Source organism: Paucibacter soli, from assembly GCF_037482845.1.
Lineage (GTDB): Bacteria > Pseudomonadota > Gammaproteobacteria > Burkholderiales > Burkholderiaceae_C > Paucibacter_B > Paucibacter_B soli.
The window spans coordinates 55,474-167,436 of the sequence record NZ_JBBHJW010000007.1 but is presented as its reverse complement, the minus strand read 5'-3'; the positions used below and the strand labels follow the sequence as shown (position 1 = coordinate 167,436).

97 protein-coding genes and 3 tRNA genes (2 of these 100 cut by a window edge) are annotated in these 111,963 nt (G+C 68.4%); 47 read left to right on the top strand and 53 right to left on the bottom strand.

Annotation, left to right across the window (positions count from 1 at the left end; translation table 11 throughout):
• Positions 1 to 678: the 3' end of an ABC transporter permease gene (locus tag WG898_RS15585; protein WP_339603718.1), read on the top strand. It extends 1,701 nt beyond the left edge of the window; only the last 678 of its 2,379 coding nucleotides appear in the window; its start codon lies off the left edge, out of view; the stop codon is at positions 676 to 678.
• A complete protein-coding gene (locus WG898_RS15580; protein WP_339603717.1) occupies positions 675 to 1,877 on the top strand; it encodes an efflux RND transporter periplasmic adaptor subunit in 1,203 nt (400 codons plus the stop codon). The genes WG898_RS15585 and WG898_RS15580 overlap by 4 nt, the downstream gene beginning before the upstream one ends.
• A 17-nt stretch (positions 1,878 to 1,894) precedes the next feature.
• Here WG898_RS15580 and WG898_RS15575 read toward each other — a convergent pair whose 3' ends face one another.
• The 4 genes from WG898_RS15575 to WG898_RS15560 all read right to left on the bottom strand — a co-directional run bounded on the left by WG898_RS15575 (position 1,895) and on the right by WG898_RS15560 (position 5,722).
• A complete protein-coding gene (locus WG898_RS15575; protein WP_339603716.1) occupies positions 1,895 to 2,983 on the bottom strand; it encodes an ABC transporter substrate-binding protein in 1,089 nt (362 codons plus the stop codon).
• Positions 2,984 to 3,002: 19 nt separating this feature from the next.
• Entirely contained in the window at positions 3,003 to 3,782 is a 780-nt protein-coding gene (locus tag WG898_RS15570; protein ID WP_339603715.1) for an ABC transporter ATP-binding protein, read from the bottom strand.
• 213 nt (positions 3,783 to 3,995) lie between these two features.
• Complete coding sequence (locus WG898_RS15565; RefSeq protein WP_444718952.1) at positions 3,996 to 4,769, bottom strand: ABC transporter permease; 774 nt, start codon at positions 4,767 to 4,769, stop codon at positions 3,996 to 3,998.
• Complete coding sequence (locus tag WG898_RS15560) at positions 4,766 to 5,722, bottom strand: ABC transporter substrate-binding protein (protein WP_339603714.1); 957 nt, start codon at positions 5,720 to 5,722, stop codon at positions 4,766 to 4,768. The genes WG898_RS15565 and WG898_RS15560 overlap by 4 nt, the downstream gene beginning before the upstream one ends.
• Positions 5,723 to 5,876: 154 nt before the next feature.
• On the opposite strand from WG898_RS15560, the gene WG898_RS15555 reads away from it, so the two are divergent.
• From WG898_RS15555 to WG898_RS15535, 5 genes are read left to right on the top strand one after another with little or no spacing between them, the layout of a single operon-like run.
• Entirely contained in the window at positions 5,877 to 12,059 is a 6,183-nt protein-coding gene (locus tag WG898_RS15555) for a GAF domain-containing protein (protein ID WP_339603713.1), read from the top strand.
• Entirely contained in the window at positions 12,049 to 14,250 is a 2,202-nt protein-coding gene (locus WG898_RS15550) for a response regulator (protein ID WP_339603712.1), read from the top strand. Before WG898_RS15555 ends, WG898_RS15550 begins: the two co-directional genes overlap by 11 nt.
• Position 14,251: 1 nt before the next feature.
• Positions 14,252 to 14,602, top strand: coding sequence for an Hpt domain-containing protein (locus tag WG898_RS15545; protein ID WP_339603711.1), 351 nt, complete (start codon positions 14,252 to 14,254; stop codon positions 14,600 to 14,602).
• Positions 14,595 to 15,632 carry an adenylate/guanylate cyclase domain-containing protein gene (locus tag WG898_RS15540; protein WP_339603710.1) on the top strand — a complete coding sequence of 346 codons (1,038 nt, stop codon included), beginning with the start codon at positions 14,595 to 14,597 and terminating at the stop codon, positions 15,630 to 15,632. The genes WG898_RS15545 and WG898_RS15540 overlap by 8 nt, the downstream gene beginning before the upstream one ends.
• The gene (locus WG898_RS15535) at positions 15,629 to 16,336 is read left to right on the top strand and encodes a Crp/Fnr family transcriptional regulator (RefSeq protein WP_339603709.1); all 708 of its coding nucleotides are present in this window, start codon (positions 15,629 to 15,631) and stop codon (positions 16,334 to 16,336) included. The genes WG898_RS15540 and WG898_RS15535 overlap by 4 nt, the downstream gene beginning before the upstream one ends.
• Here the strand turns inward: WG898_RS15535 and hutH are convergent.
• The gene (gene hutH, locus WG898_RS15530) at positions 16,320 to 17,867 is read right to left on the bottom strand and encodes a histidine ammonia-lyase (RefSeq protein WP_339603708.1); all 1,548 of its coding nucleotides are present in this window, start codon (positions 17,865 to 17,867) and stop codon (positions 16,320 to 16,322) included. The genes WG898_RS15535 and hutH overlap by 17 nt on opposite strands.
• Before the next feature lie 20 nt (positions 17,868 to 17,887).
• A complete protein-coding gene (hutU, locus tag WG898_RS15525) occupies positions 17,888 to 19,570 on the bottom strand; it encodes a urocanate hydratase (protein WP_339603707.1) in 1,683 nt (560 codons plus the stop codon).
• A gap of 78 nt (positions 19,571 to 19,648) precedes the next feature.
• Between hutU and hutC the strand changes: the two genes are divergently transcribed.
• The 6 genes from hutC to WG898_RS15495 all read left to right on the top strand — a co-directional run bounded on the left by hutC (position 19,649) and on the right by WG898_RS15495 (position 25,944).
• A complete protein-coding gene (gene hutC / locus WG898_RS15520) occupies positions 19,649 to 20,371 on the top strand; it encodes a histidine utilization transcriptional repressor HutC (protein WP_339603706.1) in 723 nt (240 codons plus the stop codon).
• Entirely contained in the window at positions 20,368 to 20,910 is a 543-nt protein-coding gene (locus tag WG898_RS15515; RefSeq protein ID WP_339603705.1) for a HutD/Ves family protein, read from the top strand. Before hutC ends, WG898_RS15515 begins: the two co-directional genes overlap by 4 nt.
• A complete protein-coding gene (gene hutI, locus WG898_RS15510; RefSeq protein WP_339603704.1) occupies positions 20,907 to 22,133 on the top strand; it encodes an imidazolonepropionase in 1,227 nt (408 codons plus the stop codon). The genes WG898_RS15515 and hutI overlap by 4 nt, the downstream gene beginning before the upstream one ends.
• A 5-nt stretch (positions 22,134 to 22,138) precedes the next feature.
• A complete protein-coding gene (gene hutG, locus WG898_RS15505) occupies positions 22,139 to 22,939 on the top strand; it encodes an N-formylglutamate deformylase (protein ID WP_339603703.1) in 801 nt (266 codons plus the stop codon).
• Positions 22,936 to 24,315: a formimidoylglutamate deiminase gene (locus WG898_RS15500; RefSeq protein ID WP_339603702.1), complete on the top strand. Its 1,380-nt coding sequence runs from the start codon at positions 22,936 to 22,938 to the stop codon at positions 24,313 to 24,315. The genes hutG and WG898_RS15500 overlap by 4 nt, the downstream gene beginning before the upstream one ends.
• A 72-nt stretch (positions 24,316 to 24,387) precedes the next feature.
• Complete coding sequence (locus WG898_RS15495; protein WP_339603701.1) at positions 24,388 to 25,944, top strand: methyl-accepting chemotaxis protein; 1,557 nt, start codon at positions 24,388 to 24,390, stop codon at positions 25,942 to 25,944.
• A 9-nt stretch (positions 25,945 to 25,953) separates the two neighbouring features.
• Here WG898_RS15495 and WG898_RS15490 read toward each other — a convergent pair whose 3' ends face one another.
• The 3 genes from WG898_RS15490 to WG898_RS15480 all read right to left on the bottom strand — a co-directional run bounded on the left by WG898_RS15490 (position 25,954) and on the right by WG898_RS15480 (position 31,028).
• Positions 25,954 to 27,627: a diguanylate cyclase gene (locus tag WG898_RS15490; RefSeq protein ID WP_339603700.1), complete on the bottom strand. Its 1,674-nt coding sequence runs from the start codon at positions 27,625 to 27,627 to the stop codon at positions 25,954 to 25,956.
• Between the two features lie 48 nt (positions 27,628 to 27,675).
• Positions 27,676 to 29,379: a diguanylate cyclase gene (locus WG898_RS15485; RefSeq protein WP_339603699.1), complete on the bottom strand. Its 1,704-nt coding sequence runs from the start codon at positions 29,377 to 29,379 to the stop codon at positions 27,676 to 27,678.
• 116 nt (positions 29,380 to 29,495) lie between these two features.
• Positions 29,496 to 31,028: a S10 family peptidase gene (locus WG898_RS15480; protein WP_339603698.1), complete on the bottom strand. Its 1,533-nt coding sequence runs from the start codon at positions 31,026 to 31,028 to the stop codon at positions 29,496 to 29,498.
• Between WG898_RS15480 and WG898_RS15475 the strand changes: the two genes are divergently transcribed.
• The gene (locus tag WG898_RS15475) at positions 31,027 to 31,857 is read left to right on the top strand and encodes a DUF429 domain-containing protein (RefSeq protein ID WP_339603697.1); all 831 of its coding nucleotides are present in this window, start codon (positions 31,027 to 31,029) and stop codon (positions 31,855 to 31,857) included. The genes WG898_RS15480 and WG898_RS15475 overlap by 2 nt on opposite strands.
• 60 nt (positions 31,858 to 31,917) lie before the next feature.
• On the opposite strand, the gene rocF is transcribed toward WG898_RS15475, so the two are convergent.
• The 5 genes from rocF to WG898_RS15450 all read right to left on the bottom strand — a co-directional run bounded on the left by rocF (position 31,918) and on the right by WG898_RS15450 (position 37,359).
• Positions 31,918 to 32,838, bottom strand: coding sequence for an arginase (gene rocF / locus WG898_RS15470; RefSeq protein WP_339603696.1), 921 nt, complete (start codon positions 32,836 to 32,838; stop codon positions 31,918 to 31,920).
• A 9-nt stretch (positions 32,839 to 32,847) separates the two neighbouring features.
• Entirely contained in the window at positions 32,848 to 33,732 is an 885-nt protein-coding gene (locus WG898_RS15465; RefSeq protein WP_339603695.1) for an LOG family protein, read from the bottom strand.
• A gap of 52 nt (positions 33,733 to 33,784) precedes the next feature.
• On the bottom strand, positions 33,785 to 34,558 hold the full coding sequence (locus WG898_RS15460) for a HesA/MoeB/ThiF family protein (protein ID WP_339603694.1): 774 nt from the start codon (positions 34,556 to 34,558) through the stop codon (positions 33,785 to 33,787).
• Positions 34,559 to 34,632: 74 nt separating this feature from the next.
• On the bottom strand, positions 34,633 to 36,069 hold the full coding sequence (locus tag WG898_RS15455; protein WP_339603693.1) for a S41 family peptidase: 1,437 nt from the start codon (positions 36,067 to 36,069) through the stop codon (positions 34,633 to 34,635).
• Positions 36,070 to 36,264: 195 nt separating this feature from the next.
• Complete coding sequence (locus WG898_RS15450) at positions 36,265 to 37,359, bottom strand: ABC transporter ATP-binding protein (RefSeq protein ID WP_339603692.1); 1,095 nt, start codon at positions 37,357 to 37,359, stop codon at positions 36,265 to 36,267.
• A 70-nt stretch (positions 37,360 to 37,429) separates the two neighbouring features.
• Here WG898_RS15450 and WG898_RS15445 point away from each other — a divergent pair, with 70 nt between their 5' ends.
• Positions 37,430 to 39,058 (top strand): ABC transporter permease, encoded by a 1,629-nt coding sequence (locus WG898_RS15445; RefSeq protein ID WP_339603691.1) that lies wholly within the window; start codon positions 37,430 to 37,432, stop codon positions 39,056 to 39,058.
• 64 nt (positions 39,059 to 39,122) lie between these two features.
• On the top strand, positions 39,123 to 39,482 hold the full coding sequence (locus WG898_RS15440) for a hypothetical protein (protein WP_339603690.1): 360 nt from the start codon (positions 39,123 to 39,125) through the stop codon (positions 39,480 to 39,482).
• Between the two features lie 78 nt (positions 39,483 to 39,560).
• Here WG898_RS15440 and WG898_RS15435 read toward each other — a convergent pair.
• From WG898_RS15435 to WG898_RS15420, 4 genes are all read right to left on the bottom strand, one after another.
• Positions 39,561 to 39,635 (bottom strand) — tRNA-Arg (locus WG898_RS15435).
• 63 nt (positions 39,636 to 39,698) lie between these two features.
• Positions 39,699 to 43,865 (bottom strand): translocation/assembly module TamB domain-containing protein, encoded by a 4,167-nt coding sequence (locus tag WG898_RS15430; RefSeq protein ID WP_339603689.1) that lies wholly within the window; start codon positions 43,863 to 43,865, stop codon positions 39,699 to 39,701.
• Complete coding sequence (locus tag WG898_RS15425; protein ID WP_339603688.1) at positions 43,865 to 45,697, bottom strand: autotransporter assembly complex protein TamA; 1,833 nt, start codon at positions 45,695 to 45,697, stop codon at positions 43,865 to 43,867. Before WG898_RS15425 ends, WG898_RS15430 begins: the two co-directional genes overlap by 1 nt.
• Positions 45,694 to 46,875 carry a vWA domain-containing protein gene (locus tag WG898_RS15420; protein WP_339603687.1) on the bottom strand — a complete coding sequence of 394 codons (1,182 nt, stop codon included), beginning with the start codon at positions 46,873 to 46,875 and terminating at the stop codon, positions 45,694 to 45,696. The genes WG898_RS15425 and WG898_RS15420 overlap by 4 nt, the downstream gene beginning before the upstream one ends.
• A gap of 93 nt (positions 46,876 to 46,968) precedes the next feature.
• Between WG898_RS15420 and WG898_RS15415 the strand changes: the two genes are divergently transcribed.
• A complete protein-coding gene (locus WG898_RS15415) occupies positions 46,969 to 48,249 on the top strand; it encodes a sensor domain-containing phosphodiesterase (protein WP_339603686.1) in 1,281 nt (426 codons plus the stop codon).
• A 9-nt stretch (positions 48,250 to 48,258) separates the two neighbouring features.
• Here the strand turns inward: WG898_RS15415 and WG898_RS15410 are convergent, their stop codons facing one another.
• The 4 genes from WG898_RS15410 to WG898_RS15395 are packed head-to-tail and all read right to left on the bottom strand — an operon-like array spanning position 48,259 to position 52,000.
• On the bottom strand, positions 48,259 to 50,280 hold the full coding sequence (locus WG898_RS15410; protein ID WP_339603685.1) for a S9 family peptidase: 2,022 nt from the start codon (positions 50,278 to 50,280) through the stop codon (positions 48,259 to 48,261).
• Positions 50,281 to 50,307: 27 nt separating this feature from the next.
• The gene (locus WG898_RS15405) at positions 50,308 to 50,922 is read right to left on the bottom strand and encodes a GNAT family N-acetyltransferase (RefSeq protein WP_339603684.1); all 615 of its coding nucleotides are present in this window, start codon (positions 50,920 to 50,922) and stop codon (positions 50,308 to 50,310) included.
• Positions 50,919 to 51,146, bottom strand: coding sequence for a hypothetical protein (locus WG898_RS15400; RefSeq protein ID WP_339603683.1), 228 nt, complete (start codon positions 51,144 to 51,146; stop codon positions 50,919 to 50,921). Before WG898_RS15400 ends, WG898_RS15405 begins: the two co-directional genes overlap by 4 nt.
• A complete protein-coding gene (locus WG898_RS15395) occupies positions 51,146 to 52,000 on the bottom strand; it encodes an AAA family ATPase (protein ID WP_339603682.1) in 855 nt (284 codons plus the stop codon). Before WG898_RS15395 ends, WG898_RS15400 begins: the two co-directional genes overlap by 1 nt.
• Before the next feature lie 87 nt (positions 52,001 to 52,087).
• Between WG898_RS15395 and WG898_RS15390 the strand changes: the two genes are divergently transcribed.
• The 6 genes from WG898_RS15390 (at position 52,088) to WG898_RS15365 (ending at position 57,909) form a co-directional block, all read left to right on the top strand.
• Positions 52,088 to 52,732, top strand: a complete 645-nt coding sequence (locus WG898_RS15390; RefSeq protein ID WP_339603681.1) for a c-type cytochrome — start codon at positions 52,088 to 52,090, stop codon at positions 52,730 to 52,732.
• Between the two features lie 142 nt (positions 52,733 to 52,874).
• Positions 52,875 to 54,107, top strand: a complete 1,233-nt coding sequence (locus WG898_RS15385; protein ID WP_339603680.1) for a cyclic di-GMP phosphodiesterase — start codon at positions 52,875 to 52,877, stop codon at positions 54,105 to 54,107.
• A gap of 72 nt (positions 54,108 to 54,179) precedes the next feature.
• On the top strand, positions 54,180 to 55,781 hold the full coding sequence (locus WG898_RS15380) for an ABC transporter substrate-binding protein (RefSeq protein WP_339603679.1): 1,602 nt from the start codon (positions 54,180 to 54,182) through the stop codon (positions 55,779 to 55,781).
• 110 nt (positions 55,782 to 55,891) lie between these two features.
• Positions 55,892 to 56,803: an NF038122 family metalloprotease gene (locus tag WG898_RS15375; protein WP_339603678.1), complete on the top strand. Its 912-nt coding sequence runs from the start codon at positions 55,892 to 55,894 to the stop codon at positions 56,801 to 56,803.
• Positions 56,804 to 56,837: 34 nt separating this feature from the next.
• Positions 56,838 to 57,650 carry a polysaccharide deacetylase family protein gene (locus WG898_RS15370; protein ID WP_339603677.1) on the top strand — a complete coding sequence of 271 codons (813 nt, stop codon included), beginning with the start codon at positions 56,838 to 56,840 and terminating at the stop codon, positions 57,648 to 57,650.
• The gene (locus WG898_RS15365) at positions 57,628 to 57,909 is read left to right on the top strand and encodes a DUF5680 domain-containing protein (protein ID WP_339603676.1); all 282 of its coding nucleotides are present in this window, start codon (positions 57,628 to 57,630) and stop codon (positions 57,907 to 57,909) included. Before WG898_RS15370 ends, WG898_RS15365 begins: the two co-directional genes overlap by 23 nt.
• Positions 57,910 to 58,018: 109 nt before the next feature.
• Here WG898_RS15365 and WG898_RS15360 read toward each other — a convergent pair whose 3' ends face one another.
• Positions 58,019 to 58,876, bottom strand: a complete 858-nt coding sequence (locus WG898_RS15360; RefSeq protein ID WP_339603675.1) for a LysR family transcriptional regulator — start codon at positions 58,874 to 58,876, stop codon at positions 58,019 to 58,021.
• Positions 58,877 to 58,974: 98 nt separating this feature from the next.
• Here WG898_RS15360 and WG898_RS15355 point away from each other — a divergent pair, with 98 nt between their 5' ends.
• Entirely contained in the window at positions 58,975 to 59,355 is a 381-nt protein-coding gene (locus WG898_RS15355; RefSeq protein WP_339603674.1) for a tautomerase family protein, read from the top strand.
• Between the two features lie 207 nt (positions 59,356 to 59,562).
• Positions 59,563 to 60,009, top strand: a complete 447-nt coding sequence (locus WG898_RS15350) for a hypothetical protein (protein WP_339603673.1) — start codon at positions 59,563 to 59,565, stop codon at positions 60,007 to 60,009.
• 15 nt (positions 60,010 to 60,024) lie between these two features.
• Here WG898_RS15350 and WG898_RS15345 read toward each other — a convergent pair whose 3' ends face one another.
• The gene (locus tag WG898_RS15345; RefSeq protein WP_339603672.1) at positions 60,025 to 61,740 is read right to left on the bottom strand and encodes a tetratricopeptide repeat protein; all 1,716 of its coding nucleotides are present in this window, start codon (positions 61,738 to 61,740) and stop codon (positions 60,025 to 60,027) included.
• 121 nt (positions 61,741 to 61,861) lie between these two features.
• Entirely contained in the window at positions 61,862 to 62,608 is a 747-nt protein-coding gene (locus WG898_RS15340; RefSeq protein ID WP_339603671.1) for a transporter substrate-binding domain-containing protein, read from the bottom strand.
• 214 nt (positions 62,609 to 62,822) lie between these two features.
• On the opposite strand from WG898_RS15340, the gene WG898_RS15335 reads away from it, so the two are divergent.
• Positions 62,823 to 63,218 (top strand): MAPEG family protein, encoded by a 396-nt coding sequence (locus WG898_RS15335; protein WP_339603670.1) that lies wholly within the window; start codon positions 62,823 to 62,825, stop codon positions 63,216 to 63,218.
• A 10-nt stretch (positions 63,219 to 63,228) separates the two neighbouring features.
• On the opposite strand, the gene WG898_RS15330 is transcribed toward WG898_RS15335, so the two are convergent.
• Entirely contained in the window at positions 63,229 to 63,636 is a 408-nt protein-coding gene (locus tag WG898_RS15330; RefSeq protein ID WP_339603669.1) for an MAPEG family protein, read from the bottom strand.
• A 75-nt stretch (positions 63,637 to 63,711) separates the two neighbouring features.
• Positions 63,712 to 64,515 (bottom strand): MBL fold metallo-hydrolase, encoded by an 804-nt coding sequence (locus WG898_RS15325; RefSeq protein ID WP_339603668.1) that lies wholly within the window; start codon positions 64,513 to 64,515, stop codon positions 63,712 to 63,714.
• Between the two features lie 90 nt (positions 64,516 to 64,605).
• Here WG898_RS15325 and WG898_RS15320 point away from each other — a divergent pair, with 90 nt between their 5' ends.
• The gene (locus WG898_RS15320) at positions 64,606 to 65,589 is read left to right on the top strand and encodes a GlxA family transcriptional regulator (protein ID WP_339603667.1); all 984 of its coding nucleotides are present in this window, start codon (positions 64,606 to 64,608) and stop codon (positions 65,587 to 65,589) included.
• Positions 65,590 to 65,648: 59 nt separating this feature from the next.
• Positions 65,649 to 66,893 carry an SGNH/GDSL hydrolase family protein gene (locus WG898_RS15315; protein WP_339603666.1) on the top strand — a complete coding sequence of 415 codons (1,245 nt, stop codon included), beginning with the start codon at positions 65,649 to 65,651 and terminating at the stop codon, positions 66,891 to 66,893.
• Between the two features lie 9 nt (positions 66,894 to 66,902).
• Here the strand turns inward: WG898_RS15315 and WG898_RS15310 are convergent, their stop codons facing one another.
• Together WG898_RS15310 and WG898_RS15305 are read right to left on the bottom strand one after the other, a co-directional pair.
• On the bottom strand, positions 66,903 to 68,336 hold the full coding sequence (locus tag WG898_RS15310) for a GGDEF domain-containing protein (RefSeq protein ID WP_339603665.1): 1,434 nt from the start codon (positions 68,334 to 68,336) through the stop codon (positions 66,903 to 66,905).
• A gap of 130 nt (positions 68,337 to 68,466) precedes the next feature.
• Positions 68,467 to 68,922, bottom strand: coding sequence for a MerR family transcriptional regulator (locus tag WG898_RS15305; protein ID WP_339603664.1), 456 nt, complete (start codon positions 68,920 to 68,922; stop codon positions 68,467 to 68,469).
• Between the two features lie 68 nt (positions 68,923 to 68,990).
• Here WG898_RS15305 and WG898_RS15300 point away from each other — a divergent pair, with 68 nt between their 5' ends.
• Both WG898_RS15300 and WG898_RS15295 read left to right on the top strand, forming a co-directional pair.
• A complete protein-coding gene (locus WG898_RS15300) occupies positions 68,991 to 69,875 on the top strand; it encodes an MBL fold metallo-hydrolase (protein WP_339603663.1) in 885 nt (294 codons plus the stop codon).
• Positions 69,823 to 70,344, top strand: a complete 522-nt coding sequence (locus WG898_RS15295) for an HPF/RaiA family ribosome-associated protein (RefSeq protein WP_444718951.1) — start codon at positions 69,823 to 69,825, stop codon at positions 70,342 to 70,344. The genes WG898_RS15300 and WG898_RS15295 overlap by 53 nt, the downstream gene beginning before the upstream one ends.
• A 345-nt stretch (positions 70,345 to 70,689) precedes the next feature.
• On the opposite strand, the gene WG898_RS15290 is transcribed toward WG898_RS15295, so the two are convergent.
• From WG898_RS15290 to WG898_RS15265, 6 genes are all read right to left on the bottom strand, one after another.
• Entirely contained in the window at positions 70,690 to 71,265 is a 576-nt protein-coding gene (locus WG898_RS15290; protein ID WP_339603662.1) for a DinB family protein, read from the bottom strand.
• A gap of 59 nt (positions 71,266 to 71,324) precedes the next feature.
• Positions 71,325 to 71,963: a hypothetical protein gene (locus WG898_RS15285; protein WP_339603661.1), complete on the bottom strand. Its 639-nt coding sequence runs from the start codon at positions 71,961 to 71,963 to the stop codon at positions 71,325 to 71,327.
• A gap of 115 nt (positions 71,964 to 72,078) precedes the next feature.
• Positions 72,079 to 74,763 (bottom strand): bifunctional acetate--CoA ligase family protein/GNAT family N-acetyltransferase, encoded by a 2,685-nt coding sequence (locus WG898_RS15280; protein WP_339603660.1) that lies wholly within the window; start codon positions 74,761 to 74,763, stop codon positions 72,079 to 72,081.
• Between the two features lie 51 nt (positions 74,764 to 74,814).
• Entirely contained in the window at positions 74,815 to 75,501 is a 687-nt protein-coding gene (locus WG898_RS15275; RefSeq protein ID WP_339603659.1) for a substrate-binding periplasmic protein, read from the bottom strand.
• A gap of 196 nt (positions 75,502 to 75,697) precedes the next feature.
• Positions 75,698 to 75,785 (bottom strand) — tRNA-Ser (locus tag WG898_RS15270).
• A 26-nt stretch (positions 75,786 to 75,811) separates the two neighbouring features.
• Positions 75,812 to 76,639, bottom strand: coding sequence for a symmetrical bis(5'-nucleosyl)-tetraphosphatase (locus WG898_RS15265; RefSeq protein WP_339603658.1), 828 nt, complete (start codon positions 76,637 to 76,639; stop codon positions 75,812 to 75,814).
• Between the two features lie 107 nt (positions 76,640 to 76,746).
• Between WG898_RS15265 and WG898_RS15260 the strand changes: the two genes are divergently transcribed.
• The 4 genes from WG898_RS15260 to WG898_RS15245 all read left to right on the top strand — a co-directional run bounded on the left by WG898_RS15260 (position 76,747) and on the right by WG898_RS15245 (position 81,106).
• Positions 76,747 to 78,051, top strand: a complete 1,305-nt coding sequence (locus WG898_RS15260) for a hemolysin family protein (protein WP_339603657.1) — start codon at positions 76,747 to 76,749, stop codon at positions 78,049 to 78,051.
• Entirely contained in the window at positions 78,048 to 78,791 is a 744-nt protein-coding gene (locus WG898_RS15255) for a SapC family protein (protein ID WP_339603656.1), read from the top strand. Before WG898_RS15260 ends, WG898_RS15255 begins: the two co-directional genes overlap by 4 nt.
• A 104-nt stretch (positions 78,792 to 78,895) precedes the next feature.
• Positions 78,896 to 80,215, top strand: a complete 1,320-nt coding sequence (locus tag WG898_RS15250; protein ID WP_339603655.1) for a lyase family protein — start codon at positions 78,896 to 78,898, stop codon at positions 80,213 to 80,215.
• 123 nt (positions 80,216 to 80,338) lie between these two features.
• The gene (locus WG898_RS15245; protein WP_339603654.1) at positions 80,339 to 81,106 is read left to right on the top strand and encodes an N-acyl amino acid synthase FeeM domain-containing protein; all 768 of its coding nucleotides are present in this window, start codon (positions 80,339 to 80,341) and stop codon (positions 81,104 to 81,106) included.
• 6 nt (positions 81,107 to 81,112) lie between these two features.
• On the opposite strand, the gene WG898_RS15240 is transcribed toward WG898_RS15245, so the two are convergent.
• Positions 81,113 to 81,904, bottom strand: a complete 792-nt coding sequence (locus tag WG898_RS15240) for an IclR family transcriptional regulator (protein ID WP_339603653.1) — start codon at positions 81,902 to 81,904, stop codon at positions 81,113 to 81,115.
• Between the two features lie 134 nt (positions 81,905 to 82,038).
• On the opposite strand from WG898_RS15240, the gene WG898_RS15235 reads away from it, so the two are divergent.
• The 7 genes from WG898_RS15235 to gluP all read left to right on the top strand — a co-directional run bounded on the left by WG898_RS15235 (position 82,039) and on the right by gluP (position 91,032).
• Entirely contained in the window at positions 82,039 to 82,998 is a 960-nt protein-coding gene (locus WG898_RS15235) for an MBL fold metallo-hydrolase (RefSeq protein ID WP_339603652.1), read from the top strand.
• A 3-nt stretch (positions 82,999 to 83,001) separates the two neighbouring features.
• Positions 83,002 to 83,547, top strand: a complete 546-nt coding sequence (locus WG898_RS15230) for a VOC family protein (RefSeq protein WP_339603651.1) — start codon at positions 83,002 to 83,004, stop codon at positions 83,545 to 83,547.
• 37 nt (positions 83,548 to 83,584) lie between these two features.
• Positions 83,585 to 85,186 (top strand): FAD-dependent oxidoreductase, encoded by a 1,602-nt coding sequence (locus WG898_RS15225; protein ID WP_339603650.1) that lies wholly within the window; start codon positions 83,585 to 83,587, stop codon positions 85,184 to 85,186.
• Positions 85,187 to 85,203: 17 nt separating this feature from the next.
• The gene (locus WG898_RS15220) at positions 85,204 to 85,404 is read left to right on the top strand and encodes a DUF2783 domain-containing protein (protein WP_339603649.1); all 201 of its coding nucleotides are present in this window, start codon (positions 85,204 to 85,206) and stop codon (positions 85,402 to 85,404) included.
• A gap of 13 nt (positions 85,405 to 85,417) precedes the next feature.
• The gene (gene fahA / locus WG898_RS15215; protein WP_339603648.1) at positions 85,418 to 86,737 is read left to right on the top strand and encodes a fumarylacetoacetase; all 1,320 of its coding nucleotides are present in this window, start codon (positions 85,418 to 85,420) and stop codon (positions 86,735 to 86,737) included.
• 216 nt (positions 86,738 to 86,953) lie between these two features.
• A complete protein-coding gene (locus WG898_RS15210; protein ID WP_339603647.1) occupies positions 86,954 to 89,599 on the top strand; it encodes a TonB-dependent receptor in 2,646 nt (881 codons plus the stop codon).
• A 71-nt stretch (positions 89,600 to 89,670) separates the two neighbouring features.
• The gene (gluP, locus tag WG898_RS15205) at positions 89,671 to 91,032 is read left to right on the top strand and encodes a glucose/galactose MFS transporter (protein WP_339603646.1); all 1,362 of its coding nucleotides are present in this window, start codon (positions 89,671 to 89,673) and stop codon (positions 91,030 to 91,032) included.
• 181 nt (positions 91,033 to 91,213) lie between these two features.
• Here gluP and WG898_RS15200 read toward each other — a convergent pair whose 3' ends face one another.
• The 6 genes from WG898_RS15200 to WG898_RS15175 all read right to left on the bottom strand — a co-directional run bounded on the left by WG898_RS15200 (position 91,214) and on the right by WG898_RS15175 (position 97,665).
• Positions 91,214 to 92,797, bottom strand: a complete 1,584-nt coding sequence (locus WG898_RS15200) for an ATP-binding protein (RefSeq protein WP_339603645.1) — start codon at positions 92,795 to 92,797, stop codon at positions 91,214 to 91,216.
• Entirely contained in the window at positions 92,787 to 93,503 is a 717-nt protein-coding gene (locus tag WG898_RS15195; RefSeq protein WP_339603644.1) for a response regulator, read from the bottom strand. The genes WG898_RS15200 and WG898_RS15195 overlap by 11 nt, the downstream gene beginning before the upstream one ends.
• Positions 93,500 to 94,789 carry an ABC transporter substrate-binding protein gene (locus WG898_RS15190; RefSeq protein ID WP_339603643.1) on the bottom strand — a complete coding sequence of 430 codons (1,290 nt, stop codon included), beginning with the start codon at positions 94,787 to 94,789 and terminating at the stop codon, positions 93,500 to 93,502. The genes WG898_RS15195 and WG898_RS15190 overlap by 4 nt, the downstream gene beginning before the upstream one ends.
• Positions 94,790 to 95,035: 246 nt before the next feature.
• Positions 95,036 to 95,977 (bottom strand): L-histidine N(alpha)-methyltransferase, encoded by a 942-nt coding sequence (gene egtD / locus WG898_RS15185; protein WP_339603642.1) that lies wholly within the window; start codon positions 95,975 to 95,977, stop codon positions 95,036 to 95,038.
• On the bottom strand, positions 95,974 to 97,173 hold the full coding sequence (egtB, locus tag WG898_RS15180) for an ergothioneine biosynthesis protein EgtB (protein ID WP_339603641.1): 1,200 nt from the start codon (positions 97,171 to 97,173) through the stop codon (positions 95,974 to 95,976). The genes egtD and egtB overlap by 4 nt, the downstream gene beginning before the upstream one ends.
• 120 nt (positions 97,174 to 97,293) lie before the next feature.
• Positions 97,294 to 97,665, bottom strand: coding sequence for a VanZ family protein (locus WG898_RS15175; protein ID WP_339603640.1), 372 nt, complete (start codon positions 97,663 to 97,665; stop codon positions 97,294 to 97,296).
• 72 nt (positions 97,666 to 97,737) lie between these two features.
• Here WG898_RS15175 and WG898_RS15170 point away from each other — a divergent pair, with 72 nt between their 5' ends.
• Positions 97,738 to 98,514, top strand: a complete 777-nt coding sequence (locus tag WG898_RS15170; protein WP_339603639.1) for a transporter — start codon at positions 97,738 to 97,740, stop codon at positions 98,512 to 98,514.
• Between the two features lie 55 nt (positions 98,515 to 98,569).
• Here WG898_RS15170 and WG898_RS15165 read toward each other — a convergent pair.
• From WG898_RS15165 to prfB, 4 genes are all read right to left on the bottom strand, one after another.
• Positions 98,570 to 98,645, bottom strand: a tRNA-Thr gene (locus WG898_RS15165).
• A gap of 25 nt (positions 98,646 to 98,670) precedes the next feature.
• Complete coding sequence (locus tag WG898_RS15160; RefSeq protein WP_339603638.1) at positions 98,671 to 99,684, bottom strand: class 1 fructose-bisphosphatase; 1,014 nt, start codon at positions 99,682 to 99,684, stop codon at positions 98,671 to 98,673.
• A complete protein-coding gene (gene pepN, locus WG898_RS15155; RefSeq protein ID WP_339603859.1) occupies positions 99,681 to 102,386 on the bottom strand; it encodes an aminopeptidase N in 2,706 nt (901 codons plus the stop codon). Before pepN ends, WG898_RS15160 begins: the two co-directional genes overlap by 4 nt.
• A gap of 176 nt (positions 102,387 to 102,562) precedes the next feature.
• A protein-coding gene (gene prfB / locus WG898_RS15150; RefSeq protein ID WP_339603637.1) for a peptide chain release factor 2 occupies positions 102,563 to 103,667 on the bottom strand; the annotation gives its coding sequence in 2 pieces (ribosomal slippage) (positions 102,563 to 103,585 and positions 103,587 to 103,667; 1,104 coding nt in all).
• 106 nt (positions 103,668 to 103,773) lie between these two features.
• Here prfB and WG898_RS15145 point away from each other — a divergent pair.
• A complete protein-coding gene (locus WG898_RS15145) occupies positions 103,774 to 104,055 on the top strand; it encodes a DUF4212 domain-containing protein (RefSeq protein WP_339603636.1) in 282 nt (93 codons plus the stop codon).
• A gap of 795 nt (positions 104,056 to 104,850) precedes the next feature.
• On the opposite strand, the gene WG898_RS15140 is transcribed toward WG898_RS15145, so the two are convergent.
• On the bottom strand, positions 104,851 to 105,012 hold the full coding sequence (locus tag WG898_RS15140; protein ID WP_339603635.1) for a PEP-CTERM sorting domain-containing protein: 162 nt from the start codon (positions 105,010 to 105,012) through the stop codon (positions 104,851 to 104,853).
• Between the two features lie 92 nt (positions 105,013 to 105,104).
• On the bottom strand, positions 105,105 to 106,013 hold the full coding sequence (locus WG898_RS15135; protein WP_339603634.1) for an alpha/beta fold hydrolase: 909 nt from the start codon (positions 106,011 to 106,013) through the stop codon (positions 105,105 to 105,107).
• A gap of 74 nt (positions 106,014 to 106,087) precedes the next feature.
• On the opposite strand from WG898_RS15135, the gene WG898_RS15130 reads away from it, so the two are divergent.
• Positions 106,088 to 106,570, top strand: coding sequence for a GNAT family N-acetyltransferase (locus WG898_RS15130; RefSeq protein ID WP_339603633.1), 483 nt, complete (start codon positions 106,088 to 106,090; stop codon positions 106,568 to 106,570).
• Here WG898_RS15130 and arsC read toward each other — a convergent pair.
• Positions 106,567 to 106,914, bottom strand: coding sequence for an arsenate reductase (glutaredoxin) (arsC, locus tag WG898_RS15125; protein WP_339603632.1), 348 nt, complete (start codon positions 106,912 to 106,914; stop codon positions 106,567 to 106,569). The genes WG898_RS15130 and arsC overlap by 4 nt on opposite strands.
• 116 nt (positions 106,915 to 107,030) lie before the next feature.
• Between arsC and WG898_RS15120 the strand changes: the two genes are divergently transcribed.
• Positions 107,031 to 108,758 carry an acetate--CoA ligase gene (locus WG898_RS15120; protein WP_339603631.1) on the top strand — a complete coding sequence of 576 codons (1,728 nt, stop codon included), beginning with the start codon at positions 107,031 to 107,033 and terminating at the stop codon, positions 108,756 to 108,758.
• Here WG898_RS15120 and WG898_RS15115 read toward each other — a convergent pair whose 3' ends face one another.
• The 4 genes from WG898_RS15115 to WG898_RS15100 are packed head-to-tail and all read right to left on the bottom strand — an operon-like array spanning position 108,759 to position 110,930.
• Positions 108,759 to 109,373 (bottom strand): hypothetical protein, encoded by a 615-nt coding sequence (locus WG898_RS15115; protein ID WP_339603630.1) that lies wholly within the window; start codon positions 109,371 to 109,373, stop codon positions 108,759 to 108,761.
• A 1-nt stretch (position 109,374) separates the two neighbouring features.
• Positions 109,375 to 110,133, bottom strand: coding sequence for a hypothetical protein (locus tag WG898_RS15110; RefSeq protein ID WP_339603629.1), 759 nt, complete (start codon positions 110,131 to 110,133; stop codon positions 109,375 to 109,377).
• A gap of 12 nt (positions 110,134 to 110,145) precedes the next feature.
• The gene (locus WG898_RS15105; protein ID WP_339603628.1) at positions 110,146 to 110,373 is read right to left on the bottom strand and encodes a helix-turn-helix domain-containing protein; all 228 of its coding nucleotides are present in this window, start codon (positions 110,371 to 110,373) and stop codon (positions 110,146 to 110,148) included.
• Positions 110,373 to 110,930 (bottom strand): DUF2975 domain-containing protein, encoded by a 558-nt coding sequence (locus WG898_RS15100; RefSeq protein WP_339603627.1) that lies wholly within the window; start codon positions 110,928 to 110,930, stop codon positions 110,373 to 110,375. Before WG898_RS15100 ends, WG898_RS15105 begins: the two co-directional genes overlap by 1 nt.
• Before the next feature lie 102 nt (positions 110,931 to 111,032).
• Between WG898_RS15100 and WG898_RS15095 the strand changes: the two genes are divergently transcribed.
• Both WG898_RS15095 and plsY read left to right on the top strand, forming a co-directional pair.
• The gene (locus WG898_RS15095) at positions 111,033 to 111,536 is read left to right on the top strand and encodes an aminoacyl-tRNA deacylase (protein ID WP_339603626.1); all 504 of its coding nucleotides are present in this window, start codon (positions 111,033 to 111,035) and stop codon (positions 111,534 to 111,536) included.
• Positions 111,537 to 111,542: 6 nt separating this feature from the next.
• On the top strand, positions 111,543 to 111,963 hold the 5' portion of the coding sequence (gene plsY / locus WG898_RS15090; RefSeq protein ID WP_339603625.1) for a glycerol-3-phosphate 1-O-acyltransferase PlsY. 326 nt of this gene lie beyond the right edge of the window; 421 of the gene's 747 nt are visible here — the first part of the coding sequence; the start codon lies at positions 111,543 to 111,545; the stop codon falls past the right edge of the window.

Below are 111,963 nucleotides of genomic sequence, written 5' to 3'. Positions count from 1 at the left end.
CCGGTGCTGGTGGAGCTGCTGGAGGGGCGGCCGCGCCGCCTGGCGCTGCCGCTGGAGACCACGGTGCGCGAGATGATGGGGTTGAACGCCTATATCGAGCGGCGCGCGCTCAACCATCTGCTGGGCGAGGGCGACATGAGCTCGCAGTTTTCGCTCATCGTCGAGCGCGGCCGCGAGGCCGAGACCCTCAAGGCGCTGCGCGCCCTGCCGCGTGTGGTGGGCGCCTTCAGCAAGGCCAGCCTGCTGCGCAATATGCAGGACATCAGCGCGCGCAATGTGCGCATCATGAGCAGCATCCTGACCCTGTTCGCCAGCGTCATCGCGGTGGGCGTGGTCTACAACAATGCCCGCATCGCGCTGGCCGAGCGTGCCTGGGAGCTGGCCTCGCTGCGCGTGCTGGGCTTCACGCGCGCCGAGGTCTCGGGCCTGCTGCTGGGCGAGATGGGCCTGAGCATGGCGCTGGCCCTGCCGCTGGGCATGGGCCTGGGCTGGCTGCTCTGCCATGGCCTGGTGGAGGCGCTGAAGAACGACCAGTTCCTGTTCCCGGTGGTGATACAGCCGCGCAGCTATGCGCTGGCCTGCCTGGCCGTGCTGCTGGCGGCCGTGGCGAGCGCGCTGGTGGTGCGCCGCCGTATCGACCGGTTGGACATGGTGGCGGCCCTGAAGACAAGGGAATGAGTGCGATGCAAACCAAGAACAAATGGCTGATGGCTGGTGGGGTGGCGGCGCTGGTGCTGGCGCTGGTCTGGGCCTTTGCGCCGCGCCCGCAGGCGGTGGAGATCGCCAGCGCGCAGACCGGCCGTTTCGAGCAAGGCATCGAGGAAGACGCCAGGACGCGCGTGCAGGAGCGCTACCTGGTCTCGGCGCCGCTGGCCGGCCGCTGGCCGCGCCCGCAGCTCAAGGAGGGCGACGCAGTGCAGGCCGACGCGCTGCTGGGCATATTGCAGCCGACGCTGGCGGCGCTCACCGACGCGCGCAGCCGTGCCGAACTGGCGGCGCGCGCCGAGGCCGCCGGCGCGGCGGTGCAGGCGGCCTCGGCGCGCCTGGCGGCCGCCGGCATCGCCGTGGACCAGGCCCGGCAGGAGGCTGGGCGCAGCGAGGCACTGGCAGGCCAGGGCTATCTGAGCGCCGCCCGGCGCGACAGCGATGCCCTGGCGCTGCAGGCGGCACAGCAGCAGCTGAAAGCGGCGCAATCCGAGCTCCGGATGGCCCAGCATGAGGCGGCGCAGGCGCGCGCCGCGCTGGGCGTGTATGGCAGCCCTGCTGGCGCGGGCTTCGCGCTGCGCGCGCCGGTGGCGGCTCAGGTCTTGCGCGTGCTGCAGCCCAGCGAGGGCGTGGTGGCACTGGGCACACCGCTGCTGGAGCTGGGCGACACGGCGCAGCTGGAGGTGGTGGCCGAGCTGCTCAGCAGCGACGCGCTGGCGGTGCAGCCGGGCCAGCCGGTGCAGATCGAGCGCTGGGGCGGCCCCGCCATGCTCCGGGGCCGGGTCTTGCGGGTCGAGCCGGGTGCCTTCACCAAGGTCTCGGCCCTGGGCGTGGAGGAGCAGCGCGTGCGCGTGCGCATCGAGCTGCTGAGCCCGGCGGCCGAGCGCCGCCAGCTCGGCGACGGCTACCGCGTGGGCGTGACCATACTCACGCGCAGCGCCGAGGGCGCCCTGCTGGTGCCGGTGAGCGCGGTATTCCCGCTGCCGCACGCAGCGGCCGGCCGCCATGCGGTGTTCCGCGTCGAGGCGGGGCGCGCCCGCCTCACCGAGGTGCGGCTGCTGGCCCGCAACAACCAGGTGGCCTGGGTGGCCGAAGGCCTGCGTGCGGGTAATCAGGTGGTTAGCTACCCGCCGCAGGAGCTGCAGGACGGCGCCAGGATCAGGCCGCGTTAGGGCCGGGCTGACAGGCCCTAGCGCAGCAAACCGTCCAGGCTGAAGGGGTAGCGCTGCAGCTTTGGGTTCAGATACTTGCTGTAGGGCCGGAAATCCAGGCCCTTGATGCCGGCGCCGAAGCGCTCGAGGTAGCGCTGGGCGCCGGGCTTGTCGAACAGCATGAACATGGGGCGCTCCAGCTCCAGGCCCTCATCGGCGAAATCGCGCCCGTGGTAATGGTCGTACAGCATGACGATGGCCCAGGCCCCGCTCATGAAATGGCCGCCGGCCAGCGCCGTGAGGCGGCCGCTGATGATGGCCTGCATCGCCTCGTTGGAGGTGTTGATGGCGGAGAACAGCAGCTGCTTGCCGGGCTCGCGGCCGTCCTGCTCTAGCGCCTCCATGGCGCCGAAGGCCATCTGGTCGCTGCCGGCCCAGACCAGCCGGGCTTGCGGATGACGCTGCAGCAGGCCGCGCATCAACTCGGCCGCCTGTGGGCGTTTCCAGTCGGCATAGACCATCTCGTCCAAGGCCGCCATGGGGAACTCGGCCACCGCTTGGCGCATGCCCTCGTTGCGCTGGATCGAGACCGGGGTGGAGCGGTCGCCGGCAATCGCCAGCAGGTGCACGCGTCCATCGCCACCGCGCTTGCCCTGCCTGAGTCCCTGCATGACCAGGGCCTTGGCGGTCATGTAGCCGGCATCCCTGGCACCCGGCTCCAGGCTGCCCAGCAGCAGCGGCAGACCCTGGCGCGGCGCCCATTGCGAGCGTTCCTGCGGCAGCAGTCCGCTGAAGGCCGCAAAGCTCGGGATGCCGGCAGCGCCCAGCGTCTGCGCATTCGCCACCAACGTACCTTTTTCGTTCACCAGGATCACATAGTCCGGCCGCGCCAGGGCCGGTCTTGCGGCGATCTCGCGCGCCAGTTGCAGGGCGCGCGTGGGCTCGCGTTCGGCGTACAGCACCTCCAGCTGCAGGCGCAGGCTTTGCGCCGCGCCCTGCATGGCCTGTGACGCCGCCACCCAGAAGGCCTCATCGCTGCGGCCGGGGTTGATGAAGGCGATGCTGAGCGCCGCGGTCTGCTGGGAGCAGCAGAGCAGGAGGAGCAGGGCAAGCAGGCGGCGCGGCATGATCAGCCCATTGTCCGCCTCAGAGCAGCGCCGCTGCCAGTACCTCGCTGCGCAAGGCCTCGGTCAGTTCGCGCTTGAGCGCCGAGAAAGCCGTGCTGGTCTTGATGTCGTAATGGCGCGGGTGCGGCAGATCGACCGGCAGCTCCAGCTTGATGCGGCCCGGCCGCGCGCTCATCACCGCCACGCGCGAGCCCATGAAGATGGCCTCGTCGATGTCGTGGGTCACGAACAGCACGGTCTTCTTCTCGCGTTCCCAGATGCCCAGCAGCAGCTCCTGCATCAGCTCGCGGGTCTGGTGGTCCAGCGCGCCAAAGGGTTCGTCCATCAAAAGCATGCGTGGTTCGTTGGCGAGCGCGCGCGCCAGCGCGGTGCGCTGCTGCATGCCGCCGCTGAGTTGCTTGGGGTAGTGATTCGCAAACTTCTGCAGCCCCACCTTGGCCAGCCAGGCCTGGGCCTGCTCGACCTGCTGGCTGCGCGGCAGGCCGCGCTCGCGCAGGCCGAAGGCCACGTTGTCCAGCACCGTCAGCCAGGGGAACAGGGTGTAGCTCTGGAACACCATGCCGCGGTCGGCGCCGGGGCCGGTTACCGGCCGGCCGTCCAGCAAGACCTGACCCTGGCTGGCCACATCCAGGCCGGCGACGATGCGCAAGAGCGTGCTCTTGCCGCAGCCCGAGGGGCCCAGGATGGTGAGGAAATCGTTCTCCGCCACGGCCAGGTCGGTGGCCTGCAGCGCCAGGGTGTGCTGGCTGCCGGTGGTGACAAAGGTGCGTGAAACGCCGTGTATCGAAAGTATGTTCACGTCAGTGGCTCCGCGAAAGCTTCGGGCCGAGCGCCGGGCCGCCATTGGCCAGAGGCCAATGGCCTTGCGTAGGCACAAGCAGTCCGCAGGGACTGCTTGTGTCCGACTCCAGCTCGCCAAGCCGGCCCGCGTTGGCGATGTGCTTGCCGGTCAATCCGGCAAGCATCGTCGTCCCCTCGGGGGACCGGCCAAGGTACGCCTTGGACGAGGGGCTCATAGCCTTGCCCAGGGGAATAGGGCGCGATTGATGGCCTTGAAGGCGAAGTCGCTGACCAGGCCGATCAGGCCGATCACGATGATGCCGAAGATGATCTGGTCGGTGGCCAAGAGGGCCTGGCTGTCGGTGATCATGTGGCCGATGCCGCTGGAGGCACCGATCAGCTCGGCCACGATCACATAGGTCCAGGCCCAGCCCAGCACCATGCGCAGGGTCTCCGCAATCTCGGGCGCGGCGCCGGGGATCAGCACGCGGCGTATCAGGCCGGCATCGCCCACCCCCAGGGTATAGGCCGCCTCCACCAGGTCGCGCCGGGTGTTGCCCACCGTCACCGCAATCATCAGCGTGAGCTGGAAGAAGCTGCCGATGAAGATCACCGCCAGCTTCTGCGCCTCGCCGATGCCGGCCCAGAGTATCAGCAGCGGGATGAAGGCCGAGGCCGGCAGGTAGCGGGCGAAGGAGACAAAGGGCTCGAAGAAGGCCTCCACCGGCTTGTAGCTGCCCATCAGCACGCCCAGCGGCAAGGCCAGCGCGGTGGCCAGCAGGAAGCCGCCCAGCACGCGCCAGATGGTCATGCCTATATCGGTGGCAAAGCCCATCTGCGTCAGCAGGGTCCAGCCCGAGAGCAGCATGGTCAGCGGGTCGGCCAGAAAGGTCTTGGAGACCAGGCCGCCGAAGGTGGCGGCGGCCCAGACGGCGGTGAACAGCACGAAGAAGGCCAGCCCCAGCGCGACCCTGCTGCCGGGGCTCACGGGCACCAAGGGTTTCATTTGCTGACGATGAAGCGCGTGTCGGCCAGTTTGGCAAGGTCGGGCATGGTCTTGATGATGCCCAGCTCCATCAGCAGCACCGCCGCCTCCTTGCTGAAGCGCAGGTGCTCCTCGGCAAAGAACTTCTGGTTCGCCGCCTTGTCCTGCCAGCGCAGGAAGCCGGCGCTCTTCTCGAAGGCCTCGCCGCTTTGCTTGACGTCGGCGCCCATGATCTCGTAACTCTTCTTGGGATCGGCCTTGATCAGCGCCAGGGCCTCGAAATAGCCGTCGGCCAGGGCCTGCGCGGCCTTGGGGTTGTCGGCCAGGAATTTGGGCGTGCAGCCAAAGGTGTCCATTACCACCGGGTAGTCCAGCGTCGTGGCGATGATCTTGCCGGCCTCGGGCTTGGCACGCACACCGCTCAGATAGGGCTCGTACGTCATGCCGGCGTCGATGTCGGCATTGCCGGCGATGAAGGCATTGGCGGCGGCCTGGGGTTCCAGGTTCACCACCTTCACATCCTTCACCGACAGGCCGTTCTGTTTGAGCATCCAGGCCAGCGTGAAGTAGGGCGCGGTGCCGGGCGCGCTGGCGGCCACGGTCTTGCCCTTGAGGTCGGCGATCCTGGCGATGCCTGGCTTCACCACCATGCCGTCGGCGCCGTAGCTCTTGTCGAGCTGGAAGATCTGCGTGGTGGCCACGCCGGCGGCGTTCCAGACCAGCCAGGTCTCGACCGTGGTGGCGGCGCATTGCACATCGCCCGAGGCGATCGCCAGGTGGCGGTCCTTCTGCGGGATCTTCTTGATGCTGACGTCCAGGCCCAGCTTCTTGAAGATGCCGGCCTCCTTGGCCAGGGTCAGCGGGGCGAAGCCGGTCCAGCCCGAGATGCCCACGGCCACCTTGGTGTCCTGGGCCTGGGCCAGCATGCAGCAGGCGCCGGCCACCAGGGCCAGCAGCAGTTTCTTGTTGGGCATGAAGAAAAGTCCTCCGGGTCGAAAGCCACATGATGGCGGCTGTCACCACAACAGGTGTCAGGTTTTGCCCTGACCCCGGGATAGCCCGGCGCCCTGCTTGCGGGAGCGGGCCTAGACTCGGGCCTCAATCGTCGCGACCGGAGCGCCGTCCACGATGTCCGCAGCCCTGCCAGCCAGCGCCCGCAGCAAGCCCGCCCGGCCCAGCCGTCGCGGCGCTGCCATGCCGGCGGCATGGAGCAACGCCGCCGAGCTGGCCTGGAGCGGGCGCCACGAGGAGGCTCGCGCCGCCTGCGGCGAGGCATTGGCGGATGCCCGGCTGCCGCTGGCACAGCGCGTGGCCCTGCTGGCGCTGCGCAGCGAATCGGCGGTGGCGCTGGGGCGCTTCGATGCGGCGCTCAGCGACGCCGAGGCCCTGCTGACCCTGGTGCCAGACGCCGCGCAGGCGGCCGAGCAGGCGCAGGGCTATGCGGCAATGGCCATGGCGCTGATGCGGCGCGGCCGCCTGCAGGAAGCGCTGGCGCTGGCCACGCTGGCGCTCGAGCGCGCCGATCGCTGCGGCCAGCCGGCGCTGCGCGCGCTGGCGCTCGCGCGTCTGGGCGAGGCGCAGTTCCGCCTGCGCCAGGGCCAGATGGGCGTGCCCAGCGCCGAGCAGGCGGCGGCGCTCTATGCGCGCCTGGGCGATGCCTCGGGCCAGGCGCGCGCGCTCTGGATCGTCGCCAATGCGCAGATGAATCTGGGCCACCCGGCCGAGGCGCGCGAGGCGGCCGAGCGGGCGCTGGCGCTGGCGCGTCAGAGCGGCGACGAATTCGCGCTCGGCAATGCGCTCAACCTGCTGGCCTTTATGCAGGCCGATCTGTCGGCGGTGCTGCAGGGATTCCGACAGGCCGAGGCAGCCTTCCAGCGCGCGGGCCATGTGGAGCGCTGCGCCCTGGTGCGCTCGAATATCGCCAATGCCTATGTGGAGCTGGGCCTGTACCGCCATGCTCTGCAGCTGCGCCAGGCGAATGCGCGCCTGCAGCGCGAACTGGGTGCGCTGGCCGGCCTGGCCAACACCCTGGCATCGCTGGGCGATATCGCCATCCAGCTGGGCGACTACGCCGCCGCCGAGGCCGCGCGCGCCGACTATGTGGCGCTGCTGCAGCAATATGCCGACCCGATCGGTGCCTATATGGCGGCCAACCTGGGCGGCGAGCTGGCGCTGGCACAGGGCCATGGCGCCTTGGCGGTGCGCGAGTTCCGTGCCGCTCAGCGGGCCGCCCTGGCGGGCAGCGATCCGGCCATGCAGATGGCGGCCTACGACGGCCTGGCCAGGGCCTTGCTGGCCGATGGCCAGTACGCGGCCGCGCTGCGTGCCAGCAGTCGCGGCATCGCCCTGCACCGTGGCCAGGGCTTGAGCAAGATCGACTTCGTGCAGCGCCAGCATCTGTGGTGGCATCACAGCCAGGCGCTGGCCGCGCTGGGCCGTGGCGAGGCGGCCTGGGCCGCGCTGCGGCAGGCCTATGTGTTCCTGCTCGACGGCGTGCGCGAGCTGCGCGACGAGGGGCTGCGCCGCAGCTACCTCAACAAGGTGCCCGGCAACCGCGAGCTGGTGCGCGCCTGGCTGGCCGAGGCCCGGCAACGCGGCCTGGCCGAGGCCGAGCGCGAGGGCTATCTGCGCCTGCCCAGCCTGCCGGTGGAGCCCTTCAAGCGCCTGGTGGACAGCGGCCTGCGCCTCAACGAGCTGCGCAGCGCGGCCGAGCTGCAGGAGTTCCTCATCAACGAGCTGACCCAGCTGACCGGCGCCGAGCGCGTGATGCTGGTGCTGGAGAGCAGCGGCACGCTGGAGATCGCCGGCGCGATGTTGCCGCGCGGCGAGTCGGCGGCGGAGCTGCTGCAGGCGGTGACGCCCTGGCTGCGCGAGGCGCGCCGCAGCCGCAACGTCAGCCTGCGCCATGGCCCGCCCGGCGCCGCGCCGCTGGCGCAGCGCAGCTGCCTGGTGGCGCCGCTGGTGGCGCAACGCCGCGTGCTGGGCCATGTCTATGCCGATATCGAGGGTGTCTTCGGGCGCTTTGCCGATGCCGACCGCGACCTGCTGGCCCTGCTCGCCGCCCAGGCCGCGGTGGCGCTGGACAACGCGCGCTGGGGCGCTGACCTGGAGGCCAAGGTGGCCGAGCGCACCGCGGCCCTGGCGGCCGCCAAGGCCCAGGCCGAGCAGCGCGCCTGCGAGTTATCCATCATCAACAGCGTGCAGGCAGCGCTGGCGGCCGAGCTCAGCCTGCAGGGCATCTACGATGCGGTGGGCGAACAGATCCGCGCCATTTTCGGCGGGCGCGACCTCAGCATCCGCATCTTCGAACCCGCGACGCGCCAGATTCACTGGGTCTATGTGGTGGAGGGGGGCGAACGTCTGAACCTGGATCCGATGCCGCTGGCCAGCGCCGGCTACTTCGCCCATGTGCTGCGCACGCGGGAAACCCTGGTCATCAACGAGAACATCGAGGAGGCCGACCGCCGCTACGGATCCACCACCACGCCGGGCACGCAGAGCGAGAAGGCCATCGTGTTTGTGCCCTTGATCTGCAGCGACCAGGTGTGCGGGGCCTTGTCGCTCTCGGACCTGGAGCATGAGAACGCCTTCAGCGACTCCGATGTGCGCCTGCTGCAGACCCTGGCCAACAGCATGAGCGTGGCGCTGGAGAATGCGCGCCTGTTCGACGAGACCCAGCGCCTCTTGAAGGAAACCGAGCAGCGCAATGCCGAGCTGGCGGTTATCAACAGCATCCAGCGCGGCATTGCCGGCTCGCTGGACTTCCAGGGCATCGTCGAGCTGGTGGGCGTCAAGCTCGGCGAGATCCTGGCCTGCCCGAGTGTCGGCGTGCGCTGGTTCGACCATGAGCGGCGTGCCGTGCTGCACCTGTACGAGACCGAGCATGGCCAGCGCCTGACGCTGCCGCCGCGCGAACTGGCCCATGAACCCGAGCTGTGGCGCAAGCAGGTCGAGCAGCGTGAACCGGTGGTCTACGGCTCGGTGGCGGAGCAAGTCGCGGCAGGCACCGCTGCGATACCGGGCACCGATCAGGCGAAATCCATCGCCAAGGTGCCCATCATCAGTGGCGACCTGGCCCTGGGAAGCATCGTGACCGAGGACCATGAACGCGAGCATGCCTATGGCCCGGCTGAGCTGCGGCTGCTTCAGACCATCGCCGCTGCCCTGGGTGTGGCCTTGCAGAGCGCGCAGCGCTTCGACCAGACCCAGCGTCTCTTGAAGGAAACCGAGCAGCGCAACGCCGAGCTGGCGGTGATCAATTCCATCCAGCAGGGCATGGCGGGCTCGCTGGACTTCCAGGGCATCGTCGAGCTGGTGGGCCACAAGCTGCGCGAGGTGCTCAGGACCGACGACATCGGCATACGCTGGAACGACCATGAGGCCGGGGTGGTGCGCTTCCTCTACGAGTACGAGCATGGCGTGCGCCTGGACGTGGCGCCGCAGCCGCTGCAGCCGCGCCACCTGACGCGCCGGCCGCCGCTGGTGTATGGCAGCGTGAGCGAGCAATTGGCCGCGGGTGTGCAGGTGCTGCCTGGCACCGACCAGGCCATCTCCTCGGTGAGCGTGCAGATTGTCGGCAGCGACCGCGTGCTGGGCACCATCCTGCTGGAGCACCATGAGCGCGAGCAGGCCTTCGGCGAGGCCGAGGTGCGGCTGTTGCAGACGGTGGCCTCGTCGATGGGCGTGGCGCTGGAGAACGCGCGCCTGTTCGGCGAGACCCAGCGCCTCTTGAAGGAAACCGACGACCGCGCCGCCGAGCTGGCGGTGATCAACGGCGTGCAGCAGGGCCTGGCCAACAAGCTCGATGCCGACTCGATCTACGAGCTGGTGGGCGAGAAGCTGCGCGAGCTGTTCGATTCGCAAAGCATCAGCATTGCCAGCCTGGATGAGCAGGCGGATCGCCGCCATTACCACTACATGCTGGAGCGCGGCCGGCGCTTCGAGGTGCCCGACGGGACTATCTCGGCGCTGGGCCGGCACCTGCTGGCGACCGCACAGCCGCTCTTGATCAACGAGCACAAGACCGCGCGCCTGGCCGAGCTGGGCATCGTCAGCAGCACCCTGCCGGGCACCGCCGAGACGCTCAGCCTGGTGCGCGTGCCCATCCTCTCGGGCGCGCGCGTGGTGGGCGTGATAGGCCTGGACAACGTCGACCGCGAGAACGCCTTCAGCGCCGCCGATGTGCGCCTGCTCACCACCCTGGCCGGCAGCATGAGCGTGGCGCTGGAGAGCGCGCGCCTGTTCGAGCAGACCACCCAGCGCGCCAACGAGCTCGCCACGGTGAACGCGCTGGGCCAGGCGCTGTCGAGCAAGATCGACCTGGACGAGCTGATCCACACGGTGGGCGAGAAGATGCGCGAGACCTTCCGCGCCGACATCGTCTATGTGGCCCTGCTGGACGAGGCGGCACAGCTGATCCGCTTTCCCTATGCCTTTGGCGACGAGATGACGCCGTTGGCGCTGGGCGAGGGCCTGACCGGCAAGATCATCGAGACCGGCGAGGCGCTGCTCATCAACGAGGCGGTGGACGCGGCGGTGGATGCGCTGGGGGCGACCCAGGTCGGGGTGCAGAGCCTGTCCTACCTGGGCGTGCCGATCAAGGTGCGCGGCCGGGCCATCGGCGTGATCAGCGTGCAGAGCACCCAGCGCGAGGGGCGCTTCAGCGCGGCCGACCAGAACCTGCTGGCCACCATGGCCGCGGGCGTGGGGGTGGCGATCCGCAATGCCCAGCTGTTTGCCGAGGCGCGCGAGGCGCGGGCCGCGGCCGAGGGCGCCAACGAGGCCAAGAGTGCCTTCCTGGCGACCATGAGCCACGAGATCCGCACGCCCATGAATGCGGTCATAGGCATGAGCGGCCTGCTGCTGGACACGCCGCTGAATGCCGAACAGCGCGACTACGCGTCCACCATACGCGACAGCGGCGATGCCCTGCTGAGCATCATCAACGACATCCTGGACTTCTCCAAGATCGAGGCCGGGCGCATGGACATCGAGGCGCACCCCTTCGACCTGCGCGACTGCGTGGAATCGGCGCTGGACCTGGTGGGCACGCGCGCCGCCGAAAAGCAGCTCGACCTGGCCTATGTGTTCGAGGACGAGCTGCCGGCCGTCGTGAACGGCGACGTGACGCGGCTGCGCCAGGTGCTCTTGAACCTGCTCAGCAATGCGGTCAAGTTCACCGACGCCGGCGAGGTGGTGCTGAGCCTGGCCATGCAGGCGCAGGGGCAGCTGCACTTCTGCGTGCGCGACACCGGCATCGGCCTGAGCCCGCAGGGCATGGGCCGGCTGTTCCAGAGCTTCAGCCAGGCCGACAGCTCGACCACGCGCAAATACGGCGGCACCGGCCTGGGCCTGGCGATCAGCCGGCGCCTGGTGGAACTGATGGGCGGGCGCATGTGGGCCGAGAGCGCCGGCGTGGGCGCCGGCGCGAGCTTCCACTTCACGCTCGCGCTGCCGGCGGTGGCGGCGCCGGCGTTGCGCAGCGGGCTGGTGGGCCCGCAGCCGGCGCTGCATGGCAAGCGCCTGCTGGTGGTGGACGACAACGCCACCAATCGCCGCGTGCTGGCTCTGCAGACCGCCAAATGGGGCATGCTGCCGCAGGACTGCGCCAGCGCCGAGCAGGCCCTGGCCTGGGTGGACGCGGGCGGCGCCTGCGATCTGGCTCTGCTGGACATGCATATGCCGGGCATGGACGGCGTGACGCTGGCGCGCCTGCTGCGCAAGACCCGACCCCAGCTGCCCCTGGTGCTGTTCAGCTCGCTGGGGCGCAAGGAGGCGGGGGTGGAGGAGGGCGTGTTCGCGGCCTATCTGCACAAGCCTCTGCGGCAAAGCCAGCTGTTCGACACCTTGATGAATCTGCTGGGCGAGCGCCATGCGCCGCGCCTGCTGGAGCCCGCCAGCCCCAGCCAGCATGCCGGCCTGGCCGAGCGCCACCCGCTGCGCATCCTCTTGGCCGAGGACAACGCGGTGAACCAGAAGCTGGCGCTGCGCCTGCTGGCCCAGATGGGCTATCGCGCCGATCTGGCCAGCAACGGCCTGGAGGCGGTGGAGAGCGTCGAGCGCCAGCCCTACGACCTGGTGCTGATGGATGTGCAGATGCCCGAGATGGACGGCCTGGAGGCGAGCCGGCGCATCAGCGCGCGCTGGCCGGCCGGGGCGCGGCCGCGCATCGTCGCGATGACCGCCAACGCCATGCAGGGCGACCGCGAAGACTGCCTGGCCGCCGGCATGGACGACTACCTGGCCAAGCCGATACGCGTGGAGGCGCTGGTGCAGGCGCTGCTGAATGCCGAGGCGCGCCATGAGGGCTGAGGAGACGGCGGCGATTGCCAGGCAGATGGAAGGCGCACGCCACGCCTATCTGGCGCGCAGCATGCGCCTGGGCATGTATGTGGCGCCGGTGGGCCTGGCGCTGTTCGCCTGGGCACTGGGCCAGACCGGCACTAGCCCTGGGCTGGCGCAATGGCTGGGCGTGCAGGCGGCCGTCACGCTGCTGTACCTGCTGCTGCTGGCACCCTGGCAGCAGCGCATGCTGGCACGCGAGGAGTTTGCGCAGGCGGCCCGGCTGATCCAGCTCTTCCATGTGCTGCTGGGCAGCCTCTGGGCCTGGGCCTGCGTGCGCTATTTCGCGCCCGAACCGCTGCGCCTGGTGGTGGTGATGGTGACGCTGCTCGCCAATGTGCTGGCGGTGGCTTCGGCGGTGGCCATCCACCGGCCCAGCGTGCTGGCCTTCTGCCTGCCCCTGGTGCTGCCGGTGGTGCTGTGGACGCTGCGCGAGGGCAGCACGGTGGCGCTGCTGGCGGCCGCCACCATGTTCTGGCTCAGCGTCATCGTGCTGGTGTTCGCGCACCAGCATGGCCTGGCGCTGCTGCAGGCGATGCGCATGCGCTTCGAGAACGAGCGCCTCAACGAGGCCCTCACCGAGCAGAAGGTGCGCGAGCGCACGCGCGCCCTGGAGGTCGCCAGCCAGCACAAGTCTGAATTCCTTGCCACCGTCAGCCACGAGATCCGCACGCCGCTGAACGCCATCATCGGCATGAGCGGGCTGATGCTGGACACGCGGCTGGACGCCGAACAGCGCGATTACGCGGGCACCATACGCGACTCCGGCGAGACCCTCTTAACCATCATCAACGACATCCTGGACTTCTCCAAGATCGAGGCCGGGCGCATGGACATCGAGCGCCACCCCTTCGAACTGCGCGATTGCGTGGAGTCGGCGCTGGAGCTGGTGGCGGCGCGCGCCGCCGAGAAGGGGCTGGACCTGGCCTATCTGTTCGAGGGCGAGCTGCCGGTGGCGCTGCTGGGCGACGTCACGCGCTTGCGCCAGATCCTGCTCAACCTGCTGTCCAACGCCGTCAAGTTCACCGAGCATGGCGAGGTGGTGCTTAACGTCAAGGCGCTGGGCGGCGACGAATGGCAGTTCAGCGTGCGCGATACCGGCATCGGCCTCAGCGAAGAACACATGAGCCGGCTGTTCCAGAGCTTCAGCCAGGCCGACAGCTCGACCACGCGCAAATACGGCGGCACCGGCCTGGGCCTGGCGATCAGCAAGAAGTTATCCGAGCTGATGGGCGGGCGCATGTGGGCCGAGAGCGCCGGCCCGGGCTGCGGCAGCAGCTTCCATGTCTGCATCCGCGCCGCGGCCGCCGAACTGCCCGCCAGCGCGCGGCGCGAGTTCATCGGCCAGCAGCCGGCGCTGCGCGCCAAGCAATTGCTGGTGGTCGACGACAACGCCACGAATCGCCGCGTGCTGGCGCTGCAGACCGCCAAATGGGGCATGCTGCCGCACGACTGCGCCTCGGGCGAGGAGGCGCTGCAGCTGCTGGAGCAGGGCAGTCGCTTCGACCTCGCGGTGCTGGACATGCACATGCCCGGCATGGACGGCCTGACGCTGGCGCGCCGCATCCGCAAGACCTGGCCCCAGCTGCCGCTGGTGATGTTCAGCTCGCTGGGGCGCCAGGAGGCCGGCGCCGAGGACGGCCTGTTCCAGGCCTATCTGCACAAGCCGCTGCGCCAGAGCCAGCTCTTCGACGCCCTGGTGGGCCTCTCCGGCGAGGCGCTGGCGCCGCGCCCGCCGGCGCCGGACAGGCCGGGTATCGACCCCGGCCTGGCCGAGCGCCACCCGCTGCGCATCCTGCTGGCCGAGGACAACGCGGTGAACCAGAAACTGGCCTTGCGCCTGTTGGCCCAGATGGGCTACCGTGCCGACCTGGCCAGCAACGGCATCGAGGCGGTGGAGAGCGTGCAGCGCCAGCCCTACGACCTGGTGTTGATGGATGTGCAGATGCCCGAGATGGACGGGTTGGAGGCGGCGCGCGAGATCTGCCGTCGCTGGCCGGCCGGCGGCCGACCGCGCCTGGTGGCGATGACCGCCAACGCCATGCAGGGCGACCGCGAGGCCTGCCTGGCCGCGGGCATGGACGACTACGTGACCAAACCGATACGCACCGAGGCCCTGGTACAGGCCTTGCTGGGCAGCTATGCAGTACCCGGGGGCTGAAATGAACGCGATCGATCATCAGATCTTCACCGAGTTGCAGGACAGCGCGGGGGCCGACTTCGTCGGCGAGCTGGTGCAGACCTTTCTGGAGGACGCGCCGAGCCTGCTGCAGGCCTTGCGCCAGGCCTTGGCTGACGCCGACGCAGCGGCCTTCCGGCGCGCCGCCCACACGCTCAAGTCGAACGGCAATACCTTCGGTGCGCTGGGCCTGGCGGAGCTGGCACGTGAGCTGGAGCAGCGCGCGCAGCAGCCCTTGGCGCCCGGCGACGCCGAGTTGCGGGCGCGCCTGCAGGCCCTGGAGACGGCCTACGAGCACACGGCCAAGGCGCTGCAGGGCATCAGCCATGCGTGACGATGCTGCCCGGCTGCTGCTGGTGGATGACAACCGCGTCAACCGCCTCTTGCTGGCGCGCCAGCTCAGCCAGCTGGGCCACCTGACCGAGCTGGCCGAGAATGGCCGCGAGGCCCTGCGCATGCTGCGCGAACGCCGCTACGACCTGCTGATACTGGACATCGAGATGCCGGAAATGGATGGCTTCGAGGTGCTGGGCCGCATGCTGGAGGACCCTGAGCTGCGCGAGCTGCCGGTGATCGTGACCTCGGCGCTTGAGGGTCTGGACAATGTGGTGCGCTGCATCGAGCTCGGCGCTGAGGACTATCTTTCAAAACCGGTCAACCAGGTGCTGCTCAAGGCCCGCATCAATGCCAGCCTGGAGAAGAAGCGCTTGCGCGACGCGCAGCGCGAGCTGGTGAGCCGCTTTGCCACGCTGGAGGTGGCCCAGGATCTGGAGCGCTCGGGCTTCACGCTTGGCGGGCGGCGTGTGCATGGGGCCGTGCTGTTTTGCGATATCCGCGGCTTCACCGGCCTGGTGGAGACGCTCACGCCCGAGCAGGTGATCGACCTACTCAACACCTACTACACCCTGATGTTCGACGCCATCAGCGGCCTGGGCGGGGTGGTGAACCAGATCATCGGCGATGGCCTGATGGCGATCTTCGGCGCGCCCATGCCGCTGGCCGAGCCCTCCAGTTGCGCGGTGGCCGCGGCGCTGGAGATGGTGGCGATGATGGAGCAGTTCAGCCGCGAGCAACTGGCCGCCGGCCTGCCGCCGCTGCGCATCGGCATCGGCATTGCCAGCGGCGACATGGTGGCCGGCTACACCGGCACGCAGCAACGCGCCACCTACACCTGCGTGGGCGATACGGTGAACCTGGCGGCGCGCCTGGAGGCCCATACCAAGGAGGCGGGCCGCGCCATCCTGATCGACGCCGCCACCCATGTGGCGTTGCAGGGACAGGTCGCGACGGAGGCACTCGGCCCGGTGCTGCTCAAGGGCAAGGCCGCCGCCGTCGAGGTGTATGTCGTGCTGGGTGATCGATGATGATGTGGCAGACGCTGCTGGAGGCGATACAGAGCAGCTTCCTGGACAGCCTGGCCACACCGCTGCAGATCTTCGCGCTGGGCTGCGCCGTGCTGGGCGTGGGGCTACAGGTCGGCGGCTCGCTGGTGCGCACCATGCTGCCCCTGCGCTGGCTGACGGTGGCCAGCTGCCTGGCCCTGTTGGTCTATGGGGCCTTGAGCCCCTCGATGAGCACGCTGGCGGCGTCGCTGCTGCTGCTGCCCATCAACGTCTACCGCGCCATCGAAGTGACGCGGCTGACGCGCCAGGTGCGCGGCGCGGCTGCCGCGGCCGATCATGTCGGGCATTGGCTCAAACCGCATATGAAGGTGCGCAAGCTCAAGGCCGGCCAGGTGCTGTTCAACAAGGGCGATCGAGCCGAGCATCTTTACCTGCTGGCGCAGGGGCAGATGACGCTGGCCGATATCGGCCAGCCGCTGCCGCAGGGGCGCATCTTCGGCGAGATCGCGCTGTTCTCGCCCGAGCACCGGCGCACCCGCACCGTGCAGGCGCTGACGGCCTGCACGGTGCTGCAGATCCACGAGAGCACGGTGCGCCAGCTCTACTACCAGCATCCGGATTTCGGTTTTCACCTCATCGAGCTGCTGGCCGAGGGCCTGGCGCAAGACGTCGCGCGTGCCGAGGCGGCGGCGCAGCCCACGCAGGCCATCAGGCCAGAGGCCTGAAGCCGCTCTCGCGCTGCAGCAGCGCGTGCAGCGCGCCATCCTCGACCAAGGCACTGGCATGCTCGATATCGGGCGCCAGGTAATGGTCGGTGGGCATGGGCGGGCAGTTTTTGCGCACCAGGGCATGCACCTCTTCCAGCGCCCTTGAGCTGGTGAGAGGCCGCAGGAACTCGATGCCCTGTGCGGCGGCCAGCAGCTCGATGCCGATGATGTGGCCGGTGTTGTCCAGCATCTGGCCCAGCCGCCGTGCACCATAGGTGGCCATCGAGACATGGTCTTCCTGGTTGGCGCTGGTGGGCAGGCTGTCGACGCTGGCGGGATGCGCCAGGCTCTTGTTCTCGCTGGCCAGGGCCGCGGCGGTCACATGGGCGATCATGAAGCCCGAGTTGAGGCCGGCGTTGGCGGTCAGGAAGGGCGGCAGACGCGACACGCTGGCGTCGATCAGCATGGCGATGCGGCGCTCGGCAATCGCGCCCACCTCGGCGATGGCGCAGGCCAGCGCGTCGGCGGCCAGGGCCACCGGCTCGGCGTGGAAGTTGCCACCCGAAACCATATAGCTGCTGCCGTCCTGGTTGGCGAACACCAGCGGGTTGTCGGTCACCGCATTGGCCTCGCGCAAGAGCACGTCACGCACATAACGCGCCTGGTCCAGGCAGGCGCCCATCACCTGGGGCTGGCAGCGCAGGCAATAGGGATCCTGCACGCGCTCGTCGCCCTCCTGGTGCGAGGCGCGGATGGCGCTGCCGGCGAGGATCTGCCGGTAGGCGGCGGCCGCCTCGATCTGGCCGGGCTGGCCGCGCACCGCATGGATGCGCGGATCAAACGGGCCGTCGCTGCCGCGCGCCGCGTCCAGGCTCAATGCGCCGCTGACGATGGCCGAGGCATAGACCTGCTCGAAGCGCAGCAGGCCCTCCAGCGCCAGCGCGGTGCTGGTCTGGGTGCCGTTGATCAGCGCCAGGCCTTCCTTGGCCTGCAGCACCAGGGGGGCGATGCCATGCTTCTTCAGCTCGGGCAGGGCGGGCACGCGTTGGCCATCCACCAGCATCTCGCCTTCGCCCAAGAGCGCCAGGGTCATGTGCGAGAGCGGGGCCAGATCGCCCGAGGCGCCCACCGAACCCTTGGCCGGCACATAGGGCACGAGGCCGGCGTTGAAGACGTCCAGCAGCGACTGAACCACCGCCTCGCGCACGCCCGAATGGCCGCGCGCCAGCGAGGCCGCCTTGGTGGCCAGCATCAGGCGCACCACCGAGGGCTGCAGCGGTTCGCCCACGCCCACGCAATGCGAGCGGATCAGGTTGAACTGCAGGGTCGCCAGTTCTTCCTTGCTGATGCGCTTGGAGGCCAGCTTGCCGAAGCCGGTGTTGACGCCGTAGACCGGCGCATCGCCGGCGGCGGCGGCCTGCACCACGGCGGCGCTGCGGCGGATGATCTCGGCGGCGCTGGCATGCAGGCCCAGCTTGACGCCGCCCTCACGAATGCTGCGCAGCTGGTCCAGGGTCAGCTGGCCGGGGGTGATTTCGATGTGGGTCATTGTTCTTGTCTTTCTGAAAGTCAGCCGGTGATCATGGGCAGATGGAGGCCGCGCTCCTTGGCGCACTGGACGGCGATGTCGTAGCCGGCGTCGGCATGGCGCATCACGCCGGTGCCCGGGTCGTTCACCAGCACGCGGGCGATGCGCTTGTCGGCGGCCTCGCTGCCGTCGCAGACGATCACCACGCCGCTGTGCTGGGAGAAGCCCATGCCCACGCCGCCGCCATGGTGCAGCGAGACCCAGGTGGCGCCGCCGGCGGTGTTCAGCAGGGCGTTCAGCAGCGGCCAGTCGGACACGGCGTCGGAGCCGTCCTTCATGCTCTCGGTCTCGCGATTCGGGCTGGCCACCGAGCCGCTGTCCAGATGGTCGCGGCCGATCACGATCGGCGCCTTCAGCTCGCCCTTGCGCACCATTTCATTGAAGGCCAGGCCGGCCAGATGGCGCTCGCCCAGGCCCAGCCAGCAGATGCGCGCCGGCAGGCCCTGGAAGCTGATGCGCTCGCGGGCCATGTCCAGCCAGCGGTGCACGCCCTCGTGGTGGGGGAAGAGCTCCTTGATCTTGGCGTCGGTCTTGTAGATGTCCTCGGGGTCGCCCGAGAGCGCCACCCAGCGGAAGGGGCCGCGGCCCTCGCAGAACTGCGGGCGCACATAGGCGGGCACGAAACCGGGGAAGTCGAAGGCGTTCTTCACGCCCTGCTCCAGCGCCACCTGGCGGATGTTGTTGCCGTAGTCGACGGTGGGGATGCCCATGGCCTGGAACAGCAGCATGGCCTTCACGTGCTCGGCGCAGCTCTGGGCGGCGGCGGCCTTGAGCTCGGCATGCTGGGCCGGGTCCGCGGCGGCGGCCTTCCATTGCTCCACGCTCCAGCCGGCCGGCAGGTAGCCGTTGATGAGGTCGTGCGCCGAGGTCTGGTCGGTCACCAGGTCGGGCTTGATCGCCGTGCCGGCCTTGCAGCGCTCGGCCAGCGCCGGCAGGATGCGCGCGGCATTGCCCAAGAGGGCGATCGAGACTGCCTTGCCCTCGGCGGTGTACTTGGCGATGCGGGCCAGCGCGTCGTCCAGATCGGCCGCCTGCTCGTCCACATAGCGGGTCTTGAGGCGGAAGTCGATGCGCGACTGCTGGCATTCGATGTTCAGCGAGCAGGCGCCGGCAAAGGTGGCGGCGAGCGGCTGGGCGCCGCCCATGCCGCCCAGCCCGGCGGTGAGGATCCAGCGGCCCTTCAGCGAACCGCCGTAATGCTGGCGGCCGGCCTCGGCAAAGGTCTCGTAAGTGCCTTGCACAATGCCCTGCGAGCCGATGTAGATCCAGCTGCCGGCGGTCATCTGGCCGTACATCATCAGGCCCTTGCGGTCGAGCTCGTTGAAATGTTCCCAGTTGGCCCAATGCGGCACCAGATTGCTGTTGGCGATCAGCACGCGCGGCGCATCGGCATGGGTCTTGAACACGCCCACCGGCTTGCCGGACTGCACCAAGAGGGTCTCGTCCTCATTGAGCTTCTTCAGCGCGTCCAGGATGGCGTCGAAACATTCCCAGTTGCGCGCGGCCTTGCCGATGCCGCCATATACCACCAGCTCGGCCGGGTTCTCGGCCACCACCGGGTCCAGATTGTTCTGGATCATGCGGTAGGCGGCTTCGGTGAGCCAGTTCTTGCAGGTCAGGGTGCTGCCGGTGGGGGCGCGGACGACGCGAGGCTGTGCGGACATGGGGAACTCCAGGCGGTTGCATAAGGAATGAGGCGAACTCTAGTTGTCTATACAAGTAAAGTCAACTACCATTCACGCATGTCCAGAAAAGCCCCGGCCGGCCCCGAGCCGCAGTACCTCAAGGTCAAGAATTTCCTGCGCGAAGGCATCAGCAGTGGCCGCTGGGTGGCGGGCGATCTGCTGCCCTCGGAGGCCGAGCTGGGCGGGCAGTTCGAGCTCAGTCGCATGACGGTGAACCGCGCGCTGCGCGAGCTGACGCAGGAAGGCCTGGTCGAGCGGGTGCAGGGCGTGGGGACCTTTGTGGCCCAGCTGCACCGCATCTCGTCGACGCTGACGGTGCGCGATGTACACGACGAGATTGCCGAGCGCGGCCACCGGCATGAGGCCCGCGTGCAGCTGCTGGAAAAGACCAAGGCCACGCCCGAGCAGGCGGCCGAGTTCGGATTGCGGGCCGGCGCGCCGCTATTCCACAGCGTCATCGTGCACCTGGAGAATGGCGTGGCGATCCAGTGCGAGGACCGGCTGGTCAATCCGGCCTGTGCGCCCGACTATCTGACGTTGGACTTCGCCAGCACCACCCCCACGAATTACCTGCTGCAGGTGGCGCCCCTGTCGGAGGCGCGCTATACGATTGAAGCGACGTTGCCGGGTGAGGCGGAGGCCAGGCTGTTGGGCATCGCGCGGCGCGATCCCTGCCTGGTGGTCAAGCGCACCACCTACAGCCATGGGCAGACAGTAACGACGGTGCGCTTGACCCATCCCGGTTCACGCTACCTCTTGCAAGGGAGTTTTCAGGCATGAGTTGGAGCATCATCAGCGCGGACGAGGTCACGCCTCAGCCCTGGCGCAACGGCGGTGGCCAGACGCGCGAGTTGCTGGCCTGGCCGCACAGCAACGACTGGGCGCTGCGCATCAGCGTGGCGGATATCGAGGCCAGCGGCCCGTTCTCGAAATTCGAGGGCGTGGACCGCTGGTTCGCGGTGCTGCAGGGCGATGGCGTGCGGCTTTACGACTACGAGCTGCGCGTGGGCGACGAGCTCTTGCATTTCGATGGCGCGCTGGCGCCCGACTGCGACTTGCTCGGCGGCATGACGCGCGATTTCAATCTGATGCACCGGCGCGGCCGCGGTCGCATGCAGGTGCAGCCGGCCCGTCATGCCTTGGTGCCGCAGGCGCGCTGGGTCGGCCTGTTCAGCGTCCAGGGCGGCCTGCTTGAACATGGCGCGCGCGCCATGCCCTTGCGGCCCCTGAGCCTGGCCTGGTGCGAGACGCCCGCGGCGCAGTCCTGCGTGTTCAGCGGCGAGGGTGCGGCCTGGTGGATGACATGGAGCGAAGCATGAATAGCAGCGGCAGCAGCAAACGCATCCTCTGGCACAACGCGCGCCTGGCCACCCTGGCCGGCGATGAAGCCTGGGGCTGGCTGCCGCAGGGTGCGCTGATCACCGAGGGCGAGCAGATCGTCTGGGTCGGCGAGGCCTCGCAACTCTCACCCGAGCTGAGCGCCAGCATCGCGCAGCGCCACGACCTGGGTGGCGCGGTGGTGACGCCGGGGCTGATCGACTGCCACACCCATCTGGTCTATGGCGGTTCGCGCGCGCATGAGTTCGAACTGCGCCTGGCCGGCGCCAGCTACGAGGCCATCGCGCGCGCCGGTGGCGGCATCCGCTCCTCGGTGGCGGCCACGCGTGCGGCCAGCGAGCATGAGCTCTATGCGCTGGCGGCACAGCGCCTGCAGCCGCTGCTGGCCGAGGGCGTGACCACCATCGAGGTCAAGTCGGGCTATGGCCTGTCGCAGGCCGCCGAGGCCAAGATGCTGCGCGTGGCGCGGCGCCTGGCCGGCCTAGGCGTCGATGTGCGCAGCACCTATCTGGGCGCCCATGCCCTGCCGCCCGAATACCAGGGCCGCCAGGACGCCTATGTGAAGGCGTTGTGCGACTGGCTGCCCGAGCTCAAGCGCGAGGGCCTGGTGGACGCGGTGGATGCCTTTTGCGAGGGCATAGGCTTCACGCCGGCGCAGACGCGTCAGGTCTTCGAGGCCGCCCGCGCCCTGGGCCTGCCCCTGAAGCTGCATGCCGAGCAGCTCAGCGACCAGGGCGGCACCCAGCTGGCCTGCGAGTTCGGTGCGCTCTCCTGCGACCACCTCGAATACCTCAGTGCGGCCGGCATCCAGGCCATGCAGGCGAGCGGCACGGTGGCGGTGCTGCTGCCCGGCGCCTTCTATTTCCTGCGCGAGAGCAAATTGCCGCCGGTGGCGGAGCTGCGCGCCGCCGGCGTGCCGATCGCGATCGCCACCGACCACAACCCCGGCACCTCGCCCACGCTCTCGCTGCTCCTGATGCTGAACATGGCCTGCACGCTGTTCCGCCTCACGCCCGAGGAGGCGCTGCGCGGCGTGACCCAGCATGCGGCACGCGCCCTGGGCCTGCGCGACCGCGGCCAGTTGGTGGCGGGGCAGCGCGCCGATTTCTGCATCTGGGACATCGAACACCCCAACGAACTGGCCTATTACTTCGGCCGCAATCCCCTGCGCCATGTGGTGCGTGGTGGACAGACACGGAACTGAACAAGATGAGCTCTGTCTTTCGACTTCAGCAGGGCCGCACGCCGCTGCTGATCAGCATGCCCCATGTGGGCAGCGCCATCCCCGAAGACCAGCGGCAGCGCTACCAGCCGCGCGCGCTGGCCAGCGAGGACACCGACTGGCATCTGGAGCGTCTGTACGGCGAGATTGCGCAAGCGCTGGGTGCCAGCCTGATCGTCCCGCATTACTCGCGCTACCTGATCGACCTGAACCGCCCGCCCGAGGACACGCCCATGTACCCGGGCGCGGCCAATACCGAGCTCTGCCCGACGCGCTTCTTCACCGGCGAGCCGCTCTATCTCGAGGGCCAGGAACCCGATCTGGCCGAGAAGCAGCGCCGCCGCGAGCAGTACTGGTTGCCTTACCACCGCGCCCTCACGGCCGAGATGAACCGGCTCAAGAGCCTGTATGGCCATGCATTGCTGTTCGACGCGCACAGCATCCGCTCCGAGCTGCCCTGGCTGTTCGAGGGCCGGCTGCCCGATCTGAACCTGGGCACGGCCGAGGGCCGATCCTGCGACCCCGCCATCACCGCGGGCTTAAGTGATCTGCTCGCCTCGCAAAGTAGCTACAGCCAGGTGGTGAACGGCCGTTTCAAGGGTGGCTTCATCACGCGCCACTATGGCCAGCCGCAGCAGGGCTGGCATGCGGTGCAGTTGGAGATGTGCCAATGCTGCTATATGAGCGAGCAGCCGCCGTACGACTACGCGCCGGCGCTGGCCGCCGAGGTGCAGCCGCTGCTGCGCGCGCTGCTGCAGCGCCTCTTGGCATGGGAGCCTGCAGCATGAGCCGGCTCTACTTTGCCCGCCAGGCCTGGGTCAGCGGCGGCTGGCAGCGCGATGTGCTGTTGAAGGTGGATGGGCGCGGCCATTGGGCCGAGATCCTGCCGGGGCAGATGAAGCCGGTGGCGGCCGAGGAACTGCCCGGCCCTGTGATACCCAGCCTGGTGGATGCGCACAGCCATGCCTTCCAGCGCGCCATGGCCGGCCTGGCCGAACGCCGCGAGGCGGGTGAAGACGATTTCTGGTCCTGGCGCGACCGCATGTACGGCCTGGCCCTGCAGCTGAACCCGGTGCAATTGCAGGCCATCGCCGCCCAGCTCTATCTGGAGCTGCTGCGCGGCGGTTATACCCAGGTCTGCGAGTTCCACTATCTGCAGCACCAGGGCGACGGCTCGCCCTATGCCGATGAGCTGGCGATGAGCTGGGCCCTGGCCGACGCGGCCGAGCAGGTGGGCCTGGGCCTGACCCTGCTGCCGGTGCTGTATGCGCGCGCCGGCTTCGGCCAGCCGGGCCTGCGCGCCGACCAGCGCCGCTTTACCACCGACGCGGCCTGGGTCTGGCGCGCCAGCCAGCGCGTGCGCTCGGCCGGCCGGCCGCTGTTGACGGCCGGCGTGGCCCTGCATTCGCTGCGCGCCGCCAACACCGAGGACATCCACGCGCTGCAGGCCCTGGTGGGCGATGCCGATCTGCCCATCCACATTCATATCAGCGAGCAGCAGCAGGAGGTACGCGACTGCCTGGCGGCCACCGGCCAGCGCCCCATGGAGTGGCTGTGCAATGAATTCAAGCCCGATGCGCGCTGGCACCTGGTGCATGCCACCCACAGCACGCCCGCGGAGATTGCCCAGGTGGCCGCGAGCGGCGCCAGCGCGGTCATCTGCCCCGGCACCGAGGGCAATCTGGGCGATGGCCTGTGCGATCTGCGCGGCTGGCTGGACGCCGGCGTGCCGATCAGCATGGGCTCGGACAGCCATGTCACGCGCGCCTGGGTCGAGGAGTTGCGCTGGCTGGAATATGGCCAGCGCCTCGGCCTGCAGCAACGCAATGTGGCGGCCGCGCCGGGCCGCGGTCAGAGCGCCACCGCGGCACGTCTGTTCGAGGCCTGCGTGCGCGGCAGCGCCGCCCCGGCCGGTTTCAAACAATGGGGGCTGGAGCAAGGCGCGCGCGCCGACTTCCTGGTGCTGGACACGCGCTGCTCGGGCCTCTTGGGCGTGCCGGCCGCGGCAAGGCTGGACGCGCTGGTGTTCGCCAGCCAGGGCGAGGCCTTGCGCGAGGTCTATGTGGCGGGCGAATGCCGGCTGCGCGAGGGCCAGCATCCGGCCCAGGCCAGCGTGGCGGCGGCTTTCGAGACCAGCATGAAGGAACTCTGGGGCAAGGACTGACCCCCTAAAACCGCTGGCAGGGGCAGGGGTTTCGCTGTTACGCTTGGCGCACAAGTCGCTTGGGGGTATGCCATGCTGGACCTGCGCAACTACACGATCCGGGCCCGTCTGTACCTGCTGGCCGGCCTGGCCATCGTCACCATGCTCATCATCGGCGGCAACGGGCTTTACAGCCTGGCCCAGGCGCGCGCCGACTTCACCCATTATGTGGACAACGACGTCGAATCGCTGGCGCAGCTGGCCACGGTGCGCGCCGGGGTCGGCAATCTGCGGCGCTACGAGAAGGATCTGCTGATCAACCTGATCGACACCAAGGCGGTGGAAAAGTACCAGGCCGAGTGGCAGCACACCTACGAGAAGGTCGTCAAGGGGCTGGATGCGATCGAGCAGCTGAACATCGCGCCCGAGGCCAAGAAGATGCCGCCCGAGTTGCGCAAGTCGCTGGCCGCCTACCGCACCGGCCTGCAGGGCGTCATCGAGCGCGTGCAGAAGGGCGAGTTTCCCGATACGGCCAGCGCCAACCGCGCCATGGAGCCGATCAAGGCGCCGGTACGCGCGATGGACACGCAGTTGGCCGAGATGACCAAGCTGATCGATCAGCATGGCACCGAGGAGGTCAAGCGGCTGGATGCCAAGGAGCACACCATCCGGCTCTCGCTCACCGCCGTGATGCTGGTGGGCGTGCTGGCGATAGCCATCTACACCTTCTTCAACATCCGCTCCATTCTGCAACCCCTGGCCAATGCGGTTGAGAGCTCGGAGCGCATGGCGCACCAGGATCTGAGCCAAGCCATCCAGATCCAGGGCCGCGACGAGACCGCGGCCATGATGCGTGGCGTGCAAGGCATGCAGACGGCGATACGCGAGGTGGTCACGGGGGTGCGTAGCGCCACCGACAGCATTGCCACCGCCTCGGCCGAGGTCGCCACCGGCAGCCATGATCTGAGCCACCGCACCGAGCAGGCAGCCTCCAATCTGGAGGAAACCGCCTCGGCGATGGAGCAGCTCACCGCCAGCGTGAAGCACAACGCCGACTCCGCGCGCCAGGCGGATCAACTGGCCAATGAGGCGGCCGAGGTGGCGCAGCGTGGCGGCGCGGTGGTGAACGACGTGGTGGCCACGATGGATCGCATCAGTGCCTCCTCGCGCAAGATCAGCGACATCATCTCGGTGATCGACGGCATTGCCTTCCAGACCAATATCCTGGCGCTCAACGCCGCGGTGGAGGCGGCGCGCGCGGGCGAGCAGGGGCGCGGTTTTGCGGTGGTGGCCAGCGAGGTGCGCAGCCTGGCGCAGCGCAGCGCCGAGGCGGCCAAGGAGATCAAGGGCCTGATCACCAGCAGTACCGAGAGCGTGGAGGCCGGTGCGGCCCTGGTGGCGCGTGCCGGCGAGACCATGCAGGACATCATGAACTCGATCGGCCGCGTCAGCCATATCGTCGGCGAGATCAGCCATGCCACCGCCGAGCAGAGCTCGGGCATCAACCAGATCGGCATGGCGATCAGCCAGCTCGATCAGATGACGCAGCAGAACGCCGCGCTGGTGGAGCAATCGGCGGCGGCGGCGCAGAGCCTGCAGCAGCAGGCCGACGAGCTGGCGCAGACGGTGGCGGTGTTCAAGCTGGCCTGAGGGCGCGAATCAGAGAACTTCCACGCGATTGCGGCCGGCGCGCTTGGCCGCGTAGAGGGCATGGTCGGCACGGTCCACCAGCAGCTTGACCTCGTCGGGCGCTGGGCCGCCGGTCAGGCCCAGGCTGATCGTGACCGCCAGGTCCGGTGCCAGGTCTTGCCAGGAATGCGCCGAGATCGCCACGCGCAGGCGCTCGCAGATGTCCTGGGCCTGCGGCAGGGCGATGCCCACCAGGGCGATCATGAATTCCTCACCGCCCACGCGCGCCAGCAGGTCGGCGCTGCGCGTGTTGTTGCGCAGCACGCCGGCGAGCTGGCGCAGCACCTCGTCGCCCACGCCATGGCCGTGGCGGTCGTTGATGTGCTTGAAGTGATCGACGTCCAGCATCGCCAGGCAGATCTCGGCATGTTCCTGGCGGGCGCGCTCCAGCAGCACCGGCAGCGCGAATTCGGCATGGCGGCGGTTGTGCAGGCCGGTCAGCACGTCCTCATGGGCGGCGCGGCCCCATTCGGCGGCCTGGTGGCGCAGCCGCTCCTGCTCGCGCTCCAGCCGGGTGGCGCGCTCGCGCTCGCGCCGCGCGTCCACCAGCGCGTGCTCAGCGCGCGCATGCGCCTGCTCGACATCCTGGCGTATCAGCATCACCTCGGTCTGCAGCGCCATGGTCTCGCGGGCGATCTGGCGCTCCAGCTCGGCATGCTGCTCCAGATAGGACAGCGCGGCCTCGAAATCGCGCCCCGCCTTGCTGGCCTCGTAGAGCGCATGGATGAGCTTGCGGCGCAGCGCGGGCGGCAGATGCTCGCGCCGCTGCGCCAGTATCAGCATCAGGCTGGCCACGCAGGCCTGGTGCTGGCCGTGCAGCATCAGCAACCAGGCGCGCTGCATCTGGGCTTGCAGTTCCAGCGCCAGATAGCCATGGCGGTGGGCGAGGGCCTGGTACTCGTCGATCAGGGCCACGCCGTCCTCATGATCGGCCATGCCCAGCATGGCCTCGACCAGATTGGACAGGGCCACCGCGACCTGGAACTCGCTGCAAGAGGCGCGCGCCTGCGCGCTGGCCTGCTCGGCAAGCGCACGCGCCTGGCCCAGGGCCTCGGGCAGCAGCTTGACATCGCTGCTGCCGGTGCGCGCCTCGGCGGCGAGTTGCAGCCAGAAGTAGGCGAGGTTGTTGAGGCAGGAAAAGCTCAGCTCGCCGTTGTCCAGGGGCATTGCCACCTCGAGCGCCTGCTGGGTGCTCTCGCGCGCTTGCAGGATGTTGTCCATGCTGCCATAGGCCACGCCCAGGCGATTCAGTGCCCAAGCCTCCTGCACGCGGTCACCGGCACGGCGTGCCGCCTTGAGGGCATGCAGGGCCGCATCCAGCGCATCGCGCCCCATCAGCAGCTGGGCATAGACATAGGACAGCGAGGTCTGCGCCTCGGCCACCAGCCTGGGCTCGTCCAGGTGCTGGCAAAGAGCCACCGCTTCGCTGGCACAGCGCACGCTGTCCTGCAGATTACCCAGGCGCGGGTAATGGTGTGCCAGCAGCGCGAGCACGCGCGCACGCGCGGTGTCGTCATGGCAGATGGGCAAGGCCTGCTGCAGCGCGGCGACGGCATCGACATAGTCGCCGCGCAAGGCATGCTGCGCGGCGGCGCCGATCAAGGCATCAAAGTCCGGTTGGCTGGTTTGGCGGTGGGGTCCCATGTCGGCGCAGGCTGCTGTTGCTCAGCATCGGGCAGCGGCCTGCGCGCGTCAAGCCGCTGTGGGGACTTCGCGACCCGCCGGCCCGGCATCGGCCAGACTCACGCGTACCTGGTTGCGCCCGGCGTGCTTGGCGGCGTAGAGGGCCTGGTCGGCGCGCTCCAGCAACTGGCCATGCTCGTCGGCGGTCTGGGCGCAGGCCAGTCCGATGCTGACGCTCACCTTCAGCTCGGGCGCCAGTGCCTCCCAGTCGTGCGCGGCAATCGCACCGCGCATGCGCTCGCAGATCTCGCGCGCCTTGGCCAGGGGTGCTCCCAATAGCGCGACGACGAATTCCTCACCGCCGATGCGCGCCATCAGGTCGGCGCTGCGCACGCTGGTGCGCAGATGCTGGGCCACGGCGCGCAAGACCTGGTCGCCCATGGCGTGGCCGTAGCCGTCGTTGATCTGCTTGAAGTGATCGAGGTCCAGCATGGCGACGCTCAGCGGCTGGCCCTGGCTGAGGGCGCGCTGGCTCAGCAGGGGCAGTACCTGGTCGGCGTGGCGGCGGTTGTAGAGGCCGGTGAGTACATCTTCCACGGCAATGCGGCCAAGCTCGGCGGCCTGGCTGCTGAGGGCCTCGTGCTCATGCAAGAGGCGCTCGGCGCGTTCGCGCTCGCGCTCGGCGTCGCGGCTGGCGAGTTCGGCGCGTGCCTGGGCCAACGCCACCTCTTCGCGGATCAGCAGGGCCTTGCTGTGCAGGGCCAGCTTGTCTTGGGCCCAACGGCGATCCAGCTCGGCCAGTTGTTCCAGGCTCTGCAGGGCCTCGTAGTACTCGCCACGCTGCTTGTGCAAGCCGACCAGCATGTGCACGGCGCGGCGCTTGAGCTTGGGCGGTAGGCGATCCAGATCGGCCGCCAGCAGGCTGCGCAGGATGGCGATCGCACGCCCCGCCTGGTCGCCCAGCTGCAGCAGCCGGGCGCGCTGCAGCTGGGCCTGCAGCACCAGCCAGGCGAACTGCTGCGCCTGTGCAAGCGGCAGGTACTCGTCGATCAGGGCCGCGGCCTGCTCCAGTTCGGTGGCCGAGAGCAGGGCGTCGACGCGATTGGCCAGTGCCGCCGCCAGCCAGTGGGCGTTGCCGGAGGCGCGCGCCAGCTGGCAGGCCTGCTCGGTCAGCTGCAGGGCGCGCAGCGCGTGGCCCTGGGCGCGTGCGTCCTGACGTTCCAGCAAGGCCTCATGCTCGGCCAGGCTGGCAAAGCCGCAGAGGTTGTTGATGGCCGCGAAGTGCGGCTCGGCCAGCTCCTGGCGCTGCGCGATCTCGAGCGACTGGGTGGTCGAGGTTTGGGCCTGCTGCAAGTCTCCGAGGGCCTCGTAGGCGAGGCCGATGCGGTTCAGTGCCCAGGCCTCCAGCTCCGCATTGCCGGCCTCGCGCGCGCTGTGCAGGGCGCGCAGCCCGGCCTGCAGGGCCTCCTGGCCCATGCGCAGCATCGCATAGCAGAAGGCGAGCGCGCCATGTGCCGTCGACAGGCCGGCCAGCCCGCTGGGCAGGCGCTTGAACAGCTGTACGGCTTCGTGTGCCGCACGCAGCCCCTGCTGGCTCTGGCCCAGGCAGGGGTAACTGCTGGCCAGGCGGTTCAGCAACTGGCCGCGCAGGCGCGGGTGCTCGGGGGCGAGTTCTGCCAGCAGGTCTTCCAGCAGGGCGACGGCCCGGGCATGCTGACCCGCGGCGATCATGGCGTCGGCCGTGGCCATGCCGACCTTTGCTGTACTGCTCATCGACTCCACGCCGCCAACCCCCTTGCCCGGATCTGCGCCTGGACCGGATCAGCTTCCACCCACGGACGGGCAGCGTCAAGCCCGGGTAAACCTTGGATTCGCCTTCGGCCCTGCCTTCAGCCCTGGGCGACGAAGGCGCGCAGTTCGCCGGCCATGCGGGCCAGCGAAGGCTGGTGGATGTACATCATGTGGCCGGCCTCGAAATAGCTGACCTGGATGCGGTCCTGCAGGCTGTGGTGCAGGCCCAGGTGGCTGAGCGTGTAGTCGCCCGCGGCATGCGGGGTGGCGAGGTCGTAATAGCCGCTGGCCACATAGACGCGCATATCGGGGTTGGCATGCAGGGCGCGGCGCAGGCTGTCGCCGGCGGCGATGTATTTGTTCTCGAAGCCCTTCCAGGACCAGGTCTTCCACAGCGGCGCATGCACCAGATAGGGGCTGTCGCTGCGGTAGTCGAGTTTTTCCACCAGCAGGCGGTTGATGCCGGCGGCATAGGCGCCGATCAGCTGGTTCATGCTGGCGTCTTCCTCCGGGTGCTCGCCGGCGTCGTCCTTGTCCAGGCCGAGGAAGCGCGCGTCCAGCCGGCCCACGGTCTGGCCGCGTGCGCGCAGCAGCTCCTTGAAGAAACGGAACTCATCCACGCGCAACCGGCAGCGCAGCACGAACTCGGTGCTGAGGCCGCTGTACATCGCCAGCTGCTCGGCGATGTGCTGGCGCTCGGCCTCGGGCAGGCGCGAACCCTGCATCAGGGCCAGCGTGTAGTCGCCATTGGCAAAGGCCTCGGCCGCCGCCACCACCTCTTTCAAGGGCTTGTTCTGCAGCGTCGGCCGCAGCGCCTGGTGGTACCAGGCGGTGGCCGCGTAGGTGGGCAGGTAGAGCGGGTAGGGCAGGTCGTTGCCATGGTCGAAGCTGAGGGTCTGGAAGTCCATCGCCAGCGAGACCAGCATCAGCCCGTTCAGGTAGATGTCGTGCTGCTCCTGCAGATGGCGCGCCAGGCCGGCGGCGCGTGTGGTGCCGTAGCTCTCGCCGATCAGGTATTTGGGCGAGCCCCAGCGCTCGTTGCGCGTCAGGTAGAGGCGGATGAATTCGCCCACCGAGTCCAGGTCGCGCTGGTAGTCGTGGAACTCGGCCGGCTTCTCGCCCTCGGCAACGCGCGAATGGCCGGTGCCGACCGGGTCGATGAAGACCAGGTCGGAGTCGCTGAGCAGGCTGTATTCGTTGTCGGTGAGCTGGTGCGGCGGCGCGCCGCAGTGGCCCTTGTCGTCGCAGGGCACGCGCTGCGGCCCCAGCAGCCCCAGGTGCAGCCAGACGCTGCTGGAGCCGGGCCCGCCGTTGAAGCTGAAGGTCAGCGGGCGTGCCGCGTCCTTCTTGCCGTTCCTTTTGAGCGTGTAGGCGATGAAGAACACCGTGGCGCGCGCCTTCTCGCCCTTGTAGGCCTCCTTGCCGTCGCCGGACTTGGTATCGCCCGCGTCGGGTTCGCGCAGCAGCAGCGTGCCGCAGCTGGCGGTGTATTCCAGCGTCTTCTTGCCGATCTGCAGCTTGTGCTCGGTGTTGACGATGCGCTCCACCGGGGCGGGCTTGTCGCTGAGCTTGGTGTCGGTGGCTTGGTCGTTGGTGGGCATGGTGGTCGGGGCGGCTAAAGTGGCTGCCATGCACTCTAGCGCCCAAAGCAGCGGTGCGCCGCTGATCGGCGTCGACTTCAGCAGCGCCCCCAGCCCTCGCAAGCCCGTGGTGCTGGCCCGCGGCCGGCGCCAGGGCCAGGTCTTGCTGCTGCAAGGGCTGCTGAGTTTCGAGACCCTGCAGGGGCTGGGCGACCATCTGGCGCGCCCCGAACCCTGGGTCGGCGGCTTCGACTTCCCCTTCGGCCTGCCACGCGAGCTGGTGCTGGCGTTGGGCTGGCCTACCGATTGGTTGCCGCTGATGCAGCATTTCTGCGCCCTGCCGCGCGCGCAGATCCGTGCGCAGTTCGCCGCCTTCTGCGCGGCGCGCCCGGTCGGCGGCAAGTTCGCGCACCGCGCCTGCGACGGCCCGGCGGGTTCCTCGCCCAGCATGAAATGGGTCAATCCGCCGGTGGCTTTCATGCTGCATGCCGGCGTGCCGCTGCTGCTGCAGGCCGGCGCGCAGCTGCCGGGCCTGCATGCCGGGGACGAGCAACGAGTGGCGCTGGAGGCCTACCCGGGGCTGCTGGCGCGCGAACTGCTGGGTCGGCGCAGCTACAAGAGCGACGAACGTGCCAAGCAGACCGAGGATCGCCTGATCGCCCGCAAGGACCTGATCGAAGCCCTGGAGCAGGGCCGCAGCCGGCTGGGCCTGCGCTTGAAGCTCAGCCATGCGCAGCGCGACGTGCTGGTGGCGGACGCCAGCGGCGACAAGCTGGATGCCGTGCTGTGCCTGTTGCAGGCGGCCTGGGGCAGCACCCAGCCGGGCTACGGCCTGCCCGCGCGGATCGATCCGCTGGAGGGTTGGATCGTGACTGCGTAGCCCTTGCGCGCCTACTTGCGCATCAGGGTTGACTTACCGTCTGCCGCAGGCAGGGCAAACTTACTTCCTCATCAAGGTGGATTTGCCAAACAGAGATTCGATCAGGTCCACCGCCAGCAGCGCCGTCTTGTTGCGCACGTCCAGCGCGGGGTTGAGTTCCATCACGTCCAGCGAGGCCATGCGGCCGGTGTCGGCAATCATCTCCATGCACAGTTGGGCCTCGCGGTAAGTGGGGCCGCCGGGGATGGTGGTGCCCACGCCGGGAGCGATCTCGGGGTCGAGGAAGTCGACGTCGAAGCTCACATGCAGATGGGTGTTGGCGTCCAGCGTGGCGAGTGCCAGCTCCATGGTGTGGCGCATGCCCATCTCGTCGATGTAGCGCATGTCGAAGACCTCCAGGTCCTGCTCGTGCACAAAGCGCTTCTCGCCCTCGTCGACGCTTCGGATGCCGATCTGGCGCACCCATTTGGGACTGATGGCCGGCACATGACCGCCGATCTCGATCAGCTCCTTCGGCCCGAAGCCGCACAGGCAGGCCACCGGCATGCCGTGGATATTGCCGCTGGGCGTGAGGGCGCTGGTGTTGAAGTCGGCATGGGCATCCAGCCACAGCACGCGCAGCTTCTTGCCGGCCTCGCGGCAATGGCGTGCCACCGCGCTGATCGAGCCCAGGCCCAGGCAATGGTCGCCGCCCAAGAGGATGGGCAGGCGGCCTAAGCGCAGCTCGGCATAGACGGCCTCGTGCACGGCGCGGTTCCAGGCCGTCACCTCGGGCAGGTGGCGGTAGCCCTGCACCGGCGGCTGCCAGGGGTTGTAGGGGCCGCTGAGGTTGCCGCGGTCGACTACCTCGACGCCGTGGCTCTCCAGCGTCTGGGCCAGATTGGCCACGCGCATGGCCTCGGGGCCCATGCTGGCACCGCGCGCGCCGGCGCCGATGTCGGTCGGGGCGCCGATGAGGGAGACGGATCGGAGGATGGTCATGATGGCTGCTTAATCGTTGTGGTCGTGGCTGGGGTTCATGTCGTACTCGCGCTCCAGCAGTGCCCAGGCCTCTTCGGCGCTCTCGACATAATGAAATAGTTGCTCGTCACCCGGGCTGATCATGCCGGTCTCGATCAGATGGTCGAAGTTGATCAGCTTGCTCCAGAACTCGCGCCCGAACATCAGGATGGGGCGGCGCCGGCACTTGCCTGTCTGCACCAGCGTCATGGTCTCGAACAATTCGTCCAGCGTGCCGAAGCCGCCCGGGAAGCACACCAACGCCACCGAGCGCATCAGGAAGTGCATCTTGCGCAGCGCGAAGTAGTGGAAGCGAAAGCACAGCTCCGGCGTGATGTAGGGGTTGGGCAGCTGCTCGTGCGGCAGCACGATGTTCAGGCCTATGCTCTTGCCACCAACCTCGTGCGCACCGCGGTTGCCCGCCTCCATGATGCCGGGGCCGCCTCCGGTGACCACATAGATGGGGTTGTGCCGGTCGCTGGAGGCCTTGGTGACGAGCGAGGCAAAGCGGCGCGCCTCTTCGTAGAAGTGGCTCATGGACAGCTGCATCTCTGCGCGCTTGATGGCCGCGGCGTCGCCGCCGGCCTTGGCCAGCTGCATCGCCACCAGCGCGGCTTCGCGGTCGAGGATGCGGGCGCTGCCGAACATCACGATGGTGGAGTGGATGCCCAGCTCCTGCTGCACCAGCTCGGGCTTGAGCAGCTCCAGCTGCATGCGCACCGGCCGCAGATCCTCGCGCAGCAGGAACTCGGTGTCCGTGAAGGCGAGGCGGTAGGCACTGTCTACGCCCTCGTAGTTCGGCGACGGTTTGAGGCGCTTGGCTTCTTCCTTGGCAGTGGGGAAGTTGCGTGCGTGCAGTTTGTTGTGCTTTGACATGGCGTATGGGTCTGGCGAGGACTGTAAATCGTCCGATAGGAAATGTTGTTTCTTAATTTGGCGAATTCACGGTCAAAGATTGAGTACCGCAACAGCTGCAGCCGGGGTCGCGCTGCACCTGGATCTCGCTCCATTCCATGCGCCGCGCATCCAGCATCTGCAGCCGGCCAGCCAGGCCGCCGGGCAGGCCCATCAGCAGCTTGAGTGCCTCGGCCGCCTGCATGCTGCCGATGATGCCCACCAGGGGGGCGAACACGCCCATGGTGGCGCAACGCACCTCCTCGTAGGCGGCGTCCGGCGGGAACAGGCAGGCATAGCAGGGCTGCCGGCGGTCGCGGCTGTCGTAGACGCTGATCTGGCCGTCGAAACCGATCGCCGCGCCCGCCACCAGCGGCCTGGCATGGCGCACGCAGGCGGCGTTCACCGCATGGCGGGTGGCGAAGTTGTCCGAGCAGTCCAGCACCACGTCGGCCGTGGCCACCAACTCATCGAGTTGGGCGGCATTGGCGCGCAGCTGCAGGGCCCGGACCTGCACCTCGGGGTTGAGTTGGGCCAAGGTGCGTGCGGCCGAGGCCACCTTGGGTGTGCCCACGGCGTCGAGCCGGTGCACGATCTGGCGCTGCAGATTGGTCAGGTCCACGCTGTCGTGGTCCACCAGGGTCAGACGGCCGACGCCGGCGGTGGCCAGGTAGAGCGCCACCGGTGAGCCCAGGCCGCCGGCACCGATCACCAGGGCATGCGAGTCGGTGAGCTTTTGCTGGCCTTCCACGCCGATTTCGTCCAGCAGGATATGCCGCGAATAGCGCAGCAATTGTTCGTCATTCATGGGGCGAGCATACTGCGGCGCCAAGCAAAACGGCCCGTCGACGAACGGGCCGTTTGAGTACGGGGAAGCGGCGTTTATTCGCCCGACTTGGCCTCGGCCTTGCGCTCCACCGCGGTCTTGGATGCGGCCACCGGCCTGCCCTTGAGCTGGTTCAGCGCCTGCTGCAGCGGGAAGTCCTCGGTCGAACCGAATTCGGGCAGCGGCTTGGGCGCTTCGTTCTTCTTGGCGAAGTCGGCCTCGAGCTTCTGGCGTGCCTCCTCGCGTGCCTTTTCGCGCGCCGCATCCTTCTCCTCGGCGCCGTTGTTGAGGTGCTTCTCGAGATCGGCCTCGCGCATGCGCAGCGCCGCGAACACATTGCCCTCGGCGGTTTCGTCCAGCAGCACGTCGGGCACGATGCCCTTGGCCTGGATCGAGCGGCCGCTGGGGGTGTAGTAGCGCGCGGTGGTGATCTTCAGCGCGGTCTCGGGGCCAAGTTGGCGCACCGTCTGCACCGAGCCCTTGCCGAAGGTCTGGGCGCCCATCACGATGGCACGCTTGTGGTCCTGCAGGGCACCGGCGACGATCTCGCTGGCCGAGGCCGAACCTTCGTTGACCAGCACCACCAGGGGCACGTTCTTCAGCGCGGCCGGCAGCTTGCGCAGGGGGTCGCTGCCGCCGCGGCGCTGGTAGAAATCGGGGCTGGCCTTGAAGCTGGCCTTGGACTCGGCGATCTGGCCATTCGTGCTAACCACCTCCACGCCTTGTTGCAGGAAGGCGGCGGAGATCGCCACCGAGGCCTCCAGCAGGCCGCCCGGGTCGTTGCGCAGGTCCAGCACCAGGCCCTTCAGATTCGGCTCGGCCTTGTAGATCTCTTCCAGCTTGCGCGCGAAGTCTTCCACCGTGCGGTCCTGGAACTGGCTCACGCGCAGCCAGGCGTAGCCGGGCTCGACCACCTTCGAGCGTACGCTCTGCACGCGAATTTCCTCACGCGTGATGGTGATGGGGAAGCTGCGGCTTTCGCTCTTGCGGTAAATCGTCAGCGAGACCTTGGTATTGGGCTCGCCGCGCATACGCTTGACGGCCTGGTCCAGCGAGAGGCCCTTGACCGCCGTGTCGTCGATCCTGCTGATCAGGTCGCCGCTCTTGAGGCCGGCGCGGAAGGCGGGCGAGCCTTCGATCGGCGAGACGATCTTCACCAGACCATCTTCCATGCCGATCTCGATGCCCACACCGACGAACTTGCCGGTCGTGCCTTCGCGGAATTCCTTGAAGCTCTTCTGGTCGAAGAACTGCGAGTGCGGATCCAGCCCCGAGACCATGCCCGAGATGGCGTCGTTGATGAGCTTCTTCTCATCCACCGGTTCGACGTATTCGGCTTTCACGAGCCCGAATACCGCCGCCAGCTGCTGCATCTCTTCCAGGGGCAGCGGGGTGAGGCTGCTGCGGGCGTTTGCCTGCAACTGCATCGTGGTCAGCGCCCCGGCCACGGCGCCCAACGCTACCCAGCCTGCGACTTTCAGTTTGGCACCCATGATGCGAGTGTTTCCTATCGGTGAGATCCAGCAAAACTGCAGTCCGCGCCCTCTTGGGGGACTGACGGACCCTGTGCAAAACCAGTATATGCGCAGCCCCGCGCCGAATGCTTGCGTGTGAGCCCGCATTGGGGCACCAATTCCGGGGATCGCAGTGAACAAATGGACGAAACCGGGTCGGCCGGTGAGCAAGCCTCAATCGGCTGCCAGGCCGGCGGGTATGCCGAAGGTCACGACATGGTCGACATGGGCGCGTATGCCTATCCATTCGCCCAGCTGGTGGTCGTGGTGCGAGGGCACATGGGCCATCAGGCGTTCGCCCGTGGCCAGCCGCAGGGTGTAGAGGAACTCGGCGCCGCGGAAGATCTTGCGCTCGATCTGTGCCTTCACCGGCGCCAGGTCGTCGTGCACGATGTCGTCGGCGCGCAGCAGCACCTCGCAAGCGCCGTTCGGATAGGCGGTCGGCAACGGGCATTCGCCGGCGTCGGTCAGTTCGCCCACCGCGGTGCGTACCAGCGGCCCGTCCGGCCCAGCGACGATGCGCGCCGGCGTGAACACGCCATGGCCGATGAAGTCGGCCACGAAGCGCGTGGCCGGCCGGTGGTAGACGGTGTAGGCCTCGTCCCATTGTTCCAGCCTGCCCTGGTGCATCACGCCCACCACGTCGCCGATCGCGAAGGCCTCGGCCTGGTCGTGCGTGACGAACAGGGCGGTGGTGCCACTGGCATGCAGGATGGCGCGCAACTCCTGCGAGAGATGCTCGCGCAGGTCCACGTCCAGGCTGGAGAAGGGTTCGTCCAGCAGCATCAGGCGCGGTGCCGGCGCGAGCGCGCGCGCCAGCGCCACGCGCTGCTGCTGGCCGCCCGAGAGCTGGTGCGGCGCGCGCTTGGCGGCATGGGCCAGGCCCACCAGCTCCAGCATCTCGGTGACGCGGCGTTCGCGCTGCGCGCGCGGCAGTCCCTGCAGGCCGAAGCCGATGTTCTGCGCGATGCTGAGGTGGGGGAACAGTGCGTAGTCCTGGAACACCATGCCGATGCGGCGCGCCTCGGGCGGCAGATGCAGGCCGCTGCTGGCATCGGCCAGGGTCTCGCCGTCGATGCGGATGCGGCCGGCCTGCAGCCTCTCCAGCCCGGCGATGCTGCGCAGCAGCGAAGTCTTGCCGCAGCCCGAGGGGCCGATCAACACGCCGATCTGCCCACGCGCCAGCGCCAGGGTGACGGCATCGACCGCGGCACGGCGGCCATGGGAACTCGGGTAGCGCAGACCGACCTGGTCGAGGGCAAGAAACATGGTCCTATGATACCGGCCCGGGTCTGTTTCTCGAATGCGCATTATTCGCATTTGATCTTCGTCAAACCGAATGTTGCGTCTCATCATCCTCGTCTGCCTGCTCCTGGCCGTGCCCGTGCTGGGCGTGCTGGGTTCTTGGCTGTCCCTCGATGCCCAGGCCTGGGCCATCCTGCAACACCAGTGGCAGACTGTGCTGCCCGAATATGCCTGGTCCTCGCTGCTGCTTGCGGCGAGCGTGGCCGTGGGCGTGGCGCTGCTGGGCGGGGCCACGGCCGCCGCGGTGAGCCTGTTCGAGTTCCCGGGCCGGCGCTGGTTCGAATGGGCCTTGCTGCTGCCGATGGCGATGCCGGCCTATGTGGCCGCCTATGCCTATACCGATGTGTTGCAGTACAGCGGCGCGCTGCAGAGCACGCTGCGCCAATGGACGGGCGCGCAGGGCGCGCTGTGGCCGGATCCGCGCAGCCTGCCCGGTGCGGTGCTGCTGTTCGTGCTCTGCCTCTACCCCTACGTCTATCTGCTCACCCGCACCGCCCTGGCCGAGCGCGGCGTGGCGCTGATGGAGGCGGCGCGCATGCTGGGCGCCGGCACCTGGCGGCGCGTGCGCGAGGTGGCGCTGCCGCTGGCGCGCCCGGCGCTGGCGGCAGGCGTTGCGCTGGCGCTGATGGAGACCCTGGCCGACTACGGCGTGGGCGCCTATTTCGGTCTGGCCACGCTGACCACCGGCATTTACAAGGCCTGGCTGGTGATGAACGACCGCATCGCCGCCGCCCAGCTGGCGTCGGTACTGCTGCTGGCTGTGGGCCTGTTGCTGTGGCTGGAGCGGCGCGCCCAAGCCAGGCTGCGTTTCACCGGCAGCCGCAGTGGCGCCCTGCATGCCGCCGAGGCCAGGCCGCTGCCCCTGAAGGGGCCGGCGGCCCTGGGCGCCTTCCTGCTCTGCGCGCTGCCGGTGCTGCTGGGTTTTGTGCTGCCGGTGCTGGTGTTGCTGCAGCTGCTATGGCAGGAGGCCATGCATGGCGAGATGGGCCTGCCGCTGGCGCGCTTTGCGCAATGGGCCTGGACCAGCCTGCAACTCGCCGGTCTGGCGGCGCTGCTGGCGGTCTCGCTGGCCCTGGTGCTGGCGTATGCGACCCGGGTGCGCAGCGCCTCGCCCGTGCTGGCGGCGCTGCTGAGCGTCTCGAACCGCATTGTCTCGTTGGGCTACGCCGTGCCAGGCGCGGTGCTGGCGGTGGGCATCTTGCTGCCGCTGGGCTGGTTGCAGAGCCACGCGCCGCAGCTGGGCCTGACGGCCTTGATGACCGGCAGCATCGCCGGCCTGATCTATGCCTACCTGGTGCGTTTCTCGGGCGTGGCCCTGCAATCGGTGGAGGCCGGCTACGCGCGCATCTCCACCACCGTGGACGAGACCGCGCGCATGTTGGGCGCCTCGCGCCGCCGCCTGTTCCTGGAGCTGCATGCGCCGCTGCTGGCGCGCTCGGCATTGGCGGCCGCCCTGCTGGTGTTCGTGGACGTGATGAAGGAGCTGCCCGCCACCCTGGTGCTGCGCCCCTTCAACAGCGACACCCTGGCGGTGGTGGCCTACCAGCTGGCACGCGACGAGCGCCTGGGCGAGGCGGCCCTGCCTTCGCTGGCCATCGTCTTGGTAGGTCTGGTGCCGGTGCTGATGCTTTCACGCGCCATGCGCAAGAAACCTGGGACTTGACCGCCACCAGCTGGCGCTTTGATACTGGCCCGCACCATGAGTCGCACAGGAGCTTGAGGCCGAAATGGATAGCAACCAATGGCTGATGGCCATCGCAGGCCTGGCGCTCGGCGCCGCCGCCGCCTGGGGCGGCGCGGTATGGTGGTTTGGCCGAATGCTCAAGCAGGCCGCCGCGCGGCTCGACAAGACCGAAAAGGCGCGCCAGTTCGCCGCCACCCAGACCACCCAGGCGCGCAAGCAGATCGAGTCGCTGCAGCATGAGTTGGGCGAACTGCGGCATGCGGCGCAGCACAAGGTGCATATCAATCCGCCCGCCCCGTCGGGGCCCGAGATGATGCTGCCGGTGGGCGGCACGGCGCCGCGCAAGCCGGCCCCGGGCGATGGCTTTGCGGATACGCAGGTGTTGTTGCCGAGCAAGCGATAGAAGCGGCAACACCTCGCGCAAGCATGCGCTCGGTGCCATTTGCCTACCGCAAGTCCGCAGGGACTTGCGGTAGGCAAATGGTCCCGCCGACAGGAATCGAACCTGTATTTGCCGCTTAGGAGGCGGCCGTTCTATCCATTGAACTACGGCGAGACAGGGCCTGATGGCCAAGCGGCGCGGATTGTCGCATGAGATTTTCCTTCGCCCCGCCGCCGTTCATTCCCACTTCCATTGCCAGATGAAGTCCAGCGCGTTGTCGTCGCCCGATTGCGCGCGCAGGGTGAAGCGCTGGGCGATGCGGTAGACCAGCTGCCAGCTGCCGGCGGTGGCGTTGAGCCCGCGCTCGTAGCCCACGTAGACGCGCCGGCTGAGCTGCTTGCCCAGGCGCACCACCGTGCCCTTGGCCTCGTCGGCATCCTGGTGCACCGAAAGCTCGTCCAGGCCCAGGTTGCGCATCAGCTTGCCGCTGGCGCTTTCGCCTTCGCCGCTCAGCAGGGCCATGGCGGCACGCTGCAGCAGGGCGGTGTCAGCGCGCCCCAGACTTTCGGGGGCTCGGCCCAGCACCAGCCAGGAGAGCTTGTCGCTGTCGCGCATCTCGGGTTCCGAATAGAGCTTGATGCGCGGGTTCAGCGCCGTGCCGGTGACGGTCACGCCCACCCGCGCATCGTCCAGGCCGGGCCGTATCGCCAGCACGTCCAGGCGCGGGTTGTCGGCCGCGCCGGCGAAGCTGATCTGGCCGCGCTCGATCTCGAGTTTTTGCGCATAGGCATCGAAGCTGCCACCCACCGCCGAGACCACGCCATGCAGGGCCGGCTTGCCATGGCTGTGCGTGAGCTTGAGCTGGCCCGCCAGCAAGGTGTCCAGGCCACGGCCGCGCAGGCGCAGCTGGCGGCCCAGGTCCAGCTCCAGCTGCACATGCACCGGCAGCTTGCTGGCTCCGTTGGCGGCCTCGCTGCGGTCTAGCTGGCCGTCCTCCGGGCGCAGCACCAGCACATCCTCGTCCAACTGCGGTGCGTTGCCGCGTGTGAAGTCGAACAGGCCCTCGTCGGCGCGCAGCTTGCCGCCCACGTCCAGGCCCTGGCGGCTGAGCTTGACCAGGCTTTCGCCGCTCAGCACCAGGCGCCGGTCGACGCGGCGCAGCAGCGCGAAGCGCTCGGCGCTGAGCCTGAACTCGGCGCTGGGTTCGGCGCCCAGCAAGACCTGACCCTCGGCTCGCAGCATGCCCTCGCCGCCGCGCGCGCTGAGATGCTCGAGGCGGGCACTTTCGCCGCTCAGGCGCAGGCCGAACTCGCCCTGCTGCAGGTCCACACCATCGAGCGGGTTGCGCAGCGAGAGCCCCTGGCCGCCGGCCTGGCCGGTGATCTGTGGCGCGCCCAGCGTGCCGCCCAGGCTGAGGCTGGCGAACAGGCTGCCACCCAGGCGCCAGCCCGTCGGCACCCAGGCGCCCCAGGTGCCCAGATTCGCTACGCGCGCCTCCAGCACGCCCTCCAGCGGCGCGTTGCGGTCCGGCAGCTGCTGCGGCGCGGCCGCATGCGCGGTGAGGGCGCCGCCCAGCGCGCCGAGGTTCTGGCCGGCGATCGCCTGCGTGAGATGCCACACGCCCTGGTCGGCCAGCAGCCCGAAGCGCAGCTCGGTGAGGCCCAGCGCCTGGGTGCCGCGTTCATCGGTCACGCTGAGGTCGCCGGCGCTGCGCTGCAGTGCCACGTCCACCTTGAGATTGCGGACGCCGCTGCTGACGCGCGCCGCACCGCCCATCACCAGATTGCCGCCCCAGCCGAAGCCGGGCTGCCAGCGTGCCAGCAGTGGTGCCACCGCCAGCGGCTCCATCGCCAGCTCGAGTTCCAGCTGGGGGGCGGCCGCGGTCAGCGCATCGAGCTGGAACTGGCGCCAGGCAAATCCTGCCCCCAGCAGCTCGAGCCGCCCCGGCGCTGCCTGCAGGGCATCGAGGCGGCCCTGTGCGCCGAACTCCAGCTGCAGGGCCAGCTGGGAGGCCGCCAGCCAGGCCGGCAGGGCGGGCTTGTCCGGCCGTGCCAGCAGCTCGAGCTGGCGAACCTGCCAGCGCGCGCCTTCGCGCCAGGCACGTGCGGGTGGCTGTGACCAGCCTCCTTCCAGGCTCAGCCTGAGCCCGCCGCTCTGCAGGGGGCCCTGCGCTGTGCCGTTCAACCAACCGGGCAGGCGGTAGTCGCCCTGGGCGCTGAGCGTGAGCTGGTGCCTGGACCAGGGCCCGTCGAGCGCCAGCGCCAGCTCGCGCAGGTGCAGGGTGCTGCCGGCATCGAGCTGCTGGATGCCGGCCTGCAAGCGCAGCGGGGCGTCCTCGCCGCCACCCAGGGAGGCCTGCAACTGCGCCTGCTTGATTTGCAGCGCCGGCAGCTGTTTGGCGCTCACGCGCAGCGCCTTGATCTGCAGCTGCGCCTCGCTGCTCAACTGCCAGGGCGGCGCGGCGTCCTGGCCCTTGGGGGCGGGCGTCAATGCCAGGGCCAGCGTGCCGGTCAGTTCGCCCTGCAGGTTCAGGCCTGGCAGCAGGCCGCTCAGCCAGGGCTGCAGGGCCGCCAGCTGAGGAGCTTGCCAGTCGCTCGCCAGGCGCAGGCGCTCGCTCGCGTCGGCGGCCAGGCTGGCCTGCAGCTGGTTGCCCGCCAACTTGAGCGCGAGCTGGGCCTGCGGTGCGGCCTCGCCCTCGCGGGTGTAGCGCAGCTCGCCGGTGAGCGGCAGGCCCGCCAGCTGGCTGGGCTGGATCTGCAGCAGGGCCTGGCCCTGCGGCGCGTGGCGCCAGGGCGCCGTTCCCACCACTGTCGGGCCCCGGCTCAGCCTGGCGTCGAGGCTGGCGTTCAGGCTCTGGCTGCCGCTGCGCCAAGTGCCGCCAGCCGCGCCGCGCCAGAAGTGCCGCAGATCCAAGGCGCTCATGCGTGCCTGCAGCTGGGCATGCCAGCCGCGACTCCAGTGGCCGGCCTGCTGCAGCGTGAGCGCCCCTTGCGCCTCGAGGCGGCCGCCACCCGACAGCAGACGCCATTGCTGCAAGCTCAGCCCGGCCGGGCTCAGCGCAGCTTCGGCCTGCAGGCTGAACTCGGCGGCCTGCAGCTCGGGCGCGAGTCGGCCCTTGAGGTCCAGCGAAAGCGCCACCGGCGGCCAGGCGGCCAGCGCCTGCAGGCCCGCCTGGGTCTGCAGGCGCAACTGGCCCGAGGCCAGGGCGGGTGCGAGCCGGTTGTCCAGCAGCTCGCTGCGCAGGCCTTCGATGTCGATGCGGAGCTGGGAGCCCGCCTGGCCGGCGCTGCTGCCAAGGTTGCCAAGGGCATGCAGCCGGCCGGCGGCTTGCGTCTGTGTGCCCAGCTGCAGGTCCAGTTGCTGCAGGTGCAGGCTGGCCGGGTCCCAGGGCTTGAGTTCCAGCTCCAGCGCGAGTTGGCGCAGCGGCAGGGCCTGCGCGTCGAAGCGGCCGGCCATGCCATTGCGCAACGCGGCGCTGATGCGCAGCGGCGCCTGGGCCTGCGCGGCACGCAGGCTGACACTGCCCACCAGGCTGGTGCGTGGCGCGCCGCGCTGCAGCTGCGCCAGATCCAGACCCTGGGTCTGCAGGTCCAGGGCTTGCAGCGGCCAGGCCTCGAAGGGCGCCAGCGTGGCGCTGGCCTTGAGTGTCTGCGGGCTGCTTGGCTCGGAGGTGTAGCCAGGGCTGTCCAACTGCGCCTGCACCGGCAGGTGCAGGAGCGGCCCGTCGGCCTGCAGCCGCGCCGTCCAGGCCGGCAGCTGCGCGGCGCCGAGCTTGGCTGCGGCGGGCTGACGCACCAGCAGCTGGGCCTGTACGCGCATCTTGCCGCCGCTCTCGACGCTGGCCTCGCCGCTCAGCTCGCGCTGGTCCCAGCGCAGTGCGGCGATGCGCGCGCGGTGCATGGCGCCGCCGTCGGCGCCCAGCGAAAGGCTGGCTTGCAGGGTCTGCAGCGGCTGATCGCTCAGCGAAGGGATGCGCAGTTCGGCAACGCTCAGGCTGGCGACATCGAGCGCGAAGGGCAGCCGCAGGTTCTGCGGTGCGGCCGTGGCCTCGGCGCTCGGCGCAAGGCTGAGCTCGACGCGCTCGGCGCTGACGCTTTCGAGCAGCAGCCGACCCCAGAGTTGAGGCGAGCGATGCCAGCCGAGCGCGGTGCCATGGGCCCGCAGGCCCCGGATGGTGAGCGTGTCGGCGCCGCCGGGAAAGCGGTAGCGCAGGCGGCGCGCCGAGAAATCCCCCAGCACGCTGCCCTGGGCGCCTTCCAGCTCAAGCCCCGGCACCTGGCGCAGCAGCCAGGCGCTGCCAGGCTCGGTGGCCAGGCCCCACCACAGCGCCAGGCCGCCGCCGGCCAGTGCGCAGGGCAGTAGCAGGGCGCCCAGCAGCAGGCCGCGGCCGGGATTGCGCTTCATCACAACGCGATCCCAACGCTAAAGTGCAGGCGCCAGCTGCCCAAGGCCTGGGCGCGCGCCAGGTCCACGCGCAACACCCCCACCGGGCTGCGCAGGCGCAGGCCGAGGCCGTAGCCCAGCGTGGGCCTGAGTTCGTTCCAGTGCATCGCGGCCTGGCCGGCGTCCACGAACACCGCGCCCAGCAGGCTGGGCAACTGCTGGCTGAGCGGGTGCGCCAGCTCGGCGCTGCCGGTCCAGAGCACGCGCCCGCCGACCTGGTTGCCCAGCGCATCCTGCGGCCCCAGATGCTCGGGCGCATAACCGCGCACCGAATCGTCACCGCCGGCGCGGAAGCGCAGTGCATCGGGCAGGCCGACGGCGTCGCCGGCCAGCAGCTGGCCCAGTTCGGTGCGCAGGGTGCTGGTCCAGTTGGCGCCCAGGCGCTGGTACCAGAAGACCTTGGCATGCAGCTTGCCGAACCAGCCGTTCCGGGCTACCGAGTTGTCTGCGCGGCCCAGGCCCAGCAGCCATTGCGCGGTGAGACCCTGGGTGGGCACGACGATGCTGTCCACCTGGCGCCAACGGCGGTCCAGATTGAGCGAGATGGCGCTGCCATGCACCTCGTTGCCGGGAAAGCGCTCGTCGCTGCGCAGCCATTCGAGGTAATGGCTGCGATCGTTGTTCTCGGTCTCGCGCTGGCGGCCCAGGCGAGCGCGCCAGTTGAGCTTGGTCTGATTGGCGATCAGCTGGTCGCGCTCGACCGCGAAGGCGGCCAGATTGCGCTCCATATCGGTCTGCGGGTGCGAGGTCAGCTCCAGTTCCAGCGCGCTGCGGTCGCGCCCCAGCTCGATCTTGCTGCGCGCGCGCAGGTCCAGGTCGAAGGGGCGGCGGTGCAGATGCTCGAGACCCACGCGCGGGCCATGGCTGCTGTGGTAGCCCAGGCTGGCGGTGGCCTGCTGGCGCGCCGCCTCGCGCACCGTCACCAGCACCGGGGTGGCCGCGGCCGTCTCGGCCTCCGGCTTGATCTCCACCGCGATGCTGTCGAACAGCCCGGTCTTGATGAGGCGTTCCTGGAAGTCCAGCAGAGCCTTGGCGCTATAGGGGTCGCCCTCGCGGTAGCCGGCGAGGCGTTCGATGCTGGAGGCGGGCTGGTGCTTGAGCCCCTCGATGCTGAGCGCGCCAAGGCGCAGCAGCGGGCCGCTCTCCAGCGTCAGCGCCAGCTCGGCGGCGTTCGTCTCGGTGCGCACCAGCGCGCGGCTGCTGGCCCAACGCGCAAGCGCATAGCCTTCGGTGCGCGCCAGATTGAGCAGGCCGTTCTTGGCCTCGCTCCAGGCTGCCTGCTGATAGGCCGCGCCAACCGGCAGCGTCCAACTCGACGCCAGCCGCTGGCGCAGCGCCGCGCCGGCGGGCTCCGCCAGCGCCCCGGCAAAGTCCAGCTGCACGGCGCTTACCTGCACCTGCGGGCCGGTATCGACCGTCATGCGCAGGCGCTGCAGCTGCGCATCGCCCTGGCGCTGCATCGCAACCTTGGCATTGAAGTAGCCGGCCGTTTCCAGCAGCTCGCGCGCCTGCTCGGGGGCGGCGGCGCTGAGGCGGTCCAGCTCCACCGGGCTGAGGCGCTCGTCCTCGGCGGTGTTGCGAAAGCGTGCCAGGTCCAGGTGCTCGTAGAGCAGGGTCCGCAGGGCCGCGGGCGCGTCGATCTCGAGTTCGTAGGCGGCCACCAGGCGGGCGGGCGCGCCGTCCTTGGCGACGGCGGGTCTGCGGCTGAGGGCATCGCTCAAACCCTGGAAGCTGGCGCAGCCGCCCAGGCCCAGCGCGACCATCAGCAGGGCCGCGATCCGCAAGCCGCTCATTTGCTCAGCAAGCGCATCGCAGCTTCCAGGCCGTTGAGCGAAAGCGGGAACATGCGCTGGTGCAGCAGCTGCTGGATCAGCGCGATGCTCTGCCGGTACTGCCACACGCCCTGCGGCTCGGGGTTGATCCAGGCGTTCTTCGGGAAGGCGTGGGTGAGGCGCTGGATCCATTCGGCGCCGGCCTCCTCGTTGTTGTACTCGACGCTGCCGCCGGGCTGCAGGATCTCGTAGGGGCTCATGGTGGCGTCGCCCACGAAGATCAGCTTGTAGTCCTTGTTGTACTTGCGAATAATGTCCCAGGTGGGCGTCTTCTCGGCAAAGCGGCGGCGATTGTTCTTCCACACGAAGTCGTAGACGCAGTTGTGGAAGTAGAAGAACTCCAGGTGCTTGAATTCGCTCTTCACCGCCGAGAACAGCTCCTCCACGCGGTGGACATGCTCGTCCATGGTGCCGCCCACGTCCATCAGCAGCAGCACCTTGACCTTGTTGTGGCGCTCGGGCTGCATGCGGATGTCCAGCATGCCGGCATTGGCGGCGGTCTTGTGGATGGTGTCGTCGAGGTTGAGCTCAAGCTCCGAGCCCTCGCGCGCGAAGCGGCGCAGGCGGCGCAGCGCCACCTTGATATTGCGGGTGCCGAGTTCGAGGTTGTCGTCGTAGTCCTTGTAGGCGCGCTGCTCCCAGACCTTCACCGCGCTCTTGTTCCTGCCGGCGCCGCCTATGCGTATGCCCTGCGGGTTGTAGCCACTGTTGCCGAAGGGGCTGGTGCCGCCTGTGCCTATCCACTTGTTGCCGCCCTCGTGGCGCTCCTTCTGCTCCTCGAAGCGCTTCTTGAGCGTTTCCATGAGCTCGTCCCAGCCCATCTTCTCGACAGCCGCCTTCTGCTCGGGCGAGAGTTCCAGCTCCAGATGCTGGCGCAACCATTCCAGCGGCAGCTCCTTGCTGAAGTCGGCGAGCATTTCCACGCCCTTGAAGTAGGCGGCGAAGGCACGGTCGAACTTGTCGAAATGCGCCTCGTCCTTGATCAGGCTGGTGCGCGCCAGGAAGTAGAACTTGTCCACCGTGGGGCCGCCCTCATCGTCGATCACGCCGGCCTTGAGCGCCTCCAGCAGGGTGAGGAACTCCTTGACCGATACCGGCAGCTTGGCAGCGCGCAGGGTGTAGAAGAACTTGATCAGCATGGTGTGGCGGCGCTCGGGGGCTTCGCTTCATTATCCATGCGCACCGCCGCCCGAGCGGGGTAGCATGAGGCACCCCAGCCATAGGCATGTGCGATGAATATCGAAGTCGAACAGATGCTCCAGGCCCTGTATGGCGCGATCTCGGAAGACGAGCAGGGCCGTTGGGTGGCGCGGCTGGGCGAACTGCTGCTGCGCAGCAGCTTCCAGCCCATCTACAGCTTCCCGCACCGCCGGCCGGTGGGCTACGAGGGCTTGATACGCGTGAGCGACGCGGCCGGACAGCCGCTTTCACCGATCAGCGCCTTCGAGCGCGTCGCCAGCTTCGACGAGCAGGTCAGGCTCGACCGCCTGTGCCGCCTGCTGCATGTGCACAACTTCGTCGAGCAGAAGGTGCCGGACTGCTGGCTTTTCCTCAACATCCACCCGGCCGTGTTCGTGCACGCCGCCAGCCAGGCCGAGATGCTGGCCAAGGCGGTGGAGGTGGTGCACCAGCTGGGACTGCCCATGCAGCGCCTGGTGTTCGAGGTCACCGAGGATGTGATGGCGCAGGACGCCGCCTTCGAGGCTGCGGTAGAGAGCGCGCGCGCCACCGGCTGCCTGCTGGCGCTGGACGATTTCGGCGCCGGCCATTCCAACTTCGATCGCATCTGGCGCATCCGGCCCGAGATCGTCAAGCTGGACCGCAGCCTGCTGCAGCGTGCCATGGGCTCCAAGCGCATCGAGCGCGTGCTGATGCAGATGGTCTCGCTGCTGCACGAGTGCGGTGCGCTGGTGCTGCTGGAGGGCGTGGAAACGCGCGACGAGGCGCATCTGGCGCTGGATGCCGACATCGACCTGGTGCAGGGCTATGCCTTTGGCCGGCCGCAGCCCGAGCTGATCTCGGACGGCGCCGTCTCGGCGGAGCTGGAGGACATCTGGGCCTTGTTCGACGGCCGCCAGCTGCTCGGTCGCACCGCTTACCAAGAGCGCGTGGCGCCCTACCAAAGCGCCATGGCCCAGGCCCTGCAGCCGCTGCAGCAGGGGCGCGGGCTGCGCGAGGCCTGCGATGCCTTTTTGCACCTGCCTGGCGCCCAGCTCTGCTATTTGCTCGACGAACAAGGGCGTGAGATGGGTGCGCGCGTGGCACCGCTGGGCCTGGAGCAGGCGCATGACCAACGCTTCGGACCGTTGGAGCGCGCCGGCGACGCGCGCTGGGCGCGCCGCCCCTATTTCCGCCGCGCCATCTCGGCGCCAGGCGAGGTGCAGGTGACGCGCCCCTACCTCAGCCTGCACGGCGCGCGCATGTGCGTGACCGTCTCGCTGGCCTATTGGCAGGAAGGGCGGCTGCGCGTGCTTTGCGGCGACGTGGGCTGGGCGCAGGGCGAGCCGGATTGAGGCTGCGACTCAGCGCTTGCGGTCGTACTGCTGCAGCCAGCCAAAGAATTCGCCGTACCACTGCTTGCTGTTGCGCGGCTTCAGCACCCAATGGTTCTCGTCCGGGAACCACAGCAGGCGGGCATCGACGCCGCGCGCCTTGAGCGTGTTGTAGTAGGCCAGGCCCTGGGCATCGGGCACGCGGTAGTCCAGCGCGCCGTGGATCACCAGGGTGGGCGTCCGCATATGCTGGGCAAAGGCATGTGGGCTTTGCGAGGCCACGCGGGCCGGGTCGTCCCAGTACCAGGCGCCCAGCTCCTTGGCATGCCAGGTGTAGGCGTCGTCGGCAAACATGGCCTGCCAGTCGTAGCAGCCGGCATGGCAGACATAGGCCTGGTAGCGCCCCGGCTTCACATGGCCGTTCATCCACGCGACCATATAGCCGCCATAGCTGCCGCCGGTGGCGAACACGCGCTGCTTGTCGGCCCAGGGCTTCTTGAGCAGCAGGGTGGTGGCGGCCTCGATGTCCTGCAACTCCAGCTCGCCCCAGCGCTGCGTGATCGAATCGAGGAAGCCATGGCCGAAGCTCGACGAACCGTGGTAGTTCACGCAGGCCACCACATAGCCCTGGGCGGCAAAGGCCTGGTGGTTCCAGCGCCAATGCCAGCTGTCACCAAAGGCGGTGTGCGGGCCGCCGTGGATCACATGCATCAGCGGGTATTTGCGGCGCGGATTGAAGCCGGGCGGATAGATCAGCCACATCTGCACCTGCTCGTCGTTCGCGCCCTTGAACCAGACTTCCTCTTCCTTGCCGAAGGCGTACTGCGCCAGCAACTTGTCGTTGACGCTCTCGATGCGCCGCCAGACGGCGCCCAGGCCTTCTTCGTCGCCCTCGCCCTCGAGCACCGAGACGCGCGCGGGATGTTGAACGCCGTCGTGGTTGACGACGATGGTGCCGGCCTCCAGCGCGAAGCTGGCCGCATGGCCGCCGCGGAACAGCACGAAGGCACCACCGGTCTTGACGTCGAAGCGCCAGAGATGGCGGCGGCCGCGGTCCTCGGCGCAGAACAGCAGACCCAGATCGTCCTCGTCCCACAGCAGCGGGGCGGCCGGCTCATGGTCCCAATGCTCGGACAGCACGGCCCAGTGGCCGGCCGTGTCCAGCACCGCCAGCTGTTTGGGCATGGTGTGCTTGAGGCCCTGGTGGCTGGCCAGAAAGGCCAGATGCTGGCCGGCGTGGCTGTAGACCGGCGCCGTGAAATCCCAGGCCTCGTCCTGCAGCAGGGTGCGGATCGCGCCGCTGCGCAGGTCCACCTCGGCCAGCGCGTTGCAGTGGTCCAGGCGCTGCTCGGGATGCGGGTCGTAGCTGAAGACGATGCGCTTGCCGTCGGGCGAGATGTCGAAGCTGTTGGCGCTCTGCTCGGCGCGCGTGAGCTCGAAGTCGCTGCCCTCGAACAGGTCGCGGGTGCGGCCGCTGGCAATGTCCAGCACATGCAGATGCGCCACCCGGCCCATCGGGATGTGGTGGTCCCAGTAGCGATAGAGCGCCTCCGAGGTCACATAGCCGCTGGTCTTGCGATCCTTGAAAGCCTTCAGGGCCTTGGCCTGCGCGGCCGCGCCCTTCAGCCCGGGCCAGACCCAGGAGATGAAGGCGATGCGGCGGCCGTCGGGGAACCACTTGAAGGCCTCGACGCCGGTGGCAATGCTGGAGACGCGCCGCGCCTCGCCGCCATCGGGCGGGATCACATAGAGCTGGGTCTCTTCGTCCTTGGCGCCCTCCTGTTCGCGGCGCGCCATGAAGGCGATCAGATCGCCCCTGGGGCTCCACAGCGGCGCGCCGTCCTTCTCGCCGCAGCTGGTGAGGGTGCGCGGCTCGCCGCCCAGGGTCGAGAGCAGGCTCAGCGTCGAGCTGCCCTTGTTCTTCTCCATGTCGTAGCGGGCCAGGCTGACGACCGCCTGTGCGCCATCGGGCGAGAGGCTGGGCGCGCCCAGGCGCTCCAGCTGCCAGAGGGCGTCCACGTCGAACAGGTCTTTTTTCTTCTTGCTTGCCATCGTCGCGGCTTTCAAAGGGTTGTTGCGTCAGCGCGGTCGCGCCAATTGCCACTGCAGATGGGTTTTGATGGTCGGCCACTCGGGCGCGATGATGCTGTAGACGCAGGTGTCGCGCAGATTGCCGTCGGCGGTGCGCAGGTGCGAGCGCAGGATGCCGTCCAGTTGCGCGCCCAGGCGCTCGATGGCGCGCCGGCTCTGCGTGTTGAGGCGATGCGTGCGGAATTCCACCGCGATGCAGTCCAAGGTCTCGAAGGCATGCGTCAGCAGCATCAGCTTGCACTGGGTATTGAGGCCGGTGCGTTGCACGCGCGGCGCGTACCAGGTGGAGCCGATCTCGACGCGCCGGCTGGCGTGGTCGATGTGCATCAAGGTAGTCATGCCGGCGATGCGGCCGGCGGCGTCGAATACCGTGAAGGGCAGCATGCTGCCGGCCGCGTGCAGGGCCAGGCGCCGTTCGATCTCGGCCGCCACCTTGTCCGGATGCGGCACCGCGGTGTACCAGAGTTGGTGCACGCCGCCATCGGCGGCGGCTTCGGCCAGCCCCTCGGCATGCGAGCTGTGCAAGGGCTCCAGGCGGGCATGCTGGCCCTGCAGGGTGACCCAATCCGTGATGGCCGGGGTGATGTCGGGCAAGGGCTTCATGCGTCCTTCTTGATGAGCAGCCGGCGCAGCAGCCAGCGGCCCAGGCCCGAGCCGGCCACGATCAGCAGCAGGCTGGCGATCTGCGGCAGGCCATAGCCTGGGGTGTTGACGAAATCCAGGCCGAACTGCCGGCCCAGCAGCCAGCCGCCCAGGGCACCGACGACAAAGCCTATGCCATCGGCCAGGCCCTCGCGCAGCGCGGCTTCGGTTTGCTTGCTGCCCATCAGCGGTTGTGGCGTTGCATGAAGACGAGCTTCTCGAACAGGGTCAGGTCTTGCTCGTTCTTGAGAAGGGCGCCCACCAGCGGCGGGATCGCGACCTTGTCGTCCTGGCTCTGCAGCGCCTCGGTGGGGATGTCCTCGGCCACCAGCAGCTTGAGCCAGTCCAGCAGTTCGGAGGTGCTGGGCTTCTTCTTCAGGCCCGGCAGGTTGCGCACGTCGAAGAAGGTCTTCATGGCCGCCGCGAGCAGCTCCTTCTTGATGCCGGGGAAATGCACGTCGACGATGCGCTGCATGGTCGGCGCGTCGGGGAACTTGATGTAGTGGAAGAAGCAGCGACGCAGGAAGGCGTCGGGCAGTTCCTTCTCGTTGTTGGAGGTGATGAAGACCAGCGGCCGGTGCTTCGCCTTGACGAGTTGCCGCGTCTCGTAGACGTAGAACTCCATGCGGTCGAGTTCGCGCAGCAGGTCGTTGGGGAACTCGATGTCGGCCTTGTCGATCTCGTCGATCAAGAGCGCCACCGGCTGGTCGGCCGTGAAGGCCTGCCAGAGCACGCCCTTGACGATGTAGTTCTCGATATTGCGGACCTTGTCCGAGCCCTCGATGGAGGCCAGCTGACTGTCGCGCAGCCGGCTCACCGCATCGTATTCGTACAGGCCCTGCTGGGCCTTGGTGGTGCTCTTGATGTGCCACTGCAGCAGCGGCAGGTCCAGCGCCGTGGCCACCTCCTCGGCCAGCATGGTCTTGCCGGTGCCGGGCTCGCCCTTCACCAACAGCGGGCGCTGCAGCGCGATGGCGGCGTTTACCGCCAGCATCAAATCAGCGGTGGCAACGTACTGGTCCGAACCTTGAAACTTCATGGTGTAGATCAAACCCAAAGAGGCGGCGGGCCAGTATAAGGTGGTGCCTATAATGCGCCCCGGTGTCAGAACAAGACTTTCGGGATCATGAACAAACTTCTGCATATTGCCCTCGCCCTCGCCACCACCTGCGCCGCTGGTCTGGCGCAAGCTCAAGACGTGAAGGCCGGTGAGACGAAGGTCGCCATGTGCATTGGCTGCCATGGCATTCCCGGCTATCAGGCCAGCTTCCCCGAAGTGCACAAGGTGCCGATGATCGCGGGCCAGAACGCCAAGTACATCGCTAGCGCGCTGACGGCCTATGCCAAGGGCGAGCGCAAGCATCCCACCATGCGTGGCATTGCCCAGTCGCTCAGCGATGCGGACATCGCCGATATCTCGGCCTTCTACGAGCAACAGGCCAAGGCGCCCGAAGCGCCGCTGACCATCAACACGCCCAGCGACGAGGTCAAGGCCCTGCTGGACAAGGGCGCTTGCGCCTCCTGCCACGGCGGCAACTTCAGCAAGCCTGTCGATGGCGCCTATCCCAAGCTCGCCGGCCAGCATGCCGACTACCTCTATGTGGCGTTGAAGTCCTACCAGACCGAAGGCAGTGCGGTGGTGGGCCGTGGCAACGCCATCATGGGTGGGCAGGTCAAGCAGTTCAGTCACAACGAGCTGAAGACCCTCGCCAAGTACCTGGCCTCGTTGCAGGGCGAACTGCGCACGGTGCCGCAGAGCAAGATGCGCTGAGCCGTGCTTGCCTGGTTGAGAGGCCCGGCAAACTTTTTTGCATCAAGCCGCCGAATCAGGCGGCTTTTTTGTGTCTGAATGCGCGAACGCTGGCGGCGTGGCGTCGCATACTGGTCGGTACGCCAACGCAGACATCCGCGTCATGCTCAAGAAGATACCGATCAGCCAGCTCAAGCTCGGGATGTTCGTGCAGTCGCTGGAGGGCTCGTGGTTCTCCCACCCCTTCTGGAAGACCAAATTCGTGCTGCGCGAACAGGGCGATCTGGACGCCTTGCTGCGCAGCGAGGTGACGTTCTGCGTGATCGACGTGTCGCAGGGCCTGGATGTCGAGACGGCGCCCGCGCCGGCATCGGCAACAGCACCAGCACCAGCACCAGCACCAGCACCAGCACCAGCACCAGCACCAGCACCAGCACCAGCGGCACGCGTCAGCATGAGCGGCGAACTGGAGCGCGCCGCCCTGCTGGTGAACCGCTCCAAGCAGGCGGTAATGTCGCTGTTCGGCGAAGCGCGCCTGGGCCGTGCCATCGATGCCGAGCAATGCCTGCCCCTGGTCGAAGAGGTCGCCAACTCGGTGGCACGCAACCCCTCCGCCTTGATCAGCCTGGCGCGCCTCAAGACCAAGGACGACTACACCTATATGCATTCGGTGGCGGTGTGCGCGCTGATGGTCTCGCTGGCGCGCCAGCTGGGCTTCGGCGAGGCGCAGACCCGCGAAGCGGGCCTGGCCGGCCTGCTGCACGATGTGGGCAAGATGATGATGCCGTTGGCGGTGCTCAACAAGCCCGGCGCACTCACCGACGCCGAGTTCGACGTGATGCGCTCGCACCCGCAGCGTGGCTACGAGGCGCTCAAGGCCGGCGGCATGGTGCCCGAAGCGGCCCTGGACGTCTGCCTGCGCCACCACGAGAAGATCGACGGCAGCGGCTACCCGGGCAAGCTCAAGGGCGATGAGATCAGCCTGCTGGCGCGCATGGGCGCGGTGTGCGATGTCTACGACGCCATCACCTCGACGCGCCCCTACAAAGCCGCCTGGGGCGCGGCCGATTCGCTCGCGCGCATGGCGCAATGGACCGGACATTTCGACGCCAAGGTGTTCCAGGCCTTCATCCGCAGTGTGGGCATCTACCCGGTGGGCACGCTGGTGCGGCTGCAGTCGGGCCGGCTGGCGGTGGTGATAGACCAATGCCCGACATCGCTGACCACGCCCACGGTGCGCGTGTTCTTCTCCACCAAATCGCAGATGCCCATCCCTGTGCAGTTGCTGGACCTGGCCCAAGCCGGCTGCAGCGATCGCATCACCGGCCGCGAGAATCCGGTCGACTGGGGCTTTACGCATATCGAAGAGCTCTGGTCGCGCCCCGCTGCGCATTAGGGTCGCCCCGCTGCGCCGGCGCGCAGGCACTCCCTACACTCGGCCGCAACGACGTCGTTCGGGGGGCTGGGCATGAAGCATCGCGTGCTGATGGTGGGCGCTTGGGCCTTGGTGGCGCTGCTGGGTGCGGTGGCCAGTGCGGGCACCGCGGCGCAAACCCTGCGCTGGGCCAGCCAGGGTGATCCGCAGACCATGGATCCCCACTCTCAGAACGAGAGCATGACCAACAATATGAACGGGCAGATCTACGAGCGCCTGACCCGTCGCGACAAGCAGCTGCAGCTTGCCCCCAGCCTGGCCACCGAATGGACCCAGATCGCGCCGCTGCTGTGGCGCGTCAAGCTGAGGCCGGGCGTGAAGTTCCACGATGGCACGCCCTTCGGCGCCGACGACGTGGTGTTCTCGGTGAATCGCGCCAAGGAGCAGAGCTCGCAGATCGCCGTCTACGCCAATGCGGTGGGCATGCCGCGCAAGCTCGACGAGCTGACGGTGGAGTTCCAGCTCGCCAGCTTTAACCCGATCTTTCTGCAGCACCTGGACACGCTGTGGATCATGAGCAAGAGCTGGTGCGAGAAGCACAAGGTCACGCGGCCGCTGGACTTCAAGAACCGCGAGGAGTCCTACGCCGGCATGCACGCCAATGGCACCGGGCCTTACCGCCTGGTGACGCGGCAGCCCGGTATCAAGACGGTGCTGCAGCGCAACCCCGCCTGGTGGGACCGGCACGAGGGCAATGTGCAGGAGATGATCTACACGCCCATCAGCAACGATGCCACGCGGCTGGCGGCGCTGGTGTCGGGCGAGATCGACTTCGTGCTCGACCCCGCGCCGCGCGATGTGTCGCGCCTGCGCGCCACGCCGGGGCTGAAGGTGATCGAGGGGGTGGAGAACCGCATCGTCTTCATCGGCATGGACCAGCAGCGCGAGCAGCTGCAGTACGCCAAGGTGCCCGACGGCAGGAATCCGTTCAAGGACCTGCGCGTGCGCCGCGCCCTCTACCAGGCGGTGGACGTCGAGGCCATCCGCAGCAAGCTGATGAACGGGCTCTCGGCACCCACCGGCGGCATCACCGCCTCCACCCTGGGCGCCTACAACGATCCGGCGCTGGAAACCCGTCTGCCGCTGGACCTGGCGGCGGCACGCCGGCTGATGCATGAGGCCGGCTATCCGGAGGGCTTCGAGGTCACGCTGGACTGCCCCAACAACCGCTATGTCAACGACGAGTCCATCTGCCTGGCGCTGGCCAGCATGTGGGCGCAGATCAAGGTCAAGGTCAGGGTCAACGCGATGCCGCGCGTCAGCTACTTCCCCAAGATCGAGAAGTACGACACCAGCATGTACATGCTCGGCTGGGGCGGCGCCATCACCGATGCCGAGACCTTGCTGACCGCGGTGCTGCGCAATCCGGGCGAGCAGGGCGTGGGGTCCTACAACTACGGTCGTTCGCGCAACGACAGGTTCGACAGCCTGGCGGCGCAGAGCAGCAGGGAACCCGACGCCGGCAAGCGCGAGGCCCTGATCAAGGCGGCGCTGGCCGAATACCGCGAGCAGATCCAGCTGATACCGCTGCACCGTCAGGTGATCCCCTGGGCGGCGCGCGCCGGGGTCAATGTGGTGCATCGCGCCGACAACTGGCTGGAGCTCTCCTGGGTGAGCATGGCGGGCGCCAGGTAGGCCGTCCTGCCGGGCCGCAGCCATGTTGCGGTCGCTGTAGTTAGGGGCTGGCTAGGGCGGTGCTCGGGGCGTAGAGTCGGCGCCTGTCGTTTTGACCGATGAGGTGCCCCATGCCCCAAGCCTTGTTGCGCCGCAGCGCGCGCCTCTCGGCCCTGCTTGTCGCGTGTGCGGTGGCCGCGCCGACGCAGGCCCTGGTGATCAATGCCAGCTTCGGCCCCGGTGTGGATGCGGCGGCCCAGGCCGTCATCCTTTCCACCATCGACGGCTACCAGGCGCTGTTCAGCGACAGCGTCACCATCGGCATCCGCTTCGAGAACATGAACACGGGCCTGGGGCAGAGCAACACCAATATCTACCAGCTGCCCTACGCCGGCTTTATGGACAAGCTGCGCGCCGATGCCAGCAGCCCGGTCGATGCGCTCGCGATGGCCCATATCCCGCTGGGGCCGAATCCGGTGAACGGCGGTGCCAGCGTGATACTGACGCGTGCCACCGCCAATGCGGTGGGCTTCAATGTGCCGGCGCCGGTCGATGGTCTGGACAGCACCATAGGCCTCAATCTCGGTCTGATGAACTACACGCGCAGCAGCATCGACCCCGACAAGTACGATCTGCAGACCGTTGCCTCGCACGAGATCGACGAGGTGCTGGGCACCATCTCCGGCGTGGGCGGCGGCTTCATCTTTCCGGTGGACCTCTACCGCTACAGCGCCGCCGGCGCGCGCAGTTTCACCACCGTCGGCGACGACGCCTATTTCTCCATCGACGGTATCAACATGCTGGTGCGCTACAACCAGAACCCGGCGGGCGACTATGGCGACTACTGGGGCGCCGGCCCGCATCCGGTGCATGTGCAGGATGCCTTCGGCACGCGCGGCAGCTTTGCCGACCTGGGCGTGGAGATCGTCGCGCTAGACGCGGTCGGCTTCACCCTGGCCGCCGCGGTGCCCGAACCCGCCAGCGCCGCGCTGTGGCTGGGCGGCCTCGGCCTGCTGGGCTGGCTGCGCCGGCGCCGCGACTGAGCCCGCGGCCGTCCCGGTGGCGCAAGATCGGGGCATGTCCGACGCCGCGACCACCCTGCATGCGCATGGCTTGAGCCGTCGAGCCTGGCTGGCGGCAGGGTTCGGCGCTGACCGGTCATGGGCGCAGCCGGCATCGCAGCGTGTGCCGGTGCTCTGCTACCACCGCGTGGCGGCCACCGAAGCCGACGGCATGACGCTGCGCAGCGCCAACTTCGCCGCACAACTCAGCAGCATCGAGGGGCTGGGCTGCCGGCTTGTGCCGCTGGCCGATGTGGTGGCGTATCGCTTGGGTCGGCTGGCCAGCCTGCCGCCGCGCGCGCTGGCGCTAAGCATCGACGATGGCCATCGCTCGGTGCACGAGGCGATGGCACCGCTGCTGCTGGCGAGGCGCTGGCCAGTCACACTCTTCATCTACCCCTCGGCGATCTCCAATGCCCGCTATGCGCTGCGCTGGGAGCAGTTGCGCACGCTGGCGGACACGGGCCTGTTCAGCGTGCAGTCGCATACCTACTGGCACGCCCATCTGCTGCGCGAACGGCGCCTGCGCACGCCGGCTGATTACCAGGACTTTGCCAGCGTGCAGTTGAGACGCGCCAAGGAGACTCTGGAAGCACGGCTCGGCGCAGTGGTGTCGCTGCTGGCCTGGCCCTTCGGGCTCTATGACGCGGGCCTGTGCGAGCTGGCACGGCAGGCTGGCTACGAGGCCGCCTTCGCGCTGGGCGGGCGCGCATGCACCTTGGACGATCCTGTGTTTGCCCTGCCGCGCTATCTGATGGTGGACAGCATCACGCCCAAGCGCCTGACGGGCCTGCTGCTGCACGCCTTTGGCGAAGTGCCCGGCCGCTGACCCCCGGCGTCGGCAAGCTTCCAACTGCGGCGCGGTCCGGGGCGCGGCCGGCCCCATCTATGCACTCTTGCGCCAGGCCCTGCTGGCCGCGCCGGCGGCCTTGCCCCTGCGTGGGCCGGCCGAGTACGGGCGGGCTGGCCTCAGCTACGCCTGTGAGATCAGCGGCACGCTCGACGGCTTCGAGGGCCGGGAGCGCATTGAAGATGATGCTGGGGCGGTGGTCTACGATTTGCGATTCAACGGTAGCCGTGTGGAATGAGCGTTCGCATCGCGCTTTTTGCTCCGCCATGCGCCGCTGCAAGGGGCGCGTCCGCCGCGCATCACGCGCCAGGTGGCGGCGACGATGAGCGACGGGGCGCTCTGAGGCTTCAGCCTCGCACCGCGCTCCGGAACGCCGCCGCCAACGCCCCCAGCGCCGCGTGCGGCCGGCCGCTCTTGAGGCGTGAATGCAGCAGCACCGGCAGGCGCGGCAGCGCGGGCAGGCCGAGCCGGCGGCCGACGTCCACGGCACCGAAGGGCAGCATGCGCGGCGCCAAGGCCGCAACGCCCAGCCCGGCCATCACGGCCGCGCTGACCGCCGCGACACCGCCGCCGCAGAAGATCTCCTTCCAGGGCTGACCCGCCGCGTCAAGCAGTTGGCAGGCCATTGCACGCACGCCACAGGGCTCGGCCAGGGTGGCCAGCGGCAGGGGCTCGCCGGCGCGGTGCTGCCAGCCCGGCGCGGCGAACCAGCCGAACTGTTCCTCGGCAATCAGCGTGCCGCTCCGGCGCCCCAGTTGCTGGCGGACGATCACGGTGTCGAGCTCGCGGCGGTCGTAGCTTTGCAGCAGCTCGCGCGACGACGCGATGCGGATCTCGATCAGCAGCTGCGGATCCTGGGCATTCATGCGCGCGATCAGCGCGGGCAGGTCCGGCCCCGCCACATGGTCGCTGATGCCGATGGTGAGCCGCTGCCGGGCCTCGACAAACACGGCGAGCGCGCGCTCATGGGCCTCCAAGAGTGCGCGCGCCCGGTCAAGAAATGCCGCGCCCTGGGCCGAGAGCTGCACATAGCGCGGCGTGCGCTCCAGCAGCCGGCAGCCCAGCCGCGCCTCCAGCCGCTTGAGCTTCAGGCTCACCGCGGCCTGGGTGGTCTGCAGCGCCTCGGCTGCGCGCGTGAAGCTGCCAAGCTCGGCAATGCGCACAAAGGTTTGCACCGTATCCAGGTCGAGGGGGCGATCAATCATTTCAGATGATTATCGTTGATATGCAATTCATGGGCTTGCTGAAATGATCGGCTGGGCCGTACCGTCGAGCCCTCAGTGAACCAACAGGACCCATCAGCATGCCTCTGCTCCACCTCTCCATGCGCGCCGGCAAGCCGGCGGACTACCGCCAGGCGATTCTTGACGGCATCTACCGCGCCATGCGCGAGACCTTCAAGGTGCCCGAAGACGATCAGTTCATGCTCATCACCGAGCATGAGGCGGCGAACTTTTGCTACAACGCCTCGTACATGGGCATGGCGCGCAGCGACGAGTTGCTGTTCATCCAGCTCACCGTCAGCAACACCCGTGGCCTGGCGCAGAAGCAGGCGCTGTTCCGGCGCATCGTGGAGCTGCTGGGCGAAGGCCCGGGCGTGCGGCCCGACGATGTGTTCATCAACCTCGTGGAGGTGGCGAAGGAAAACTGGTCCTTCGGCCATGGGCTCGCGCAGTACGCCTGAGCCTAAGCCGGCTGAAACCTGAAGACGGGACAGGCGCGGCGCCGGCGCCCGCCTGCTGCGCCTGCAGCTGCCTCAGTCCGGGCCAGATGGCTAAACATACAGGCGGGAAAACCGCGTCATGGCGGGCGTTGACGCATCGCATAGTGGCCTCGCGCAGCTGTGCGCAAGCGCCAACACCAGCGCCTTCTTGGTGTAGGAGTCCTTGCCATGAGTCTCACCAGAATCGCGATCGCCTCGCTCTTCGCCTCCGCCACACTCATGCTGGGCAGCGCGGCCAGCGCCCAGAGTTCCAGCTACACGCCCGGCACGGTCTGGACCTTCTCGCATATCAAGATCGAACCCGGGCAGTTCGAGAACTACATGGACTTCCTGGCCAAGACCTGGAAGAAATCCAATGAGTTCGGCATGAAGGAGGGCAATGTGGTCTCCTACCATGTGTTCTCGGTGAACAACCCGCGCGAGGGCGAGCCCGACCTGATCCTGGCGATCGAAGCCAAGGACTACATGAGCAACGCCGACCAGCTGGCGCTGCAGAAGAAGTACGAGGCCTTCATGGCGATGGACCAGCGCAAGATGGACCAGGCCGGCGGCGAGCGCAAGGTGATGCGCAAGCTGGCCGGCGGCATGGAGCTGCAGGAGCTCAAACTCAAGTAAGCAAGAGAGCGCGACTCAGGCGCCGCGCAGGGCGGCGTCGGCCAGCTTCCAGCTGCGCTCCAGCGCGGGCAGGAGTCGCTCGGCCTCGGCCTGCTTGCCCTGCGCCAACAGGGCGCGGCGCAGGCCCTGCAGGGCCCAGCCGCTGTGCGGATGCGCGGCCAGGCTGGCGCGGTAGCTGGCCTCGGCCTCGGCATAACGATTTGCCTGCAGCTGCATGGCGCCCAGCTGCAGGCCTGCGCCACCGGCCAGCATGGGCGGCTCGCTGCGGTCGGCCGCGGCGGCGGCATTCACCGCTTCGGCTTGCAGGGCCAGGGCCGCATCGACGCGCCGCTCGGCCCATGCCAGCTCGGCGCGCAGCTGGGCCTGCGAACTCTGCGCCAGGCTGCGCAGCATCTTGTGGAACTCGCTCGTGCCGGCAAATTTCCTCAGCAGCGCGGCGGCGGCCGGCTCCAGCTTGGCCAGGGCCTGGGCGGCCTCGGCGGTCTGGCCGCTGCGCGCCAGCGCCGTGCCGCGCGCCAGCTGGCCCAGCAGGGCGGCCACGCCCAGCTCGCCGCCGGGCAGCGGCTCCTTGAGCAGCTCGTCCCAGCGCTGCAGGCGCAGCAGGGTCAGCATCGGCAGGCTGCGCTGGTACTCGGCATAGCTGTAGTCGCCGCTGGCCAGCGCAGCGGCGGCGCGCGCGGATGACAGCGCCAGCTCGCCGCGGCCCTCCATCAGCGCGCCATACCACTGGAAGTGCGTGTTGTGCTGGCGCCAGTCCTTGCTGACGCTGAAGTTCTGCGCCTTCAGCTCGGCCATCAGCGCCAGGTCGGCCGCATTGGCCTGCTGGTTGACGCGCGTGGCGTCGGCATAACGGCCGATCTGCGCATAGGTGTGGGCCGGCATGTGCAGCAGATGCGGCGACTTGGGCGCCAGCGCGCCCAGGCGGTCGGCGGCGGCCTCGGCGCGCTGCGCTACCTGCGGCGCATCCACGGTATGGATCAGGTAGTGGTTGAGGCCGGTGTGCTCCGGCTGCCTGGCCAGGCCGGCCTCAAGCCGCTCGGCCAGCTCGCCGATGCGGCCGGCGGGCTGGCCGCTCGCCGGGTCCCACCAGTCGCCGCGCGTGGCCACCAGCTCGGCCTCGGCATAGATCGCCAGCACATCTGCATCGCCGGCGAAGCGATCGGCCAGCTCGCGCATGCGCTCGGCATAGGCAAGGTCCAGCGGGTCGGCCCTGTCCTCCGCCTGGTCGGAGGCCGCCGGCCCGCAGACGGCGGCCTGCAGCGGCGCGAGATTCCGGGCCTCGCTGCCATGGCCGTAGCGCAGCGCCAGCGATTCGATCAGCGCGCGCTCCAGCGGCGTGGCAGCGGCACCGTGCTTGAGCGCATGCTCGACATGGCGCAGCGCCTCCTTGAGGTCGCCGCGCGTGGTGTTGTTGATATTGGGGCCCAGCTGGTAGGCCACCCCCCAGGCGCACAAGGCGCAGCCGGGGTCATGGGCGAGCGCGGCCTTGAAGGAGCGCACCGCCTCGTGCTCGTTGAAGGCATAGGCCTGCGCCATGCCCTGGGCGAACAGGCGGCGCGCCGCGGCGTTGGCATGGCTGGGCGTCAGGGCCACCGTGCCAAAGCCGTCCAGCAGCGGCGCGGTGGCGTGGCGGTCGGGGGTAAAGGGCAACAACGCACAGGCACCCAGGGCGGCGATGGCCGAGGCTTGCAGGCTCAAACGCAGGGCGCTGCTTGGAATGGAGTGCTTCAAGATAGCGGCCATCGCCATGCCCTTGCGCTGTGAAAGCCGCAAGTATCCCCCTGTCGGACGCCGCGGTGCTGCGCAAACCTGGCGTCAAAGCCGCGCTGAAATCCGACGCTCAATGCTGCCCCTACTGGCCGGCGCTCCAGTAACGATCAAGCAGACCTTCGTCCTTCATCTGCCGGAGCGTGTTGGCAAGCTTGACCGCCAGTTCCGCGTGCCTGCGCTGCAGATAGGCATGCAGGGGCATCGGTGCGCCGATGCTGAACAGCTTGTGCAGGCGCCCGCCGTCCAGCATGTCCTGCGCCAGCGGCTCGTTGATCATCTCGGTGTTGACCTCGCAGAACAGCTGCACATGCCCACGCTCCAGCATGCGCAAGGCCTGGGCGGTCTTGCTCACCCCGTTCAGGCGTGCGGGTGGCAGCAACTCCTTGAGCGTTTTCTCACAGCCCACCACGCCACGGTGGTAAGCCGCGACCAACGCACTGTCACGCAACTGCTCCAGGCGGTTGATGTCCGGCATGGGGCGGCCGGAGTAGACATTGAACACCGCGGTGATGATGGACATCTCCACCCGGACCATGTCGGGGTGCTCCGCGGCATAGGGCGCGGCACGCGCTATATCGCCGTCGATGCCGCCTTGGCTCGCCAGCATGGACAGCCTGGCCAGCGGCACCTCGGCGACGACAAGGCGCAACCCAAGGCGCCTGAGCGCCTCGGAGTAGACGCGGCGCTGCCATTGGCCCAGCGGCGAATCGGGGGGCGAGGAGAGACCGAACACGAAGCTCGGTGCGTCCTTGGCAAGTCCGGTGGTTTGTGCCCGCAGGGGCTGTATCAATGCGATGCAGGCAAGGCAGAGAAACAGCGTGCGTACCATGGCGCTGCAAGGAAGGTGCATGGGAAGAGTCAAGATTGTCTGGTCAGCATTCTCCTGCACAGGCCGGCGCATCGCCCCGCCCCGGTGCCGGTAGCGTCGCAGTTTCCATCCAGTATGGCGCCAGGCGGCGCGGCGTGACGCCCGTTAAAGGCCTGTTGGTGTATCGAGGTTCCCGGAATAATGGCAGGTCTTCACCAGCCCCGGAGTGCACAAGATGACTCATTTGCTCAGCCTCGTGGTCTGTATGGCCGGCATCAGCTGGTTGCTGTTGCTGGCGGCCAGCCTGATACGTGCCAAGGCCTGGACCCCCGCGGGCATGCGCTACGCGATGGGCAACCGCGATCAGCCGCCCGCGGCGACGGCGTTTGCCGGGCGCGCCGAGCGCACCGCCCGCAACACGCTGGAGAACTTCCTGCTGTTCGCGGTGCTGGCCCTGGTGGCCCAGGTGTCGGGCGCGCAGTCGCCACGCATCGTCCAAGGTGCCGAGCTGTTCTTCTGGTCGCGCCTGGTGTTCATCGCCGTCTACTACCTGGGCATTCCCTATCTGCGCACCCTGGTGTGGGGCGTGGGCGTGGTGGGTCTGGCGATGATGGCCGCGGCGCTGACCTGAGGCAGCTTGCCTAGCGTGGCAGCAGGCCCGCCACGCGCAGCACCTCCAGCCCCGCGCCGGCCAGCCCCGCGCCCAGCAGCACGGCGGTGGGGATCATGCTGAGCATGAAGCCGAAGTTGCGGCTGCGCGGCTCGCGCAGGTAGGCGCGCGCATAGACCAGGCGGCCGATCAGGTAGATGCCGCCCACCGCGGCCATGCCGCGCGGCCACCAGTATTGCGAGGCCAGCCACAGCGAGGGCAGCAGCACGACCAGCAACTCCAGCGTGTTCATCTGCACGCGGTAGTAGCGCTCGAACATCTCATGCCCCGTGACGGCGGGCCCGCGCACGCCGTAGCGCTCGCGTGCGCGCCCCACCAGGGCAGCGAACACCAGGTATTGCAACAGCGCCAATGCGGCCACCAGTCCGACAGCATGCATGATGTCTCGTCCTCTCGCGTCAGTGAGGTGGCCGGGGTCAGGCCTTGCCACCGCGCCGATGATAGCGGCAGCGGATCAGGCCGGGCGCGCTTCGAACCGCCTGGCCTCGCCGTCTTCGGGCACCCACAGGCGTTCCAGCCAGCCCTGGGCGCCGGCCAGCGCGCGCATGCCGGCACGGCTGCCCGGGCAATGGTCCAGCGCTTCCAGGTGGTTGGCGATGATGGTGCCTTGCGGCAGCAGGGCGGCGGCGCTGGCCACATCGGCGGGCGCGAGGATGACCTCGCCGCCGATGTCGAAGCGCGCACCGCCGGCCGGCAGCACCGCCAGATCGGGGCGCAGCGCCTGCAGGCAATGCCGCAGCGGCGCGCACAGCACGGTGTCGCCGGCCAGGTAGACGCTGGGCTCGCCGGGCGTTTCGAGCAGATAGCCGTGGCCATGTTCCATCAGCCGGCCCACCAGGCCATGGCCATGCACGCAGGGCACCGGGGTGATGTGGCCGCCGCCCAGGAAGGGCTGGCGCTCGGCACCCAGCAGGGGCCAGACCTGCATGCCGCGCTGGCGCAAATAGTCGGCATCGCGCGGCATGCAGATCACCGGGATCTGGCGCTCGCGCAACCAGCGCTTGCCGGCGCGGTCCAGGTGGTCGAAATGGCCGCGCTGGCAATGCGTGATGAGGCAATGCGTGACGCGCGCCAACAGCGCCTCGGCCGCATCGGGCAGCGCCACCAGCGGATTGCGGCGGCGCTGGCCGCCCAGGTATTTGAGGCTGGGCAGGGCGCCTTGCGGCGCCAGCATGGGGTCGACCAGGATCACGAAGTCCTGGCCCTCGGCCTGGAACTCGAGCACCAGGGTGGCGTTGCGCAATTGGGTGATCAGCATGAGCTCGGGCTCCAAGTCTTGGGGTGCAGCCATTGTTGGAATTGCGGTGCCGGCGCAGAATGGCAAAAAACGAAAATCTTCTAGCGTTTCATGCCAAACCGCCTGCCCACCACGTTAGGCCTGCTGCTGTTCGAGGGCTGCATGCCGGCAGGCCTGTTCGCGGTGGCCGATCTGGTGGCCGCCGCTAATCTGCGTGCCGGCCGCGAACTGCTGCGCCTGCGCTGGCTCAGCCTGGATGGCCTGCCGGTGGCCAGCGCCCATGGCCTGGCGCTGCCGGCCGAGGCGGCGCTGGCCGAGCTGGCCTGCGATGCACTGCTGCTGCCCGGCCTGTGGGTGATCTCCGAGCCGGGGCTGCGTGCCGCGCTGCAGGCCCAGGCGCCGCTGGTGCAGGCCTTGCGCGGGCTGCCGGCGCGCTGCCAACTGTGGAGCTATTGCGCGGGCGTGCCGCTGCTGGCGGCCAGTGGACGCCTGAACGGCCAGCCCGCCACCGCCACCTGGTGGATGGCCGCGCCGCTGCAGTCCCTGTTCCCCAAGGTGCAATGGCGTTTCGACGCGCCGCTGGTGAGCGCCGCACGTTGCGTCACCGCGGCGGGTGCCAGCGGCTACCTGCCGCTGATGCTGGCGCAGCTGGCAAGCCGCATGGAGCCGGCCGCGCTGCGCGAGGTGCAGGAGGTGCTGATGCTGCCGCAGCCGCGCGTGCGCCACGCGGCTTTTGCCAGCGTGGAACTGCTGGCCCTGCAGCAGCCCTGGCTGCGCGAGCTGCTGCTCAAGGCCCAGCAGATACCCGCCACGGCCTTGACCCTGGACGTGGCCGCGGCGGCGCTGGCGCGCTCGCCCCGCAGCCTGTGCCGCCATGTGCGGGCCGCCACCGGCCTGCCCGCCGCGCGCTGGCTGCGCCTGGTGAAGCTGCGCCAGGCGGGCGAGCAGCTGATGCGCGGAGGCCAGCCGGTGAAGACGATTGCCGAACAGCTGGGCTTCAGCAGCGAGGGCGCGCTGCACCGCATGTTCAAGCAGGCCACCGGCATGACGCCGCAGGCCTACCGGCGCGCCTACGCGGAGCACGCCGCTGCATGACGAATGCCTGCCGGCAACGCGACGCTGATACTCGCCGCTTTGCCAATCCGGGGCTTTTGATGCTCGAACGCATTCGCTACCTTGTTGCCGGGTTTACCCTGCTGGCGGGCCTGTCGATGGCCAACGCCGCGCCGTCCTGGGTGGGCAGTTGGTCGGCCTCGCCGCAGGCCGCCATGGCCGGCAAGCCGGCGGCCTACGCGGACCAGAGCCTGCGCCTGATCCTGCGCCCCAGCCTGGGCGGCGAGCGGCTGCGCGTAAAGCTGTCGAACCGCTATGGCGAGCAACCGCTGGTGCTGGGCAAGGCCCGCCTGGCCCTGCGCCAGACGGGCGCCGGCATCGACGCCGGCAGCGACAGGGCGCTCAGCTTTGGCGGGCTGCCCGGCGTGACCCTGGCGCCCCATGCCGAGATCTGGAGCGATGCCATCGAGCTGCCGGTGCCGGCCTTCGCCGAGCTGGCGCTGAGCCTCTACCTGCCGCAGCCCACGCTGGGCAGTACCTCGCATTTTCTGGCCATGCAGACCAGCTATGTGGCGGCCGGCGACCAGACCGGCGCCGCCGCCTGGCCCGAGGCCAAGACCATAAACGCCTGGCCCTTTGTGGTGGGCCTTGACGTGCAGCACGAGGGCGCAGCGGCGCAGGCCTTGGTGGTGTTCGGTGACTCTTCGGTGGATGGCGATGGCTCCACCGAAGACGCCAACGGTCGCCTCACCGATGCGCTGGCGCAGCGCCTGCAGCCGCATGGCTGGGCGGTGCTGAACCAGGGCCTGATCGGCAACCGGCTCCTGCGCGATGCGCCGCGCCAGCCCAGCAACCCGGCCGGCGCGGCGCTTGGCGAGTCGGCCGCGGCGCGCTTCGAGCGCGATGTGCTGCAGCAATCCGGCGTGCGCGCCGTGTTGCTGCGCATCGGCACCAACGACATTGCTTTCCCCGGCTCGCTGGCCAGGCCAGAGGCGCCGGTGCGCGTGGCGGCGCTGATCCAGGGCTACCAGGCGCTCGCCGCGCGTGCGCGCCAGCAGGGCCTGCGCGTGATCGCCAGCACCATCCCGCCCTTCGCGGCGGCCGACATCGCGCCGGGCTATTACAGCCCCGCCAAGGATGGGCAGCGGCGCAGCTTCAACCGCTGGCTGAGGGCCCATGCGCATGAGTTCGATGCCATGGCCGATGCGGACGCAGTGCTGCGCGATCCCGCGCGACCCGCGCGGCTGCGGCCCGCCTATGACAGCGGCGACCACCTGCACCTCAACGATGCCGGCTACCGGGCCCTGGCCGAGGCGGTGCCGCTGCAGGGTTTCACGCAGCGCTGAGGCACAAGATTAGGCGCGCTGCGTGTGCAGGCCTGCACATGCCGCGGCGCTGCCCTTTTCGCCGGGCCGCTGCTCGTCGTCGGCCAGCCAGACCCGGTTGCGCCCCGCCAGCTTGGCCGCGTAAAGCGCGGCGTCGGCGCGCTGCACCAGTGTGGCGGCCTGCATGTGCGGATGCAGGCTGGCCACGCCCAGGCTGACGGTGACATGGCCGGCCGTCGGCGAGGCCGCATGCGCGATGCCCAGGTTAGCGACGCCCTGGCAAATGCGCTGCCCCAGTTGCAGCGCGGCCTGGGCGTCAAGCTCGGGCAGCAGGATGGCGAATTCCTCACCACCGTAGCGGGCCGCGATCTCGCCGGCCCGTTGCGCCGCATGCGCCAGCACCGCCGCCACCGCGCGCAGGCAGGCGTCGCCGGCGACATGGCCGTAGCGGTCGTTGTAGAGCTTGAAATGGTCGACGTCCAGCATCAGCAGGCTCAGCGCGCTGTCGCGACGCTGGGCGCGGCGCCATTCGCGCGCCAGCGCCTCGTCAAAGGCGCGCCGGTTGGCGATGCCGGTGAGGGCATCGGCGCTCATCAGTCGCTGCAGCTCTGCGGTGGTTTGCAGCAGGCGCGCATAGAGCCAGCCGTTTTCCACCAGCAGGATCAGCAACACCATGCTGGCGGCCAGCAGGCCATAAATGCGCCCGGCATAAAAGCCCAGATCGAAGCGTCCGGCGTTGAACACCGCCGAGAGCGCGATGTCGCTGAGCCAGGCGCCCATCACCACCACCAGCCAGAGATCGAGCACCGAACGCATGCGCCGGCGCCACAGCACCAACAGGGCCAGCATGCTGAGCAACCAGACGCTGGAGACCACCACCAGCATGGCCGGGCTGTAATGGTTGCCGACCATGATGGCGGGCAGCGCCGTGATGCCGCGGGTGGCCAGCAGCACCAGGGCCAGCACCGCGCCGACGACCCAGCACATGCCCTGCAGCAGGGCACGGCGCGTGCCGCCGCTCACTTCGCCGCGCAGTCCGCAATAGGCAATCACACAGAGCGGAAAGCCGGCATGCCAGAACATATAGAGCCAGGCGGTGGTCTGCTTGTCGCCGCCGAGCAGGCCCTGCTCGGCAAACAGGCCCGGAAAACTCAGCATGTGAGCGCTGGCCATCAGGCCGGTGAACAGGTAGCCGCCGACCAGCACGCGCATGGCGCGCGAGCGGCTGATCATGAACTGGCCGATCAAGAGGGCGGCGGTGACGATGTCGCTGAGAATCAGTGCCGACTCATAGATCGGAATGAAGGCCCAGACCTGCGGCAGTTGCCGCTGCGCAAAGGGCAGCAGCGCGACCAGGGTCAGCGCCGAGGCCAGCATCACGATCTGGGCCAGGCGCTGTTCCAGCCGGCCTGCCGGCTGGGCGGAGAGAAAGTTGGGGGCAAAGCCCTGCAGGACCTCGGACATCGTGCAAGCCGTTCCGGATAGCGAGCCCTGCCGGACCCGCGGGCGGCGCCTACCGCCACCGCCCTGCTAGCTCCCCTGAGCCCCAAGTATGCCGCCGCGGCAGCCGAGCGGCGACACTTTGAACGGGGGATCAGGCCGCGCCGCGAGTTGGGCGGCCAAAGCTGCGCTTGCGCACCGCCACACCGGCGCCGCTGCCACTGTCGGGCGCGGTGCTGTCGCGCGTGTCGAGCGTGGCCTGCGGCGCGCAGCGCAGGGATGCAAAGGTGGCCGCCAGCTCGGCCCTGAGCTGCTGCAGCTGGCCGATCTGAGCGTCGATCTCGGCCATCTTGGCCCGCAGCTTGTGCTCGATCTCGGCACGCCCGAACTGGCCCTCGGCCAGCTGCGGCAGGATGGCCGCGATCTCCTTGAGCGAGAAACCCAGCGCCTGCGCACCGCGTATGAAACGCAGCCGCTCCAGCTGCGCCGGCCCGTAGCGGCGATAGCCATTGGCCTGGCGGCCTTCGGCCTGCAGCAGGCCCTGCTTCTCGTAGTAACGCAGGGTGTCGGTGGAGATCTGACTGGCCTTGGCCAACTGGCTGATGTTCATGAGGAGGCGCAAAAAAACCGGGCAGGGGGCTTGACCTTGGAGCATAGACCCATGTTTAGGCTGCGCCCATGCTCAAACGAATCCTTCCATTCCTCGCCCTGAGCCTGGCGCTCAGCCATGGCGCTGCAGCTGCACCGTCGGTGCAGCTGGCCATCATCAAGACCGCCCGCGTGGCCGTGGCCGAGGGCCTGCTGGTGCCCGGCGGCAGCTTCAGCAAGCGCATCGACTCCAATTTTTCAGCCTTTCTGGTGCGCCATGGCGAGGAGCTGCTGCTCTTCGATACCGGCATGGGTAGCCAGATCGAGGGCCAGTACCGGCAGGACATGCCGGCCTGGTGGCGGCCCTTCTTCAGGTACGAGGCGCCGGTGCGGCCGGCGCGCCAGCAGCTCGACGAGGCCGGCCTGGCGCCGCCCGGCTTGCTGCTGCTGAGCCACAGCCATTGGGACCATGCCGGCGGCTTGCTGGACTTTCCGGCCGCGCGCATCGGCGTGGCCGCGGCCGAGCTGCCGCGGATCCGGCAGCCCAGCCGCGGCCCTGGCGGCAGCTGGGCCTCGCAGCTCGGTGCGCCCGGCATGCGCTGGGAGGCGCTGCAGTTCCAGGCCCGGCCGCATCGCGGCTATGCGCAAAGCCTGGATCTGTTTGGCGACGGCACGGTGGTGCTGGTGCCCATGCCCGGCCACACGCCCGGCTCGATGGGGCTGTTCGTCAAGGTGGACTCGGGGCGCGAGTTCTTCTTCATTGGCGACGTGGCCTGGACCCTGGCTGCGCTGCGCGCCGGCGCCCCCAAATTCTGGGCCGCCAGCCTGCTGGTGGACGGCCATGCGCAGCAGACCCTGGACAGTCAGGCCCAGGTGCGTGCGCTGATGGCCGCCGAGCCGGCCCTGGTGGTGGTGCCGGCGCATGACAGCGCGGTGCAGGACTTGCTGGGTTACTTCCCGCAGTGGCAGCGCTAGCGCCGTCCGGCCCAGCCTTGCGTTACGTCAAGACTGCTCGGCGCGGCTCAGGCATCGTAGTGACATGCCAAGCGGGATTCGCGACCATCGGGGCGCGGCCGCCGGCAACAACGAGGAGAAGACTCTCATGAGGCAAGCACTGCATGTTCGCTTCCAAGGTATGGAAGAATCCGCCGCCCTGCGCGCCGCCGCCGAGGAGCGTGCGCTCAAGCTGGAGCAATTCTGTGCCGACCTGACCAGCTGCCGCGTCTGCATCGAACTGGACCACAAGCACAGCCAGCAGGGCCGCCCCTTCGTCGTGCGTATCGACCTGACCTTCCCTGGCCATGAGTTGAGCGTCAGCCATGTGCAGAACGAGGATGCCTATGTGGCGCTGCGCGACGCTTTCGACAATATGCGGCGCCAGCTGGAAGACCGCATCGGCCGCCTGCGCGGCCAGCAAAAGGCACGCGCCGAGCTGGGCGAGTAGCCGGCGCTGCAGGCTGTTGAGCCAGCGCAAAGCGCCCGGCCCGGCAGCGACTAGATTTGCACTGTGGCAAAGCCGGTAGCAATGAGAGCAGACGGTGGCGCCACGAGACTGAGGATTCCCCGCGAAGGGGAAACAGGCTGATGTCCCCGACATCAGACGTGGTGAAGGCAGCATCCTCAGGCTGGACGGGCCGTGAAACCGCTGCGTCCTGGGGCCTTCACCTGACCCGCCAGTTCGAAGGAGCTGGCGGGTTTCTTCTTGCGGGTGCCTCAGCCTTGGCGCCTGCATGCGCCAAGTCCTTCGTCGGGCGTCGGCAAGGCCGCAGGGCCTTGCCTCGGTCCCGACTCAGTCCCAGATCATCGCTTCGGTAAAGCCCAGTTCGGCAAACTCGGCGGCGCGCAGATGGGCCTCGCCGGCGCAGAAGAACTCGTCCAGCTGCGGCGGTTTGACCGAGCTGCTGGAGAGCATGCAATGCGCCTGGCCGCGGTGGTGGATCTGGTGCTGCAGCAGATGCGCCAGCAGGCGGGCGCGCGTGTCCTGTTGCTGCCGGCCGGGGCGGTCTATGGTCACCAGCCGCTCCAGCTCGCTGTCCATCAGTTGCGCGCAATAGGCCAGCAGGCGGCGGTCGGATTGGCGCTGCTCCTGGCGCAGCTGTTCCAGGCTCTGGCAGGGCTCGTCCTGCGCAAAGAACTGGTAGCAATCCGGGTTGGGTGGCGCGCCGTGCAATTCGCGCTCCAGCGCATCGATATAGAACCAGTCGACCGTGAGGTTGTGGTTCAGCGTGGCGCGCAGCGAGGGAAAGAAGCCGCTGCGTGCGGCCTCGAACTCACCCGGCTGCAACTTCGCGCAGGCCCCAAGCAGGCGGTGGTTCGCCCAGGCATTGTTGTAGGCCATCTGGTGGAAGTGGCGGGCTAGGCTCATGGGCGGCGCCTTTGGGCTGTGGTGCTGCTGCCTATGCTAGCCGGGCCGCTGCGGCTGGCCTATGGTTGCTCGCTAAGGGCTTTCTCGCGGGGCTCTCTGGTGGCCGCCTCGACGGCGGGCGCGGCCGGCTTGCGCCAGTTACTCAGGCGCGGAATGCGGGGTCCCCGGCTCGGCGCGGCCGGCGTGTCGGCGTTTGCGGCGGCGGCCGCTGCTGCCAGGGCGGCACGTTGCTGGCGGGTCGAGATGCGCTCGGGCACGGTCCAGAGGCCGATCAAGGCGCCCAGGAAGATGCCGGCGGTATTCATCAGGCCCCACAGGGGCGGAATGTTGGAGGAAAACAGCATGGCCGAGACTGGCCAGGTGCGTTCGCCGGTCTGCACGGCGAAGACGATGAAGCCATACATCAGCCAGCCCAGCCAGCCGGCCACCAGGCCACCGAACAGCCAGGCCACCACATGCTTGCGGCTGCGCTGGCGCGCGCGCAACGTGATGTTGACCCAGATGGCGGCCAGCACCACCAGGGGCAGGGCCAGCAGGCAGGCCTTCCAGGCCTGGGCCATCATGGTGTCGCTGCGCCCGGACACCAGCACCCAGCTGCGCGGCAAGGAGATGGTGGCCAGCACATTGGACGCCACCATCGCGCTGGTGTAGAGCGCGATGCCGGAAAGAAAGCTGAAGAAGCGGCGTGCGCTTTGCATGGCGGGCCCCGGTGTCTGTATGGCTGCCGATTGTCCGCGCCGGCCCGCCGCGCCGGGGCTGGTAGGCACCCTTGTTCCGTGGGGGTTGGGGTGTGAATTCCTTCACGCGCAAGCGCTACAGCGCATGCGTGCAGAGCCTGAAGTCGGGGTCCTCGGGGAAGGGCTTGACGGCAAAGCCCAGGCTGCGCATCAGCTTGAGCATGCCGGCGTTGTTGGCCAGTACCAGGCCGTCGATCTCGGCCAGGCCCTTGTCGCGCGCCACGTCCATGATGGACTCCATCAGCCGTGAGCCCAGGCCACGGCCGTTGAAGTCATCGGCCACCACCAGCGCGAACTCGCAGCTGCTGCGATCGGGGTTGGTGATGTAGCGCGACACGCCGACGATGCGCTCGCTCTCCACCACGCCATCGCCATCGGCGCGGCGCTCCTTCACCACCGCCACCAGGGCCATCTCGCGGTCGTAATCGATCAGGGTGAAGCGTGCCAGCATCGAGGCCGGTAGCTCGCTCATGTGCGAGACGAAACGGAAGTAGCGGCTCTCCGGCGAGAGCTGCTGCACCAGCACCTGCAGCATCTGTGCGTCGTCGGGATGGATGGGTCGCAAGAGGTATTCGCCGCCGCCGCGCAGCGGCAGCACGCGCTCGTAGCGTGCCGGGTAGGGCAGGATGGCGAGATGCGCATAGCTGGATGCGCCCGCGCCGGCGGGTGTGGCATGCTCGACCACGATGCGCGCGTCCACCGCCACCGCGCCATCGGCGTCGATGATGATGGGGTTGATGTCCATCTCGCGCAGCTGGGGTAGCTCGCACACCATTTCCGAGACGCGCAGCAGCAGTTGCTCCAGCGCTTCCATCTGCACGGCCGGCGCGCCGCGCCATTCGCCCAGGGTTTCGGCGACGCGCGCGCGCTCGATCAGACGGCGCGCCAGAAACTGGTTGAGCGGCGGCAGCTCCATGGCGCGGTCGTCCATCAGCTCGATGCGGGTGCCGCCGGCGCCGAACACGATCACCGGGCCGAAGGGGTCGTCGGTGACCAGGCCCACATAGATCTCGCGGCCGCGCCGCGCCCTTGCCATCTTCTGCACCGTCACGCCATTGATGCGCGCCTGCGGCTGCAGGCGGGCCACGCGCTCGACCATCTCGGTATAGGTGTCGCGTGCGGCGGCGCCGCTCATCACGTTCAGGGCCACACCCTCGACATCGGACTTGTGGCTGATGTCGGGCGAGTCGATCTTGAGCGCCACCGGGAAACCCAGCTGGGTGGCGATCATCATCGCCTCGGTGGCGCTGCGCGCCAGCATGGTCTGCGTGACCGGGATGTGGAAGGCCGACAGCAGGGTCTTGGACTCCAGCTCGGTCAGCACCTTGCGGCGTTCGGCCAGCACGCTCTCGATCACCAGGCGTGCCGACTCTATGTCGGCCCTGGCCAGGGTGCTTTGCGGCGGCGGCGTCTGTTGCAGGAGGCGCTGGTTCTGGTAATAGGACGCGATGTTGTCGAAGGCCCCCACCGCCGCCTCGGGGGTGCGAAAGCTCGGGATACCGGCGCGGTTGAGCAGGCTGCGCGCCGCGCCCACCGAGGCGTCGCCCATCCAGCAGGCCAGCAGCGGCTTGCTCAGCGTGGGTTTGAGTTCGGCCAGGGCCGCCGCCACCGCCTCGGCATCGCCGCCGGGCTTGGGCGAGCAGATGGCCAGCACGCCGTCGATCTGGGCATCTCGCGCCGCGGCCTCGACGGCGGCGCGGAAATGCGCCGGACCGGCCTCCTCGGAGAGGTCGACCAGATCGCTCAGCGAGGCCAGCGCCGGCAGCTGCGGCCGCAGCGCCGCCGCCGTCTCGCTTGCCAGTTTGCCAAGTTGCAGGCCCAGCTCGTTGACCCAGTCGGCTGCCAGCACGCCGGGGCCGCCGCCGTTGGTGACGATGGCCATGCGCCGACCCACCGGGCGGTAGCGCGAGGCCAGACATTTTGCGGCCGAGAACAGCTCGACGAAGGAGCGCACGCGCACCGCACCGGCGCGGCGCAGCGCGGCGTCGAACACCTCGTCGCTGCCTATGATGCTGGCGCTGTGGGTGTGCGCAGCCTCGTTGCCGGCGGGCTTGCGGCCCGCCTTCAACACCACCACCGGCTTGGCGATGGCGGCCGAGCGCAGCGCGCTCATGAAGCGGCGCGCGCTGGCGATGCCCTCCAAGTAGACGATGATGCTTTGCGTCTGCGCGTCATGTGCCAGGAAATCCAGCACCTCGGCGATGTCCACGCCGGTGTGCGGGCCCAGCGAGACCACGCTGGAAAAGCCCACCGCATTCTTGCTGGCCCAGTCCAGCATTGCGGCGGTCAGCGCCCCCGACTGCGACACCAGGGCCAGCGAGCCCGCCGCGGCCAGCGGCCCGGCCACGCTGGCATTCAGCTGCAGGGCGGGGCGCTGCAGGCCCAGGCTGTTGGGGCCGAGCAGGTAGACGCCCTCGCGGCGCGCGATCTTCTTCAACTCCGCAGCCTGCTCGGCGCCTATGCCGCTGCTCAGCAGCAGGGCGGCGCGGCAGTTCATGCGGCCGGCAATCTCGAGCGCGGCGGCCAGCTCGGCGGGCGGCAGGGCGATGATGGCCAGATCGGCGCGCGCCTGGGCCAGGTCGGCCAGCGTGCCGCTGGTTTGTACATCCAGGAACTGCAGCGTGCCGCTATAGCGCTGGCCGCGCAGCGCGGCGTGCAGGTTCAGCGCCTGGGGGCTGAGACCCTCGGGCACCTCCGCCTGGCCTGCGAACACCACGATGGAGCTGGGCGTGAACAGCGGCGCAAGATAGTGTTTGTCCATGGGCGCCGAGTCTAGGCGGGCCGCCGTGTTGGCCGCATGACCTTGATCAGCTCAGGGTGCCAGCTCGGGCAGCAACTGCCGGATCGCCTGGTCGATGCGCTCCATGGTGCGCGGGTCCACCTGCCTGGAGCACATCAGGTAGCGCTTGAGCCCAAGAGGTGCGTCCGGATAGTTGATGCGCACCAGATTCAGCGCGTTGATCTCGCCCTTGGTGTCGATCCAGTTGAGGTCTTCCTGGTCGATCAGCATGTAGTCGGCGCGCCGCACTGCCACCATCTTGGCAAGCTGCACCGGCGAGGTCACCGCGCGTATCGGCGGCCGGGGCAGCGCGGCGATTGCCCTGTCGAGCTCGGGCCCGTAGGAGACGCCCTCGACCACGCCCAGGCTGAGGCGGGTGTCCGCCATCAGGGCGGCCATGCTGGCATGGGCGCGCAGGGCCGCCGCGACCGCGCCGCTGGCCAGCACCACATGCGGCTTGTCCTGATGGATGGCCAGCGAGAAGCGCGCGAACTTCTCGCGCTCCGGCAGCTTGTACCAGCTCGGCGAGCACAGCGCCTCCTGGTTGGCCTGGATGTCGTTCACGATGCGCTTGAGCGGCATCTCGACATAGCGGGCCTCGAGCCCGGCCAGCTTCATGATCTCGATGGTGCGCTTGAGCAGGAAGCCGGCGGGCTGGCCGCGGTCGGTGAAGCTGTAGGGGGGCTTGTCGCGGTACTCGACGGTGATGCGCTGGGCCATGCACGCGCTTCCTGCCAGACATAGCAAGGGCATCAAGACGCGACTGGTCTTGAGGAGGAATGGGGTGGCTTGCTGCGTCGACAAGTATTCGGACCCAGGGGCGGGGGTGCTGCCATTCTGATCCAGCCGGGCAGGTTTGCGCGGCAAGGCAGTCGTCGCAAGCATCACGCGGTGCGCTGCCTGGCGGAAACTCGGGTGGCGGAGGCTGTGAGATTCGAACTCACGGACGGTTGCCCGTCGACAGTTTTCAAGACTGTTGGGTTAAACCGCTCCCCCAAGCCTCCTCCGTCAGGAGGCGGAATTCTAGCCGCTATTCCCCAGGCTTCTGGCCCTGCGCGCAGCGCACCTGTATCAGTTCCAGCGTGTGGCCATCCTCCACGCGCGCCGCGCTCAGGCTGCCGCCCCAGACGCAGCCGGTGTCCAGCGCCAGCAGGCCGGGGCGCTGCAGCAGGCCCAGGGTGGACCAATGGCCGAAGGCGATGGGGGTGTCGGCGCTGCGCCGACCCGGCACGTCAAACCAGGGCATGAAGCCCTCGGGCGCGCTGCCGGCCCCGTCCTTGGTCTTGAAGTCCAGCGTGCCGTCGGCGGCGCAAAAGCGCAGCCGCGTCAGCACATTGACGATGAAGCGCAGGCGTGCCGCGCCGCTCAGGTGTTCGTCCCAGCGCGCCGGCTCGTTGCCGTACATCTGGCCCAGGAATTCGGCCAGTTCCGGGCTGCGCAGCAGCGCCTCCACCTCGCCGGCCAGGGTCAGGGTCTGGGCCAGGTCCCATTGCGGCACCACGCCCGCATGCACCATCAGCCAGCCCTGCTCGAAGCAGGCCATGCGCTGCTGGCGCAGCCAGTCGAGCAGGGCCTCGCGGTCAGGTGCTTCGAGGATCTCGTGCAGGGTGTCGCTGCGGCTGGGCTTGCGCGTGCCCTGGGCGGCGGCCAGCAGGTGCAGGTCGTGGTTGCCCAGCAGGCAGGTGGCGGCCGCACCCAGGCCCTGCAGGCGGCGCAGGGTCGGCAGCGAGGCCGGGCCGCGGTTCACCAGGTCACCCAGCAGGTAAATGCGGTCGCGCGAGGGCGAGAAGTCGATCTTCTGCAGCAGGCGCTCGAGCGCATCGCAGCATCCTTGCAGGTCGCCGATCAGGTAGTTCATACCGGGATTGTGCTGTCGGAATCGTCACGGGCTTCTGCTACTCTTGCCGGCTTCTTCGAACCCACAGCGCCGCGTCGCGGGTAAACCCGGATCAGGCGGCGCGCTCAATGGATACCGCCTTACTTCTCTTCCTGTTGTTGCTGAACGCCTTTTTTGCGATGTCTGAAATGGCCCTCTCGGCCAGTCGCAAGGCGCGCCTGCAGGTGCTGGTGGAGGCGGGTGAGGCGGGTGCCCAGGCCGCCATGGACCTGCACGACAACCCGACCAAATTCCTCTCCACGGTGCAGATCGGCATCACCTCGATCGGGGTGCTGAACGGCATCGTGGGTGATGCCGCCTTTTCGGCGCCGCTGTCGCGCTGGCTCAGCCAGACCTTTGGTCTGCACGGCAATGCGGTGGACATCGCCGCCACCGCCCTGGTGGTGGTGATCATTACGGTGGTGACCATCATCTTCGGCGAGTTGGTGCCCAAGCGCCTGGGCCAGATCTATCCCGAGACGGTGGCGCGCATGGTGGCGCCGCCGATGGAATTCCTCTCTCTGGTGGCACGCCCGCTGGTGAAGGGCCTGAGCTTCGCCACCGAGGCCACGCTGGGCCTGATGGGCTTGCGCGGCAAGACGCAGCGCAGCGTCACCGAAGAAGAAATTGCCGCCAGCCTGGAGGAGGGCCTGGATGCCGGCGTGATCGAGGAGCATGAGCACCAGATGGTGCGCAATGTGTTTCGCCTGGACGAGCGCCAGATCGGCTCCATGATGATCCCGCGTGCCGAGATCGCCTGGCTGGACGCGAGCGATGCGCCCGAGCAGGTGCTGAAGATGCTGCAGGCCCATGGTTACAGCCGCTATCCGGTCTGCCGCGGCGGCCTGAGCGACGTGCTGGGGGTGGCCAGCACCCAGGGCCTGCTGGCGCGCGTGCTGGCGGGGCAAGACCTGGCCCTGAGCGAAGGCCTGGAGGCGCCGGTGTTCGTGCCCGAGACGCTCTCGGGCATGGAGTTGCTGGAACACTTCCGCGCGGCCGATGCGCCGCTGGTGTTTGTGGTGGATGAATACGGCGAGGTGCAGGGGGTGATCTCTGTGCGCGACGTGCTGGAAGCGATCGCGGGCGAGTTCAACGCGCCCAGCGATGGTGATGCCTGGGCGGTGCAACGCGAGGACGGCAGCTGGCTGATGGATGGCCTGATACCCGTGCCCGAGCTGAAGGACCGCCTGGACTTGAAGGAACTGCCCGAAGAGGACCGTGGGCGCTACAACACCCTGGCCGGCATGGTGATGCTGCTGCTGGGGCGCTTGCCGCGTACGGCCGATGTGGTGGAGTGGAACGCCTGGAGATTCGAGGTCGTGGACCTCGATGGCAAGCGTGTGGACAAGGTGCTGGTCTCGAGACTGGCCGCTGATGGAGAAACTGAGAAATGAGCAACCCCCCGATGTATGGCAACCTGGTGCCGCTGGACCGTGAGCAGCACAAGAAGCTGCGCCTGCAGACCGAGCTGAGCAGTGTGGACCGCGTGGCCGGCATGAACTCGCTGTTCCTGGCCGTGGTGGAATTCGCCGACGCCTGCAAGGAGTTTCCGATCGTGTTCGTGCGCGTCGGCGATCCGGCCAATGCCAACGGCGGCAAGGTGGCGGTGGCGCCGCTGGCCGTGTTCGGCCTGAAGGCGGGCAGCAATCTGTTCATCAAGAACGGCGAATGGCAGGGTCAGTACATGCCCGCCTATCTGCGCCGTTATCCTTTCGCCATGGCCCGCATCAACGAGAGCGAGGACATGGCGGTCTGCTACGACGCCGACTGGAAGGGCTTCTCCGAGACCGAGGGCACCCAGCTGTTCTCCGAGGATGGCCAGCCGACCGAGTTCACGGTCAACGCCAAGAACTTCCTGGAAAGCTTCGAACGCGAGGCCGAGCGCACCCGCCTGGCCTGCGATCGCCTGGTGCAGTTGGAGCTGCTGCGCGACATGCGCTTCGAGGCCACGCTGACGAATGGCGAGAAGATCGACGTCGAGGGCTTCCTGGCCCTGGACGAAGAGAAGTACGCGGCGCTGGACGATGCCACCGTGGGCGAGCTGCACCGCAACGGCCTGCTGGCGCTGCTTGAAATGCACCGCCTCTCGCTGGGCCATATGAGCCGCCTGGCGGGCCTGCATAACGCCGCCTGAGTGCATGCAGCCTCGTGACAAACCCGACCCGGGTTTGTCGCGACGCTTGCCGGGCGCAGGCCTCGCTAGCATCCCGCCGAACAAAGATCCTTTGGGACGCGGTGATGTCAGTGTTGGTATTTGAGGGATTTTTGTCGACGCCCGAGATGGTGGAGGTCTTTGACGAGACCGCTGTCGTGCAGGCGATGATGGATTTCGAGGCGGCGCTGGCGCGCGCCCAGGCCAAGGCGGGCACGATACCGGCGGGCGCTGCGCAGGCCATTGCCAGCCTCTGCCGAGCCGAACTCTACGATGTGGCGGCGATGCTGGCCGCCAGCGCTCGCGCCGGCAGCCTGGCGTTGCCGGTGGTGCGCAAGCTCAGCGAGACGGTGGCCCTGTTCGACCCGCTGGCCGCCGGCTTCGTGCACTGGGGCAGTAGCCACCAGGACCTGCTGGACACCGCCATGGTCTTGCAGACACGCAAGGCCCTGCGGCTGATCGAGCACGATTTGCTCAGCCTGTGCGGGCAATTGCTGGATCTGGCCGAGCGCCATGCCCGCACCGCCCTGCTGGCCCGCCGCCAGCTGCAGCCGGTGCAGGTGACCAGCCTGCGCCACAAGCTGCTGGCCTGGGCGAGCCCCTTGCTGCGTTCGGCGCAGGCGCTGCGTGAGCGTGTGGACGAGTCGCTGCTGCTGCAACTGGATGCCGGCGCGCTTGGTCTATCTGCACAAGTGAGCGTCTTGATGGGGCAGGAGCTGCAGCTGCCGCTGCCGGCAATGCCCTGGCCGACCCAGCGCGACCGGCTGGCGCGGCTGGCGGCCGAGCTGGGCGTGCTGTGCGGCTCGCTGGGCAAGCTGGCCCTCGACTTGGCGCTGCTGGGGCAGGATGAGCTGGGCGAACTGAGCGGGCCGGTGGCCTGCCAGCAGGCCCTGGCGGCGGCCCAGCGTGCACCTCAGCGCGTCGCGGCCCTGCTGGGCTGCATGCCGCAGCAACAGGAGGGTGGCCTGGGCAACTGGCCGGCCGAATGGGCCGAATGCTGCGGGCTGCTGCTGTGCACGCATGGTGCGGTGAAGGCGCTGGCCGAATGCGCCGAAGGCCTGCAGCCGCAGGGCGCGCGCATGCTCGAGAACATCGACGCGCAGCGCGACCTCATCTTTGCCGATGGCCTGGGCATGCTGCTGGCACCCGTGCTTGGCGGCGCGCGCGCCCGGCGTTGCGTGGACGCGCTGGTGGCGCGGGTGCGGCAGGGCGAGGCGCCCTTGCGCGTGCTGGCACGCGCCGCCGTGGCCGCCGACCCCGAGCTGGCGGCCGGCATCGCGCCGGCGCGGCTCGAGGCGGTGTTCGATGTGCATGCGGCGGCCCAGCATGCCGACGAGCGCGTGCAAGCCGCCCTGCTGCAGGCGCGCGCGCAATGGCTGGCGCTGATGGACGGCCCCAAGGCTTGACGACTTGCAACGCGCGTGTAAGTCTTTGCAATAGATGAGCCTGTTTTGTGTGACGACCGGCGTGGCGTGAATATTGTCACGACAGGTCGAATAGACTTGGGCCTGATCTGTTGGAGTTTGTGTATGGCGGCTGAGGGCGTGGACATATTGGCGGGGTTGTCGCAAGTGGCGCGCGACGACGGGCCGCGCGAGCGTCAGCAGCAGCAGCAGCAGGCGTTCCGCCCCCTGCTGACGCGCGAAACCGAGGCCGGTGTGATTCGCGTGCTGGCCGGCGATGGCAGCACGACCGAGCATCAGGCCGGTCATCTGGTGCGGCGCCGCTATGCCGACAGCGGTTATGACCTGAGTGCTGCCCAATGGGCGCACCGCGGTGTGGTGTGTACGGTACAGACCATCATGGAGCGCCAGGTGGTGGGCACCGTCGGTGTGCGCCCGGACAGCCTGGAGGGCCTGACCGCCGACCTGGCCTTCAGCGACGAACTCGAGATCATGCGCGACAAGGGCTGGACCCTGTGCGAGGTGACGCGCCTCGCGGTGGAGCGCGACGCACCGGCGCGGCCCGTGCTGGCCAGCTTGTTCCATGTGGTCTACCTGCTGGCCAAGGCGCGTTTTCAGGCCGACCATCTGGTGATCGAGGTCAACCCACGCCATGTTTCGTTCTACAAGCGCATGCTGGGTTTTGTCGAGCACGGCGGGGTGCGGCACCACGATGTGGTGGATGCCCCGGCAACCCTGCTGAGCCTGGACCTGGACTATGTGCAGGCGCAGATCATGCTGTATGGCGGCCGGCCCGAGATGGTGCGGCTCTCGCGCAATCTCTACCCCTACTTCATGCCCATGGCCGAAGAGGCCGAGGTGCTGCGCGCGGTCTGGAGCTGGGACGAGGAGTGAGGCGCGTCAGCCGCGCCAGCCCAGCTGGCGCGACAGCTCGCCGCCGGTGCGCTTGAGCGCCTGAGCCATCGCACCGTTCTCCGCCAACTCAAACCCGCTGCTGGGCCCGATCGCGGTGATGCTCAGCACCATGCGGCCCTGATCGTCGAACACCGGCGCAGCCAGGGCCGAGACGCCCGCCACCACGCCGTCGCGTGAGCTGGCGATGCCCAGTGCGCGCGCCCGGTCCAGGTGGGACTGCAGTTCGGGATCGAACTTCGCTGGCCCGCCCTCGCGGGCCAGCGCCTCCAGCACCTGCTCGCGCGGCAGAAAGGCCGCGAACAGCCGACCCGAGGCGGTGCCGCGCATGCTCATCACCGTGCCATGGCGCATGCTCACATGCACCGGGCTGGGTGCCTCGGCCACGCGCACGATGGTGGGGCCGCGGTTGCCCCACACGGCGATCGCCACCGTCACATCCAACGCCTGGGCCAGCTCTTCCACGCGCGGCGTGGCCAGGCGCACCGGGTCGTATTGCTGCAGGCTGATCAGGCCCAGCTGCAGCGCCAGCGGCCCCAGGCCGTAGCGGCCGCTGCCGGCCTCCTGCTCGACCAGGCCCAGCTTGATGAAGCTCACCAAATAGGGATGGGCCTTGGCCGGCGGCATGCCGGCCTCGCGCGCCAGGTCCTTCAGCGCCAGGGGCCGGCCCAGATGGGCCAGGGCAATCAAGAGCGCGCCGCCGACCTCCACGCTTTGGATGCCACGCGGGCCGCGCTCGGCGGCGGGGGCGTCTTCGTCAAGGCTCTGGCTATCGGGCATGCGGGTTTATACCTAAAACAATCAATTAGACATTAACAAACGGCCTAACTAAGATCAAGCCCTGTTGTTTGTCATAGGTGAATGCATTTGCGTATGACGAAATGTAGCCGCCCCATTTGAGGAAAGCCAGTCTCATGAGTACCAAGACCTTTGCCTCCCAGGCCGATCTGGAAGTGAAGCGTGTCAGCTTTGATCGCCTCTCCGACCATGCCTATGCCTACACGGCCGAGGGAGATCCCAACACCGGCATCGTGATCGGTGACGACGCGGTGATGGTGATCGACACGCAGGCAACCCCGGTGATGGCCCAGGACGTGATTCGGCGCATCCGCGAGGTGACCGACAAGCCCATCAAGTACGTGCTCTTGAGCCACTACCACGCGGTGCGGGTGCTGGGGGCCTCGGCCTACCAGCCGGAACACATCATCGCCAGCCAGGACACCTACGACCTCATCGTCGAGCGCGGCGAGCAGGACAAGGCCAGCGAGATCGGCCGCTTCCCGCGCCTGTTCCAGAATGTCGAATCGGTGCCGCCGGGCATGACCTGGCCCACGCTCACCTTCCAAAACAAGATGACGCTGTGGCTGGGCAAGCTGGAGGTGCAGATCCTGCAACTCGGCCGCGGCCATACCAAGGGCGACACGGTGGTCTGGCTGCCGCAGGACAAGGTGCTGTTCTCGGGCGATCTGGTCGAGTTCGACGCCACGCCCTATGCGGGCGACGCCTATTTTCAGGACTGGCCGCAGACCCTGGACAGGATCGCCGCGCTCAGGCCCGAAAAGCTCGTGCCCGGCCGCGGTGCCGCGCTGCAAAACCCCGCGCAGGTGGCCGCCGGACTGGCCGGAACGCGCGCCTTCGTGAGCGAACTCTATGAAAGCGTCAAGGCCGGCGCCAGCGCAGGCCGTGACCTCAAGAGCGTGTACCGCGAAACCTATGAGCGTCTCGCACCCAAGTACGGCCAGTGGGTGATCTTTGCCCACTGCATGCCGTTTGACGTCACCCGCGCCTACGACGAGGCCACCCAGTATCCGGACCCACGGATCTGGACCGCCGAGCGCGATATCGCCATGTGGCAAGCATTAGAAGGGAACTGAGCCATGACAAAGATCGAACGCATTCACCACGTCGCCTACCGCTGCAAGGACGCCAAGACCACCGTCGAGTGGTACCGCAAGCACCTGGGCATGGAGTTCGTGCTCGCCATCGCCGAGGACAAGGTGCCCTCGACCCACGCGCCCGACCCCTATATGCATCTCTTCATGGATGCGGGCAATGGCAACATCCTGGCCTTCTTCGAGCTGCCCAACTCGCCCGAGATGGGTCGCGACAGCAACACGCCCGAATGGGTGCAGCACATCGCCTTCAAGGTGGGCAGCGTGGCCGAGCTGGAAGAGGCCAAGGCACGCCTGCAGGCCGAGGGCATCGAGGTGATAGGCATCACCGACCACACCATCTTCAAGAGCATCTACTTCTTCGATCCCAACGGCCACCGCGTCGAACTGGCGGCCGATGTGGGCACGCCGGCGATGTACCAGGCGCTGGACGCCTGCAAATGGGACATGCTCAACGAATGGGCCGCCACCAAGAAGGCGCCCAAGCATGCAGCCTGGATGCACGACAAGGAATTCGCGCAACCCCGTTGAGTGAGTGACTGACTGACAGAAAGGGCAGGAGACGGCCATGCTGATGAAGACCTATACCTATCCCGAGTACGCCTACCGCCAGAGCGATGAGCAGCGCAGCGGCGAGCCGCAGCGCCATGCGGTGCTGATCGTCGGCGCCGGGCCCATCGGCCTGACCCTGGCGCTGGACTGCGCCGCGCGCGGCCTGCGCTGCGTGCTGCTGGACGACAACAACAGCGTCAGCATCGGCTCGCGCGCGGTCTGCTACGCCAAGCGCCCGCTCGAAATCTGGGACCGCCTGGGCGTGGGTGCCGGCCTGGTGGAGCAGGGCGTGCGCTGGCAGGTCGGCAAGGTGTTCTTCCGCGACGAGCTGGCCTACCAGTTCGACCTGCTGCCCGAGGCGAAACACCAGATGCCGGCCATGATCAATCTGCAGCAGTACCACCTGGAGGAAAAGCTGGTGGCGGCCTGCGAAGCCTCGCCGCTGATCGAGCTGCGCTGGAAGCATCGCCTCTTGAGCCTGGAGCAGGATACCGAGGGCGTGCGCCTCACCATCGAGACGCCCGACGGCGTGTTCCACAGCATGGCCGACTGGGTGGTGGCCTGCGACGGCGCGAACAGCGACACGCGCCGTATGGTTGGTGCCGAGTTCACCGGCCAGGCCTTTCAGGATCGCTTCCTGATCGCCGATGTGATCATCAAGGACGCCAACTTCCCCACCGAGCGCTGGTTCTGGTTCGACCCGCCCTTCCATCGCGGTCAGTCGGTGCTGCTGCACAAGCAATGCGATGGGGTCTGGCGCATCGACTTCCAGCTCGGCTGGGGCGCCGATCCCAACGAGGAGAAGAAGCCCGAGAAGGTGATCCCGCGCATCCAGGCCATGCTGGGGCCGCAGGTCGAGTTCGAGCTGGAGTGGGTCTCGGTCTACCAGTTCGCCTGCCGGCGCATCGACCGCTTCCGCCATGGCCGCGTGCTGTTTGCCGGCGATGCCGCGCACCAGGTCTCGCCCTTCGGCGCGCGCGGTGCCAACACCGGCGTGCAGGATGCCGACAACCTGGCCTGGAAGCTGCAAGCGGTGCTGAGCGGCCGCGCGCCCGAGCATCTGCTGGACAGCTACCACGAGGAGCGCGCCTTTGCGGCCGACGACAACCTCCTGAACTCCACCCGCGCCACCGACTTCATCACGCCCAAGAGCCGCAGCTCGCTGCGCCTGCGCAACGCGGTGCTGGAACTGGCGCGCACCGAGGCGTTCGCGCGCCCGCTGGTCAACAGCGGCCGGCTCTCCACGCCCACGCCCTACCTGAACTCCTCGCTCAACACGCCTGACGAGGAGCTGTTCCATGGCCGCATGAAGCCCGGCAGCCCATGCGCCGACGCGCCGGTGCACAACCGTGCCGGCCAGCCGGACTGGCTGCTCAAGCACCTGGGTCATGGCTTTGTGCTGCTGAGCTTCGGGCCGGCGCCGGCCGTCGAGGGACTGAGCGTGCTGGAGATCGGCCGCGACCTGATCGACAGCGAGGGCGTGCTGGCCCAGCGCTACGATGGCCGGCCCGGCACGCTCTACCTGATACGCCCCGACCAGCATGTGGCCGCGCGCTGGCGTGGTTTCGACGCCGCCAAGCTGCAGGCCGCGCTGCGCCGCGCCCTCGCCATTCACTGAACGCCGGAGTGACGACGATGAACCAACTGATCCGCTCTCCCAATATCCCCGACCCCGACGGCTTCTACGAGCAACTGATCCATGCCCAGCGCGATCTCAGCGACGAGCAGGCCGAGATGCTGCTGGCCAAGCTGGTGCTGATCCTGGCCAACCAGGTGGGCGACCGCGCCGTGCTGGCCGAGGCCCTGGCGCTGGCGCGCAGCAATACCTTGAACTGACAACTACGAGCCCATGAGCCAACTCGACTTCACCCATGACCCGGCCGCACAGAGCTGGGTGGCCAGCGCCAATACGGCCGACACCGACTTCCCGATTCAGAACCTGCCCTATGGCCTGTTCCGGCGCGCCGGCAGCGACGCGGCTGCCCGCGTCGGCGTGGCCATCGGCGACCAGATCCTGGACCTGCGGCTGGCCGCGGCCGCGGGCCGTTGGAGCAGCGCCGAGCAGGTGCTGCTGCAAGCGCTGGCCGACGGCGATCTGAACAGCTTCATGGCGCAGCCGCAGGCGCAACGCCGTGCCCTGCGCCAGGCCCTGTTCCTGGCTCTGCAGGCCGGCAGCAAGCAGGAGGCGGCGCTGCGCCCCTGCCTGTTGGCGCAGGCCGCCGCGCAGATGGCGCTGCCCTGCCGCATCGGCGACTACACCGATTTCTATACCGGCATCCACCACGCCACCACGGTGGGCAAGCTGTTCCGGCCCGACAACCCGCTGCTGCCCAACTACAAATGGGTGCCTATCGGCTACCACGGCCGCAGCTCCTCCATCGGCGTGAGCGGCGCCACGGTGCGCCGCCCCTTGGGCCAGCTGATGGCGCCCGGTGCCGAGGCCCCGGTGCAGGCCGCCAGCAAGCGCCTGGACTATGAGCTGGAGCTGGGTCTGTTCGTGGCCGGCGGCAACGAACTGGGCGAGCCCATTCCCATGGCCGAGGTCGAGCAGCATATGTTCGGCGTGACCCTGCTGAACGACTGGTCGGCGCGCGATATGCAGGGCTGGGAGTACCAGCCCCTGGGCCCCTTCCTGGCCAAGAACTTCGCCACCACGATCTCGCCCTGGATCGTCACGATGGAGGCGCTGGAGCCCTTCCGCATCCCCTTCGCCCACCCCGCGAGCGACCCGCAGCCGCTGCCCTATCTGGACTCGCCGGCGAATCGCGCCGAGGGCGGCTACGAGATCGAGCTGGAGGTGTGGCTGCAGACCGAGTCGATGCGCGCGCAAGACCTGGCCCCCACAAGGCTGATGCGCAGCAACTTCAAGCACGCCTACTGGACGCTGGCGCAGATGCTCACCCACCACGCCAGCAACGGCTGCAATCTGCAGCCCGGCGACCTGCTGGGCACCGGCACGCAGTCGGGCCCGGCGGCCGAGGAGGGCGGCTCGCTGCTGGAGCTCTCGCTGGGCGGCAAGCAGGCCATCACCCTGCCCAACGGCGAGAGCCGGACCTTCCTGCTCGACGGCGATGCGGTGACGCTGCGCGGCTACGCCCTCAGGGATGGCGCGCGCCGCATCGGCTTTGGCGATTGCACGGGCACGGTCACGCCGGCGCCTCAGCGATAAGCCTCGATTTGCAATGCGCCCACCCCGGCTGCAAGGCCGGGGTGGGCGCTTTCTTTTTGCTTGCGCAGCTTGTGCCTGTGTAACTTGGCTGCAATGAAGTCCATCAAAGCGCAACGTGCCGCTCCAAAGGCGGCCGGGGCCGCTAGATTGCGTGCACCGAGCGGCCAGCGGCCGTTCGTGGACCGTCTCATCCAATGACAAACTAGGAGCATCCCCGTGGCCAAGCCTCAATTCCAGAAGAAACTTCTGCCCCATCTGATCACGCTGCTGCTGAGCTCGGCCGCATGCTCGGCGGGCTGGGCACAGGATGCCGAGCCGGCGGCCGGCAAGAAGGGCGACAGCGCCAAGCTCGACCTGGTGGAAGTGACCGGCGTGCGTGCCACGTTGATGAAGAGCCTCAACGAAAAGCGCGAGTCGCAGAACATCGTGGACAGCATCAATGCCGAAGACGTCGGCAAGTTCCCCGACAAGAACGTGGCCGACTCCTTGCAGCGCGTTCCCGGCATCTCGGTGGACCGCAGCTGGGGCGAGGGGCGCGACATCTTCGTGCGCGGCACCGACAAGAACCTCAACATGACCCAGCTGAACGGCCAGGGCGTGGCCTCGGCCTATTGGTGGAAGAACGACAAGCAGAGCCGCGGCTTCAACTACGACATCCTGCCTTCGGAGATCATCGGCAGCCTGGATGTCTACAAGAGCCCCTCGGCCGACCTGGACGAAGGCAGCATCGGCGGCCTGGTGAATGTGAAGACGCGCAAGCCGCTCAGCTTCAAGGACCAGCTCACGGCCCAAGCCTCGGTGGAGGCCACCTACAGCAAGCTGCCGGGCAAGACCGATCCGCAGCTCAACGGCCTGATCAACTGGAAGAACGAGGACAAGACCTTCGCCGCGCTGCTCTCGCTGAGCAAGCAAAAGCGCACCATGCGCCGCGATGGCCTGGAGAACTTCGCCTGCAACTGCCAGTACGACATCGTCGACCAGAGCAGCGGCGCCGTCACGCCCAAGACCTATGTGGCCTGGGGCGGTGGCTCGGCCATCTTCCGCCAGGACCGCGAGCGCACCACCACCAACCTGGGGCTGCAGTTCCGGCCCAACCAGCAGACCGATCTGTCCTTGAATTACCTCAATTCGGACATGCATATGAACAACAGCAACCAGAACTACCTGTGGATGGGCGGCGGTCTGGACGACATCCCGGGCACGGGCAAGCTGAATGCGCTGAACCCCAAGTTCATCGGCACCTCGGACGGCGGCAAGGAACTGGTGGGCGGCACCCTGGGCCCCGGCGCGGTGGCCTTCGAGCCCATCTTCCGCGAGTCCTACATCCGCTCCAAGGTGCTGGACCTGGACGGCACTTACGCCGGTGATCGCTGGAAGCTGCACGGCCAGGCGGGTTCGACGCAGGCCGAGGGCGGCAGCGCGCATGACCGCAACCTGCCCTTCGGCGGCAACTCGCGCGTGGCCATCAATCTCGGCCCCGACACCTACGAGTGGAAGTACCTGGACATCAACCCGCTGGACCCCAAGGCCCTCAGCCTGACCCTGAGCAACCCGCTGGGCGGCGCGCGCGACTGGGTGCGCACGATGAAGAGCAAGGAAAACTACGCCCAGGCCGACTTCAGCTACAGCGTCGACGGCGCCTTCATCACCGACCTCAAGGTGGGCGTGAAGATGCGCGACAACACGGTGCAGAACAAGCGCGTCATCGGCACCTTCGATACCAGCAAGGCGGCCTGGCAGCCCTTCTCGCTGGCCGACGTGTCCAGCGGCCCCTCGCCCCTGCTCAGCCAGGCGGCGGCCACCGGCGGCTCGCTCACCCAGTACGCCTGGGTCGACGATGCCATGGTGCAGAAGGTCTTCGACATGTACGACAAGGGCATGGTCTACAAGGAAAAGACCTCCGAGTACTACAAGATCAACGAGAAGGTGAATGCGGCCTATGCCAAGGCCGACTACGCCAGCGGCGCGCTGCGTGGCGACTTCGGCCTGCGCCTGGTCAAGACCAAGCAGACCTCCGATGCCTACCAGGGCGTGGCCGGCACGCCGGGCTATGGCATCGGCAGCATTTCGCACAACTACACCGATGTGCTGCCCAGCTTCAATGGCGTGTACGAGCTGAATCGCCAGCTCTATCTGCGCGGCGCCTTGTCGCGGGTGATGGCACGCCAGACCTACAGCGACCTCAGCGCCACCGTGGAGATCAACGGCACGGGCAATTCGGCCACCGCCGGCAACCCGCTGCTCAAGCCGGTGCATGCCAACCAGGGCGAGCTGGGCGTGGAGTGGTACTTCGCCGAGGCCTCGCTGCTGTCCGCGACGGTGTTCGTGAAGAAGCTCGACACCTTCGTCTACACCACCAGCGAGACCGAAACCGTGAACGGCGCCAAGCTGCAGGTATCACGCCCGCACAACGCCGACAACGGCGCCGACATCAAGGGCCTGGAGCTGCAATGGCAGCAGTCCTTCGGCAAGACCGGCTTCGGTACCTTGATGAACTACACCCTGACGGACGCCACCGCCGGCAACACCCCCAATGGCCAGCGCCTGAAGGTGGTGGGCAACTCGCGCAACCAGCTCAATGCCGCGCTGTACTACGAAAAGGCTGGCATCAGCCTGCGCGTCTCGTACAACTACCGCGACAAGTCCTACGGCGGCCTGCAGGACGGCGGCCAGGTGGTCAACAGCGCCTACGGCCAGTGGGACGCCAGCGCCAACTGGGACATCACGCCCAAGCTGGCGCTGTTCGGCTCGGCCGTGAACCTGACGAACTCGGTGGTGAAGCAGAACACCAGCGACGGCGTACCGATCGGCGTGTACGAGAACGGCGCCCGCTACAGCATCGGCCTGCGCGCCAAGTTCTGATGACCCGATGAGGCCAGGGGAGGCTGCCGCGCCCTGGCCTCTGTTCGTCCCTGCCTGCCGGATTCTTCCTCATGACTACCTCTACCAAACTGCCCGTCGGTGCGGCACCGCCCGTGGTGCTGGCCATGCTCTTCATCGGCCTGATGTTCTTCATCCTGGGCTTCGTCACCTGGCTGAATGGCTCGCTGATCCCCTTTCTCAAGATCGTCTGCGAGCTCAACAACTTCCAGGCCCTGTGGGTCACCTTTGCCTTCTACATCGCCTACACGGTGATGGCCCTGCCATCGGCCGCGATCCTCGCGCGCACCGGCTACAAGCGCGGCATGACGCTGAGCCTGGGCGTGATGGCGCTGGGCGCACTGCTCTTCATCCCGGCCGCGCAAAGCGGGCGTTATGGCCTGTTCCTGCTGGCGCTCTTCACCCTGGCCAGCGGCATGACGTTGATGCAGACCGCCATCAACCCCTACATCGTCTGCATCGGCGCGCGCGAGAGCGCGGCCATGCGCATCAGCATCATGGGCCTGTTCAACAAGGGCGCCGGCATCGTGGTGCCGCTGGTGTTCTCGGCCCTGATCCTCTCCGGGGTGGAGCAGTACTCGGACGCGGCGCTGGCGGCGCTGGATGTGGCCGGGCGTGCGGCGCTGCGCAGCGAGCTGGCGGGGCGCCTGATCTATCCCTATGCGGTGATGGCGGGCGGGCTGCTGGTCTTCATGGCCATCATCCATTTCGCCCGGCTCTCGGAGCCCGAGCTGGATGCCGACCCGGCCGTGCAAGGCGCCGGGCAGCCCGTCAAGGCGCTGGGTGTGTTCCAGTTTCCGCAGGTGGTGCTTGGCGCGCTGGCGCTGTTCGCCTATGTGGGCGTGGAGGTGATCGCGGGCGACACCATCGGTCTGTACGGACGCAACCTCGGTGTGCCGCATTACGCGGTGCTCACCAGCTACACCATGGGCTTCATGGTGCTGGGCTATCTGCTGGGCGTGGTGAGCATCCCCAGGCTGATGTCGCAGCGCGCCGCCCTGTTGTTCTCGGCCGGCAGCGGCATGCTGTTTGCCGCCGGCGTGGTGCTGGCTTCGCCCAGCGATAGCGGCATCTCGCAGGCCCTGCTGAGCTGGGCCGGCGTGCCGGCCGTGCCCAACACGGTGCTGTGCCTGGCCATGCTGGGCCTCTCCAATGCCCTGGTGTGGCCCTCGCTCTGGCCGCTGGCGCTGGATGGCCTGGGCCGGTACACCGCGGCCGGCTCGGCCCTGCTGATCATGGGCATTGCCGGCGGCGCGCTGCTGCCCATGGTCTATGGCCGGCTGGCCGATGGCGGCGGCGCCCAGGGCGCCTACTGGTTGATGCTGCCCTGCTATGTGCTGATCCTACTGTATGCGCTGGTGGGTTACCGTCTGCGTGCCTGGCCCTCTGCGACGGCCGGTCTCAAAACGGCCTAGACGTGCAGCAGCGCCTCGCCGTGGCGGCTCAGCTCGGCCCCGAAATCGCCGCCCGGGTCCTACACCTCCAGGATGCCGGCGGGCCGGGCGGAGAAGCGGCCATGTGCGCGGCCGCCAGCGCTGCATCAGCAGCGTGGCCTTCATCCAGCCGGCGCTGCCGCGCCGACCATCACAAGGTGTTTCATGCTGTCGCCGGTGCGCAGGCGGGCAGCGCCAGGCGCACCTCGAAGCCGCCCTGCGGATGGTTGCGAAAGCGCAGCGTGCCGCCATGGTCGGCCACGATGTCGCGCACGATGGACAGGCCCAGGCCCAGGCCTTCCTTGCGTAGCCGGGCACCATGCGCCAGCCGGGTGTAGGGCTGGCCCAGCTTGGCCAGGGCGCTGTCGGGCACGCCCGGGCCATGGTCGCGCACCGTCAGCAAGACCTGACCCTCCTCGGCGCTGCCGGGTTCGCCCTCGTTCATCTGCACCTCGGCCAGGCGCTGGCTGGCCGCCTGGGGGTCGGCGCTGGCGCCGTAGAACATGGCGTTGTCGAGCAGATTGCCCAGCGCTCGCTTGAGCGCCAGCGGCTTGCCCAGCACGGTGAGCGGGCGGTCCTGCAACTCCACCTGCTGGCCGGCCATGCGGGCGTCGCGCACCATTTTCTGCAGCACCAGGTCCACGCGCACCGGCACACGGTTCTCGTGGATGTCGGTGTCCTTGACGATCTGCAGCGCGGTCTTGACCATCATGTCGAGCTCGTCCAGGTCCTCATGGAACTCGTCCTGCACCGCCAGGTCGTCGAGCAGCTCACTGCGCAGGCGCAGCCGCGTGATGGGGGTGCGCAGATCGTGCGAGATCGAGGCGAACAGGCGCTCGCGGTCGTTCAGGTAGCGGCGGATGCGCTCCTGCATCTCGTTGAAGGCCTGGATGGCGCGGCGCACTTCCGAGGTGCCACTGACGCGCAGCGGCTTGGGCGTGGCCCTGCGGCCCACACGCGCGGCGGCGCGGCTCAGGCCCGCCAGCGGGCGCGTGAGGGCGCGCGCGGCGATCAGTGTCAGCAAGAGGGCCAGGCCCAGTGTCAGCAGCTGAGGGGTCAGGCGTTGCCAGGTGAAGAATTCCAGCTGCTCGAGGAAGTAGGGGTCGGGCAGGGCGCTGCTGAGGTAGAGCCACTGGCCCGGCTCGGTCTCCACCTGGATCACCAGAAAAGGCGCGGGCCGCTCCGGCGCCAGCAGGGAGGGGTCGACCCAGCTCTCGGGCAGATCCGCCAGCAGGGCGCCGCCGGGCGCCACCTGCAGGCCGAGGGGCGAGGCCAGGGTGACGCGGGTCTGGGTGCTGGCGGCCAGCTGGGCGCGCAGCTCCTGCGCCACCTTGGCCTCCAGCAGGCGCGCCAGGGCCTGCTCGGGCAGCGGCTTGATTGGCACCTCGGCGTTGTTGAAGAACACCAGGAAGCGCGTGCCGCCCATGGTGCGCAACTGCTCGATCAGCAACGGCCGGTAGGCGCTGGGCAGCTCGCGCAAGGCGCGCAGCGCGCCCAGCGCGCCGCTGGCCACATGGTGGGCGGCGAGCTCGGTCTGACGCTTGGTGCGCTGCTCGATCTGGCTGTACCAGAGCAGGTTGATGAGCAGCTGCACCAGGGCCAGGCCGCCCAGCATGGCCAGCACGAAGCGGCCCTGCAGGCTGTCGAAGAGAAAGCTGCCGAACCTTCCCAACCAGCGGCCCAGCCAGCGGCCCGGCCAGCGGCCACCGCCGGTCCAGCTCTGCGTGCGGCCCGGCTCAGGGCGCATGCCCGGCCGTCACGGTGGTGGAGAACACGTAGCCCGAACCGCGCACCGTCTTGATGAGCGCGGGCTGTTTGCCATCGTCCTGCAGGCGTTGGCGCAGGCGGCTCACCTGCACGTCCAGCGAGCGGTCCAGCGGCCCGAGGTCACGGCCGCGCGTGACCTCGGCCAGGCGGCTGCGGTCCAGCACCTCGCCGGGGTGTTCCACCAGCAGCTTGAGCAGCTGGAAGTCCATGCCCGAGAGCGCGCTCACCGCGCCGTCGGGATCCAGCAGGGTGCGTTCCAGCACGTCCAGCACATAGCCGTTGAAACGGTAGTAGCGCGGCGGCTGGCCGCGCTCCTGGCCGGTGCGCCGGCCGATCGCCTTGATGCGTGCCAGCAGCTCGCGCGGGTTGAAGGGCTTGCCCAGGTAGTCGTCGGCACCCAGCTCCAGGCCGATGATGCGGTCGGTCTCCTCGGCGCTGGCGGTGAGCATGATGACCGGCACCTCGGAGCGCCGGCGCACCGCCTGGCACAGCGCAAAGCCCTCGGTGTCGGGCAGCATGACGTCGAGAATGCACAGGCTGATGTCGTCGCGATGGCGCTCGAACTCGGCCATGAAGCTGGCGCCGTCATGCGCCAGCAGAACCTCGTACTGGTTCTTCTCCAGATAGGTCTTGAGCAGGGTGCGGATCTTCTGGTCGTCGTCGACGATCAGGATGGTGCGGGTCATTGAACAGCTTTCGTGGCGGCGTTGTGATTGGCGATCTTGGGGCTGAGCGCGCGCAGCAGGCCCTGCAGCTTGCGCTGCGCAGCGGCGGGCGTCTGGCTCGGGTCGAGGGCAAAGCGGTGCACGGTTTCGATGATGGCGTTCTTGCCCACCTCGCCGAAGGCCATGCGGTGTACCAGGCTGGGCACGCGCGGCGTGGCCGGGTTGGCGAAGAGCTGGAAGGACTGCTGGGCGCAGGGGTCCAGCTCGTCCACCGGCACATCGCGGCGCACCGGCACCGAGCCCTTGATGCGGTTGTAGCCCAGCTGCAGGGTGGCGCTGCCCAACAGCTCGGCCATCTTCTCCTGCTCGGGCTGGGAATTGCCGGCCAGCATGGCCAGGGTGTCGATGCTGAACAGATGCACCTGGGCCGTGCCCGGCACCGCCTTGCATTCGAAATCCCGGCCGCCCTCCAGGCCCAGGCTGCCGAGCTCGCCGCGCGCCCAGTCGCCCATGATGAGCATGGCCGAGCGCTCGGCGGCAAAGTCGGCCACCAGCTCGGTCCAGGGGCGTTCGCCGGGCGCGGGCTGCGACAGATTGCGCCAGGCGCGCAGGCGCTTGAAAGCGCGCTCCAGTGCCGGGTCGTCGAAGGAGGCGAGGTCGCGCTGCACCAGCATGCGCTTGTAGAGCGCCGGGCCGGCCTCGCTGAGCAGCATGGCCTCGAACACGGTGGCCACCTGCCAGGGCTCGTCGCTGAAGGCCACCGGCGTGACGCCGGCGGCGCGCAGGCGCTGCGCGGCGCGCTCAAGGCCGTCCCAGTCATTGGGCAGCTCGATCTTGTGCGCGCGGAACAGCGCCTTGTTGAGATAGAGGTTGTTGATGCGGTGGATGCCCAGCGGCGCGGCCACCACATGATCGTGCACGGTGAGCTGCGCCATCACCTGCGGGAACATGGTGCGCGCCCAGTTGCGGCGTTGGGCCACGCCGTCGAGTTCCAGCAGCAGGCCCATATCGGCCCATTCGCTCATCGATTGGCCGTTCAGCTGTGCCACCTTGGGCGCCATGCGGCGCAGGGTGCGTTCGTTCAGCACCTTGATGGCGGCGCCGCCGCCACCGCCGGCCACCGCGCCATCCACCCAGCGCAGGCCGATCTCGGCCATGCGTGCGGCCACATGGTCGGCCGCGGCGCGCTCGCTGGCCGAGGTCCACCAGTGCAGCACGTTCAGCTCCGCCGCCGGGCTGGGCGCGGGTGGCGGCGCGGCCAGGGCCGCGGCCATCCATCCGAGCGGCAGCAGGGCAAGTGCAAGCATGGACCGCATCTTGCCCGTGGGCCTCGCTGTGCCGGCTTTGTTTTTGTTGGAGTTTGGTGATGTTGTGTGAGTCACGGGCAGCGTCCCTCGCAGCGCTTATGACAATTCTGCGAGCGGCTGCCCAGCACTGGCGATTGGGAGTTTCGCAGGGCAGGGCGGGCCGGCAGGCGTTTCTCCCATGAGAGCGCCCGCCGCGGCCAAGCTTAAAAAACGTAACACGATGCCGCCGCACCACAACCGCACAGCTCAGCGCGGCGCCTCCAGCCACAGCAGGCTGAACCAGCCGCGCGCGTCGCTCCAGACCGGGCCGGCGCGAAAGCCGGCGCGCGCCGCCTGGACCTGGAAGCCGGCGACGCTGTACTTGTGCGAGTTCTCGGTATGCAGGGTCTCGCCAGCGGCAAACTCGTAATCGACCCCGTCCAGCCTGAACAGCTGCTGGCGCAGGCTCAGCAAATGCATCTCGATGCGCTGCTGCGGCGCGTTGTAGAAGGCGCTGTGCTGGAATCCCGCGGGGTCGAACTCGGCGCCCAGCTCGCGCCGCGCGCGCGCCAGCAGATTGAGGTTGAAGGCCGCGGTGACGCCGGCGCCATCGTTGTAGGCAGCGTGCAGCACGGCGGGGTCCTTGATGAGGTCGATGCCGATCAGCAGGCCGCCGCCGCGCAGCTCCTGCGCCGTCATCTGCAAGAAGGCCAGGGTCTCCGCGGGCGAGAAGTTGCCGATGCTGGAGCCCGGGAAGAAGCCCACACGGCGGCCGCGCGCGGGCCGCGGTGGCAGCTCGTGCGGTTGGGTGAAGTCGGCCACCACCGGATTGATGGCGAGCGTCGGGTAGGCCTGCTGCAGCTCGGCGCAGGCGCCCAGCAGATGCGCGCCCGAGATATCCACCGGCACGAAGGCATGGGGCTCGTCCAGATGCGCGATCAGATGCCGCACCTTGCGCAGCGCACCGGCGCCGTATTCCACCAGCTGCGCGCGCGGGCCCATGCAGGCGGCCATCTCGGCACCATGGGCCTGCAGCAGCGCCAGCTCGATGCGGGTGGGGTAGTACTCGGGCAGCTCGCAGATCTGCTCGAACAGCTGCGAGCCGATCTCGTCGTAGAAGTACTTGGGCGCGATGCTGCGCGGGCGCCGGCTCAGGGCCAGGTGCAGGTCGCTGGCAAAGCGCTGCCTGGCGCTGGCCGCCTGATTCATGATGCGCCGGCTCCGGCATCGCGCGCCAGCCGCAGGCCGCTGAACTGCCAGCGTGCGGCCGGCGGGAAGAAGTTGCGGTAGCTGGGCCGGGCATGGCCCGGCGGGGTGGCCAGGCTGCCGCCACGCAGCACCAACTGGCCCACCATGAACTTGCCGTTGTACTCGCCCACCGCCCCCGCCATCGGGCGGAAGCCCGGATAGGGGTGGTAGGCCGAGTAGGTCCATTGCCAGGCCTGATCGGCCGCCTGCGCGAAGCCGGGCAGGGCGCTGGCGGCCTCCCATTCAAATTCGCTGGGCAGGCGCGCACCTGCCCATGCGGCGAACGCGACGGCCTCGTAAAAGCTCAGCTGCAGCACCGGCGCCTGCGGGTCCAGCGGGCGCAGGCCGGCCAGGCCGAACACCTGGGTCTGCCCGTCCTGCTCACGCCAATAGGCCGGGCCTTGCCAGCCCTGCGCCTGCACCAGCGCCCAGCCGTCCGAGAGCCACAGCGAGGCGCGCCGGTAGCCGCCGTCGGCGATGAAGGCGGCATAGTCGGCGCAAGTCACCAGCCGGTTGGCGATCTCGAAGGGCCGCAGCAACTGGGCATGGCGCGGCAACTCGTTGTCGAACGCAAAGCCTGCACCCGCGTGGCCTATTTCCACCATGCCGCCGCCATGGGCCAGCCAGCGCAGCGGCAGGGCCGCAGCCGGCGGCGGGATCTGCGCCCGGTAGGCGGGCAGCAGGGGATGGCAGGAAAAGGCGTGCAGGATGTCGGTGAGCAGCAACTCCTGGTGCTGCTGCTCGTGCTGCAGGCCCAGCTCGACCAGGGCCAGGTCTTGCTGCCCCAGGGCCTGGCCCAGCAGGTCCAGCATGGCGGCGTCGACATGGCGGCGATAGGCCTGCACCTCGGCCAGGCCGGGCCGGCTCAGCAGGCCGCGCTGCGGGCGCGGATGGCGCGGCCCCAGGGACTCGTAATAGGAATTGAACAGGTAGGCGTAGGCGGGGTCGAAGCAGCGGTAGCCCGGCATGCGCGGCGCCAGCAGCAGGGTTTCGAAGAACCAGCTGGTGTGGGCCTGGTGCCATTTGCTGGGGCTGGCGTCGGGCATGGACTGCAGCGACTGGTCTTCGGCCGACAGCGGCGCGGCCAGGGCCTCGGTATGGGCGCGCACCGCCAGGTAGCGCTGGCGCAAGGTCTGCGCTGCTGTGCTGCTTATCATCACCACGGCCTCCATGCTGCAACGGTAGCCTATCTTGCCGCCCATGGACGCCGATCGGCGCTGAAGTTCTGCTTCACCGGCCAGTCATGTGGGCCAGCTTGGGCCTGCGACAGCACCTGGTCAGCGCTTGATGAGGAGCAGGCGCTCCAGCCCGGCCAGCAGCAGCAGGCCCAAGGCCACGCCCACCATATCGGCCAGCACATCGGCCACCTCGGCGCTGCGGCCGGGTACCTGGGTCTGCACCAGTTCGATGAAGATGCCGTAGGCCAGCAGGCCCAGGACCACCTTGCGTTCGCGCCTCGCGCCGGCCAGGCTCAGCGCGCTCACCACGGCCAGGGTGGCAAATGCCAGCAGGTGGTTGAGCTTGTCCCAACCGGTATCGATGCCTACGGGTGGCTTGGGGCTGAATGCCAGCCAGCTGATCACCAGCAGCAGCAAGGCGAGCAGTGCGCGCCACCGGTACTTATAGCGGGGCGAGAACAGGATATCCATCGGGAACCTGCGATGTTGTTGAGGGCGGAATTCTCGTTGATGACGCCGATACGCCGAGGTTTAATGCGGCCCATGAACCAGGTCGCCCAAGTTCTTCTGCTGCTCGCTTGGCTGACCTGCACATCCGCGCATGCGCAGGAGAGCGAACCCGCCGCCACTCCCTTCCGCCCCACCGTCACCAGCGGCGCGGCGATTTCCCTGCCCGGCTGGTTGGAGTTGGAACTGGGTGGCCAGCGCCTGGGCGGGCATGGCGCCGATCGGCGCAGCAGCCTGCCCTATCTGCTGAAGTACTCGTTCAACGAGCAGTGGGCGCTCTTGCTGGGCGGCGACGCCCGTATCAGCAGCCGGCCCGCGGGCGCGCCCACGCTGAGCGGCATGGGCGATACCGCGCTGACGCTCAAATGGCGCGGCAGCGCCACACCCGGGGGCACGGGCTATGGCGTCGAGGCCAGCGTCAAAATTCCCACCGCCGCGACCGGCCTGGGCAGTGGCGAGCGCGACTACGGCATAAAGGGCATCTACGGTCTGGACATCGCCGAGGGCTGGCATCTGGACGGCAACCTGCTCGCCACCCGAATGGGTGCGGTCGAAACGGGGCAGGGGCGCCTGCAGTCGGCCTGGGCGATGGCCTTGTCGCACAGCGTCGGCGCGGCCTGGACGCTGGCCGCCGACATCTCGGGCACCCATCAGCGCGGTGCTGCGGACACGGCCCAACTGCTGGCCGCGGTGAGCTATGCGCTGAGCCCGCGTGTGGTGCTGGATGGCGGGCTGGCGGGCGGCCTCAACCGCAATACGCCCAAGTGGGCCCTGTTCGCCGGCATGACGGTACTGCTTGGCCAGTTGCACTGATCCGTACCCATAATGAGAAATGGCCCTTCCTTGCGGAAGGGCCATCTTCATTTTTTGGTGCCGGAGAGATGAATCGAACACCCGACCTTCTCATTACGAATGAGCTGCTCTACCGACTGAGCTACACCGGCACTAAGCCTGCTATTCTAGCAGAGTTTATGCGGCGCCATCAAGATGGTATTTGGTGATGCGCTCAACCTCGTTCTTGGAGCCCAACACCACGGCCACGCGCTCGTGCAGCTTGCTCGGCTTGAGGTCCATGATGCGTTCGCGCGCATTGGTGGCCGCGCCACCGGCCTGTTCCACCAGGAAGGCCATCGGGTTGGCCTCGTACATCAGGCGCAGCTTGCCGGCCTTGTTGGGTTCGCGCTTGTCCCAGGGGTACATGAAAACGCCTCCGCGGGTGAGGATGCGGTGCACATCGGCCACCATCGAGGCGATCCAGCGCATATTGAAATTCTTGCCGCGCGGGCCTTCTTCGCCAGCCAGGCATTCGTCGATATAGCGCTTCACCGGCGCGTCCCAGTGGCGCATGTTCGACATATTGATGGCGAACTCCTTGGTGTCCTCGGGGACCTTCACGTTCTCATGCGTGAGCACGAAGCTGCCCTGCTCGCGGTCCAGCGTGAACATCGCCACGCCGTCGCCCACCGTCAGCACCAGGGTGGTCTGCGGGCCGTAGACGCAGTAGCCGGCCGCGGCCTGGGAAGAGCCGGGCTGCAGGAAGTCGTCCTCGCTGACGCCCTTGCTGCCCTCGGGCTTCTTGAGCACCGAGAAGATGGTGCCGATGGAGACGTTCACGTCGATGTTCGACGAGCCATCCAGCGGGTCGAACATCAAGAGGTACTCGCCCTGCGGGAAGCGGTTCGGCACCAGGTAGATGCCCTCCATCTCCTCCGAGGCCATCGCCGCCAGATGGCCGCCCCATTCGTTGGCCTCGATCAGCACCTCGTTGGCGATGATGTCGAGCTTCTTCTGCACCTCGCCCTGCACGTTTTCGCTGCCCGCCGTGCCCAGCACATCGCCCAGCTCGCCCTTGTTGACGCTGATGGCGATGCGCTTGCAGGCGCGCGCCACCACCTCGACCAGGAGCCGCAGCTCCTGCGGGATATGGCCATGCTGGCGCTGCTGCTCGATCAGGTACTGGGTCAGGCTGATGCGGCGCGTCATGCTTGCTCTCCCTGGGCCTCGGAGGCGAGGGCGCGCTCGACGATCTCGCGCACATCGTTGGACAGATCGGCCTTGGCGGCGACGCGGGCGATGGCCTCGCGGGCGGCGCTGCGGTAGGGCTCGGCCAGCACGGTCCAGCGGTCCATCACGCGCGCCAGGCGGCTGGCGATCTGCGGATTGATGGCGTCCAGCGCCAGCACCTGTTCGGCCCAGAACACATAGCCGGCCGCGTCCTTGCGGTGGAAGGCGGCGGGGTTGAACATGCACAGCGAGAAGATCAGGCTGCGCGCGCGGTTCGGGTTCTTGAGCGTGAAGTCCGGATGCTGCATCAGCTGCTTGACGCGCGCAAAGCTCTTGCCGTCCAGCTCGGGCGTGCGGCCCTGCAGCGCGAACCACTTGTCGATCACCAGCTCCTCGCCCTTGAAGAGGGCGTGGAAGCGTGCCAGTGCCGGCTCGGCCAGTTCGGCATGGGCGGCCACCAGGGCGGAGAGGGCGCCCATGCGGTCGGTCATATTGCCGGCATCCTTGAAGCGCTGGTAGGCGCGGCCCGGCCATACGCCGTCGCCGCTCTGTGTGGCGTTCAGCACCAGCATGGACAGCGCCAGATTGGCCAGCGCGCGCCGGCCCGACTGCACCGGATCGGGCGCATAACCGCCCTTGACCTGGTGGGCCTCATAGGCCTCGGCCCAGTCGGCGGCCAGCGCCTGTGCCAGCTGCAGGCGCGCGGCTTCCACCGCTGCGTGGATCTCCTGCGGGTCGACGATCTCGAGCTGTTCGGCGATATAGGCCTCGCCCGGCAGGGTCAGGGCCAGCTCCTTGAAGGCGGCGTCCAGCTCGGCATGGCGCAGCACGGCGCGCATCGCGTCGATATAGGCCGCGTCCAGCACCAGTTTTTCGCCGCTGCGCACCGCCGCCAGGATGCGGTTGAGCGCCAGGCGCTGGCTGGCTTCCCAGCGGTTGAAGGCATCGCTGTCGTGCTTGAGCAGGGTCAGCAGCTCGGCATCGCTGAGGGCATCGTCCAGCACCACCGGGGCCGAGAAGCCGCGCAGCAGCGAAGGCACCGGCGCAGCGTCGATGTTGATGAAGACGAAGCTCTGCTCGGCCTGGTCCAGCACCAGCACGCGCTCGGTGCCGCCGGCCGCGGTCTCGCCCTGCAGTTGCAGCGGCAAGACCTGACCCTCGTGGCTCAGCAGGCCCAGCGCCACCGGGATCACCTGCGGCAGTTTGTGCGGCTGGCCCGGAGTGGCGGGGGTGGATTGCTTGAGCGTGAGCGTGTAGCTGCGCGCCTCGGCGTCGTAGGCGCCGCGCGCGCACAGATGCGGCGTGCCGGCCTGCGAGTACCAGCGCTTGAAGGCGTCCAGGCGCGTCGTCAAGGCCGAGCCGGGGTTGGCGTCGGCGATGGCGGCCGCAAAGTCGTCGCAGGTCACGGCCTGGCCATCGTGGCGCTCGAAGTAGAGCCTCATGCCGGCTTCGAAGCCGGCGCGGCCCACCAGGGTCTGGTACATGCGCACCACTTCCGAGCCCTTGTCGTAGACGGTGGCGGTGTAGAAGTTGTTGATCTCCACATACGAGTCCGGGCGCACCGGATGCGCCATCGCGCCCGAGTCCTCGGGGAACTGCATGGCGCGCAGCTGGCGCACGTCCTGGATGCGGCAGACCGCGCGCGCGCTTGGCGTGGCGGCCATGTCCATGCTGAATTCCTGGTCGCGGAACACCGTCAGGCCTTCCTTGAGCGAGAGCTGGAACCAGTCGCGGCAGGTCACGCGGTTGCCGGTCCAGTTGTGGAAGTATTCGTGCGCGACGATGCTTTCGATGCGGTGGAAATCGGCATCGGTGGCGGTGGCGGGCGAGGCCAGCAGGGCGCTGGTGTTGAAGATGTTCAGGCCCTTGTTCTCCATCGCACCCATATTGAAGTCGGACACGCCGACCACCATGAAGCGCTCCAGATCCAGCGGCAGCGCAAAGCGCGCCTCGTCCCAGACGATGGAGGCGATCAGCGAGTTCATCGCATGCTCGGTCTTCTCCAGATCGCCGCGGCGCACGAACACCTGCAGCAGATGATCCTTGCCGGCGCGGGTGCGGATGCGCTGCTCGCGCGCCACCAGATCGCCCGCCACCAGGGCGAACAGATAGGAAGGCTTGGGGAAGGGGTCGTGCCACTTGGCGAAGTGGCGGCCCTTGTTGCCAGGTTCATCCAGCTCGCCCGCTTCCAGCAGATTGCCGTTGGACAGCAGCACCGGGAACCTGGCCTTGTCGGCGCGCAGCAGCACCGTGTAGACGGCCATCACGTCCGGGCGGTCCAGGAAGTAGGTGATGCGGCGGAAGCCCTCGGCCTCGCACTGCGTGAAGAAGCTGCCGCCCGAGGTGTAGAGGCCGGAGAGGGCGGTGTTCTTCTCGGGGGCGCAGCTGTTGCGGATCTCCAGCGTGAAGTCGGCGTCCGGCGCGCCTTCGATGATCAGCTCATGGCCCTCCTGGCGGAACGACACGCTCTCGCCATTGATGAGCACGCGCAGCAGCTGCAGCTCCTCGCCGTGCAGGCGCAGCGGACCATGCGGCACCGCGGTATTGCGCTCGATCTGCATCTTGCTGGTCACCAGGGTCTTGGCCGGCTCCAGATCGAAGGTCAGGTCAACGGTGCGAATCCAGAAGGCCGGGGCCAGATAGTCTTCGCGGCGGATCAGGGTGGCAGAGCCTTCACGCATCATGGCGGTCATCCTTTGGTGTGTCGTTCAACGCCCCGGGGCATCCCGAGACTGTATTCAATAGGCAACGTGCAGCACTCGTCTTCCCCAGCGGGCCCCGCTGATCCGGCTTCGCCGGGCAGCCGGGGCCGCCCCCTTGAGGGGGCCGGCGCAGCCGGTAGGGGGTGGGCCAATCTCTACACGCCTTGCTTCAGGCTCTCGGAGATGAACTGGTCGAGATCGCCGTCCAGCACCTTCTGGGTGGCCGAGGTCTCGTAGTTGGTGCGCAGGTCCTTGATACGGCTCTGGTCCAGCACATAGCTGCGGATCTGGTGGCCCCAGCCCACATCGGTCTTGGTGTCCTCGAGCTTTTGCTGCTCTTCCTGGCGCTTGCGCATCTCGTGGTCGTACAGGCGCGAGCGCAGGCGCTTCCAGGCCACGTCGCGGTTGCTGTGCTGGCTGCGGCCATCCTGGCATTGCACCACGATGCCGGTCGGGATGTGGGTCAGGCGCACCGCCGAGTCGGTCTTGTTGATGTGCTGGCCGCCAGCGCCCGAGGCACGGAAGGTGTCGGTGCGCACATCGGCCGGGTTGATGTCGATCTCGATCGAGTCATCGATTTCCGGGTAGACGAACAGCGAGGCAAAGCTGGTGTGGCGGCCGCCCGAGGAGTCGAACGGGCTCTTGCGCACCAGGCGATGCACGCCGGTCTCGGTGCGCAGCAGGCCGAAGGCGTATTCGCCTTCCACCTTGATGGTGGCACTCTTGATGCCGGCCACGTCGCCGGGCGTCTCGTCTTCCAGCGTGGCCTTGAAGCCCTTGCGTTCGCAATACTTCAGGTACTGGCGCAGCAGCATGCCGGCCCAGTCGCAGGCCTCGGTGCCGCCGGCGCCGGCCTGGATGTCGATGAAGCAGTTGCTCGGGTCGGCCGGGTTGTTGAACATGCGGCGGAACTCGAACTGCTCGACGATCTCGCGCAGCTTGGCCGCGTCGGCCTCGATCGCCTCCAGGCCGGCGAAGTCCTCATCGGCCTTGGACATCTCGTACAACTCGCTGTTGTCCGCGAGGTTGCTGGTGAGGTGGTTGATGGTCTCGACCACGTTTTCCAGCGTGCGCTTTTCCTTGCCCAGTTCCTGGGCCCGCTTGGGCTCGTTCCAGACGTTGGGGTTCTCCAGCGCGGCGTTAACCTCGTTCAGTCGCAGTGCTTTGCGGTCGTAGTCAAAGATACCCCCTTAGCGCGTCGGTACGCGCTGTCAGATCGGCGAGGGTGGACCCGATGGCATTGATGCGTTCGATATCCATGGTGTTTCCAGTTCTTTCGGCTCGGTGCGAGCAACCGCGCATTTTTACATGAGCCGGCATGGGGCACACTGGGAGCCCTGCTCATTCAGCCACGGAATCGGTGTCCATGAACCTTGAATCCGACCCCAGCCGGCCCAGTCTTGCCGAGGCGCAGCGGCAGAGTTACTGGCTCAGGACGCGACGCCTGACGCTGTGGCTGCTGCTGATCTGGGCCGGGGTGAGCTTTGGCCTGATCTACTTTGCGCGCTCTCTGAGCTTCACCTTCTTCGGCTGGCCCTTCAGCTTCTGGGTGGCCTCGCAGGGCGCGCTGCTGGTCTATCTGGCCATCGTCGTCTACTACGCCTGGGCGATGCGGCGGCTCGACGCGGCGCAGCGCGAACTGGACTGAGGCGGGCGAAAAAAAGGTTCATCGCCGATGCGCGGGGAAACACCAGAGGCCTTGCCAATAAAGTGCGGTCGCGCCGCGGCCCAGGCCGGCAGGCACTCGGCCCCAGCGGCGGAGGCCTTCACTGCGTTCAGGCTTCCCTCATCGCTGCCTTGCCGCAAGCATGCGGCAAGGCCTTCGCCAGGCATTCGGAAGCCCGCAGGGGCTTCCGAAGTCCGGGCTCAGCTCACCAAACCGGGACTCGCGCAGAACTCGCCCTCGCACCCCTGCGGGCCGTTGTCCGCCTGCGGCGGCCAACTGTGCTCGGTGCTCAAACAAGCTGCGCTCGACGCATCGCCTGGAGCGATGCGCAACCCGGTTTGGCTGCGCGGCTCGGCACCGCCAAAGGGGCCTCGCACCTGCCAGCCTGTGCCGCTCGAAGCACGCCCGTGGCACGAGGGCGCGCGCGAGCAGCGGTGTTGGCAAAGCCCTGGGCGGGTGGTTGCGAAGGCCCTTTGCGCTGCCGAGGCGCACAGGGCCTTGCGGCCGCGCGCGTACTCGCGCGCCTCAAGCACTGGATTGGCGCAGCTTGTTTGAACGCAGCGAGCCGCAGGTGAGCGAAGAGAGTTGTGCGCCTGGCCGCAAGGGCCGAGCACCGCAGGGAAGCCCGAGCACAGCGAGGGCCTGCGCAGCCGGGCCGCAGCGGCCACCTGCCCAGGGCTTTGCAGTCCGCCCCCCCCGGATCGAGGCTTCCCCGCACATTGGCGATGAACCAAAAAAAAGCTGTCGGATGACAGCCTTGTGGCGGGTGCGCCCGGTTTACTTCTTGCGCCTGATCGTCACGCCGATGGCCAGGGCAAGGCCCAGACCAGCCAACAGCAGGGACTCAGGTTCCGGCACATGATTGGGCGGCGCGGTGTTCTGGGCCATGGCGCTTGCAGTGGCGGCCATTGAGACAAGGGCGAGGAACAAGCGTTTCATCTCAGTCTCCGTTGAAAGGCAGGGCCTTCAGATTAGGGGCTCGACATTTGCTGCGTCAACAAGCGTCCCTCGGCGTTTCTAGGGGGCACCACTTATTCGAGGGGGAGGAAATCCTCTAGGGCCTCGGCCAGTTCCTCCGGTTGGTCGTGGTGCAGCATATGGCCGGCGTCCTTGAGCGTGACGCTCCGCACGCCAGGCACCACTGCCAGGCGGGCCTCGAAATCTGCACGCGGATAGCGATCGCCCCACCATTTGGTCATGTCGCTGCTGTCCCCCTCGACCCACAGCGTGGGCGCCTGGATGCGCGCCCAGGTGGCAAGGATCTCGGCCTTGCGGTAGAGCACCGGATTGCTGCGCTTGTGTGCGGCATCGCCCAGGATGTGCCAAGCGCCGTCGACCTCGCGCGACCAATGCGGCGCCAGCCAGGCGGCCTTGGCGGGCGAGAGGCGCGGGTTGGTCTTCATCAGGCGCTCGGCCACCGCCTGCAGGCTGGCGTAGCTCTTGAGCTGGGGCTGCTGCTTGAGCTCGTCCAGCCATTGCGCCAGGCGGCCCGGCGCCTGCGCGGGGACGGTCTCGGGCAGGCCGAAGCCTTCCAGATTGACGAGGCGGTGGATGCGCGCCGGCCGCACGCCGGCATAGCTCATCACCACATTGCCGCCCATGCTGTGGCCCAGCAGGTCCACCGGCGCCGCGGGGCTGACGGCGTCCAGCAGGGCGTCCAGATCGCCCAGGTAGTCGGGGAACCAGTAGCTGTCGGCGCCGCTGGCGTCCGTCAGGCCGAAGCCGCGCCAGTCCATCGCCAGCACATGGCGATCCTGCCTTAGGGCGTCCACCACGAACTGGAAGGAGGCCCCCACGTCCATCCAGCCATGCAGCATCACCAGGCTGGGCCGGCCGGGCTGCGGCTGGCCCCAGCTGAGCACATGGTGGCGCAAGCCCCGCAAGGTGAGGAACTGGCTTTGATGGGGCCGGCGGGCGAGGTAGGGCGTGGCTTCATGCATGGCGGCAATGTAGCGCGCACAAGCCCGGCGCGCTGTCGGCCGCGGGACAAGACCCGGCAGGCGAAAATTGCGGCATGAACACCTCTGACTATCAACTGCGCCCGGCCGAGCCCCGCGACATCGCCGCCATCGTGGGCCTGATCGCCGAACTCGCCGAGTTCGAACAACTCAGCCACCTGCTGGAACTGCGCCCGCACGACTTGCAGCGCCATATGTTTGGCGAACGCCCGGTGGTGGAGGGCCTGGTCGGCGAACTGGGCGGCGAGCTGGTGGGCTATGCGCTGTTCTTCACCAACTTCTCCACCTTCCTAGGCAAGCCGGGCCTGTACCTGGAGGATTTGTATGTGCGTCCCGCGCACCGCGGTAGCGGCCTGGGCAAGCGCATGCTGAGCCGGTTGGCGCAAGTGGCCGTCGAGCGCGACTATGGCCGCTTCGAGTGGAGCGTGCTGGACTGGAACGAGAACGCGATCCGCTTCTACGAGAAGATGGGCGCCAGCCTGTTGCCCGACTGGCGCATTTGCCGGCTCAGCGGTGCGGCGCTGCAGGCCTATCGTTAAAGAACCGTGAGCGCCAGCTCGGGCGGCCGGGCGATCACGGCGCGCTGGCCGTTCACCACGATGGGGCGCTGCAAGAGCTTGGGATGCCGGGCAATCGCCTCCAGCAGCGCCTGGTCGCTGAGGCTGGCAGCGGCCAGGCCCAGCTGCGCATATTCATCTTCGCCGCTGCGCAGCAGCTCGCGCGCGGGCACGCCCAGCCAGGCTTGCAAGCGCTGCAGCATGGCCAGGTCCGGCGGCGTTTGCAGGTACTCGATCACCTCGGGCCGCAGGCCGCGCTCGGTGAGCAGGGCCAGGGTCTCGCGGGACTTGGAGCAGCGCGGGTTGTGGTAAATCTGCAGCGACATCGATGTTTTTGGGGATGGACTCGCGCGCAGTTTAGCTACGGGGAATCCATGACTTCGGTCACGGCCAGCCTCGCTAGCATGTGCCCTCCGTTGCCGCGAATGAGGAAGGTGGGGCCATGACCAAGCGTTCCGAGCTGCCAGCTGATGCCCGATCCGATGGGTACGCGGCCCTGTATCAGTCCTTCCGCTGGCAGGTGCCTGAGGAGTTCAGCATTGCCGAGGTCTGCTGCGCACGCTGGGCGCGCGAGACGCCCAATGCCCCGGCCATCCTGTTCGAGAGCGACAGCGGCTGCCGCGCGCAGTACAGCTACGGCCAGCTGCAGCGCGCCGCCAACCGCCTCGCCAACGCCTTGCAGCGCCTGGGCGTGCAGGCCGGCGACCGCGTGGCCATCGTGCTGCCACAGCGCTTCGAGACCGCGGTGGCGCAGATTGCGGTGAACCAGCTGGGCGCGGTGGCCATGCCGCTGTCCATGCTGTTCGGCCCAGACGCGCTGGAGTTCCGCCTGCAGGACAGCGCGGCGGTGCTGGCCATCGTCGAGAGCGGCGCGCTCGCGGCGCTGCGCCAGGTGCGCGCGCGCTGCCCGGCGCTGCGCCAGCTGCTGGTGGTGGGCGAGGGCGCCGCGGCCGATGAGCTGGAATGGATGGCCGCGCTGCAGGCCGAGGATGCCCGCTTCGCGGCCGTGCGCCGCAAGGCCGACGATGCCGCGGTGCTGATCTATACCAGCGGCACCACCGGCCCGGCCAAGGGCGCGCTGATTCCGCAGCGCGCGCTGATCGGCAATCTGAGCGGCTTCGTGGCGAGCCAGAACTGGTTCGGCTTCGACCCGGCCGCGCCGGAGCGCGGCACGCATGCGGTGTTCTGGAGCCCGGCCGACTGGGCGTGGACGGGCGGCCTGATGGACGCGCTGCTGCCCACGCTCTACTTCGGCCGCCCCATCGTGGCCTACCAGGGCCGCTTCACGCCCGAGCGCGCCTTCGAGCTGATGCAGCAGCATGGCGTGACGCACAGCTTTCTCTTCCCTACCGCGCTGAAGGCGATGATGAAGGCCGTGCCCGCGCCGCGTCAGCGTTATGCCCTGAGGCTGCAGGCCATCATGAGCGCCGGCGAGGCGGTGGGCGATGCGGTGTTCGGCTGGTGCGAGCAGCAGCTGGGCATCACCGTCAACGAGATGTTCGGCCAGACCGAGATCAACTACGTGGTTGGCAATTGCAGCCTGCTGTGGCCGGCGCGAGCCGGCAGCATGGGGCGCGCCTACCCGGGGCACCGCGTCGCGGTGATCGACGAGGAGGGCAAGATCTGCCCCCCCGGCGAGCCCGGCGACGTGGCGGTGCACCGCTGCGATCTGCATGGAGACCCCGATCCGGTGTTCTTCCTGGGCTACTGGAAGCAGCCCGAGGCCAGCGCGGCCAAGTTCACCGGCGATCCGGGCAACAGCTGGTGCCGCACCGGCGACACCGCCATCATGGATGAGCAAGGCTATCTCTGGTACCAGGGCCGCAGTGACGATGTCTTTAAGGCCGCCGGCTACCGCATCGGCCCCAGCGAGATCGAGAACTGCCTGGTCAAGCACGCGGCGGTCGCGAACGCCGCGGTGGTGCCCAAGCCCGATGCCGAGCGCGGCGCGCTGGTGAAGGCCTATGTGGTGCTGGCGCCCGGCCACCAGGGCAGCCCCGCGCTGGTGGCGGCGTTGCAGGCCCATGTGCGCGGGCGCCTCGCGCCCTACGAATACCCCAAGGACATCGAGTTCATCGAGGCGCTGCCCATGACCACCACCGGCAAGGTGCAGCGCCGCGTGCTGCGCCTGCAGGAGGAGCAGCGCTCGCGCGCGCTGCAGCTCGCCTGATCACCAGCCCTTGCAGGGTTTGGTCAGCGCGGGCGACTGCCGCATGCTTTCGTTGAAGGCGTCGAGCTGGGCGTTGCGTGGCTGCTCGATGTCGTAGCAGCCGCCGCGGTAGCGGACGCGGCGCTTGGTCGTGCCGATGATCTCGTCGGGCCGGTCGGCCTCGCTGTCCATCGCCTGGGCCAGCTTGTCTTCCAGGCTGGGCCGGCGCGTGTTGCTGCGCGCGTCGCCGAGGGCCGGGTTGCGCCAGGCTTGCGACGCGGCCGGACCGGCCGGCAGGCTCAGCAGCAGCGGCGCCACGCTGCTGCGCGGCGTGGGGGCCGGCTCCCCGGGCTCGGCGGCGCGCGGCGCTGCGGCGGGCACCGGCTCCGGGACCGCCCTGACTGGGGGAGCCGCCGCGGCGGGCTCGGCCCGAGGCATGGAACGGGTTTGCGCTGGCTTGGCGGGCGGCGACTTCGGCGGCGGCTGTTGCAGCAGCCAGACCGTCAGCCGTTGGTGCAGCGGCTTCGCGGCCTTGGGCCCCTGTGCCTGGCCGAGCATCAGCAGGGCCGCGGCGTGCAGCAGCAAGAGCAGCGGCCACAGCCAGGCCGGGCGCTGGACGGGCGCGAGCGCCGGCATCTCAGCCGCCGAACATGCTGCCCAGCATGCGTACGCCCAGCTTGCTGTCCTCGGGGGCCAGCAGCCGTGCATGGTCGGGCCAGGCTTCCTGGCCAGTCAGGGTGGTGCAGGGGCGTGCGGCCGTGCCGGCCTTGGCCTGCGGGTCGCGGTGGTCGGTGGCCAGCGGCAGCGCCAGCAGCTGACCATGTTCGCGCCATTCGAGTTCCCAGTGCGCGGTGGCGCTGCAGATGCGCACGCCGGCGATCTGCGGAAAGGCCCAGCGCATATACCAGGGCAGCATCTCGCTGCGCAGGCGCTGCGCCACCGCGACGATGCGCCGCACCGTCGCCATGTCGAGTTCGGCAGCTGACACCGCGAGTTCCAAGGTGCCCTGCACATGGGCGCGGCCCTTGGGCAGGTTGGAGCTCAGCGAGCTGCCCTTGGCCTGCTCCAGCGGCAGCACGGGCAGCTCCAGCGTGCCGTCCGGCGCCGCTTGAAACGGCCGGTAGACGGTCTCGCTGACGATCGCCAGGCGGGCCTGCGGAAAGGGCTGCTGGCTGTCCTTGTCCAGCAGCTTCATGTCGACGCGGAACAGCCCCTCACCATGCCGGCGCAGCTCGTGCAGCACGCGATTGATGGGCTCGTAGTCCATCAGCTGGCCGGCACGGCTGATCCTGACCTCCACCTGCTCAAGCTGTTCCACCGCGGCCTGGGCCCGGGGCGCCTGCCAGCCGACCAGGGCCAGGCCCAGCGTGCAAATCGCACGGCTAACTGTTCTCATGTGCTCACTCCCTCAAGACGTATTGGATGCGTCGCTGCCTGCCTCGTAGCCGAGCAGATCGCCCGGCTGGCATTGCAGTACCTCGCAGATTCGCGCCAGCGTGTCGAAGCGCACGCCGCGCACCTTGCCGCTCTTGAGCAGCGACAGATTGGCCTCGGTGATGCCGACGCGCTCGGCCAGCTCCTTGGAGCGCATCTTGCGTTTGGCCAGCATCAGGTCCAGGGTCACGACGATGGCCATCAGACGAACTCCGCGTTCTCCTCGGCCACGCGCGTGGCCTCGGCCATCACCGTGGCCATCGCCAGCAGCACCAGGCCGAACATCAGGGCCAGGTAATGGTGGAAGGCCAGTGCCACCACCAGCACACGCTGGCCCGGCGGGTTCTGCCAGGTCAGCGCCAGCACCGAGAGCGTGTGCGAGAGCGGCAGCGCGGGTGCCAGCGCCACCAGGGCCAGGCCCATGCGGCGCAGCCGCAGCACCGGCTCGGCGCTGAAGATCCGGCCGCGCGCATAGCAGCCGAACAGCGACCAGAGCTGCCACAGCGCCAGCAGCGCGGCCGTGCCCGGCAGGGCCGCGCTGGCCAGGCCGAGGCCGCGCGTGAGCGGGTTCAGATTCAGCGGCTGCTGGCCGGCCTCCCATTGATGGCTCGCCACCTGCAGCAGCCAGTCGTCGCTGGTCCACAGAAGCAGCGGCGTCAGCAGCACCGCGGCTGCGCCCAGCACGCACATCAGGCGCAGCCAGAAGGCCAGCCGGCGGATGCGCGGCAGGCCGGCAAAGGACGAGGTCGCGTAGGGCATGGAAAGGCGGTGTGAACGGAATGAAATTACTGTAAAACAATAATATATTTTTGTGAAGCAGAAAACTTTCGACACGGGTGGGCTGCGGCGACAATCTCGCCCATGGCCAAGAAGCAAGCCCATGTCAGCGAAACCCCCGGCACGCAATTCCTGCGCGCGCATGGCGTGGCCTTCACCGAGCATGTCTACGACTATGTCGAGCATGGCGGCACCGCCGAATCCTCGCGCCAGCTGGGTGTGCCCGAGCATGAGGTGGTGAAGACCCTGGTGATGCAGGACGAGCGCGCCCAAGCGCTGATCGTGCTGATGCATGGCGATTGCCAGGTCAGCCTGAAGGAGTTGGCGCGCCAGATTCCCTGCAAGAAGGTGGAGCCCTGCAAGCCCGAGGTGGCACAGCGCCACAGCGGCTATTTGGTGGGCGGCACCTCGCCCTTCGGCACGCGCAAGCCCATGCCGGTGTACGTCGAGGCCGGCATCCTGGCCTTGCCAAGGATCTGCATCAACGGCGGGCGGCGTGGCTATCTGGTGGGCCTGGACCCCCAGGTTTTGCCTAGGCTGCTGGCGGCGCGCACGGTCGAATGCGCGCTGCGCGCCAGTGCAGAATAGCGCCCCATGCAAGAACTGCTTCCCTCCCTGCTGGCCACGTTGCTGGCCTATCTGATCGGCTCGCTCTCGTTTGCCGTCATCATCAGCCGCCTGATGGGTCTGTCGGACCCGCGCAGCTACGGCTCGGGCAACCCCGGCGCCACCAATGTGCTGCGCTCGGGCAACAAGGCCGCGGCCATCCTCACCCTGCTGTTCGATGCGCTGAAGGGCTATCTGCCGGTGCTGGCGGTGGCCTTGTGGGGCGAGCGCTATGGCCTGGGCGAGGGCACGATGGCGCTGGTGGGCCTGGCGGCCTTCCTGGGGCATCTGTGGCCGCTGTTCTTCCGCTTCGTGGGTGGCAAGGGCGTGGCCACCGCGGCCGGTGTGCTGCTGGCGCTCAATCCCTGGCTGGGCGGCGCCACGCTGCTGACCTGGCTCATCATTGCCT

What these genes read in the sequence shown, in the direction of transcription:
- WG898_RS15310 (WP_339603665.1), bottom strand. Translation starts at nt 68,336, where the DNA reads ATGTCCGAGGTCCTGCAGGGCTTTGCCCCCAACTTTCTCTCCGCCCAG.
- hutC (WP_339603706.1), top strand. Translation starts at nt 19,649, where the DNA reads ATGTCCAGAAAAGCCCCGGCCGGCCCCGAGCCGCAGTACCTCAAGGTC.
- WG898_RS15145 (WP_339603636.1), top strand. Translation starts at nt 103,774, where the DNA reads ATGAACCTTGAATCCGACCCCAGCCGGCCCAGTCTTGCCGAGGCGCAG.
- WG898_RS15400 (WP_339603683.1), bottom strand. Translation starts at nt 51,146, where the DNA reads ATGGGCAGCAAGCAAACCGAAGCCGCGCTGCGCGAGGGCCTGGCCGAT.
- WG898_RS15280 (WP_339603660.1), bottom strand. Translation starts at nt 74,763, where the DNA reads ATGGACAAACACTATCTTGCGCCGCTGTTCACGCCCAGCTCCATCGTG.
- WG898_RS15175 (WP_339603640.1), bottom strand. Translation starts at nt 97,665, where the DNA reads ATGGATATCCTGTTCTCGCCCCGCTATAAGTACCGGTGGCGCGCACTG.
- WG898_RS15420 (WP_339603687.1), bottom strand. Translation starts at nt 46,875, where the DNA reads ATGCTGATCAAGTTCTTCTACACCCTGCGCGCTGCCAAGCTGCCGGTA.
- WG898_RS15170 (WP_339603639.1), top strand. Translation starts at nt 97,738, where the DNA reads ATGAACCAGGTCGCCCAAGTTCTTCTGCTGCTCGCTTGGCTGACCTGC.
- WG898_RS15325 (WP_339603668.1), bottom strand. Translation starts at nt 64,515, where the DNA reads ATGCTGATCACCCAATTGCGCAACGCCACCCTGGTGCTCGAGTTCCAG.
- WG898_RS15355 (WP_339603674.1), top strand. Translation starts at nt 58,975, where the DNA reads ATGCCTCTGCTCCACCTCTCCATGCGCGCCGGCAAGCCGGCGGACTAC.
- WG898_RS15405 (WP_339603684.1), bottom strand. Translation starts at nt 50,922, where the DNA reads ATGAAGCCCTTGCCCGACATCACCCCGGCCATCACGGATTGGGTCACC.
- WG898_RS15275 (WP_339603659.1), bottom strand. Translation starts at nt 75,501, where the DNA reads ATGGCCCAGCGCATCACCGTCGAGTACCGCGACAAGCCCCCCTACAGC.
- hutH (WP_339603708.1), bottom strand. Translation starts at nt 17,867, where the DNA reads ATGACCCACATCGAAATCACCCCCGGCCAGCTGACCCTGGACCAGCTG.
- arsC (WP_339603632.1), bottom strand. Translation starts at nt 106,914, where the DNA reads ATGTCGCTGCAGATTTACCACAACCCGCGCTGCTCCAAGTCCCGCGAG.
- WG898_RS15295 (WP_444718951.1), top strand. Translation starts at nt 69,823, where the DNA reads ATGACAGCGCGGTGCAGGACTTGCTGGGTTACTTCCCGCAGTGGCAGC.
- WG898_RS15565 (WP_444718952.1), bottom strand. Translation starts at nt 4,769, where the DNA reads ATGAAACCCTTGGTGCCCGTGAGCCCCGGCAGCAGGGTCGCGCTGGGG.
- WG898_RS15495 (WP_339603701.1), top strand. Translation starts at nt 24,388, where the DNA reads ATGCTGGACCTGCGCAACTACACGATCCGGGCCCGTCTGTACCTGCTG.
- WG898_RS15110 (WP_339603629.1), bottom strand. Translation starts at nt 110,133, where the DNA reads ATGAGAACAGTTAGCCGTGCGATTTGCACGCTGGGCCTGGCCCTGGTC.
- WG898_RS15140 (WP_339603635.1), bottom strand. Translation starts at nt 105,012, where the DNA reads ATGAAACGCTTGTTCCTCGCCCTTGTCTCAATGGCCGCCACTGCAAGC.
- WG898_RS15335 (WP_339603670.1), top strand. Translation starts at nt 62,823, where the DNA reads ATGACTCATTTGCTCAGCCTCGTGGTCTGTATGGCCGGCATCAGCTGG.
- WG898_RS15575 (WP_339603716.1), bottom strand. Translation starts at nt 2,983, where the DNA reads ATGCCGCGCCGCCTGCTTGCCCTGCTCCTCCTGCTCTGCTGCTCCCAG.
- pepN (WP_339603859.1), bottom strand. Translation starts at nt 102,386, where the DNA reads ATGCGTGAAGGCTCTGCCACCCTGATCCGCCGCGAAGACTATCTGGCC.
- WG898_RS15230 (WP_339603651.1), top strand. Translation starts at nt 83,002, where the DNA reads ATGACAAAGATCGAACGCATTCACCACGTCGCCTACCGCTGCAAGGAC.
- WG898_RS15300 (WP_339603663.1), top strand. Translation starts at nt 68,991, where the DNA reads ATGCTCAAACGAATCCTTCCATTCCTCGCCCTGAGCCTGGCGCTCAGC.
- WG898_RS15380 (WP_339603679.1), top strand. Translation starts at nt 54,180, where the DNA reads ATGAAGCATCGCGTGCTGATGGTGGGCGCTTGGGCCTTGGTGGCGCTG.
- WG898_RS15375 (WP_339603678.1), top strand. Translation starts at nt 55,892, where the DNA reads ATGCCCCAAGCCTTGTTGCGCCGCAGCGCGCGCCTCTCGGCCCTGCTT.
- WG898_RS15425 (WP_339603688.1), bottom strand. Translation starts at nt 45,697, where the DNA reads ATGAGCGGCTTGCGGATCGCGGCCCTGCTGATGGTCGCGCTGGGCCTG.
- WG898_RS15440 (WP_339603690.1), top strand. Translation starts at nt 39,123, where the DNA reads ATGGATAGCAACCAATGGCTGATGGCCATCGCAGGCCTGGCGCTCGGC.
- WG898_RS15515 (WP_339603705.1), top strand. Translation starts at nt 20,368, where the DNA reads ATGAGTTGGAGCATCATCAGCGCGGACGAGGTCACGCCTCAGCCCTGG.
- WG898_RS15255 (WP_339603656.1), top strand. Translation starts at nt 78,048, where the DNA reads ATGAGCAACCCCCCGATGTATGGCAACCTGGTGCCGCTGGACCGTGAG.
- WG898_RS15260 (WP_339603657.1), top strand. Translation starts at nt 76,747, where the DNA reads ATGGATACCGCCTTACTTCTCTTCCTGTTGTTGCTGAACGCCTTTTTT.
- WG898_RS15095 (WP_339603626.1), top strand. Translation starts at nt 111,033, where the DNA reads ATGGCCAAGAAGCAAGCCCATGTCAGCGAAACCCCCGGCACGCAATTC.
- WG898_RS15555 (WP_339603713.1), top strand. Translation starts at nt 5,877, where the DNA reads ATGTCCGCAGCCCTGCCAGCCAGCGCCCGCAGCAAGCCCGCCCGGCCC.
- WG898_RS15450 (WP_339603692.1), bottom strand. Translation starts at nt 37,359, where the DNA reads ATGTTTCTTGCCCTCGACCAGGTCGGTCTGCGCTACCCGAGTTCCCAT.
- WG898_RS15540 (WP_339603710.1), top strand. Translation starts at nt 14,595, where the DNA reads ATGCGTGACGATGCTGCCCGGCTGCTGCTGGTGGATGACAACCGCGTC.
- WG898_RS15320 (WP_339603667.1), top strand. Translation starts at nt 64,606, where the DNA reads ATGCCAAACCGCCTGCCCACCACGTTAGGCCTGCTGCTGTTCGAGGGC.
- WG898_RS15370 (WP_339603677.1), top strand. Translation starts at nt 56,838, where the DNA reads ATGTCCGACGCCGCGACCACCCTGCATGCGCATGGCTTGAGCCGTCGA.
- WG898_RS15395 (WP_339603682.1), bottom strand. Translation starts at nt 52,000, where the DNA reads ATGAAGTTTCAAGGTTCGGACCAGTACGTTGCCACCGCTGATTTGATG.
- WG898_RS15315 (WP_339603666.1), top strand. Translation starts at nt 65,649, where the DNA reads ATGCTCGAACGCATTCGCTACCTTGTTGCCGGGTTTACCCTGCTGGCG.
- WG898_RS15460 (WP_339603694.1), bottom strand. Translation starts at nt 34,558, where the DNA reads ATGAATGACGAACAATTGCTGCGCTATTCGCGGCATATCCTGCTGGAC.
- WG898_RS15195 (WP_339603644.1), bottom strand. Translation starts at nt 93,503, where the DNA reads ATGACCCGCACCATCCTGATCGTCGACGACGACCAGAAGATCCGCACC.
- WG898_RS15465 (WP_339603695.1), bottom strand. Translation starts at nt 33,732, where the DNA reads ATGTCAAAGCACAACAAACTGCACGCACGCAACTTCCCCACTGCCAAG.
- WG898_RS15225 (WP_339603650.1), top strand. Translation starts at nt 83,585, where the DNA reads ATGCTGATGAAGACCTATACCTATCCCGAGTACGCCTACCGCCAGAGC.
- WG898_RS15220 (WP_339603649.1), top strand. Translation starts at nt 85,204, where the DNA reads ATGAACCAACTGATCCGCTCTCCCAATATCCCCGACCCCGACGGCTTC.
- WG898_RS15200 (WP_339603645.1), bottom strand. Translation starts at nt 92,797, where the DNA reads ATGCGCCCTGAGCCGGGCCGCACGCAGAGCTGGACCGGCGGTGGCCGC.
- WG898_RS15190 (WP_339603643.1), bottom strand. Translation starts at nt 94,789, where the DNA reads ATGCTTGCACTTGCCCTGCTGCCGCTCGGATGGATGGCCGCGGCCCTG.
- WG898_RS15475 (WP_339603697.1), top strand. Translation starts at nt 31,027, where the DNA reads ATGCACTCTAGCGCCCAAAGCAGCGGTGCGCCGCTGATCGGCGTCGAC.
- egtD (WP_339603642.1), bottom strand. Translation starts at nt 95,977, where the DNA reads ATGAATCAGGCGGCCAGCGCCAGGCAGCGCTTTGCCAGCGACCTGCAC.
- fahA (WP_339603648.1), top strand. Translation starts at nt 85,418, where the DNA reads ATGAGCCAACTCGACTTCACCCATGACCCGGCCGCACAGAGCTGGGTG.
- WG898_RS15560 (WP_339603714.1), bottom strand. Translation starts at nt 5,722, where the DNA reads ATGCCCAACAAGAAACTGCTGCTGGCCCTGGTGGCCGGCGCCTGCTGC.
- WG898_RS15410 (WP_339603685.1), bottom strand. Translation starts at nt 50,280, where the DNA reads ATGGCAAGCAAGAAGAAAAAAGACCTGTTCGACGTGGACGCCCTCTGG.
- WG898_RS15235 (WP_339603652.1), top strand. Translation starts at nt 82,039, where the DNA reads ATGAGTACCAAGACCTTTGCCTCCCAGGCCGATCTGGAAGTGAAGCGT.
- WG898_RS15240 (WP_339603653.1), bottom strand. Translation starts at nt 81,904, where the DNA reads ATGCCCGATAGCCAGAGCCTTGACGAAGACGCCCCCGCCGCCGAGCGC.
- WG898_RS15390 (WP_339603681.1), top strand. Translation starts at nt 52,088, where the DNA reads ATGAACAAACTTCTGCATATTGCCCTCGCCCTCGCCACCACCTGCGCC.
- WG898_RS15485 (WP_339603699.1), bottom strand. Translation starts at nt 29,379, where the DNA reads ATGAGCAGTACAGCAAAGGTCGGCATGGCCACGGCCGACGCCATGATC.
- WG898_RS15290 (WP_339603662.1), bottom strand. Translation starts at nt 71,265, where the DNA reads ATGAGCCTAGCCCGCCACTTCCACCAGATGGCCTACAACAATGCCTGG.
- WG898_RS15385 (WP_339603680.1), top strand. Translation starts at nt 52,875, where the DNA reads ATGCTCAAGAAGATACCGATCAGCCAGCTCAAGCTCGGGATGTTCGTG.
- WG898_RS15455 (WP_339603693.1), bottom strand. Translation starts at nt 36,069, where the DNA reads ATGGGTGCCAAACTGAAAGTCGCAGGCTGGGTAGCGTTGGGCGCCGTG.
- WG898_RS15250 (WP_339603655.1), top strand. Translation starts at nt 78,896, where the DNA reads ATGTCAGTGTTGGTATTTGAGGGATTTTTGTCGACGCCCGAGATGGTG.
- WG898_RS15535 (WP_339603709.1), top strand. Translation starts at nt 15,629, where the DNA reads ATGATGATGTGGCAGACGCTGCTGGAGGCGATACAGAGCAGCTTCCTG.
- WG898_RS15500 (WP_339603702.1), top strand. Translation starts at nt 22,936, where the DNA reads ATGAGCCGGCTCTACTTTGCCCGCCAGGCCTGGGTCAGCGGCGGCTGG.
- WG898_RS15340 (WP_339603671.1), bottom strand. Translation starts at nt 62,608, where the DNA reads ATGGTACGCACGCTGTTTCTCTGCCTTGCCTGCATCGCATTGATACAG.
- hutU (WP_339603707.1), bottom strand. Translation starts at nt 19,570, where the DNA reads ATGTCCGCACAGCCTCGCGTCGTCCGCGCCCCCACCGGCAGCACCCTG.
- WG898_RS15545 (WP_339603711.1), top strand. Translation starts at nt 14,252, where the DNA reads ATGAACGCGATCGATCATCAGATCTTCACCGAGTTGCAGGACAGCGCG.
- WG898_RS15105 (WP_339603628.1), bottom strand. Translation starts at nt 110,373, where the DNA reads ATGGCCATCGTCGTGACCCTGGACCTGATGCTGGCCAAACGCAAGATG.
- WG898_RS15330 (WP_339603669.1), bottom strand. Translation starts at nt 63,636, where the DNA reads ATGCATGCTGTCGGACTGGTGGCCGCATTGGCGCTGTTGCAATACCTG.
- gluP (WP_339603646.1), top strand. Translation starts at nt 89,671, where the DNA reads ATGACTACCTCTACCAAACTGCCCGTCGGTGCGGCACCGCCCGTGGTG.
- WG898_RS15245 (WP_339603654.1), top strand. Translation starts at nt 80,339, where the DNA reads ATGGCGGCTGAGGGCGTGGACATATTGGCGGGGTTGTCGCAAGTGGCG.
- WG898_RS15130 (WP_339603633.1), top strand. Translation starts at nt 106,088, where the DNA reads ATGAACACCTCTGACTATCAACTGCGCCCGGCCGAGCCCCGCGACATC.
- WG898_RS15415 (WP_339603686.1), top strand. Translation starts at nt 46,969, where the DNA reads ATGAATATCGAAGTCGAACAGATGCTCCAGGCCCTGTATGGCGCGATC.
- WG898_RS15135 (WP_339603634.1), bottom strand. Translation starts at nt 106,013, where the DNA reads ATGCATGAAGCCACGCCCTACCTCGCCCGCCGGCCCCATCAAAGCCAG.
- WG898_RS15580 (WP_339603717.1), top strand. Translation starts at nt 675, where the DNA reads ATGAGTGCGATGCAAACCAAGAACAAATGGCTGATGGCTGGTGGGGTG.
- WG898_RS15350 (WP_339603673.1), top strand. Translation starts at nt 59,563, where the DNA reads ATGAGTCTCACCAGAATCGCGATCGCCTCGCTCTTCGCCTCCGCCACA.
- WG898_RS15120 (WP_339603631.1), top strand. Translation starts at nt 107,031, where the DNA reads ATGACCAAGCGTTCCGAGCTGCCAGCTGATGCCCGATCCGATGGGTAC.
- WG898_RS15490 (WP_339603700.1), bottom strand. Translation starts at nt 27,627, where the DNA reads ATGGGACCCCACCGCCAAACCAGCCAACCGGACTTTGATGCCTTGATC.
- WG898_RS15430 (WP_339603689.1), bottom strand. Translation starts at nt 43,865, where the DNA reads ATGAAGCGCAATCCCGGCCGCGGCCTGCTGCTGGGCGCCCTGCTACTG.
- rocF (WP_339603696.1), bottom strand. Translation starts at nt 32,838, where the DNA reads ATGACCATCCTCCGATCCGTCTCCCTCATCGGCGCCCCGACCGACATC.
- WG898_RS15285 (WP_339603661.1), bottom strand. Translation starts at nt 71,963, where the DNA reads ATGCAAAGCGCACGCCGCTTCTTCAGCTTTCTTTCCGGCATCGCGCTC.
- WG898_RS15305 (WP_339603664.1), bottom strand. Translation starts at nt 68,922, where the DNA reads ATGAACATCAGCCAGTTGGCCAAGGCCAGTCAGATCTCCACCGACACC.
- WG898_RS15480 (WP_339603698.1), bottom strand. Translation starts at nt 31,028, where the DNA reads ATGGCAGCCACTTTAGCCGCCCCGACCACCATGCCCACCAACGACCAA.
- WG898_RS15445 (WP_339603691.1), top strand. Translation starts at nt 37,430, where the DNA reads ATGTTGCGTCTCATCATCCTCGTCTGCCTGCTCCTGGCCGTGCCCGTG.
- egtB (WP_339603641.1), bottom strand. Translation starts at nt 97,173, where the DNA reads ATGATAAGCAGCACAGCAGCGCAGACCTTGCGCCAGCGCTACCTGGCG.
- WG898_RS15160 (WP_339603638.1), bottom strand. Translation starts at nt 99,684, where the DNA reads ATGACGCGCCGCATCAGCCTGACCCAGTACCTGATCGAGCAGCAGCGC.
- WG898_RS15265 (WP_339603658.1), bottom strand. Translation starts at nt 76,639, where the DNA reads ATGAACTACCTGATCGGCGACCTGCAAGGATGCTGCGATGCGCTCGAG.
- WG898_RS15360 (WP_339603675.1), bottom strand. Translation starts at nt 58,876, where the DNA reads ATGATTGATCGCCCCCTCGACCTGGATACGGTGCAAACCTTTGTGCGC.
- hutI (WP_339603704.1), top strand. Translation starts at nt 20,907, where the DNA reads ATGAATAGCAGCGGCAGCAGCAAACGCATCCTCTGGCACAACGCGCGC.
- WG898_RS15100 (WP_339603627.1), bottom strand. Translation starts at nt 110,930, where the DNA reads ATGCCCTACGCGACCTCGTCCTTTGCCGGCCTGCCGCGCATCCGCCGG.
- hutG (WP_339603703.1), top strand. Translation starts at nt 22,139, where the DNA reads ATGAGCTCTGTCTTTCGACTTCAGCAGGGCCGCACGCCGCTGCTGATC.
- WG898_RS15550 (WP_339603712.1), top strand. Translation starts at nt 12,049, where the DNA reads ATGAGGGCTGAGGAGACGGCGGCGATTGCCAGGCAGATGGAAGGCGCA.
- WG898_RS15115 (WP_339603630.1), bottom strand. Translation starts at nt 109,373, where the DNA reads ATGCCGGCGCTCGCGCCCGTCCAGCGCCCGGCCTGGCTGTGGCCGCTG.